This is a genomic window from Thiorhodovibrio frisius (assembly GCF_033954835.1).
Lineage (GTDB): Bacteria > Pseudomonadota > Gammaproteobacteria > Chromatiales > Chromatiaceae > Thiorhodovibrio > Thiorhodovibrio frisius.
Genome location: NZ_CP121471.1, coordinates 3607135 through 3717344, shown reverse-complemented (window position 1 = coordinate 3717344; position 110210 = coordinate 3607135). Strand labels below are relative to the sequence as shown.

Sequence of the window (110210 nt, the reverse complement as noted above, 5' to 3'; positions counted from 1 at the left end):
GCCCATTGGTGCGATGCCGGACAGGGCTGGGAAGGCGCGGAAACCCCGCTGCGCTTGCAGGGTTGGGGGCGCCATCGCCGCGCCATTGTGCTGCGTCGGCGGATCAAAGGCGACTTGGCGGTCGTCGACCAGAGCGATCCGGATCAATTGCAACTGAGCTTCGCGGAATTGACCGAGGAGACGGTGGTCTATGAATACGCGGTACTGATCACCTCGCTCACCAATGAGATTCTCAGCGTCGCCCAGCTTTATCGCGACCGTGCCGATGTGGCATCTGCCGTTTTTAGGTTGAGATATCCAGCCGCGCCCCCGATTGCGCTCTTCGTGCAGAAGTCTCAATCTTCAATTTCTCGCAACTGTCTTTGCAGTTGCTTCAGTATCTGTGGCGTTATATGACGCGGGTTGGATTCGTGGATGGCTTGCGCTGTCGCTGCGGCGGCTTCTGCATCAAGGTGCCGCGCTCGTACCAGTTCGATCAGCAATCGCAGCCCCCAGAAGGTACTTACGCCCTCTTTTTCGCACTCCGCACGCAGCCGCTTGTCGTTTGTTACGCACGTCCAACTGTTCTGCTTGGCCAGTAGCAGGCAGACGTGATCCTCGAATGACAAGGCCCCTCCACGCTCCGCCGCGCTAGCCAAGAGATCCACAGGTTCATCCACGATGCTGAGCCCCAAGGCGTGGCAGTCCGCCTCTGTGAGCTGGTCTACCTCATCCAATATCACCCGTGCCACTTGGAGCCTGCCGAGATGGCGCGCCGCCAGAGCGAGTATTTGTCGATTCGTTTGTGCGTAGTCGATCAGGACATTGGCATCAATGATGAGCAGCATCCTATCTGCCTATAGCATCCAACTGGCCGACAACTCGCGCATCTCCAGCAGGGGCAGGCGCAGTATTTCCGATGCCCGGGAGAGGGTAATCTGGTCGTTTTCCACCGCGTGTCTGGTTAGCCGCCAGAGCCTGTCGCCTTGAAAATCGTATTTCTCCATCCTGGCCGGCTCCAACCCAGTGGACCGTTGAGCTTGGTCACCGTGATAGATTTCCCGGGCAATGCCATCCGGTTCATCATGTTTCAGCAGGGATTTACCATTGCGTTGCTGGTAAGCGCGATTGAACCGCTGCCAGATAAGCGCGCGCTTTTGTTCCGGCTCAGACTCCGCAACACGATATAGCACGGTGCGCCAACTGACGCGAAAGACCCGCTTGATCTTGAACACACGATCAAGTAGTGGCAGTCCTTCTGCATCCTGCCATTCGTTGGCAAATGCCGCTTGTGGCATCAAAAAATGCGAGGCGAAGCTATCGGCTTCCCGCTCTTGTTGCTGATCTTCCCGCTCCTCGCCCACATCGTAGGCATTCAGATGCAGCAGCAGATGGCCGAGTTCATGGGCGGCGCTGAAAATCCAGGTCTCAACCGGTAGACGGTGCCAGGTGTTAACCACCACGGCTGGCCCACCATCTTCTTCGGCCACCGATAGCCCCATGAAGCCATCGCTGAGTACTTCGAGGGAGAGAACCTTGATGCCGCGCGATTCCAGCAAGCCACAGATATCGTGCACCGGTTCCTTGTTATTGAGCCCAAAATGCTTGCGCACTTTGCCTGCCAGTTCCGGGATGTTTTGCTCGGATTGATGACTCAGTTCATCCCACAAGGGCTTGAGCTCATGGGGCAAACGGTCACCAGTCATGGCTTCCAGGTCGATAAAGTTGGCTAAGCGCAGGGCGATATCAGCGAGCACCTGATCCCGTCGCTTGAGCTTTTTGAGCGAGCGAAATCGCACCCGTTGCAGGTGTCGGGCTGGCTGAAGCAGTGCCTTGATGGGGACATCCAATGCTGCTGCCAAGGCCAGCAGGGTGTTTCTGCGAGGTTCGGATCGGCCCTTCTCCAGGTTTCGATAGGCCAGCAAAGAGAGTCCTGCCTGGGTGGCGAGTGTTTCCTGGGACAGGCTTCGCTCCCGCCGCAATCGCAACAAATTTCCACCGATGCGTTCTTTCATGGCGCCGCCCAATACTGTGCATTTCTTATTATTCTGTACTTATCCTAAGATATGTCAACGTGGGATATAGGCAAGGCAACGCCTCTTTATCTTTCGCGCGCACCTACTGGTTCCGCCGGTGATGAGAATTGCGGCCTAGTCGCCCTCGGGTTCCCACGCCTTTGGCAATGACCGCGAGATTGAAGGCTCGGGCGAGTCCGATGACCCCTTCGGCGATGTCGGGGTTCTCATGATGCTTGAGCATGTCGCGCACAAAGATCTGATCGACCTTGAGCGTCCGGGCATAGAGCCGACTGATGCAGGTACTTTGTTCGGGGAGTTGCCTTAGCTTTCATGCGCTCCATTCGGTCGATCTTTATGCACACAAAAAGAGTTGCGCCCTGCTGCCTTGGCCGCGTATAGGGCATTATCGGCATGCTTGATCCACTGATCGAGACTCTCTTGCGGTGCCCACTCGGCGACGCCGAAGCTGGAGGTGACTTGCCCCACGTGGGTGAAGGCTTCATCGGCAATCAGGGCGCGAAGCTTTTCGGCCATTAGTGCCGCATCGCTGAGCCTGCAGTTTGGCAGGATCACAGCGAACTCTTCTCCGCCCCAACGGGCAAGCATGTCGACCATGCGCAGATTGCGGCCCACTCGCTTGGTGATTTCGATGATGACCTGATCGCCGATGAGATGGCCGAACTGATCGTTAATTGCCTTGAAGTGGTCGATATCGAACAGAATGACCGACAGGTGCTCTCCATAGCGCTGTGCGCGGCTGATTTCTATCTGGGCCCTGTTTTCGAACGACCAGCGGTTTTCGATGTCAGTGAGGTGATCCGTGGTGGCCAGGCGCTGGAGCATCTCATTGGCCTCTTGCAAGGAGCGGTTTGAGCGCTCAAGCTGCTCCTTTGCATCGGCTAACGCCTCATCGGCGCGCTTGCGTTCAGTCATGTCGCGCGCAACCCCGATCCGAACCCCCAGGGATTCGGACCAACTGGCCGTCCATGACAACTCGATGATTCGGCCATCCTTTCGCCGATAACGATTCTCAAAGCGCAGTGTGGGAGTCCCCTCCATCACCTTTGTTGCCGCCTGCTTGGTCTGCTCCCGGTCTTCCGGGAGGACTAGATCGATCATCGGCTGGCCGATCAACTCTTCTCGCGTGTACCCGAAGATGGTCTCGCAGGCGCCATTAACGTAGGTGAAGCGGCCTTCGGCATCGACGATGCAGACTGCATCGAGTAGCAGGTCCAGGACTTCATTTTCCCAAGGGCGGTGCGTTGTTTGAATCATTACGATAGTAGGGATGACCTGAGTCCGTGAGGGAATGGCCAAGAGCCGCATATTTCATCGAATGGGAAGGGCTGAGGGCAGACCCTGACTCTTCGCTCAACCTAGCTCAGCAGCGCCATTCTGTCTGTACGCTATCGCACGCTTGCTGCGACAGCTGCGTGCGAGTGCTCGCAAAAAAAGGCGGTCGAAAGCCTTTGGTTAGGGGTGTGTCGGTTTCGATGCGTGTCTAATATTGCAGCTTAGCTGTTGTTTCCAACAGTCTCTGGTGACAAATTTCTAAGATTTGCCCCCTGATTTCGGGCTAGTATTCTACATTGCAATATTGGCGGATAGGCGGTTAAAGGTTCAGCCCCATTGCTGGCGCGCAACTGATCGACCGTGGTGATCAGTCTGTCCTAGTTCGGATCACAGCGAGGCTTCGGCGATTAGAGTCCGTAACCGCATTGGCGGCCATTTCTCGCCCCGTTTACGAGCGGGCTAGATTGTCACCGGGACTCCCGCTTTATTCACCGCCAGTCTCCCCGTTACGCAAGGATTCGCATGCCCAGCCTGAACCGTATCATTCTGATCAACACCCATCTCCAAGGTGTCGTGGAGCTCGTCGTCGATGCCCACACCAACATCTGCGGTACCAACGCCTCCGGCAAGACAACCCTGCAGCGGCTGGTGCCCGTGTTCTATGGCGAATATCCCAGCCGGGTCGTGCCATCGACCCGAGACAGTTTCGAGCGCTGGTACCTGCCGACCGAGCAGAGCTTTATCATCTATGAATATCAGCGCATGGATGGACAGGCCTGTCAGGCCGTGCTGGCCGCCTCCGCAGACGGCAAGGGCGTCGCCTACCGACTGGTGCAGAAGGCATTCGACCTGGCTGACTACACCCGCAGCCGTCATGGCGACACGCTGAGCTGTTTCGGCATGGCCGAGCTGGGTCGGCGACTGAAGCAGGCGGAGGTGAGCGCGACCCGATTGCTCAATACGCGCGAATACCGCGCGATCCTGCAAAACGACCGCGTCCAACTGGCCGCAGGCGCCAGCAGTGGCGAGTTGCGCGCCTTTGCCCGAGAGTTTTCTCTTTGCGAGCCCGGTCATGCGCTGCGCCATATCGAGAAACTAGCCCAGGCGGTGCATTCGCGCGAGGGCAAGATGGAGACCGTGCGCTCCATGATTGCCGCCATTTTGGAAGAGGACGGGGTCAGCCCACCGACGTCTGGCCTCAAGCTCCAGCGGGTGGATGACTGGATGCGCGAAAGCCGGCTGATCCAGGGATTCGACGCCATGCGCCCGGAGTTCGAGCAACTGGAGCGCGAGTACCAGGATCTGCTGGCTTGTGAACGGCGCCTGAGCGGGTTGCGGCTCGGCTATCGCAGCGATGAGCCGCGCCAGCAACGCCTGATTGAAGAAAGCGAGGCGGCCATCGCGCAAATGGAGTCAGCGCTGAATCAGCTGGAAGAGCGTTGGACGCAGCAGCGCGATGATCTCAACCAGCAGCGATCAGCCAGCAAGGGCGAGATCACCCGCGACGAGGGCGAGCTTGAGCAAATCGAGCAGCAGTACCAGAGCTTCCTGGAGGCCGATATCGAGCAGGCCAGGGCCGATCTGGAGCAAGTTGGCAGCTGGCGTGAGGACCTGGAGAACCTGCGGGGACGTTTGCGGTTGCTGACTGATCAGCATCAGGATGTGGAGCGCGACTATCTGGAGCGAGGTCAGCGCATCAAGGATCAGCGCGAGCGCCAGCTCGACGAGCTTCGCGAGCAACAGACGGTCTTGCAGGACCAAAGGACGGACCAGCTAGAACGGCAAACTGCCGAGGTCAGTGCCTTGCAGCAACGCCAGCAGGCGGAAATGGAGACCGGACAGGAAGACTTCCGCGAGCGGGACGTCCAGCTTGGCCTGGATCGCCAGCGCCTGGAGACCCAGATCGAGAGTGCCAGTTACACCGAGGACGAGCGCCAGTCTCTCGCCATTTTTGATCGGCGCCGCGAGCAGGCGGAGGCCGATGCCGACTCAGCCGATGCCGAGGTACGCAGACTGGAGGGCAGGGAGCAGCAGCAACTGCGCCAGCGCAATGACGCCGACGCCGCTCTGCGAGCCGCGAGGCGCCAGGTCGACGGGCGCCAGCGCGAGCTGGATGCCGTGCAGCGTCTGCTTTTTCCCGGCCAGCACAGCCTGCTTGAGTTCCTGCGTCGCGAGCAGCCCGATTGGGAAACGCGCCTGGGCAAGCTGATCGACCCCGCGTTGCTGCAACGCAGCGATCTAAAGCCCGCACTGGCCGAGCCGGCGCAGGACGCTGCCTTTGGCCTGCAATTGGACCTGGCGGCCATCGACACCCCGGAGCATGCGGCCTCCGAGCAGACCCTGCGCCAACGTCTGCAACTGGCCGAGGATGCCAAGAAGGATGCCGACAATCAGCAGCAGGCCGCCGAGCGCCAGCTTGGCGAGCACTCCGAGGTATTGGAGACCTTGCAGCCTGAGCTGACAGTCGCACGCACTGAGCGAGACAACCGTCGAGACGACTTGCGCCGCATCCGCGAGGAGCATTCCACTGAGCAGAGCCGGATCAATGAGGCATTGAGCGAGCGCAAGCGCCAGGATCGTAAGGCGCTGACGGATCTGATGACGCGAATTCAGCAGCTGGCAAGCGAGCGCGAGCAGTGGCGCGAGGACATCCAGTCCAGACACAATGAAGTCGCAATGGAGCTCAAGGCCCACTGGCAGCAAGTGATCGGGCGGATCGACAGCGAGATCCAACGCCTGCGCACTGCGATTGACGAACGCAAGCAACAGGCCCAGACCGAGCTCGACGCCTGCGAGCAATGGTACCAGGGTGAATTGAAATCCCGTGGTGTCGATGAGCAGGCCATCATGACCTTGAAGCAGCAGATCCGCCAACTCGATGAGCGCATCGAGCGCACCGAGCGGCGCCGCCCCGAGGTGCTGCGCTATGACGACTGGTATCAGCACAGCTGGCTGAAGCGCAAACCGGCCCTCCAACAGGCGCTCGAAGACAGCCGTCGGCGCGCCGCCGAACTGGACCAGGAGCTCAAGGCGGCCACCAGCACCTTCAAGACCGAGCGCGGCCGACTGGAAGCCGAGCGCGCCCAGACCAAGCTGCGCAAAGACGAGGCGCAGGAGCAGCTCAATCGGCTCAAGATCCTGCTGCGCCGCATGGGCGAGCTGAGATTGTCCGGTGACGGGGCCCCGCCCGATGGCGCGCTGGACGAGCGTCTGCGCCAGGGCGAGAAGCAGCTTTATGTGCGCGAACAGGCGCTCGATGCGGTCAAGGTCTTGGTGGAACATTTCGACACACTGATCGCCAGCAACGCCGGCTCCAGCCTTGCGGAATTCTGGGAGCGCAGCCGCGCCGACTGCATGCTGGTTGGCGAGCGCGAGATCCCCGCGCTGGACCACCGCAAGTTGGTGCCGCACCTGGAGCAATTGCTCAAGGTTCTGCTGCCCCAAAGCCTGACCGCGCTGCGCGAGCAGGGCCGGCTGTTCGGAATCGACCTCAACAGCTACTACGACGTGCTGGCCGATATCGACCAACGCATCGCCACGCAGAGCGCGCGTATCACTCGCGAGGTGGCGGAAGACCTCTCCCTCGACGGGGTGTCGGACTCGGCAGTGCGTATCCGCTCACGCATCACCGAGCTTGAGTTCTGGCCCGAGCTGAAAGCATTCATCCATGCTTTCCGCGAATGGCGCGATGACGACTTCAGCGGTCTCCCCGACGAGGACTATGTCAGCAGCATGCGCCGGGCGCTGGACATTATCGGCCGCTCGGCGCAGAGCGGCGGCGTCGCCGGACTGCTGGAAATCGAACTGCGGCTGCGCGAGGGACAGAGCGATCTGGTGATCCGCACCGACCGCCAGCTCAACGAATCATCCAGTCACGGCATGGCCTATATGATCCTGTGCAAGTTCCTGCTCGCCTTCACCCGGCTGCTGCGTGGGCGTGCGCCGGTGACCATCCACTGGCCCATCGATGAACTGGGCACCCTGCACAATCACAATGTGAAAAAGATATTCGATGCCTGCGCCGCCAACGACATTCGCGTGCTCGGTGCCTTTCCCAACCCTGACTCGGAGATCCTCGGGCTCTTCGCCAACCGCTACATCGTCGACAAACAGACCCGCCAACTGCAGATCGTCAAGCCTCGCATCGACGCCATCGCCGCCAAGCTGCGCCAACGCGGGGCTGGCGACCAGGGAGAGGTGGCCTCCAAGCCGGACCATGCAGCGGGCGCTCATCCAGAGGAGAGCCTGTAGATGCTATCGATCAAAGGCCATGTCATCGAGCGTCTGCTTCAGGGGGCCTTCATCTGTCGCACAACCGACGAGGACGGATGGCGCTTTCTGACGACCCCCGGCAATCGCGAGGAAGTGGATGCCTACTTAAGCCAGCTCAACCGGCAGATCGCCACGGTCGGCACCGGCGCCGACAGCGAGGTGTTTTTCTGCGGCTATCGCCAGTTTGACGACGACGAGCGCAAGGTGATCAGCCAGCAGTTCCGCGACATCTGCCAGGCACTAACGCCGATCGCCGAATGGCTGGTGCTGGTGCAGGAGGCGGCGGCCCAGGATGCGCCGCTGACCGAGGGCGCGCCGCTGCGTCTGAATGAGCTACAGACCGTGATTGAGGACACCCCGGCGCTGCGCGAGCAACTGGCCCGCATCAGCCACTATCGGCTGTTCGGCTCTACCAGCCTGGCGACTGATACCCAGGTCAAGCTGGTCTTCAAGCGATTGTGCGAGCTGGGCTATCTGACCCGCCCCAACCCGGACAAACAGATCTATCTGGCCACGGGCAAGCTGGATTATCTCTACGAGGTCATCCGCTTTATCGATGAGGCCGAAGGACTCGGCCTGGAGGCCCAGGCCGAACTCGCCAGCCAGGGCCAGTTGCTGTGAGCAGCACGCTGCGACAATCGGGAGTGCGCTTTTTGCGCCAGCTTGGACGCCAGGCCGAGCCCATCATGGACGCCTACCTGGCAGGCTCGTTGGCGGATGATGCGCTGGAGCCAGGGGTGCAGGAGCGCCTGGTCAAGCACGGCATCCTCTATCGCCCTGAACCCGGCGCGGACCTGCACCTGCGCCGCGTCGTTCGGGCGCTGCTGGAAGAGGCCCTGCGTGATGAGCGCAATCGTCAGATTGACGCCAACACCGGCTCGGCCTTGGCCAGCTTCAAGACCTTGGCCGACCACTACAAAGAGGCCCACCATCAGGGCGACTACGCCGCCGCCGAGGTCTATCTGGCCGACCTGAGAGAGCACGTCTACGCCTTCGGCGAGACCCTACAGCACAGCATCCGCGTGCTCTGGAGTCGCATCAATAACGAGTTCGGCTACGTCGGCACGCTCAACGCCAAGATTCGCGAAAACGAGCTCGCGCAGACTCAGGTCAGCGAGCTGCTCAGCGGGCTGGAACTGGTCAGTTTCCAGGCGCTGGCCGAGTCCGCCGGCGATCTCCGCGAACTGCGCCATCTGCTGGTGACCAACCTGCAACGCACGCTGAGCGCCTGCACCCAGGAGCTGAGCATCGTGCAAGGGCGGCTGCTCGAACAGCTAGGCCGCTTCCGCGAGATTCGCGGGCGCACCCGGCTGCTCAAGGGCTGGCTGCTGCACATGGAGCAGCATCCGGACTATGAGGTCGGACCCCATGCCGCCGCTCGGTTAGTGCCACAGTTGTTCAATCAGGCCGCACCGGTGCTGGATCCAGCGAGCTTGGACATCCACGATTCAACCCTGGAATCCGAGCTGCTCGCCCTGCTAGCCCCAATCCGCGCCAAGCAGACCCAAGACCGACCGGTCCAGTCCCTTGGCGACGCGCCCGATCTGACGCTGCACACACCGGACGCCTTCGAGGTAACATCCAGCCCGATCCGCGCAGCGGTGGACGCCTATTTCTGCCAGGTCATCGACAGCGGCCAGGCGATCTCGGCGCTCGACTACCATTGCCAGGAGACTCTGCCCTGGGATGCCGAAAGCTGGCTGTATCAGGTGATCGGCGGCTACGATGGCCTGCCCGAGGAGCAGAAGCATCACTTCGAGCTGGACATGCTCGGCGAGCCGCATCCGCTCTACAGCGGCAACTTCATCATTCGCGACCTGCGGCTATGGCTGGCCTGAGCAAGCGGCACATGCAGCTCGTCCACCGCCTGCTGCGCGATGAACTGGACAGCGTGAAGTGCTCGTCGACCTGGAACGAGATTCAGCAGGCCTTTGAGATGGGCGAGATCCGCGGCCGGCGACTGCACTTCAATGCCGAGCAACGCCGCGAACTGCGCGCGCTGGCTCATCAGGCATGGGGTTTCGACCCGCGCGCTGGCGTGCCCGAGGGCAACCGCCGACAGGTCGCCGCCAGCGTGATCGACGAGAAGATCGCCCGCGAGCGACCGGACGATCAGCATGTGCTGGTGAAAGGCGAGTTGCCGGCACCTCTGCCAAGGTTGATGCCCGAGCTGAGCCTGCGTGTCCCCCTGGCAGCGCTAAATCTCGACGCGGTCAGCCAGTTAGTTGTCGTCGAAAACCTGGACAGCTTCGACGACTGGTACGCCTTCGCCGCACCCGCCGAACTCGCTGCCAGCCTGGTGCTCTATCGCGGCCACGGCGGACTCGCGCGTGGCACTCGCCAGCTGCTCAGCATCCTGCCCGAACAGATCCCCGTCACGGTATTCCCCGACTGGGACCCGGCCGGGCTGCGGATCGCCCACACCCTTCCGCGCGCTGATGTCCTGCTGCTGCCCGATCTCAACGAACACCTGCTCGCCAAGGGCAGCCGAGTGCACTTCACCCGGCAGCATCAGGCCGTTAAGTATCTCGACAATGCCGAGCTGGGCGAGTGGGGCGCGGTTTGGGATAGGATGAAAGCCGCGCAAGTCAGCATCAAACAGCAGCACATGCTTGCGCTTGGAGCGCGTTTGCGACAGGTTGCGCGGTATTGATCGGAGTGAGCAACGCATGACGGCAGCCCGCTTCGGCACGGACGGGGCCGCGCTAGTTTCGATTAAGATGCCGGGGTTTATTGCGATAATCCCGCACAACATGAATTGACATCAGCTTGAAACCTTCCTTGTATGCTTCCAAAACTGCGATCAACCGGAAATACCTGAATGAATAAATTCAAGAAATCACTTTTCCCCATTGCCCTTTGTACTTGTGCGGCCGCATTGCAGGCACATCCTTTGGCCAATACGCGCTTGGTGATGGAGGGGGCAAGCTGTGCCGGGTTTGAATTCATCGGCGAGGATCGGATGAAGCGTTACGATGAACTCACCTGTTCGCGCAATGGCGAGCCGACAGTCTCCGCGCGAGTCCGCTCTCTGTCGGAGAATACGCTCTTGGCGGTGGAGGAGGCGGGTCCGGATGGTCCCCAGGGGTGTCCGCCGCAGACCTGGGTTTTTCGTATCGAGGCACTGGGGGAAGGTTTGGTTACCCTCAATGAGGTCTGGACCGGCTGGAACACTTTCCCGGACGAGTCCGTTCGTTACCGGGTGCAGTCAAATAGCCAGGGCAGGGCAGGGGCAGGGACCGGAGCTGGACCGGTTTATCGGATTGAAGCCATGGAGGCGGGCGACATCGCCTGTTACATCACCTTTGTTGACGAGCAACAGATTCGCCACGACGGAATGGCCGATTTCTCGCTGTGCGAACGTCCGCTTGTGGGTCAGCAGGTGCGCTTCTCCTATCAGCAAACCCGGGTTGCAGCCGCGTCTTGTCAGGGTGACCCGGAATGCACCGACTATGACAGTGTTCCGCTGATTGTAGATGCACTGCCAGTGCGCTGAGTCAAGCTGAACCAGGTCGCGTTCTTCACCTGTCAACTTTTCCGATAATTTTAGGACCCTTATGAAATTGCCCGACGCAATCAAAAACGCCGTAGATTTTTCCAAAGGCAACGGGCTCATTACGGCCATTGCCCAGGACGCAGCCAGTGGCGAGATACTCATGGTCGCCAACATGAACGAGGAGTCGCTGGCCAAGAGCATGGAATTCGGCGAGGCGGTCTACTGGAGCCGGTCACGACAAAAGCTCTGGCACAAGGGGGAGGAGAGTGGCAATACTCAGAAGATTCGCGGAATCTATCTGGACTGCGATGGCGACGCGATTCTGCTGAAGGTTGAGCAAATCGGCGGGGCTGCATGTCACACCGGCAAACGCAGTTGCTTCTTCCGTCAGCTGGAGCAGGACGTTCTGACCGATGTGGGCGTGCAGGTCTTCGACCCCGCAGAGGTCTATGGCAAGTGATGGCGGCAAGCCGAAAATCCATGTTCGCTCGATATCACCATGAACATTCTACCTGCTGCCAGCGCTCAGGGCCCATCCGGATGCGATTTTGGTTACCAACGGCTTCGCCTGTCACCACCAGATCGACCGACTGCAAGGTGGCTTGACTGCGCATCTCGCAGTGCTACTCAGCGAAGCCATGACTCTGGAGGAAAACCCGTGAAAATTGCCGTTGCCAGCCAAGAGGGCTTGATCGTCGACACCCATTTCGGTCACGCCAGGCAGTTTCTGATCTATGAAGTCAGTGGCGAGACCTGCGAGTTGCTAGAAAGGCGCGCTGTTGAGCAATACTGTGTCGGCGGGCAATCCATGAGCTCGGCCATCGACGGGATTCTCGCAGCGGTCTCCGATTGCCACGCAGTGCTGGTCGCCATGATCGGCGAGCCCCCTCGGGAAAGGCTCGCAGCGATTGGCGTGCAAGCAGTGTCTGACTATGCGAACCAACCCATCGATGCGGCCTTAGGCGACTATGCGCGCCGACAGGCGAGCGAATAAATCAGGTTACAGCGCCGATTCGGGCTGCGGATATGAAACGCAGACTCGGATTTCCAGCTACCGAAGAATCCTTTTATATGCGCATCCCAGCAACGAAAACCCCACCCACAAAAAAGGAGAATCATGATGAGAGTTAGAGTTCACTGGCCGTTGGCGGCCCTATTGTTACTGCTGACAATCAATGTCCAAGCAGCAGAAAACTTTTCTGGGCAATGGAACACAATCTGGGGTAGCGGCACAGCTGCGACCAACTTGACCATGACCCAAGACGGCAACCAAGTCGCTGGGAATTACGCCTATCGCGGCGGCGCAATTGTCGGTGTAGTCAGCGAAAACGTGCTGCGCGGCTCGTGGTCGCAAACCGACGGCGCCCGAGGCACTTTAGAATTCCGCTTATCCCCGGACGGACAGAGCTTCCAAGGTCGCTGGCGGAACGGCACCTCTGGCCCATGGGCACCCGACAGCTGGAACGGCGTGCGCAAATAAGGCAATTGTGCTCCACCTGGCCGCTGTCCCCAATCGGCACTGCACGTACCTGGCTTGTTACCCTTTCTTGAAGTGCTTCTTTCTGAGTCATACAGGAAAGCATTTGCTTTGGGTGGCGTCTCCGGGCGGAGCAGGCAGAAATATATCTCCGGGAATTTTTGTATGCACAACATTGCGATTAACATCAAAGACGATCAGTTAGCCAAACAGGTTGTTTGGTGGCTCGAGCATTTCAAGGATGATGGCCTGGAGATCGTCTCCGTCGAGGATCTTGACGACTTGAAGGCGCTTCACGCAACGCGCCATGAGGCGTCGGTGGCGTTTGAGGACTACCTCGCTCATGCGGATTGAGCTGCGAAATAGTGCGATCAAGGACCTGCAACGGATCGACAGGCACCAAAAAGAACGCCTGCATGAGGCGATCAGGAGGTTAGTCGATTTTCCGGATGTACCCAATCTGAAACGGCTGACGAATTTTGAACCAGCCTATCGGCTTAGGATCGGCGATTACCGGGTTCTGTTTTATGTTGTCGACGAAACGATCCTGGTTGGTCGGGTTCTCCATCGCCGAGAAAGCTATCGATGACCCAGGAACAACTCAGCCAGTTCGGCAAGGCCCTCTGGGCCATCGCCGACCAATTGCGCGGCGCGATGAACGTCGCCGACTTCTGCGACTACATACTCTCCTTCCTGTTTCAGCGCTACCTCTCCGACAGCGACGAGGCCGCCGCGAGTAAGGAGCTCGGTGCCTACTTCCCCAAACCGCGCCTTGACGACCGTCGCTTGCCTTCTGGTGCGCTGACATCCGAGTGCCCGACCTGAGGTTGCTGCCCAGGCCATGAGCCGACACATTCTTATCGTCGAAGACGAGCAGGCGATCGCCGATACGCTCATCTATGCGCTGCAAACCGAGGGGTTTCGCACTACCCATTGCCTGCTCGGCCGGCAAGGACTTGAGCTCGCGACGGCTGATGCGGTTGATCTGATGATCCTCGATATTGGCCTGCCCGATCTCAACGGCTTTGACGTCTGCCGGGAGTTGCGTCGTACCAGCGAACTGCCGGTGCTCTTTCTGACCGCGCGCGGCGATGAGATCGACCGCATTCTGGGCTTGGAGCTCGGTGGGGACGATTATGTCGTCAAGCCCTTTAGTCCGCGCGAAGTCGCCGTGCGGGTGCGCCGCATTCTGCAACGCCAGCAGATGGCCCCGGATCAGGCCTCGACCGCGAACGCCAGCCCCTTTGAGCATGATCCAGCGCGCCGAGCGATTCGCTACCTGGCGCAGCCGCTTGAGCTGACGCGCTACGAATACGACCTGCTGGCGACCCTGATCGGCGCGCCCGGGCGGGTATTCACCCGAGCCCAGCTGATGCAGAAAATTTGGGCGCATCCGGAACATAGCCTGGAGCGCACCGTCGATACCCACATCAAGACAGTGCGCGCCAAGCTGCGCGCCATCCATCCTGACGCCGACCCCATTCGCACCCATCGCGGCATCGGCTATTCCCTTGAGCCGATAGCGAATCCAAAAGGGTATCCAAACGGAGACCCGAACGGGGACCTGGGCAGGTGAGACTCTCGCTGCTGGTCGCTGTTGGCTATTTCCTGATCGTCGGCCTGGCGGCCTGGTTCGTGCTGGATGTGTTTGTCGCCGAGGTGAAGCCCGGTGTGCGCAAGACCATGGAGCATACCCTGGTCGATAGCGCGAATCTGGTGGCCGAACTCGTTCGCCCGGCGCTGCTTGGGTTGCCAGTTGATCAGCAAGTGCCCGGCCAGCCATCGGCTGCTCAGCGCATCCATGCCGCCCTGGCACGATTTCGCGAGCGCTCGGTCGCGGCGCGCATTTGGGAGCATCAAAAGCATACACTCGATTTGAGCCTTTATGTCACCGATGACAGAGGCCGCGTGCTCTATGCGACTGATCCAGAGCAAATCGGCGCGGATTATTCGCGCTGGAACGATATCTATCTGACCCTGACCGGACGCTATGGCGCGCGCTCCACGCGCAGCGATCCAGAGGACGAAGCCTCCTCGATCATGCATGTGGCCGCGCCCGTGCTGGCTGATGGGCGCATCATCGGGGTGGTCAGCCTGGCCAAGCAGACCCGCAGTGTCGAGCCGATCGTGGTGGCGAGCAAGGACAAGATTCGCGCGCGCGGATTCCTGCTGCTGCTCATCGCCGCCGCGATTGGCGCCGCGTTCACCTGGAAACTGAGCGACTCCATCGGCCGTCTGGACCGTTACGCCCGCTCGGTGACGGCCGGTGCGCGCGCTCGCCCGCACCGCTCGCGGGTGCGTGAGCTCGACGACCTGGCCGATGCCCTGACCGAGATGCGCGAGCGCCTTGAGGGCAAGCAATACGTCGAGCGCTATCTGCACAGTTTGACCCACGAGCTGAAAAGCCCGCTGGCCGCCATTCGTGGCGCGGCGGAATTGCTCGAAGAAGCCGACATGCCTGCCCCCGAGCGTGAGCGCTTTCTGGCCAACATTCGCGAACAAGCCGAGCGGCTGTCACAGGTAGCTGAACGCCTGCTCGAGCTGGCGCGGGTTGAACAGATGCAGATGCTGACTAAGCCGGAACCTCTGGATTTGGCCGAAGTGATCATGCAAGCCGCCGACGCACTCGCCCCCATGGCCGCGCAGCGGGGGATTCGCTTTGAGCTCAACCTGACGCGCCCCTGCCGGGTGCGGGGTGATCGCTTTCTGTTGGCCCAGGCGCTGATCAATTTGCTCGACAACGCGGTGGGTTTCTCTCCGCAGGATGCCGTGGTACAGATTCGTCTGCGCACCAGTGCCCAGCGAGCCGAAGTTTGCATCCTCGACCAGGGGCCAGGCATTCCCGACTACGCCCGCGAGAAAGTCTTCGAGCGGTTTTTCTCCCTGCCGCGCCCGGACGTGACGCGCAAGGGCACAGGTCTTGGTTTGAGCTTTGTGCGCGAAGTCGCCGACCTGCATGATGGGCAGATTGCGCTTGAGAACCAGCATCCACAAGGTTTGCTGGCCTGCCTGGCATTGCCCTGTCGCGAGTCCTGATTACTCGCTGTAGATGGCGGGCAAGGCCTGCGCATAGGGTCCGGTCGCCATCTCGGCACAGCGAGACTTCACCAATACTTCACACAAGTTCACCGGGACTTGACCGGAGCTTCATCCCGTCGCGCCAAACTGTCCTTGAGGTTTAACACAATCGCAGGAGACAGCAATGCACAAGGCACTCGTGATCAAGGTGGCGATCATTCTCGGGCTGACGTTGGGACTGATGGTCCCACTTGGCATGGTCAGTCAGCTCATTGATGAACGCGCCGCGCGGCAAGAGGCGGTGGTGAGTGAAATCGCCGCCAGCTCCGCCGGCGCGCAGCGGCTGATCGGCCCGATTCTGGTCTTGCCGTACCAGGAGGAATTTACACAGGAGTATTGGGAGAAAGAAACCATTGATGGTGAACTCAAACGCGTGCGTCGCATCCGGCAGGTGAAGGTCGACGGCCGCGCCCTCATCATGCCGTCAAGTGCGCAGATGCAGTTCGATGGCAGGACCTCGGTCAAACGCCGGGGCCTGTTCAAGGCCTTGGTCTATGAACTCGAGGGTGGCATCCAGGGACGCTTCGTCATTCCGGCGCAGCCAGCGTTGGAGCGCCAGCAGGAAAACTCGCACATCCAATGGGGCCAACCCTATCTGAGTCTTGGTCTGTCCGATACGCGCGGGCTGGTGCGCACCCCACAACTGCAATGGGATGGAACACCGATCGACTTCGCGCAGGGAACACTGCTTGATCCGACCCTGCCGCAGGGGATGCATGTGCCGCTGCCGAAGCTCGTCCAAGTCGGGCAGGGCAGGGCGTCGTTCGGTGACAGGGCCTTCGTTGATGGGGCGGACGCTGATGAGGCGGACGCTGATGAGGCGGAACGGGCCCCACGGGAGATTCCATTCAGCATCACCCTGGCGTTCCGGGGGACGGAGTCGGTCAGCTTCGTGCCATTGGCCGACAGCACCCGCATCGAACTCGCCTCGACCTGGCCGCATCCCAGCTTTCAAGGGCGCTTTCTGCCGAATGCCGATGGGCAGATGATCGACGCCGACGGATTTAGCGCGCTCTGGGAAGTCTCGGCCCTGGCGACAGCGGCCCCGGCCAATCTGCGCGCCGATGTGGCTGCCGGCCGCGTCTGCCTGGGTGGCTGCGCCGACTGGCTGGGCGTGCGTTTCATCGAGCCAGTGAATATTTACTCCATGTCCAATCGGGCGGTGAAGTATGGAATCTTGTTTATCGGCCTGACCTTCGCGGCGGTGCTCTTGCTGGAACTATTGCGCTCACTTAAAGTCCATCCGGCGCAATACCTGCTTGTTGGCCTCGCGCTGGCGTTGTTCTTTCTGCTGCTGCTCAGCCTCTCGGAGCATATCGCTTTCGGGCTCGCCTATGGCTTGGCCACGCTGGGCTGTGTCAGCTTACTTGGGTATTACTTGATTGCAGTGCTCGGCAGCGTCAAGCGCGGAGCCGGCTTCGCGCTGCTGCTTGCGGTGCTTTTCGCAGCGCTCTATGGGCTGCTGATGTCCGAGGATGCCGCGCTCTTAATGGGCTCGCTGCTGCTGTTTGGACTGCTGGCGCTGACCATGGTCCTGACCCGGCGGCTCGACTGGTATGCGCTCGAGAAATCGGTTGCTTGAGCCTTGTTCAATCGCGTGCCATGGGAGCAACCCGCCCCACACTGGGGCGAACCCCATCCGCTGCATGACCTTGGGCATCGGGTTACTATGGGTGATTTTGAAATGCGCCATTTGCAGCCGGTTGCTATGGTTCGGCTGGCGAGCCTGGAGTTGCCGCGAGTTGTCGGTTGGCCGCTTCCATCGGATTCAATGCTTGCAACTGCTAAACTCCCTAGCAGGCTAGATTAAAGATTGGAGGTATTCGATGACCCGACAGACGGTTCTGGCTGCATTCATGGCTGTGGGCCTTGCCGGCGGTTGCGAGAGCGTCCTGGCATTTAAGTGCATGCCCATTTACGGCAACTGGTGCGGGATCGACTGGCCCCAAGCCGGCCACTTCCCGCCGCCGATCGACGACTTTGATGCGGCCTGCATGCGTCATGATCTTTGCACCGCAGATCCCCGCTCCGATACCCCGTGTGATCGAGCCTTTGTGGGTGAGTTGCATGCGCTGGCGGCGATGCATGGCGGCCTGCCGCGTCCGTTGCAATGGGCCGAGTCGATCATCCGCCTCAAAGCGGGTGGCTTCCCGGCCGGGATGCCGATGCCATCGCCCTGGGACGTCATGGGCCTGGCGTCTAGTCTGGCAACCCCCTGCTGGTAAGGCGTTCGAGAATCTGTGCGGTTTTCCGTCCATCTGGGAGCAGTCAGAATGGCGTCGTTGCTGCGGCACTTTGGCCGGTGAAACCCGAGATCACATGGTCTGGTATCGCTCTGCCGTCACCCTGGGGCCAGGCAATCATTTGTTGCCGTTTCCAGCCACCTTCTATGGGAACGCGGCCTGATCACGGCAATATTCTGCTGACCGGGACCTGATCGCTGGCTCAGTCGACTTGCCATGACGTGGGGATCGACTCGATGACGGCATCCGTCAGGACCTGCTTCCACTCAGGCTCGGAGGCCAGGGCAGGCACACTGACCCAAACCGTCGTCCTCTCATCGCCGTCCTGCTCGACGCGGCTGAATTGCAAACGCCTTTCCTTTAGGGTTGCGATCAGCCTAGCGAACTCAAAACGCAGCTCATCGAAGCCCTGCGTCCCTTCCAGCCGCTCGATCTCCCGACCCAGGGTCAGCAACTCATGCAGATTGCGACGAGCGATCTCGAAGGCTTCTGCCGCATCCGTGGTTTTCTCATCCACGAAAAGCTTCGTCTCGCGGCCGGCGATCACTGGATCGTCGAAGTAGCTGAAAGTCCTGGTGCGCAGATGATGGACGCGGTTTTCCCGCCGGTACCGGGTGTCTTCAGCCGCGGCATCGGGTCCGCTGCCGCAATGGCCCGGCAAGCGCCGTAATTCGAAGCGGAACCGCATCGCGTTGGATTTCTTGAGCTGATCATCCACTACGAAGAGTTCTGGTATCTCGAACTGCAAAGATCCCGATTTGGAGAAGCTCTGATCCAGCCGGACCACATGGCTGCGCATCGGTAGCACCAGATCGTCATCGGTGCCCTGGTCACGATCCAACAGCATGAATCTTAGCGTCATGGTCCCGACATCGATCAGGTGCTCTGGAACGTAGTACCAATGGCCATCAATGACGTGTTGGCGTCCGGCCGCCAATTCGACGGAAGGCTCTGTTCCGTGCAGCAGACTGTAAAGCTCGCCGGGCTCCAGGGCGATCAGTGGCAGGTAATCGCCCCAGCTGAGGAAATCTGCTGTCTGCCCGACCTCAAGACCGGTCAGCCGGATCCAATGGCAGGCCGCATCCTGCGCGAACACCGGTCCCGTTGACAGCAAATGGGCCATCAGGATGGCCTGTATGCCGTGTTTGATCGACATCCTGCGCGGCTTTCTGGAAGCCACCGAGTCATCCGGGTCTTTGAGATCTTCGACCCGGCCATGCGCGGGTTGAGTATCACCGTGATGGTTGAATCGAATGAACAAGTATCCGGTCGGATTCATTGTCAGAGTTTGACCTGTTGGGGACGCTTGCCTTGCCATCGCTGGCAGTGAGGCTGGAGATTGGCTGATGATTTTTGGCTGCTAACCGGTTTTGCGGGCCTGACGCGCTGGTATCAGCGCCGGGTCACCCGAATCGCCAAGTTGCTGCAGGGCCTTGCGATCAAGCACGCGAATGACCTGCCCATGGACCGCGATCACTTGCTGCTCGGACAGCCGGCGGGTGATGCGCGACCAGGTCTCAGGTTTGATCGTCAGGCGCGAGGCAAGCGTCGATTTTGGCCAGGCGAGCGTCAGCTCATCCGTGTCTATTGGCAATTCTGCAATCAACCAGCGCGCAAAGCGTACGCTCGCAGAATGCAGCGCCAGATTGTCGATCTCGGCGATCAGCGCGTGCAGGCGTTGGCTCAAGCTGCCGAGCAAGGCAAAGCAGGTCTCGGGCGACTCGCGCAGCATGGCGGTGAAGTCCGTTGCGTCAATGGCGACGAGCTCCGTCGGCACCAGCGCGGCCGCGCAGACCGGATAGCGGCCGGTGCCCATGAACATCAGCGCCTCGGCAAAGGTCTGGCCGGCGCCGATCAGTTCGATGATCTTCTCTTCGCCCTCGGCCGACAGGCGAAACAGTCGGATCTGGCCCGAATGAACAAAATAGAAGAATTCGGCCGGATCATTCTGGGTAAACAGCCACTGCCCGGCCTGCACCTGGACAATCTGCGCCTTCGCGCGCAGACGCTCTAGTTGTTGGTCGCTCAGTTGCGCGAGCAGCGGCGCCTGGCGCAGTGCCTCATCGGGTGGCATGACACCCGCCGTGCACCTTGATGCTCAATCTTCCGGCTCCGTGCGATCAATCGGTCGCCAAGAGTTCTCGTCGCGCTCGACCGCATGGACCGCCCAGTCGCGAAACGTCTCCAGACTGCATTCCCCCTCGCAGCGACGGCCTTGGCCCGCCAAGCGGCGGAAGCGCACCTGGGTGTCCGATCCGTCCGCATCTTGCTCAAGCGCGAGGACTTCGCGGATCTCCCAGTCTTGGCCAAAGCTGCCATTACTGTAGGCTTGACCCACCCGAATCGGAGGCGTTGCGGCGCGGGTGTGGCGCGCTTCCTCAGTCGCCAAAGCAAAAATGCGCTGCAAATCCGGCTCCGAGACATCGATGAAGGAGTCCATCGCGCGCAGCGCGGCGGCAAGATGCCGATGTTCCAGCGGCATGGGCGCGGCCGGCTCTGCAGCTGGGGCGCCGCTGTCCTGGTCTCGCCGCCAACGTGCGGGCCAGTTGGCTGGATAACGCCGCCAGTGCCAGGGCGCATTCCAGACCACGGCGAGCAGCAGCAAGGTGAGTGCATTGACCGCAACAGGCATCAGCACAAAGCCAAAGCCGAGCGACGTGATGGACGGCCCGCCGATGACGGCCGTCAGCGCGGTGGCACCGCCGGGCGGATGAAGACAGCGCAGTGCATGCATGGCGCCGATGGAGAGTCCCGCCGCGGTGGCCGCGCTCCAGAGATCGGTGCCGAGCCAACGCGCACAGGCCACCCCGATCAGCGCCGAAACAAGATGGCCGCCAAGCAGCGGCCAGGGTTGGGAGAGTGGCCCGTGCGGCACCGCGAACAACAGCACCGCAGAGGAGCCCATGGAGGCAATCAGCCAGGGCAGGGCGGGGTCAACCGCCGGGAACAGCCAAAGCGCGAGCGCGGCCGTGGCCAAAATGCCAACACCACCGCCCAGTGCGGAAATGAGCTGTTCGCGCAGGCTGACGCTGTTCATCGGTCACCTCCTCGGCCTGGGTTCAGGCGGCGAGTGCGAGTTTGAGATCCGCGTGCGGATCGCCATTGGGCAAGCGCAGATCATAAGCGGCTTGCAGACGAGCAAATACGCCCGGGGTGATGAATGCCGGCGGCTGAGGGCCGAGGTTGATGCCTTTCACGCCCAGATGCAACAGCGTCAGCAGCACCGCCACGGCTTTTTGTTCAAACCAGCTGATGACCAGAGTCAGAGGCAGATCATTGACCGTGCACTCCAGCGCCTCGGCCAGGGCTACCGCCACCATGATGGCGCCATAAGCATCGTTGCACTGGCCCATATCCAGTAATCGCGGCAAGCCAAGATGCTCGCCGTAGGCGTGATCGCGAATGCGATACTTGCCGCAGCCGAGAGTGAGAATGAAGGAGTCGGCTGGCGTGGCGGCGGCATAATCGGTGAAATAGTTACGCCCCTTCTCGGCACCGTCGCAGCCGCCGATGACGAAGAAATGGCTGATCTGTCCGGCTTTTATGGCGTCGAGAATCGTACCGGCCTGCTCGAGCAGTACCTGGCGATGGTAGCCCACCGGCTGCTCCACGCCGAGTCGCTGTTCGCACGGCGGGCAGGTACGCGCAGCGGCGATTACGGCGGAGAAATCGCCGTTTTTAATGTGCTGACCGTCCGGGACCGCCACGGCATTGGTGGTGAACAGCCGCTCGCGATAGCTCTCGGGGGGGATCAGCACGCAATTGGTGGTGCCGACGATGGGACCGGGAAAATCGGCGAATTCCTTTTTCTGATCCTGCCAGGCGCCACCATAGTGGCCGGCGAGATTGGGATGCGCCTGAAATTTGCTGTACATGTGCGCCGGCAGCATCTCGCCATGGGTGTAGACCTTGATGTCGGTGCCTTCGAGCTGTTCGAGCAGTTGCCACAGATCGAGCAAGTCATGGCCGGTGATCAGGATGCCCGGGCCAGCTAAGGTGCCCTCGCGGACCCGGGTCGGGCGGGGCGCGCCGAAGGTGGCGATATGGCCCTCATCGAGCAGCTGCATGACACGCAGATTCTTCTCGCCGCATTCCAGACAATAGTGCAGCAGGGTGTCTTCATCGAAATTCACGTTGGTCATGGTCGCGAACAGGGCTTCTTCGATGAAGGCCGAGACGGTCTCATCGGACTGTCCAAGCCTGCGCGCATGGTGGGCATAGGCGGCCATGCCTTTAAGGCCGAAAATCAGCAGTTCCTGCAAGGACTGCACATCTTCGCTCTTGCCGCAGACGCCGGGGCTGGTCACACAGGCAGATTGACGAAAGGTTTGCTCGCATTGATTACAGAACATGGACGCACTCCGGTGGCAGTGAGTAGAGACAGGAACAATCGCGCGCGGCGCAGGCCAGCAATTGGCCTTCGCTGCGCGACAGCGGAGTACAGTCTGCAACCAGGCTCGGGGAGATGGCCTTGATCCGAGTCAAGCGGGTCAGGCGGCCAGGCTGATCGGTGCAAGCCTGCAACTGGACCGGGATCGGAATCAACGGCCTTCCCTACGTGGAAACAAGGTCGGCGTCTCCAACCTATGTTTACGAGGCTGCATCTAGGTTCACTCAGCTGACGGCCTGCTCTTTTGCTGGGGGAGCAACGAGGCGCCTGGTCGCAAAAGCAAGAAGCCAGCAGGCGCAACGGAACCTAAAGCACCATGGCAGGAGAGCAGCGCATCGTCGGGTGGCATGACATGCCCCCCGCGCGTCGATGGTTAATCCTCCAGCGACGCTCTCAGCAGCATTGCGGAGAAGCCCATGGAGGAAATCAATTGGCATGCTGCTCAAACTTTCCTCCGGCGGAATCAGGTCGGACATCGGTGGCGCGGACAGCCGCAGCATCCGGTTGCCGCGGCGCTGAAACTGATAATCCACCGTCAGGATCTCCGCCCTCCAGCCGCTGGCTTCGGCTTGGTCGATGACAGCGGGCAGATGCGCCGATTCAGCGCCTGCGAGCGTCAGCAGGGGGAAGACGCGAACCTCGCCACTGACGCGCATCAGCTCTGTGATCGCCTCGCAATGCGCAGCGGCATCGATGTGCTCCGAATAGGTGAACAATAGGTGGGACACTAGGGCCAGATCAAAACGACCGGCGGGAAAAGGCAGATGCGGCAGCTTGGCGGCAACATAGCCAGCGACCCTGGATCGCCAGGCCCGAATTGCGAAACCCGAGGCAGGCGCAATTAGAGAGTTTCTTAGTGGGATTTAGTCGGTATAAATAAGGTGTGTTGTGTCTAACGCTCGCATGAACGGCATCCAAAGGGCGATCTTGATCATCGCGGCGCAGCCAAGGAAGGCCGTGAGTTGGACGGTGATCATGGTTCTGTTTCCCTTTCCAAATGGGGGCAATCCAGCCAGAAGAAGGCATGTCTGTCAATCCGCCGGTTCCGGCAAGAAGGACAGATCCATGGCATACCGCTGGGGATGATCCGAGTCGATGAACACCGTCACATGGCTGCGATTGAGGTACTCACTGGGATCAAACAAAACGGGCTCGCTGGTGAAGACATGCACCTTGCCGGCGCGTAGGTTTTGCCACTGGGTTGTGATCCGATAGGGATGCCGAGCGCGGGCGCTGAAACGGGTATCCTGGTGAATGCCAGTGACGGTTGTCTGAACCGGCTTGCCGCTCAGTTACTGCCGACCGGCGCGATGAACTCAATGGTCGTGCCCTCGCGATCCTGAAAGCGAACCACCGGGCGATAGGTACTGCTGCCACCGGAACCCGAACCGGACTGGCTGGAGCGGGTGAGATCCACGACCGTGCCGGTCGTCGAGAGCGCGTTGTCGATGAACGCCGTCGTCCGGTAATAGGCGATTGCCGCGATGGCCAACAGCACCAGACCCATCAGCGCGAACAGGACGCCGACAGAGCCGAGCATTTTCATGGTGGGATCGCCTCCTGATGCTCTTTGAGCAAGTGTGGCGCAGATAGCAGCCCACAGTCCGGCAACCCATAGCCCCAGCGCCACGGCAGGCCGGTACAGGGACCGCCGCCCAGGCGCACGGAGCGATACATGAGATCGCCCACCAGCTTATAGAGCCGTGCAACCTGACCATCACCCAACCCATAGCGCGCATTCAGCGCGGCCGTTCGCCGTGTGGCGGTCTCGATCACGCACTCGCGCAGTGCCTGATCCGCGTGCAACCGCGCTTCGAAACTCGCTTGCGCGCTGGACGCATTCAGCCCACCGGCATGATAGACCCGATCATGCGCAATGCAGCACGACTCCCATGGCGGGTGATCATCATGAATGGCGCGAAAGCCCGGCAGCCATCGGGACAACTGTGCCCACAGAACGGAGAGCCCCCCGCTGCAGCCGTCGCTGACGAAAGGCCGCAGGTGATCCGGGTGAAACGTCTCGAGCCGTCTGAGACGCTCATGCTGGGACAACTCCAAGGCTTGTTCCATGTTAGACACTGTGGTGCCGAGGTCCGAATCCGCCAATACCCCAGTCGGCACGCCAGTCGGAACACCGGCAGCCAGGGCGAAAAACGCCAACAACAGTCCCGCGAAACGATCGCAAGGTTCATCCACCATCCTTCGGATCGCGATCATGACCAAAGCTCCCGCCCTCTGTGCCAAACTGCTTCAGGTCGGCGATATCCGCGAACGTCCGATCATCAGCCCGCCAAGTAGCGCGCCAGCTGGAATGGTCACCCAGCCGAACAGGAACAAACTGAAGGCGCTGAATGCAGCCGCTCCGGCGAGTCCCTGGAAAGGGTTCATGGGTGGCTCACCCAGGGAACTTGTCGTGCCGAACCACAGATAATCCAGATTCATTATCTTGTGCCATCGTGATATGACCAGTGCAAGGATGACCGGGGGACCGATCATCTGCAATGATCAGGATTTGCAGAAGAAGGCTTGGAGTAATTACTGTCCCCGTCCATGTTACTGGCAAAGTCACGGAAAATCTCAGCTGAAAAGGGTCAATCTGTTGGCGTTACGCCGACAGCCCGGCATAGAGCGACATCGCAACACGCAGGAGGTCAGAGTTAGATCAATCCGTCATCGAACGCCACGGCACCCGCATTCAGTGGCTACCGCCGCGACGCATGCTCATGCGGCTGCTGCAAGCACCCTTCCGCCGGCGGCAGGTCATCGATACCCGCGGGTAGAACCCGCGCTAATCCTTCTCACATCCGCGCCGGCGCTGATCAGAAACGCGATCGCCTGTTGGTCCTTGCGCCACACCATGACATGCAGAGGCGTATCACCATCGCTATTGGTGCTTGTCACGCTGATTTTCCGCCTGCCCATTTCCGCAGGAAATAGCACGTCCGAAGCCGATTGCAACACGTCATCCAAAGTTCGCATGTGCGTTTTCGCCATCAAGCGCCAGGCAACACTTGAACGTCCGGCGACCAAAGCGGTTTGATTTGGCCCGTCTCCCGGTAACGCCGATAGTCGTCGAGAATCTGTGCATGATCGAATGCCAGCGGCGCGGGCAGCGCATCAGGTGAGAAGATTGCCAGATTGCGCGCATCATCTTGCGCCCGTGGCTCACCGCTGGCTTCTGCCACATAGACGGCGCTGGCGGTATGGCCGCGCGGGTCGCGTTGTGGGTCCGAGTAAAGCCCCAGCAGCGCTCGCAGTGTCACGCGCAACGCCGTTTCCTCAAGGGCTTCGCGCACCGCTGCGGCTTCGATGTGCTCGCCAATGTCGACAAAACCGCCGGGTATGGCCCAGCCCGGCGGGGGGAAGCGCCTTTCAATCAGCACGATGGGCCGGAGGGGCCGGTCGGCCAGTTCGATGATAATGTCCGCTGTTAGGAGCGGTGTTTGTGGTTTAGCCATCGCGAACCTCAGCTTTGGTCAGGGTCGTGCAGTCTTCTTGCTCTCGGTATTGCTCATCAGAGAAACTCCCCAATATCCGCAGGCAGGTGACCACCAATCAGAGCAAACTCCGCGCAGCATGCCCTCCAATCGACCCAGCTTACAAGCGGCCCGAGAAGCCTGGCAATACCGCGGCCAGACTCGACCACCCTTCGCGCAGAGCCCGGGACCAGATCAAGAATCTGTCTGGGATTACCCGTGTCCGCCAATCAAGGCTAGCATCCTGGCTGGCGATCTGAATGCCAGTCCCTGGTCATCGGCCTTTGCTGGGCTGAGCCAGACCGAGGTGCGCCGCGCAAGCGGGTTGCAACCCACCTGGCCGGCGGTTGGGCAAGGCTGGTTCGGCATCCCCATTGATCAGGTGCTCGTCACCACCGCTTGGTGGGGTGCTGAGTCCGGGTCCACCCGGTCGCTCGGTTCCGATCACCGGGCGCGCAGCGTCTTGCTGTGGTGACTGCGTCCATCGCGATCCTGTCACCGCGAGATGCATGGCTCCGAGCCACTCGCAGCCGATCGCCATGGCTCGGTTAGCGGGCCTGAAGTTGCTGGCGGACAAAGGCATCGGTCTGACTGCTGGCCATCAGTTCGTCGAGAAACGCCCGGATTCGCTCTGACTCCCCAGTGCGCTCCGCCGTTTCGAGCGCGAAGCGGCGTGCCTCCCAGACATCGGACGCTGTGAGCTCATAGAACCGACCGGCCGCCATCCAGCGCAGCGCCGCCATGGCAGCGTGCGAGGCGAACGATGGATTTGAGTCCTGATAATCCCGCGCCGCGCGCAGCAGGGTGCCGATGTCCACCGGTGAGCGTTCCGCCAGCTCAGCGGCCAGTTCGAGGAATCCCAGGGTCTTGGCGGTGGCAAACCAGCGGCCCGGATCCGAAGGGGTGGCGGCAATCAGATCGTTCAAGATCATCCGCGGTTCCTTGCCGGGGTATTTCTTGATCAATGCGCGGCAGGTTGCCAGGTGAGTCGTGGCCTGATTGGCCTCCAATGCAAAGCGCGCATAGGCCTCCTCGGATCGACCGGCCTCCAGCAGGATCGCCTCGCAGGTCTGTGCGATGGCGGTTGGACTGTTGTTGATCCCATGGGAGTCTTGGGCATAGGCAATCGCCTCATCCCCGCGCCCCATCGCGACCAATGCCTGCACGCCGAAGCACCGATACCCCCAGGACAGATAGGGCGCGGTATCGATCAGTGCCAACAGCTCCTCATGGCGCTGTGCCTTGAGCAGACAGCTCAGGCAGGCCGGTGTCCATTTGCAATACCCACCAGCCGACTGCCAGCTGGCGCGCACCAGGGACAGACAGTCATCAGCGAAGCGGGACGCCCGCTCTGGCGTGCGGCACAGCTCACCCCAGCGCTCGCTGACTTCCCACAGGTAGTCAACGCCGTCATCATCGACCGCCTGCTGTAATCGCTCCAGCCAGCGTTCGTTCTGGGTGGTATCAACAGGCGCCGCAAGCACAATGTCGATCAGGGCATGCACCGTTTTGCCCGCCGCATTGCCCAAGGCGCCCGATGAGGTATCGATCTGCGCGAGCGCCGGCCACAGCTTCTCCATCAGGAGAATGGCGCCGTCAGCGGCGAGCACCGGATCGGTCCGCGCCACTTTCTTGATTTCAGAGAGCGCTTCCTTGAGCCGCTCGGCCGCGAGCTTGGAGCCCTTCCACCCGAATGCGTTGGTGCGAAAGCGCGCGCGAAATTCCCATCGGTGCTTTGGTTTGGCCATCTGGTTAGACTCCAATGCGTTGGGCGCGGCATTGATTGGTGCCGCGCGGGGCCAGCCCGTGGCATGATCGCTTACCCGGGCTATCCAATTGCGCGATGGTAACGCGATCTGGCGGTTGGCTGCTTCCATCCGGCGCGGCTTGACTGCTTTGTTGGCAGTGAACGGGTGCGACCACAGGCTGGCGCCTATTACGGTGGCTGGATCACCGACGATGTCGTGGGTCCATTCAAAGGCGAGCCAGGCACCGGGCATTGGTAATGCCCTGGGAAACGGGCGCTGGCGCGCAACGTCGTTCCAGTTGCCAGGCCAATGGGCTGGTCTGCAACGCAAACAGGGCTGGCCAAACCGACTGAGCCAGCTCAGCGCGGCGGTTATTGGGGCGGTCGCAAATCGCGCCAGAGACGCATCGTCCAGACCAGCACATAGACCAAGAAGATCCCGAGCGCGATCAAGAACAATGACTCATCAAGTCGGACGGGATTGGAGAGATTGGCCTGAAGAGTCAAGAGTCCGACAATCAGCAGAAAACCAAAGAGCGCAGTTCCAAAACCCCAGAGCCGGTGACTCAGGCGGACAACGGTGGCCTCGCGCCGCTCCGGGCTCAACCAGTAGGCACGGTGGGGAAGATTCACCCATCGCATCGGTGTGTGTCTGAGTAGCGTGGGGGAGAACCAGAACAGCAAGAAGAGGAGGGTGTCCACTCCCAGCATCACGGCGGTGCTGGCCGCGCGTGAAGCCCAACCGTCGGCGAGGCCGCCCAAGGAAAAATGGATGGCGACCCGCTCGGGTAGCAACGCGAACGAGATTACGGCCAAGATCAGATTGGCCAAGAAGCTCAGGAACAAAATCAGGCGCATGGATGCCTCCCGCAGGCGTGGCCAAATACCCGGCGATCTTCGTTACTCATCGTCCCCGCTCAGCCTTCTCTCACAGTCCGGCCAATGGCGTAGTCCGAGCCGCAACCCCCGGTCGGGCTGATGCTCTTCGAGGGCGCCCCGCGGCTGCTGCGTGCCGAGGTGACCATTCTTGGAGTCCATGCTGGCGATCCCACGCGCCTCTGCGTTGAAGCCTACCCCGGAATACTCGCACGTCAACTGATTGGACGACGGTCCTACAAGCAGGATGATCCCAAGAAGCAAAGCCATGCGCACAAGCAGGCGCGCCACGCCTTGCTGGTCGCCGTCTGATCCCCAAGTGCTGGAAGCCACTTTGCACTGGGCTGCGCGCGAGGTCGCTTGGACGGCGCGGCAGACGGGTCACTTTGGGCGGGTGGTGACCTTAAAGATGCGTTTCTTGCCATTCGAGACCCATACCCGCTCGCATTCCCTGAAGGTGCCGACGGCGGACGAGCAAGATGTGTTTCGCGTCGCCCGGTCAATGCTTGCCGCTGAAACCGCCTGGGCTGGCCGTCCCGTGCGCTTGATCGGCGTGGGACTGTCCGGCTGGTCGCAAACCAGCAGCTCTGCGCAGCTTGATCTGTTCGAGACGGCCGATGCTGGATCAGATCCAGCGGACAACACCTTGACAGAGACGCTCGACGCCATCCGCCACCGTTTCGGTGCCGAGGCCATTCAGCGCGGACCGGCATTTAACCCACTCGCCGGAGATCCGTAAGCGATCAGCGAACTACATCTGCCCTTGAGTCGCAAGTGCTTGAGATGCGCCGCGTACTGTCGCGTGAACTGGTCCTGACAGGTTGTTGACATGTGGGTATCACCTCATGGTTGTTGACAGACAACCCCTCCAACGCGAGGGCGTGAGGTGATATTTTAAGCCGGGACTCGCCGCCGGGTTCTCTGCGAAGCGGCTCCGTGTGCGCCCGCAAAGGCGCTTCATCAGCACGGTGAAAGGCCGTGTCGGAGTATGCCGAGACTCCGTAGCCAAAGGAAACTGCGCCGCCGTGAGGCGGGTTGGGGGAGCAACCGGAGGCGAAAGGTCAGTCCGTAGGATAACGAACCCGATTCGGCGGGATATGGCGACGAGCCTGCACGGAGACGGCGAAGTCTGAAACCCACCTGTAACGCTGCGAACGGCGTGGAAAGCGATTTCAGGGCGATATCACGTGGTTGGGGGCGGAACGACAAGAAGGTGAAGCGAGAGAAGCGGGGAGACCTGTCGGCGCCGGTGAGCGCTGACAGGAGTCAAAGCCCTCATAGTAGTGCAGGTTTGTCAGTGGGCACCCAAGGGCCGATGCGGTGGAGACGGCGCATCCGAAGAACTGGGGAGGATTCCCTGCCGAGGGGTAAACTGGGGCAGACGAGAGGCGCGGAGAGCAAAACCGCGGTGAGCGAAGGGGGGCAGGAAGGTTGATCCGAGAAGGCCAAACCGACGGAGGTGAGATGCCAAGTGCGTCAGTGCCGGAAACGGCTAAACAAGCATGCAAAACCCGTATGCCTTGGTGCTGGGCGCCTGGGGCTGCGGCGCTTTCGGCAATGACCCGCGACGCACCGCCCAGTCCTTCCGCACGCATCTGGAGCAAGCCTTTCCCCGCGCCTTCGACCAGGTGGTCTTTGCCATCACTGACTGGTCACCGGAGCGGACCACACTTGGGCCATTCCGCGAAGTCTTCGGCCAGTCTGCGTGAGGGAAAAGGGCAGCGACCTGGCTGAGACGGGCGACGCATCGACCTGCTGGCTTCGTTTGGGCGCGGAGACTCAGGTTTTCTCGAACAAGGATGGGTAAACTCCCGAAGGCTCAAAGAAGAAGGTGGACCGAGATTCTAGTTAGCTGTTAGGACGCGAAAACATGAGAAAAATGAATATTTGGAACCAGGATAAATATCTGAAAGCCTGGAATTTTGCTTCCAAAATTCACAATGGTCAGAAATTGCCAGGAAGCGACATTCCTTACATAAATCATCTTGGCTTAGTTGCAATGGAGGCAACTGCAACGGTAGCTCATGAGAATGTTAACAACGCAGATCTTCTCGTTTCTTGTGCATTGCTGCATGACTCAATTGAAGATACCACAACCACTTATGAAGATATAGAGGAGTTATTTGGTATAGAAATTGCCGATGGAGTCTTGTCGCTTACTAAAAACACGATGTTCCCATCAAAATTGGAACAGATGAAAGATAGTATTAAAAGAATACGGAGTCAGCCATTAGAGGTCTGGATGGTCAAGTTATGTGATCGAATCACAAATTTGCAGCCACCCCCAAAGCACTGGGATAAGATCAAGATAGGAAAGTACAAAAATGAAGCAGGTTTCATCTTGGATCGGCTTGGCGAAGCCAGTCCATTTCTTGCGGACAGATTGTCTAATAAAATAGCTAACTATGAGCAATATCTATAATTCCAGCCCTGACAAGGCAAAACCAGTCGACGCGCCAAAGGCGCGCGCGGCTGAGCAGGGGGTTAGGCAGTACAGGTACCGTTATGCGTCTTGTTAGCTGGAATCTCGGGCATCAGTGTCGCGAAGATTCAATTCCGAACACGTTCTTTGCGGCAATCGAAGCTCTCTCACCTGATGTACTCTCGTTGAACGAGTATGTCCACGGCTCAACGCGTGCTAATATGGTGGGACGATTAAAGAGTCTTGGCCTATCTCACTTAGCCGTATCGCAGCGTCTAAATAGTCACAATCAAGTACTTGTCGCTAGTCGCTATTCCCTTGCGCCTGGGTCCATCGTTGGACCAGCTACTGATGGGCACGGAGGCGCATCAAACTTTCTCCATGTGCAGATTCCAACAATGAACCTCGACTTTGTTGGCGTTCGTGCGCCGGCCTACAGCGGAGTCGCGCTCCACGACTACTGGAACAAGCTGCTACAAATTATCCGTAGCACGAAGGGACAACGAATTGCGTTCATGGGAGACTTGAATACTGACCCAGACCAACCGAAGAGATCAACAGCTAGGTATCTTCGATCCCTTCGAGAGGAAGGGTGGTTGATTCCGGTACCTGATGGTTTGTGGAGCTTCGCATCCAAGGCTCAGAGATATAGCAGGATCGATCACGCTGTCTTGTCAGCTGAGGTTATGGTCGAACGGGCGCAGTATGTTCGCGAAGTTGAATCCATCATACTTGCCGCTCCGGGTCGGACAGACGCGGTGTCTGATCACACGCCACTCGTCGTGCAGCTTGTGTGAGCCTTCGCGGTACCTTCTAACTTAACGCTCCGATCACGCTCAGCCGCTGTGCTTTGCGTTAGCCAAAGTTTGACATACACGGATTAAATCTCCTTTTTAATCAGTAAGATGGTCGTAAACAGATGTCCGTTATGGCACTACATTTGTGATTTCTCCCTCTGCGAGTCGTACTCGCCGCGATCTGTGCCAAGCAGTGGGCATGAACGAAGTCATGATGTCAATGGGTCCCCGAAGATTATGGCACTACATTTGAGTCACAATTTTTAAGCATCTGTTCTGGCGGATAAATTTTTCTTGTAAAAATAAAGAAACAATGATGTAGAGCAATTCTGGCGGCCAAAATTTCAAATATGGGTTAGCTGAAATATGAAGATTGTCACTCTGAACATTCAGCACGGTGGAGGAAAGCGTATTCCAGGAATACTGAACTACCTGCAATCTCAAGATGCCGACGCAATCGTCCTCACTGAGTTCAGAGAAAATTCAAACGCAGAGGCTCTTCGTTTTGGCCTGGCTGCAGATGGATACCGCTATTTCGCGGGAGCGTCAATCGCTCCGAAAGAGAACACGGTCTGCATCTTTTCTCGACAGCCATTCGTAGCTCGTACGTACCCCGCACTTCCCGCTCAAGATCGGCATCGGCTCATATCTGCGCACTTTGATGGCATTTCTGTGTATGGAGTGTATTTCTCACAAAACAAGGCCAAAGTGGGTCTGTTTGATTTCTTGGCGAAAGGTTGCCATCTGCCCACTGAAGCAGCATATTTCATCGTCGGGGATTTCAATACTGGCCTTCATTTCCAAGACGAGGAAGGTGCAACCTTCTTCTGCACGACGGAATTCAAGGCGCTCTCAGAGTCTGGGGTTGTCGATTCATGGCGCAATCGCAATCCGGCCACCCGGGAGTTTTCTTGGTACAGCAATCACGGCAATGGCTTCAGAATTGATCATGTATTTTCCAGCACAGAGGGCGACGCCTTGATCGAGCGGGTGTACTACGACCATAAGCCAAGGGAAGCTAAGGCCACCGACCACGCAGCCTTGGTGGTAGAGTATGTCAGTTAGCAATCCGGCGCTGTCGGACTGCCTTCAGCGCTTCGGGCTTCCGGCCGCCGCCGCCGACCGAGAACCTTGGGTGATAAGGGAGGATTCTCGTGAACACAGCATCTAACGATTTTGGCTGTAACACCTGCTGGCCTAAAGTAGCTGACGAAGCATGGGAAGCAGTTAAGCATCTGAAAAGCGAGATTGAGCTAATTGACGAATCACATTTCATGATCAAGGTTCGATCTTGCAAGAAATGCTCTCAGCAGTTTTTGTGGGTATTCACTGAAACTATCGATTGGAAGGATGGCGAAGACCCACAATACTGGGCGGTTCTCCCAATAACCCCGGCAGAGGCGTATCAGCTATTGTCAGATGGCGGTACTACTGTAACAGCACTTCTCGGGTTGTCGTCAGAACGGAAAAGTCTTTGCCATGACTTCCCTAAAGGTAGCGAGCCAAAAAGCTATTGGAGTCAGGGAATAGTCATAGGGCCACATGATTGAGGCTAGATCCATGAGCCAAATGTCACCGAATATGCGTTTGCAGCCGAGCCTAAACCCGTCCCTTCGCTTTGGGTTACGGTCGGCTGAAGCTAGGCGTTAGAATCAAACGGATCACGCTGGAAATCCGGGACAGACTTCGTTAAATTCGCCTAACGAACTGCTCCAACCGAAGCCGGATTAGCTCTCGCTCAACCAGCTCGGCTGAGCTTGGCGTTATGTGCGCATGGCTACATCATTCGCAATCATGAGGAGTTAACTGTATGAGCATAAAGACAGGATCATGCCTTTGTGGAGAAGTCTCTTTCGGAATAGAAGGCGATTTTGATAATTTCTATCTTTGTCATTGTAGTGGGTGTCGAAAAGATACAGGCTCGGCTCATGGGGCCAATCTTTTTTCTTCTACTGCCAAGGTGAAATGGGTATCAGGAGAGGATAAAGTCACAAATTTTACTTTGCCTTCAAGTCAACACACCAGATCTCTTTGCTCAATCTGTGGATCCGCACTTCCAAATATTCAAATGGGAGGTGAGCTTTTGGTGGTCCCTGCTGGAAGCCTTGATTGTGATATATCCATCACTCCTACAGCGCATATTTTTATTGCCAGCAAAGCAAATTGGGACAAAGATATTCATAAATTACCGATGATAGAGGCTTTGCCGTCATAAGCATAAAACCACATAACAAAGATACTTCAGTCGACGCATAAAGACGCGCGGCTGAAGCGCCACCTAGCCTTCTGGATTGGCTTGGCTTTCCTATCCCTCATCGAGTAGATGAAAAGAGGACGTCCTTTGCAACACGTGATGGAAGAATTCGCGAACCAGATCCGCGACTACTACGAGGACCCTCTCGCTGCGCTGGCAAAACAGTTTATGTTCCGACGTCCGCCCACTGTCGGCGAGTTGCGTCGGCCGGCGCAGGTCTTGCTCTTGGGCAATCACTCGTCGGGGAAGTCCACTTTTGTGAACCATCTCTTGGGCGACAATGTTCAGAACACTGGGGTTGCTCCCACGGATGACGGGTTCACGATCATCACTCATGGTGCAACCGCGACCGAGCGAGATGGGCCTGCTGTCGTTAGCAATCCGGACTTGCCCTATGAGGGGCTCCGGTACTTTGGTGACCAATTGGTCTCGCATGTGCGCCTCAAGCTGCGCCCCGCTGAACTCTTGCAAAGGGTGACGCTGATCGACAGCCCGGGCATGATCGATGAGGCTAAAGCCGAGAACGGGCGTGGTTTTGACTTCCCCGGTGTGGTGCGTTGGTTCGCCGAACGCGCCGACCTTGTGATGGTCTTCTTCGATCCCGATAAGCCAGGGACGACGGGCGAAACACTTCAAGTCTTCCGCGAGTCCTTGGCAGGCATCGACCATAAGATGTTGATCATCTTGAATAAGGTGGATCAGTTCCAGAGCTTGCACGACTTCGCGCGGGCCTATGGTGCCCTCTGCTGGAACCTCGGCAAGGTTATCCCGCGCAAAGACTTGCCGATGATCTATAACACCTTCATACCGCTGCCCGACAAGCCGAAGTCGCGCCTGCCGATGGAGGACTTTGAGAAGGCGCGCAATGATCTGATCGGTGAGTTACGCCGTGCACCGACCCGGCGGATGGATAACCAGATCACACAGATCCAGGCATATGCCGAGCGGCTCCGGTTGCACGCGATGGTGATCAACAAGGCTGCCGACAAGTTCAAATCGATCCGCGCGCGCTGGCGAGGTTTCTTGCTCCTGCTCTTTGGCGGGCTGGGCGCTGCCGCCGTTGGCACGGGCATGGTTGTGGCGTTGCCAGGGATTGGATTGGCCGCAGTCCTAGCTTTCAGTTTGATCGAGTACATTATTCTCCGGCGGACCAAACGGCGTCTGATTTCTCGCTTCGACCAGATCTTTGAACATCTGCACGATCAAGAGTTGCTGGTGCGCGACCGGGCCGATGACTTGCGCATGATGTGGGAAGAGATCAGCCCACGCGCCCGCGAGATTGCTGAAAAGAGCGGCCTCCAGTCGTTCGAGAAGATGAGTTGGCACAAGCGCGAGCATCTTGACGAACTGACGAACGAGCTCATCCCGCAGCTTCGGAGCAAACTCCACGACGCCATGCGAGATAGCGACGCGCCCGCACCCGCGTTGGAGCAGGATCGCCCGGCGACCTTCCCGGCATCAGAGCCGCGCCGTCCGCTGGTCGAAGGTGACAGGTCCGCGAAACCTAAGCGTAGAACTTTCTTCTGAGGTGAGCAGGCTGGGGCGGGTTGACCTGCCGTTGAAAGCGCCGCGCTTCACGTCCGCTCTTGCCGAATGCAGCTCATTGCTCGGGCCGGGCTCCCTGCGCGCAAGAGACGTTTGATCTTCGCCTGTTTTGGTGTTTTCTAAAGTGAGGATGCTGTGCCCAGCTTGCAGCCTTGGATGCTGACTCTGCGCCGTCGGTTGCGTCGGGAGCCTAGCCGAGAGGGGAGGCTGTTGGCGATCTTTGTTGCCGACCAAGCAGGCGCGCCGATGCGTTCCTGTGATCAGGCATTTGCCCTGGTTGACGCGGGACTTGCTGATGATCGATACGCGCTGGGCCGTGGGTTTTGGCGGCTGACCGATGGGTGTCAGGTCACGCTAATCTGCGCCGAGGATCTTGTTCGGGCACAGCTCCGGCATGGGCTAGCGCTTGATGCCGGCCAGCACCGGCGAAATCTGGTCGTGTCTGGGTTGGCGCGAACTGAACTGCGCAACCGGGAGATACGCATCGGCGATGCCCTGTTTGACTGGCATCGGGTCCGCCCGCCATGCGGCTATCTCGACCGCATCTCTGGGCCGGGAACGGCGAAGGCATTGGGTCGGCAGTCCGGCCACTGTCTTCGCGTTCGCGCAGCGGGCCTCATTAAGGTGGGTGACCGCGTTCATGTCTCACCACCAGCGAGTGGATCGCAACGCTGACAGCGCGATATGGGGCAGCCCCAACAGCCCTTCTACTGCCAACATCTCACCCAAGCCGAGCCCTTGGGCGCGGAAATGCGCCACCGCCTGTGCAGCTCCCGCTCGATCGAGCGCGAAGAACCGCGCGATGAGCCGCTCTCGCAGCACTGAGCGCCCCAAAGCGTGCTGGCAAGCTTCCAGTCGCGCGCGCCGAAGCCGTCGTGCCAGGTCTGGCGGTAGCAGATAGTAAAGGAATGATCAGCCATTGACCGGTTCATCCCAAACCACCCGCATCACGCCGATGTCTTCCCACCCATGGGCGCGCTCGCAGGTATCGCAGACCGCGCGGACCGGCGTCTGGCCGCATCCCTGACAGCGTTCCACCCAGGCCAGCGCCAGCTTCAGATCAGCCTGTCAGAATAATGGTTGAGAATGCGGTCAATGTCATGGGAATTCCCCGCGTTAATCCAATCTTCTGCGAAGGGCTCGGGCTCTGGGATCATGTTACTTTCTGTGTTGCACCAAGGTCGCACATCCGAGGGATGCGTCGTCGTGTCTCTCTCCGCACCCGCGCGTTGTCTTGCCTCGGCGTGCGAGAATATCGGTTCGGTCGTTTGGAGGGAAAGATCGCATGAAAAGTAATCGGCAGCGCCGCGCCGAGATCAAGGCAAAACGCGGCCTCCGGGCGATGAAATTGCAGAGTCGCTTGAAGCCCAGGGCGCGGTTGGGTGAGAGACCGCTAGGTGCGGTTCCAGCCGACCATGGCGAGCTCAGCCACAACAACACCTATGGGTTGCTTCCCGACTATTACGTTGATCGACGTTTCATTTGCCGTGATTGTGGCGCGACCGAGACTTGGGCGGCTCAGCAGCAGAAATGGTGGTACGAAGTCGCCAAGGGACACATCGATTCATTCGCGGTGCGCTGTCGCACCTGTCGTCAGCGCATTCGCAAGCAAAAAATGGCGCAGAAGCGCCATATGGAGGCGATGGCGGCGCGGCCGCAGCATCCAAACGCCGCTTTTTTTCGACGGCGGATGCGCTTGTCCTCCGGATAATCGGCGGGTTCCCCCATGTGATCAGAATCGTCAGGAGGCATCCGGGACGAATGACCCTTTGATTCTATACTTCGCGGTTCGCTGCAGCCGTTTTACAGCTAGGACATCGCCGCAGGTCGCCTGCGTGCTAAGGATCATGCCTAATCACCACTGCAATCGTAACATCACCGAACGCGTCACCCTTGCCGGCCATGACCTGATCGAATTTCTTAAGACCGCCATCGCCGAGGGTAACGTCCGGCGTTTGGTGGTGCGCAAGGGTGATGGCCCGCAGCTGATGGATATTCCCCTGACCGTCGGCGTCGCGGTCGGTGGTGCCTTAACATTGCTCGCCCCCTTTCTTGCAGCACTCGGCGCCATTGCCGCCCTGTTCAGCAAGGTACAGGTGGATGTGCAGCGCAAGGTCGCACCGCGCGAAGAACGCCCGATCTCCGACGATTAAGGCCATCTTTTCCCCTGATTGACCATTTGGGTCGCATTCAACACCAATGAAAGAAATCAAACGCACCAAGGAACACCGGATCTACCAGAAGCCTTCCGGGCGCTATGCGGTCACGGACGCGCGCAAGCGCTCGGTCAATGGCGATGACAAAGCCGCCGTGCTGCTCGCCGAGGGGCTGATCACCGCACCTAAGTCGAAGGCACCCGCGGCACCGGCTGAAGAAGCCGCCGCCGAATAGTCGGCCAAAGCTTGTTTCTGAACCTGGCAGACTCTGCCACTCGCGGATCGCGTGCTGATCCCGCGAGTGGATCCCCCCTCGCCGCGCTCCCCATTCAGGCCGCGGTGCCGGCGCTGCGAGAAGCGCTGCGCCACGGCCATGCCATTGTGCAAGCCCCAACGGGCTCGGGGAAATCCACCGGCGTGCCCCTGGCCTTGCGCGATGAATCCTGGCTGGCGGGACAGCGCATTCTGATGCTTGAACCCAGGCGCGCAGCCGCACGCCTAACGGCGGCGCGCATGGCCGCGATGCTGCAAGAGCCGTTGGGTCAAAGCATCGGTTATCAGGTGCGCTTTGAACGCACCACAAGCGCAAGCACGCGCATTGAGGTGCTGACCGAAGGCATCCTGACCCGCCGTCTGCAATTCGATCCCGAACTCGCGGGCGTTGGGCTGCTGATTTTCGATGAATTCCACGAGCGCAATCTCGACGCTGACCTGGCTCTGACTCTGGCGCTTGATGTCATCGACAATCTGCGCCCCGATCTGCGGCTGCTCGCAATGTCAGCCACGCTTGAGGCTGCACCGCTGGCGCAACTGTTGGGCGGTGCGCCGGTGATCGAGGGACAGGGTCAGGCGTATGCGGTTGAGCGCCGCTATGTCGAGCCGACACCCGCGCGTGGCAGAACCGGCCAACTGGCTGCACGATCCGGTGCCCATGCCAGTGCCGCCCCAGTCGCCGCTGTTGCGCCCTGCGTGCGCCAAGCGCTGCGCGATAACACAGGCGATCTGCTGGTGTTTCTGCCCGGCGTGCGCGAAATCCGCCAATGTCAGGACGCCCTAGCGGATGTGCTCGATCTGACTGATCGGCCCGACATGAACGGCCAGCCTGTCGAGGTCCTGCCACTGCATGGTCAATTACCCGCCGAGGCCCAGGATCGCGTCCTGTGCGGCGGGACGCAAGGCGCGCGCCGGGTCATTCTGACCACGGACATCGCCGAGACCAGTCTGACCATTCCCGGCATTGGGGTCGTGATCGACACCGGCCTGACTCGCAAGCCGCGCTTCGACCCCGGCAGCGGACTCAGCGCCTTGCGCACCGAACCCATCAGCCTGGCCTCGGCCGAGCAGCGCGCTGGGCGCGCCGGGCGCCTCGGCCCCGGCGTTTGCTATCGGCTCTGGACACGCGAGCAAGAACGCTCACGTCCCGAGCAGCGCCCTGCCGAAATCCTCAATGCCGACCTGGCGCCGCTGGCCTTGCAACTCGCCGCCTGGGGCGTCTCCCGCCCGCTGGATCTGCGCTGGCTGGAGGAACCACCGCTTGCAGCCTGGAAGCGCGCCATTGAGCTGTTGCAGCGGCTTGGCGCTGTCACGGCCACTGGCACCATCACCGCGCTGGGTCGAGCCATGGGCCGCCTGCCGGTGCATCCGCGACTTGGCGCCATGTTGTGCGCCGCTGCCCCCGAAGCGCGAGCGCTGGCGGCTGATCTGTGCGCCCTACTGTCCGAGCCGGATGCCCTGCGTGGCGAGCAGGGACCGCCTCCGGTCGATCTCGGCCCGCGCTTGCGCGCGCTGAATCACTGGCGCGAGAAGACCAGCGACCGCGACATTGGAGCGGCCAGAACGGCCCCAATGGATCGGCGTCGGCTCAAAGCCATTGATCAGGCAGCGGCACAATTGCGCCGCCTGATCAGCAAAGCCAAACCCGTGACAACCGATCAAACGGATCAATCAGCCCTTGGCGCGCACACCCCAGCCACTCTGCTGATGCTGGCCTACCCGGATCGGATCGCGCAACAACGCAGTACCTCGGGCCGCTACCGTCTGAGCGGCGGTGGCGGCGCCCGGCTGCCAGAACAGGATGCGCTGATTGATGCCGAGTATCTGGTCATTGCCCATCTCGATGCCCCGAGCGAGATCGGCCCCGGCCTGTCACGGGTCGAGAGCCGCATCCGCCTGGCATTGCCTATCGCAGCCGCTGAGCTGCTGGAACAAGCGTTCATCCCCATCGAAGAGGAGCACAGGCTGCACTGGGACAGCGAGCGTGAGGCAGTCGCCGCCCGGCAAGTGCGGCGTCTCGGCGTTCTGATCCTGTCCGAGCAGGCACAGCCAATCACGGATACCCAAGCGGCCGCCGACTTGCTCCTCGAACAGGTGCAAAAGCAATTTCCCACCGCCCTGGACTGGTGCCCCGCCGCGCGCCAATTACAGGCGCGCATGGTTTTGCTGCACCGCCACTTCCACCATCAGGGCTGGCCCGATGTCAGCGACAGCGCCTTGCAAGCCACTCTGGCGCAGTGGCTGACTCCCTGGTTGAGCGGCAAAACGCGCTTGGCCGAGGTGCGCGCGCTTGATCTCTGTGCGCTATTGCGCGCCCAACTCGACTGGTCGCAGCAGCAGGCGCTTGATCGCCTGGTGCCAACGCACTGGAGCAGTCCCGCCGGGAAAAGTCATCCCATCGACTACAGCTCGGCGCAAGGCCCGATCCTCGCTATCCCCTTGCAGGAAATGTTCGGCAGCCGCCAGACCCCGGACCTGCTTGATGGACAGCTCGCGGTGACCCTGCATTTGTTATCCCCAGCACGCCGCCCGCTGCAAATCACCCAAGACCTTGCCAGCTTCTGGCGCCAAGGCTACCCTGAAGTGCGCAAGGAACTGCGCGGACGCTATCCCAAGCATCACTGGCCAGAAGACCCGGCAACCGCCCAGGCCGTCACACTTGGGCGCAAGCCAAAAGCCAAACCCTAAACCTGCAATCAGCTGCCTGCAATCAAGTGCCAGCGATCAAGTGCCAGCTGCTGGCTTCATTTGGGCGCGGAGACTCAGGTGTTCTCGAACAAGGATGGGTAAATCACCAAGGCCGCATTGAAAATGCCCCTTATCCACTGATCCTGTGGATAACCTTGTGGGCAACCTTGTCAGATGGCGCCTAAGCTCTTGTCCTGGCGCGCCTCGTTTTCGATTGGTCAAATTCTTTGCGGTCTGTAAGTGACTGTTTTTGAGTTTTTTTAAGCCTGTTCCATCATCTTGTAAGTGGTTGAAACCAGCATTTTCGCGCAGAACGTGTGTCCCTACGGGGGCTGTTCATAAACTCCGGGCCGGTTGTCAAGTCCCGATGTCCGACGGGTGTGACGGGTTTGGGTTGATTTGTTGAAAAGATGTCGGTACAAACTACAGCACTATCCTCCAGGCAATCGGCACCATCACGACCGCGAATATCCGAGCCCAAGCTAGAGGATCTGCGGCGTCTTCGACGATAAACAGATACCGGCTGGGGAGGTAGAGGAAGAGCATCAGAAGGGCTGATGTCACCAGGATTGTCATACTGCGAGCGCCAAAACCAATACCTCTAACCCCCTCGAGTTCCGTGACAATGAGAGAATCCCAGAAGAGGATGGTGAGGATGGTCATCGATAACCACAGCAGGCTATCCGCGAGCCACTCTTGCGTCTTATTCGCTGGGCTCGATGGCTTCGTGCCTTCATGCTTGCCAGCTCCAAACGGGCGGCTGGACCGGCGCACCAGCCCGGTAGCTATTGAACCTAGCGCCAAGGACAAGAGAACCCAATACCACGCTATCTCGCTGTCACCAGGCACAGCAGCAGCCCAGCCTAGCTGCACAAAGGCCATGAGCACAACGACAGTGAAAAAGAGCCAGTGAAGAAATAGCAGCCCTTGCAACGCGCGTTGTAGCCATTTTGGGTGCGGTTGTGGCGAGTCGGTCAGCCGTCCCCTCAGGGCAGGAGCTTTCCAGTATGCTCCGGCCATCTGCGAAACAACCGCGAGCAGCAAGATGGCGCCAAGCAGTGATCCTTCAGCCGGGATCAGTTGATCCGGAGCCGGTGAGATCATCGCCAACCCAATCGCCAAGGCGATAACATCAAAGACTACGCCGTGTAGGTTGCCAGTCGATCTAGTCATTGGCTGAGTATCTCAAATGGTCAGAGTCTGCTGCGGGGTCTAGCGGGTTTTCAGTGTGCCCGCTCTTAGGCTCGTTGGAGCGCGATGGGCTGCCATTCAGATTGCCACATCATGAGGAGCAGTTCCGATGCCAAGTGCGGCGGAATCAGCATTCGAGTCAAGGCCTCGACTCGAGGGCCGCGGTCGATCAGCCAAATCTGTGACGAGCCTCTATGCATAAGAAAACCCTGAATTGCCAGCGTCGACTGCCTTGCTTGCTACTCGTCGTCCTCTTAGTGAACGGTCACTCGACATTAGCTGACGAGTCCTCCAACCTGCGGCAGGCCATCGAGTTGTTTCAGAAAGGCGATATCGCAGAGGCCGAGGTGCTGTTCGAGCGTGCCGCCCTTGCAGGCAGCCCGCAAGCACAGTTCAACCTTGGTGTGATGTACGATCAGGGCGTTGGTCTTCCCGAAGACGACAGCGCCGCCGCTCGTTGGTACGCCCTTGCGGCCGAACAAGGCGACGCCGAAGCGCAGTTCAACCTGGCGTTGCTGTACGACAAAGGCAACGGTGTGCCCCAAGATCGCGCCCAAGCCGCTCGATGGTATCGACAGGCCGCACAGCAGGGCATGGCACGCGCACAGTTCAATCTTGCCCTGATGCATGAGACTGGCGAGGGTGTCGAGGAGAGTATTGACGATGCGCTGGACTGGTATCTCAGAGCGGCTCGTCAGGGCTATCTCAAGGCGCAAGTCAACCTCGGCCTGCTCTATTTCGAAGGCGAAAGGGTTCCTCGCGACGATATCAAGGCCTACACCTGGCTAGGGCTGTCTGCCGCACAAGGCTATGCCGAGGCCGACGTGAACCTGCAGGCCCTGGAGCGACGCATGACAGCGGCGCAGTTAAGCGAGGCCCGCAAAAGACTGGTCGGGCTGCGGCGAGCACAAAGCCAGTAGGATGGCGGTCGCCCCGAGTCTTAGCCAGTTTCACCTGGGTAGGAAGGGGCCGCGATTCTGGCCCCTTAGCGCCAGCCTGTGCTCATCGGTGCGTTACCGATCCTGCTGTCGGTTAAGACGTGATCGTCATCAACCACATGGCTGACGGGTGCGGTGCCCAGGCTGTCGCCGATGCCTGTTTCGATCCTTCTCAATGTCCAGGCATGAGTAGCAACTGATGGGTCGGAATCATTGAGCTTCCCGCTGATCGCGACTTTTATAAATGTTGCAGCCTTTCCAGCCCTGGCGGTTTCTCATAAACTTCCTGGCTCACCACTATTTTTTAATAGCTCCTTATGCAGATTTTGTAGATAGGCGTCACCGTCTTTGCAATATGAAAACAGTGATATTCCATTGGGGTAATCTTCATAACCCAGGTTAAGGATTATGTTGTTTATTCTAATCTCCCAAAATCTGATGTCAGGGCTATCTATCGCTTTTATTTTCCTGCCATGTAATTGTTTAGTTAATTTTTCAGCGAACTCGGGAAACTGCTCCCATGTTCCAGCTTCCGTTAATTCAATACAAACGTGCCCCGAATGTGTTTTCTTGAGAAGAGGTTTTCTGAAAGAGATCATGCAAGTGCCAATGTCGTTGGCGCGGGTCGTTGTTGCGATACCTGCCTTCGAGCCGTGTTGGGCGTTCGATCGACTGCTAGAGTTGAACAATGGCATGGCGGGCATGAACGGTTTAGGCGCTGCGCAATCGGCTCATCTTGACTAGACCCACGGTGGCGGCTTGACTCTGACCCTGACCCTGGTGAATCGCCCCTTGGTGCCGACCCGGCCGCGCAGCCTTCCGTTTGGAACGTCCCTGAAGCAAGCGTTGCCGGCACTCGCTGGCACCGGTAAGCGTCAGGACATGGCCGACACCGGGCCTTCAGCCGAGACTCGGCCACTCACCTCGTTGAAGGTCAGGACTCGACCCTGAGCGGACTTAACGCCAGCCGTAACCGGCGCATTTGTAGTGAGCGCAGCGAGCGAAAAGCGCGTCCGCGTTAACGGCCTTGTTATGCAAACAAGCTTTGCTGAAAAATTTCAGCAGCGTCACTTTCTATTTCTCTGTATGACTCCGGCAATAATGCCACTCTGACGTTGGCAGTGCCTTTTGTCCAATCTACAGTCTTCCCATCTTTTCCTTTCCTAGTTAGCTTGATTCCAGCACCGAGATTCATTGAAAAGAAATCCAGGAAACGTCTTGCGCCAACGCCAGTAAATGGCTCGAAAATAACATGATTGCTCTCATCTTTTTCGTCAGTTTCGAGCTTTGTTCTTAATTCAATTGAATCCGAGTGAAACTCAAGCGCCTTGCTTTTCGGATAGGGCTCAACATATACAACCCTTTGAATTCCAGCGGCGATAATATGCTTTGCACAGTTATGGCACGGGAACGTGGTGCAGTAGAGAGTGCCATCTATAGTCGATATACCGGCCCTGCTGCATGACAAAATGGCTTCCATCTCGGCGTGAACAACTCTTCCGAATTCCGTTAAATCTCTTATTCGACTATGGTTAAGAACGATTTCGATTTCACTCGTTTGATCGTTGGTCAACCCAGAGACTTTTTTTACCCCTCGCATAATCTCCGACAATATCTCTTGCTGCTCTACTTTGTTTGAATCTTCATTTCTTGTGTAATCTTTTCCATCTTGCTCATCTATTACCTTTCCGCTTGCATCGTCGACATTCGCCCAATAAAGTCCACCACCTTGCTTCGGAGTCTCATTGGCGCCCGTTGACAGAATTTGATCGTTTCTAGCGATTACTGCACCAACTTGACGTGAAAGATCGCCTGACCGGACTGAACTAGAAAATGCCATAAACATTGCAAATTCGTCGAACGTCGGATTCTTGTAAGGATGGGCAAATATTAGTTCGAGAAATCTTTGAATGGTGTTTTTTACCTGATCATCATTTTTCCCAAAGTTAATATAGAAATCGGCGAGATGGAATGTGTCTCGGGTGCGTTGGCCATGCTTTACCTTTTCATCTTCGTCAATATCGGTAAGCTCTATCGCCTGTGGATCAGTTAGGTTCTTGTCGTTGGTCAGATAATGGAGTCTGCGCTTCTTGTCGGCGTGAACTCCAAACAAGTAAAATCCTTGTCCGTAAATCTTACGAAGAGCTTCAACTTCATCTGGATGCTTCAGCGAGTTGATTATGTAAGCTCTCTTTGGCTTCGTTTCATCTCGGTTGTCAGAAATTAGCTTGGCTGCTGCGTAAGCAAGAATAGAATTAAGCTTAGTGTCTTTTCGGCGCTTATCTCCAGCCTCCATTAATGACTTAATTCGCTCGTACTCGTTTGATGTTGTTCCGTTCGTTTTTAGCAGTGACGAGACTTTTATCTCTATTGCGGCGTATCCAAAATGTGACAAGCGATCTTTCAGCGGCGTGACCACTCTAGTTGTTTCGGTTCCCACTGCACTTACCAAACCGATTACTATCTCAGAGTTTTCAAACGCACCTATTAGATATGCTCTGCCAACTCGCTCGCTATAAGGGATTGAATCCTCCGGGGCGCCTTCGGCATCATCAATTTCTACTAGCTCTATCGGCTCATGTGCAATTTGTTGTTGATGATTTGGATCTAGGCACGACAGCACCAAATCTTTCAATTTCTCTTTTGGTTCATCTTTTCCCTGAAATTGAATAGTTCCGGTACTTGAAAACCAATTCATCACGCCGCCGTTTAACCGAAGGACTTTCTTGTTGGCCTGATTTTCGTCCCATTCACCGTTGATGGAACTCAATTTCTGTTTTAGCTCATCGTAGGTGCCGGTGAATATTGATTTCATTAAAGTTCCCTAATATAGAGATGCTGGAGATGCTGGCGGAGTGTTCTTTTTATGCATAACATGTAATCGGCGACTCCGCCCCTCAGCGAATATCACCACATCTAGAAACTTTTCTGCAGATCTGGATATCGATCGCTATATTTACGTATCTCGATCTGGATTTCCAAATCTAGATATACGCACCTGGCGATCCAGATGTGCGTACCCGCCTTCAATCGTCTTGCGGGTCTCCATGTCCGCTTTTGGCCGATAGAAGACAATCGATCTGCTGCAAACGGGTTAGCAAGCCAGCCGCTTTGGCAAGCGACTAATGCACAGCCGGGCGATGCGTATTGTCTGTATCCGATAAAACCTCAGCCAGCGCAGCGGCCAGATTCTGCATTCCGGCTGTTACCATCGCCATTTGCTCGCTATCGAGCGTCCCGGCTTGCAGCATTTCTGCAAGAGCACCTTCAGGCACCTCGCCAAAACGAAGTTGGTGGTACCCGACTGCGATAGCGAGAACATTTATCGCCTCGGTCACCTGTTCTTTGGTAGCTTGCTTCAACTGCCGATCTGCGTAGCCAACGCTTGCAGCTAACTGGTAGGTGTTGTAAACCTCAGTCATCGGGGCCGGCAGTAACCAGGGAGCGGCAAAGTGCGCGACTTGTCAGTCTCCTACTCGGCATAGCGGCCCTTACTGTGACGAGGGCGGCGCGCAAGACCCTGGGCGATAATCGCCGCCCTGGGCGCACTTGCTCAGTGGTTTGTGAAAAGTGTTGGATGATCCGTGTGATCAGCTCCGTTGTTCGCCTGAACTATAAATCTAATCCTACAACATTTCTTGCGTATATTTGAAGCTAGTTATCTCCTTATCTTGATGAAATATCTCTACATATGACGTTTCGCTGATGTCACAGTAGTAAAGAAGGGCATCACTCGTTTGATTATTTGGGTAGCCGTGCATTTGCTGAAGTGAGTCTATGGTATCTGGAATGGCGGCATTGATCGTTGGATTAAAGGATTCCCGTTGCAGTTGAGCGCCATAAAAAATAAACTTGTTTAGATGCGTTACGTAGTAAAAATCGACGTAACCATTCGGGTACTTTAATAGAATCGATTTATCGAGTGAATCATCAAACTCGTTTTGAACATCTTTCTCGGTCCGGCTTAACGGAGTGCCAATGCTGTCAACCGTGGTAGGCGGGTTGACTCCAATTGTGTTTTCTATCGCGGAGCACAATTCCTGGCCAGCAAATGCAACGGCTGAGGTGAACGTCAACCAAATCGAAAGGGCAAGTAACTGTATGTTTTTCATGGTTATTGTTACGCGTTCTATATTCTTATTGGGAATTTAAATTTGTTAAGTATTTAAGAGAAGCTTGAGGAAGAAAATCGGGTTCGTTGAAGCAGATCAAGGACCGCGTACTGACCGGCGCGATACCTCAAGTGTTCATTTGGTCTAGCATATCATGTGTTCGGAAACTACAACTAAGTGCGAAAACAGTCAAGGATATTTATCCGCATTGTCCCCTTTTTTTTGATTAGTGTATGGCAAGTGATATTTTTCAGTCGCCAACGGTTCCTTTTTTTGTAGGGAATTTCCCTACAAACGAAATCGGATAATGGAAATGTCCGCGTAAAGAAAACGCAAAAACCGTGATTGTGAGAGGAAGGCAGGAGTCCGTGTGTCGTATAAGTGTCAGAAAATTGTCGGAATGTTGATAGCCTGAGAACACGTTAGCGAGGTTTTGTGACGCAGTTCGCAAAAATAGAGGACACCAACTCCCGTAATAGTTGAGTAAAGTTTTCAGTCTTTGTGATTGCGCAATCGCCCGGGACTACATGTCAGGCGATCTCCGAGAGATAACGGAGCCAATCCACCTCAAGGGCAGCAGAACGACTCCCGCCGTGAGAATCACTGTCCAGAGGAGCCAAGTTGGAATGTTTGGGAGCCAACTTGCCAGGAAACGTGCGAAATCACGGTTGTAGACGCTCTTGGTTCCCCTAGAAGTGACCTTCAGAAAGGTCAGGGCACTATGTTGGTCAAGGAAACGGAGACCAGATTTGCCGTAGAGGCATGCCTTGGTGAGAACTTGAGGGGAAAATCGCCTTGATTGAACCGTGGATAGGGCTAAGTCGCCTCCCAGGCGATGGACAATCCAGGCATTCGGCCCAAGAAGCTCGGCGAAAATGGCCATTTTTGCGAGTGAGGTTGTGTCGGTGGTTCGGCTGAGCAGGGTTCGGCCACCATCGGTCCTTGCCAGGGTTGCCAGGGACGGAACCAGTGAGGCCAAAGTCTGTTTGGCTTCCTTGGTCGACATCCCAGCGAGATCACCCAATCGTCTTGCCAGCCAGTCGGGGAGTTGCTCAAGGCGGCGGGCTTGCTTAAGGAAGGTCGACAGCGCCTTACCGGTGGTCGATGCCACCAGGGCCGGGGAGGCCAGACCACCCGATGCGACCGTGGAGCCCCCACTAATGACCTGCGCGACAGTCGCGCTGAGACCGATGCCGGATAATCCGACTAGCACGGAATCCACTGGTTCATCCTGTAAGTATCGAAGTCCATCTCTTACAACGTGCGTGCAGCTTGGTTGAAGTTAACGGGGATGTTCGCCGCACGGTCGAGACGATGCTGGCAAGCATGGGGATTAGCCGTGAAACCCGTGCTCAACTCCTCAGCCATGGCTTGGGAGGAGTGCAGTCGGTGCATTATGACCGCCACACCTACATGGAGGAGAAGCGCGCTGCCTTGCTCACCTGGGAATCGCACTTGCTTGAAATTGGCGCCACCCTATGATCTATGTCGGAATGCCTAAGGCATCGCGAACGTCAAGAGCCGTGTTCGCCAGCCCGAGTGAATCCGCTCAGATCGGCGCGTCGCTTGCTGGTCCGCGAGCGTGTTTGGCTTTGCTTGGTGGTAGGCTTCGGGTCGAGCCAGTTTGGGCTACCTGTAGCTGAACTTAGGAGGTACATTCCTCATGGGGACATCAAACGCCGTGGTGCGCGCCAGAATCGATGCGCAAATCAAAGAGGAGGCATCCGCCGTCCTGGCGACGATGGGCCTGACAGTCTCCGACGCCTTTCGCCTGTTGCTGATGCGCGTTGCCCAGGAAAAAGCGCTGCCGTTCGAGCCCCTGGTACCTAATGAGACCACCATCGTGGCGATGCGGGAAGCGCGAGCCGGCCATCTCAAGGGATTTGATAGCGTGGAAGCGCTGATGGCAGATCTGCATGCGGAGGATTGAGCGGACCAGCCAATTTAAGCGGGACTACAAGCGGGAAACCAAGCGGCGGCATCGGACGACACTTGAGGCCGACTTGGTTCCCGTCGGCTAGAGGCTTAGATTTTCAGATCGGCGATGACACACCGTGACCATGCACTGACCGGCCAGTGGCAAGACCACCGTGATTGTCACGTGAAGCCAGATCTGGTGTTGATCTACCGTAAACCAGATGACGCTGTGTTGCAGCTTGTCCGGCTCGGCTCGCATAGCGAGCTCGGTCTCTGCAAACACTTGAGAACTCAGTTCCCGCACCCCGCCCAATTCCGCCACGACACCAGATTGAAAGCCAAGCCCAAGACCAGGCCGAAGACCGACTGATCACCGCCGAGGAGGTGCGTCGCATTGCCGGCGGCATCAGCGACATGACCCTTTGGCGTTGGCTCAAGCGCGGCATCCTGCCGTCACCGCTGGTCATCGAGCGGCGCCGGTATTGGTGGCGGGAGGCGATTTTGGATTCACTGCAATGCGCCGGACGCAGCGATGCCCGGCCAGTGTCACCCCACGCAACCTATGGCGAAACAGAGCATGCCAAAGACCATCCATGACAAACTCGCGGCGATTATTGCCGGTATCGAGCAAACCGGATCCGCTGAAACCCTGCGCCTGACGGTGCTCAAAAAATGGTTCGAGCACGAAGGCCGTCTCACCGCCTTCGCGTTTTGGATGCTCGCGCGAGTCATCGAGGAGGCGAAGGTCTCCTCCCCAGAGGCGGAAGCCTTGCTGGAGGAAACCAAAACCCTCCTGGGTGACGCCGGTGAGAAGGGCCACTTTGATCGGACCGAGGCCAGGTCATTGCGCCAGCGACTGCACGACTTTCAGTCGGAGATTCGCTATGTCCATTCCACTGCGGTGCGCATCGTGCGCGAGGCTTCGCTAATGCGGGTGGAAGAGGCGCTCGACATCCTCCTTGGATACGGGCTTGGATACGGGGGCGCGGACTGCCCGGCTGGCGGCTATCAACTCGCCGCCCGCTACTGTGAGCACTATGATTCCCGCCATGGCACCAACCTGAACGGGCCGGCCTTAGCGCGCGTGCAAGCCATCGCCGCGTTTGTCGCTCAACAGGAAGGCCTGGAAACCGCTTCGCAAGAAGGCAACCAGCGATCCCTGTCGGGGCCTTGGCTCCGTCCGCCTCGGTGAGTCCTCGCGGCGCGCGCTGAGTGAAGTGACGACGCGCGCGGATCAGTGTGGCGATGAACCGCCAGTCTCGGATTCAAGCCGAACTTGTCGCTCCCGAAGCTCCTCCAGTCCGATGAACCGGGTGTATCCGTCAAACCCGAGCATCCGCTCGCGCACCGCAGTTGTCGTGCCCTGATGCAACAGCGCCCCGGCCCAGTCCTGCATCGCCTTGACCGCGCTGAACAGCGAACCACAGGGATAGGCAACCAGATCATAGCCAAGGTCCTGCAACTCAGCGGTCGATAGGAAGGGACCGCGCCCGCCCTCGATCATGTTGGCCATGCTGGGCACCCCCAGTGATCCCAACGTCTGATTGACGGTGTGCATCGCATCAGGATCATCGACGGCTTCGACAAAGACCATGTCGGCACCGGCCTGGGCATACAGCCGCGCACGACGCAGCGCTTCGTCCAGCCCAAGAACCGAGTAGGCATCGGTGCGGGCCATGATCACGAAATCCGGATCGCGGCGCGTCCACAGGGCGGCCTTCAGTTTCGGCAGATACTCCTCGACCGGCACGACCTGCTTACCCTGCATGTGACCACAGCGCTTGGGGTAGGTCTGGTCCTCAATGAACAGGCCAGCTGCGCCCGTGGCTTCGACCTCGCGCACCGTGCGGATGACATTGTTCAGATCGCCAAAGCCGGTGTCGATGTCGACAAAGACCGGGATGCTGACCGCGGCGCAGAGGTTGCGGTACTGATCGATCATCTCGCGCCCGGACAGTAAGCCAATATCCGGCATCCCGAGCAGACTGCCGGAGTGTCCAAATCCAGCGGCGGCAATGGCCTGAAAACCGGCCTGCTCGAGCACCCGGGCCGAGAGGCCGTCATGGCAGGCGGGCAGTTGCAGAATCTTGGGATCGGCCACCAGGGCGCGAAAGCGTTGGGCGGGTGTCATTAGAGCGAGCTTTCCTCCGGTGGAATCCGGTCCGACATCGGTGGCGCGGACAGCCGCGGCATCCGGTTGCCGCCGAGTTGGAACTGATAATCCACCGTCAGTATCTCCACTATCCGGCCGCTGGCTTCAGCTTGGTCGATCCGGCAGATCCGATTGGCTTATGGCATGCTTGTGGAAATAGAACAAGAGAATGAAACGGAAACACATCATGCGCAACAAGATTCTCTATCGCTCGCTGCTGGGCGCCGTCTTACTGCTGGTGCTGGCGGCTTGCAGCGATCAACCGACGCTCAGTCCCTTGTCGCCAGACGCGGTGATTCTCTCCTTCGGCGACAGCTTGACCGAAGGCGTGGGCGCCAACAAAGAACAAAGTTACCCGGCGGTGTTGGCGACCTTGACCGGGCGGCGGGTGATCAACGCCGGCATCTCTGGCGAGGAGAGCGATGCCGGCTTGGCGCGCTTGCCGCAGCTGCTCGCCACCTGGCAGCCCGATCTGGTGATTCTTGGCCATGGCGGCAATGATTTTCTGCGCCAGCGCGACACGGATCAGACCCAAGCCAATCTAACCCAGATGATCGCACTCGCACGCAAGCAGGGAAGCGAAGTGGTTCTGTTAGGCATCCCGCGCCCGGGCTTGCTGGTGCGTACCCATTCGCTCTATGACGAACTGGCCGATGAACTGGACGTCCCGCTCCAAGCCAATGCGATCGCGGAAATCCTCGCCGACAAGACGCTGAAATCCGATGGGTGCGGCTCCTTTAGAACGACGCTCAGCGACTAGAAAACAACAGCTTAACCAGCTAGAAACCTGAGGACAGGGAAGACAGGGCCTCCACTCGGGTGCGAAACTGAAGGGACGAAACTTTTGTCACGGACCCTGAGGAGACCCTGTCGATGCCATGCTACACGATTTCTTTGCCAAGCCTCGATTGCTACGAGGGGGCGATCGCGCAGTTCGTCCAACTGCTTGAGACGCTGAGCGGGGAGCAAGCCCAACATGCCACGCACGGGGAAATCGAAGCGCTGGTGCAACAGGGCGGCATGAAGCTGCTGTGTGAGATGGTCCAGTCGCACCTGGAACAAAGAGCGCGAGAGGAACCGCGGTATGCGTCCGTGATTGGCGCCGATGGTTATCCCCGGACCCATCATCGCGCCGGCTGTACCCGACTTCTGGAGACCCGCTTTGGGGAAGTGACCGTCACGCGCCGGGGCTACGGTGCGCGGGGACTCCAGAGCGTCTTCCCCTTGGATGCTGAGCTGAATCTGCCCCCGGGCAGGTATTCCCATGGCCTGTGCGAGGTGCTGGCCGGTGAGGTCGTGAACAACTCCTTCGACGCCGCGCTTGCGGCACTCGAACAAGCCGGCGGCGGGACGCTGGCCAAGCGCCAAGCCGAGGAGGTGGCCGTGCATCTGAGCCAGGACTTCGACGCCTTCTACGCCCAACCCTTTGTCCCCCAGGAGCCGAATGAAGCGAGCGAACGCCTCCTGATCATCAGTGCTGACGGCAAGGGCATCGTGATGCGCCCCAGCGATTTGCGCGAGGCCACCCGCAAGGCGCGCGAGCGCCAAGCGCACAAGCAACAGACCCGGCTGAGTCCTGGGGAGAAAAAGCAGCGCAAACGCATGGCCACCGTCGCCTCGGTCTATGAGGTCGAGCCCTACCCACGCACCCCAGAGCAGATCTTTGATCCCAAACAAGCCCCCGCGGGCAAACGTCCCGAAGTCCAGAACAAACGCACCTGGGCACGCGTGGAGGCCGATCAGCGCACCGTCATCGAGCAGGCGTTTGAGGAGGCCATGCGCCGCGACCCGGATCAGCACCGCCGCTGGGTGGTGCTCTGTGACGGTCAGGAAGATCTGCTGCGCCAAGTCACAGCCGCGGCCGAGCGCTACAAGGTCGAGGTGGTGGTGATCCAGGACTTCATCCATGTGCTGGAATATCTGTGGAAAGCCGCGCATGCGCTCTTTCCCGAGACCCCCGCGGAGCGCGAGCAGTGGGTGATGGAGCGCGCCATGGCCATCCTCGAAGGTCGCGCCCACGACGTGGCCGTGGGACTGCGCCGCGCGGCAACGCGCAAGCAACTCGGCGAGACGGCGCGCAAACCCATCGATAAGGCGGCCGACTATATCGACAACAACCGCGAGCGCCTCGAATACGACCAAGCGCTTGCGCTGGGGCTGCCAATCGCCACTGGTGTGATCGAAGGCGCCTGTCGCCATCTCGTCAAAGATCGCATGGATCTCACCGGGGCGCGTTGGGGGCTGGCCCGCGCCGAGGCGATCCTGAAACTGCGCTCACTAAAGATCAGTGGGGACTTGCCGGCCTATCTTGCGTTTCACTTCGACGCTGAGCACCGACGCCACTATCCAGGACCACCGATCCCGCTGGACTTGCCCGTGGCGGCATGATGTCTCACTTGCGCCATCACCATCGACCGGAAACGTCGCCCGCAACCGCTGGATTCTGCGGCGCTTGGCGTCGTTCCAAAAGAGCCGCACCCAAATCCGATCAGATACACCCCAACGCCCAAGGGTATCGCCAATTGGCCGAGGCGATCGAACGCCTGCTGCGGCAAGCTGGCGCCCTGCCGCCGGGCTGATTGGCTTGGTCGAGCTGGCGCGCGGAAACGACGGAAAGATGCCGCCGGCCGGATTAGTCAAAACCAAGACGCCGCAGTCGCCTGGCGCTCTTCATCCGCGTTCAATGGACATCCGTGATGGCAACCGCGATAACCACCAAGAACCTCGCGATTTCAGGCCCGGGTACCTATGTGGTGCTGCTCAGCGCGCATGGCTCGGGCACTGTGGTCATCGGGCGTCTCGGTGCCTTGATCCTAGTCGCGGGCGTGACCTTTGTGGGCGGTGCGAGAAACAGCCGCATCCGGCTTGAACCATCGCACCCGCGACCCTGTATTCCAATGCAAGACTCAGCTTAGACCCAGACTACTCAGCACCGCCCCGATCAGAATGACCAAGACGATGACACTCAGGGCAAGCGCCAGGAACTGAAAGCCAATCGCCCCCACACCCAGCAACACCGCGCTGGCAGTGGCCCGCCTGTCCTCCCGGCGAATGAAGGCGATCACCCCACAGGCAATGGCCACAAAGGCGAAGCTGACGGTCAGGACATCGATCCATGCATCAAGCGATCGCGTGCGAGGTTCAGGCGGCTCTTGACTGGCCGCGCCGGTTAATTGGGCCACCACGCGCGCCTTGATCTTCAGCGCTTGTTCGGCGACAACATCCTCGAGCGGGGGTGTTGGTTCCAGCGGGCCGAGCCAGAAATGCAACAGCGCCGAGCCCAGGGCAAGCAAACCGAAGACCACGCCGATCAGGCTGATGGTTCGTGTCTTGATGGTTGGATGCGTCATTCTCGTGCGGCCTCCCAGGCGAAATCACCCGTGCGTTACAAGCGACCCCAGTGTTCCTAAGTTAGCCGCCGCGGCGGGGACCATTCGGCCTCGCGCAGCGCCGCCAACGCCTTGCGAAAGACCTTATGCTGCATGAGTTGTGCGAGGTATTTCGCATCTTTGTCTCTCCCAAGCGCCACGCGAAGCGACGGCCACTGTAGCGGATTCTTCGCTATCTCGCCGGCTGTCGCGAAAGAGCGCCTTTTCACCGAGCATTCGCAGGCGCTTTACAACTATCGTCAGGCCATATGAACCATGCAAGAATCCAATCCATGCGCCTGTTTGTCGCCGCGCCACTCCCAGGATTTCTGATCGAGGATTTGCAGGTCTTGCGACGGTCCTTGCAGTCCGCGGGGCTCAAAGCGCGCTGGGTGCCGCCCGGCAACATGCATTTGACGCTGAAATTCCTGGGTGAGGTCGGCTCACAACAGCTTCCCAGCCTGGGTGATACCATCAGCGTGGCAGCGACCGGCATTCCTCCAATCACCCTGGTCGCCAAGGGGATCGGCGGTTTTCCGAATCTGCGCCAATGCCGCGTGCTTTGGGTCGGCCTGGATGGCGAGACCCAGCGATTGATCGACCTCCAGCGACGTCTAAGCGGGAAATTGCAATCCCTCGGGTTTCCGCGGGAGCGCCGGGCCTATCATCCGCATCTCACGCTGGCACGGACGCGATTACCGCTGGACGCGCGGCATTGGACCGCCCCATTCGCCGACTGGACATCGCAAACCATGACGATCGATCAGCTCGCGCTCTTTGCCAGCACGCTCAAGCCCACGGGGGCTGAGTACCGGTGCCTGCACCGCGCGACGCTGACCGGCCAAATCCACCCTTGAGGTTACCCAGGAGACTGACAAGATGCGCCTGTTCACTGCTCTCATGATCCTTGTTCTGGTTCCCGCCGCGAGCGGAGCACAGACGCAGGCCGACCTGAACCAGACCGCCTGTGGCAAGTTTGAACAAGCCGACCAGACACTCAATCGCGTCTACCAGCAAATCCGCCAGCGCTATCAGGGCGACAACGATTTTCTGGAGAAGCTCAAGCGCTCCCAGCGCGCCTGGATTGCCTTTCGCGATGCCGAGTTGGAGGCGCTATACCCTGATGAAAACAAACAAATCAGCTATGGCAGCATCTACCCGATGTGTGTTTGCGGCGAGAAGGCGCGACTGACCCAGAACCGCATCGAGCAGCTAAGACGCTGGTTGGAGGTTGAAGAAGGCGATGGCTGTGCTGGTAGCCGACGGCCTTGATGACACAATTAGTAGGCATCCAGGGCGGAGGAATCGGGTCACCCAGAGGCGGTAGCCGACGCAAATGCCTGGGCGATGTCATCAAATCACCGCGCAACGATCGTCCTGGCAACGCTTCTTCCAGCGGCGCTGGGCAAACCAGGCATAGCCGAGTTCCATCACGGGGATCAAGCGCAGCCCGCGCGCCAAGGCGGCCAGCAGAGACCAACCGGGGAGCGCCGACCAGAGCACGACAAAGGCTTCAGCGCCGGTGTGAATTTGTGAACCCTCAAGGACATGAAACCGCGCCATGGCGGACTCGCGGGTGATGCCGAGCGATTCGCACGCGCTTGGGTCGGCATCAATGTCGATCCAGTCCACTGGCCGACCGGGCCTGGGGCGTTGATAGTGGGCGATCTCGCGTCGGCAGAGCGGACAGCCGCCATCGTAGAGGACGCGCAATGGCGAGTTGGAATTCTGCATGGATGTGTCTTGGTTGGGCATTGGCGGAACGCCGCATCTGGTTTCAGCTTCACTTCAGGTTGGGCCAACCGGGCGCGCGCCCAAGGGGAATCGTTCGGGTCTGTCTTACGCTGACGTCGCATCGGCGAGTGGCTTGCGGGCCACTAAGTCGATCAATGCCGCCTGGCCGGCATGACCGGTGCCCTCCTGCAGTTCGCACTCGTACTCCTCAAGCCGCAGAATCTCAAGCTCGGCGAAGGCGTCGCGCAGGAGTTCTGGCGTGTAGAGCAGCTCGGCACAGGGCGGGCCGCCACTGTGAAAGGCCAGCTGCGCCGGAGTGAAGCCATGCAGCAGGAGCAGGCCACCCGGCGCCAGGGTGCGCTGCATCCCAGCGAAGATCGCGGCTCTGAGCGCGGGCTCGGCGAATTGAATGAAAACTGCCACCACAACATCATAGCGCGCGGGCGCCCATGGCCAGTCGCGCAGGTCGGCCTGATGGAAATCCACCGCGACCCCGCGGGCCGCCGCCAGCTTGCGCGCCTTGGTCAAGGCAACCCCAGAGCTGTCCATCGCGCTGACCTCGAGCCCAAGTTCAGCGATATAAACAGCATGGCGCCCTTCGCCATCAGCGACGACCAGCGCGCGCTGGCCGGGTCGAAGCCGATCAGTCTGCGCCGCCAGAAACTGACTCGGCTGAGTGCCGTAGAGATAGTCTTCTTGATCGAAGCGTTGGTCCCACATAGGTGATCTCCGCCAGAGAATTCTGGATGCGACTTTTTTAGATTCTTTACCGTCAATCCCACGGATTCATCATCCGGGGTGGCCGGGACCATGAGCGTTAGGAACACAATGGCATGAGCACTCAGCAACTTGCAGGCACAAGCCGTCCGGAGCGGGACGAGCAACCCGACCCACACTGGGGCGAACCCCATCCGCTGCATGACCCTTGGATACTCGCCAATTTCCAAGCACGCCCGACAGATGTGCTGATCACCACGGCGCCTAAGGCCGGCACTACCTGGATGCAACAGATTCTGCATCAACTGTGCACCGGTGGCGATGAGGCGTTCGAAGACATTGATGATGTGGTTCCCTGGCTGGAACGCCAGCGCCCGCCGCAGACATGGCGGCAGGTGCTGGAGGCGTTTGAAGCGCTTGCTACCCCGCGCTTGTTCAAGACCCATTGCACCTGGGAGCAGACCCCGGGTCGGGACATCGCACGTCTGATTCTGACAGTGCGCGATCCGCGCGACTGCTGCATCAGCTTTTACCACCATTTGATGGACATGACCGACAGCGCGCTCGCCTGTCACGGACTGGAAAGACCAGCGAGCCTGGATGCCCACGTCGATGCCTGGCTGGGGTTCGGCGCCTGGTTTCGCAACCTGGCAAGCTGGTGGCCGCAGCGCGAGCGCGACAACCTGCTGATGCTGCGCTACAGCGACCTCAAGGCCGACTTGCCCGCAGCGATCACCCGCATCGCCGACTTTCTTGGCTGGCCATTAACGCCGCAGACGTGCGAGCGGGCCGCGCATCTGTCCTCCTTCGCCTGGATGAAGGCGAACAGCCAGCGCTTCGCCGGGCGTAACGCCGACGGCAGCCCGATGTTTCGCCCTGGCGGCTTTATCCGCAAAGGCGAGACCGGCGATCACAAAACCCAACTGACACCCGATCAGGAGGCGCGCATTCTGCGCCGTTGCCGGCAGGAACTGCCCGCCGAGTGTCTGGCCTATTTGGGCCTTGGTTGATCTTTCGAAGCCGTCATCGCGGATCAGTGACCTCGGAATCGATCATCACCCCGAACATCTCGGCAAAGTCCTCGAGTACAGCGACGCGATTGATCACGATGAACATGAGCGGATCTCCTGTTGGCCTTCTTGCCGATGTGTCCGTGTCTTTGGCGAGTATGGACAGGGGGACTGGCCGCAATTCAGCCCAACCGGAAGGGAGCATAAGGCCATCAGGAAACGGCATCCCTCAGCGCGGCGCTTGCCTGAATGATAACGCTGCCAGCCGGAACCCCGATATCCTCGGCAATCACCGAGCACTTGGCCTGCAGCAGAAAGCAAATGGGCGCATGGACGCCGCTCAGCGTCTCGTAATTGGCTTGGCCCTTAGCGATGATCAGCCGAGCGCGGTTGAAGCGATCGCGGAAGTCTGGCGAGCACAGCCCCAGCGGCGCGCCCATGGCGTCGCAACCGGTGTCAATGATCTCCGCGACCTGGTCCAGGCCGGCGGCGACGGCTTCCTCGCGGGTGGCATCGTTTAGCACCGGGCCAGCCTTGACCGCATAGCGCACGGGCAGAGGCATGGTCTCGATCAGCACGCGATCGAAGACAGTCTCACCGGCGTTGTCGGCTAGATACAGCACTTCATCCACCCGTTCCAGCGCCTCGCGCAGCACGGGCAGGTCATCGATCAGGGGGTTGGCCTGAAGCACTCGCTCCAGTGTCGCTTCCAGGTCGAAGGTCTCGGCGACACCATGGTCGATGATATTGCCAGCAATGGCGATGCGCACCGCTGTCCGGAGAGTATCCTCAGCTGTCGCCACATGCGCCCGCAGCGCTGGGAGCAATGCCAGGGCCTGCGCGGTCGCCTCGCGTTTTACCTCCAGATAGGGGTCGGCAACGCGGGCGCGCTCGCGTACCAGCCGATGAATTCGCTCGCCCATCTCCGGCGGCGTCGCATCGCTGGCCAATTCGCGCAGGGCGGTCAGGGTATCTTCCAGGATCGCCCGCTGTAGTTCGGGCGAGGCGCCGGCGCGGCGGGAGGCGCTCAGGGCTTGGCGGAGAAAGCAGGGCCAGCAGTCGAGGTAGACGCGCATCTGAGCAGCCCCTAATGTTGGCGTTTCTGTTGCAGCAGTTGGTCGTGGTAGGAACCCTCGCGCAGCAACTTGGCGCCGCAATTGGGGCAATGATCGTCCTGGCAGGGGACACCGTTGCGATGCGCGCCGTGATAGTCACACTTCGGGCAGATGCAGGTGCCGCCGGCACCCATGTTGTGTGGCCGTTGCTGTGGCATGTTGGAACCTCCGTTCTGCTGTTATCCGATCAATCCAGTCGGGATTATCCGGGGTGTTGGGACTGGAGGCATTGATAAGTCGCGTTTCAGGGGTTTGTTCGCGCACGGGTATTGCGATATGGAGGAAAGTGCCGATCCTGGAGCAGGCCGGTGGTTCTTGGTCGTTCAGCACGACCTGAGACGCAAGCGGAGAATCATCAGCCGGCCGAGCACGAACCCACTAAGGTCAATCAGTTTGACGGCGCGATGGGCCAGTGCTATCTGCGGGGCCTTATGGGTGGAACCTCAGGCGCGTGGACTTCGGCGTAAAGGCAAGAGGCATCCTGCAATTAATCAATGCAAGCGGCTAGCAGCAAAGTGCTCCCTGAAGCTGTCTCTGGCCTCTGCGATCAACGGCTGCAGCAGATCCTCGGTCATTTCCATGACCTCAATGCCCAACTTGCGGCTCTCCACCATGAGCGCGACGACATTGAAGTCGCCGTCACGTTCGGTCTGAATCGGCGCTTCATTTAAATTGAAAGCCACCCAGGCTTCCATGACGCGGAACTGATTGGGATGGAGCATCGCTAACACCTCTCAATGATCAAGATTGCGCTGAGGCGCTTCGGCTTGGCATCAGGGTTTCGATCAAGTGAAACCCAGCGCTCGCCATGCCTTCACGCGCGGAGAATCGATGGACCTCCCGCCGCTGCATCCCTGAGTCGAGGTTGCGTTGGTCGCAGCCCTCGGCCAGTGCCAATGTGCGCAGCCATGATAGCAAGGCAGATGATCGATCCGCACGGATAGCACCCAGGTTAAACGGCCGCCGCCCACCGCGACTGGGTTTTCAAGATCGTACAAAATGGGATAAGCATCCAGTGCCACTGTGACTGACGCTTTATCAGGAGTCCCCAAACCGATGAACACCTGGGACGACGCCGATGCCTGCCCCAGGCCATCAAGGACATCTTGTTCCGCTCCGCCGAGCGCTGCCAGATTCCAGTCATCTGACCATAGGCATGGTGAACAAGCGTCCCTAGGCTGGAGAACAAGATTCCCTGAGCTGGTGAACAAGATTCTCTAGGGTGCAGAACCAGATTCCCCGGACTGGAGAACCAGGGTTCCTAGGCTGGTGAACAAGAAACCCTGGCCTGTTAGGGTAAAGACCCATGGTGCCCCAGTGTCGTTCCCTACAACGCTGAGTTCGAATTGTGCGATACGCGTACGCTCTCGGGTAGGGTAAACAGCCAGAAGCAGAAAAAAGAGTACAGCAAAAACAGCGGTTAAGCCTCGGAATCTCTCGTTCGGCTGCCTGCACCCTATGTGAAAACCGGTGCGGCTGAGCTAGGGCACTCAGCCACATGTGAACCTTGTGCACCCCCCCCGTCCCCTCGCGCGCGCGTCTGCTAGCAAGCAAGCAATAAAAATACTCACAGAGAATTTTGAATGCTGCTTGCTGATCGCTGACGCGCGCGAGAGCGTTTGCCGCATCCGGGCTGATGCGACCCGGACAGCCTGGACGACCAACCAGCCCCGGTTCCCCGTCCAGATCTTCCCTGGACAGGGCAAGCACGAATGCTCGGGTTTTTCCCGAGCTATCGGTGTCGCCGATCGGCGCCCAATCGCGCAGGCTATCCGGCATTCAACCCACTCGCCGGAGACCCGCCCGTATGCAACCCCTTTCGCTCCCCCATGGCGTCGACGACCCGCCCTCGCTGCTGCTGTGGCGGCTCGATGAACTCATCCCGCTGTTGCTCATGCTGGTCGTCGGCATGCTCAGCGACAGGTTGCTGATCTTCCTCGCCCTCGGACTGGGGCTGTCACGCCTGTACGGCCGCTTTCGCGACAGCCGCCCGGATGGCTTCGCGCTGCACTGGGGCTAATGGCACGGGCTGGTCCCGCTCAAGTCCCGACGCTGCCCCAATCCCTTCACGCGCCGCTTTCAGCCCTGAGGTCGCCCATGGATTTTCACACCCTCACGCGCACCTGGCGCGGCCTGAACGCCGAGAACCGCTTCCACCGCCTGGTCCTGGCGGTGTTGTTGCTCACCAACCTGCTGACCCTGCTCGCCCTGGTCCGCGCCGATCACACCGTGGTGCTGGTGCCGCCGATTCTGGAAGGCGAGGTCAATATCGCCCGCGACAGCGCTAGTCGCTCGGTCAAGGAAGCCTGGGCGGTGCATGTCGCCGGCCTGCTCGGCAATGTCAGTGCCGGTTCGGCGGACTTCATTCGCGAGGCGCTCGAACCCCTGCTGGCGCCTCCGCTGCGCCGGGAGATTCTCGCCGTCATTGGCGACCAGGTCGAAGCCATCAAGCGCGAGCGCGTGGCGATGTACTTCTCGCCCAATGCCCTGCGTTACGACCAGGCCAGCGACACCTTCTTCGTCACCGGCCGCCAAGTGAGCGCCGGTCCCGGCGCCGAGCCAGTGCGGCATCAGCGCACCTACGAAGTCCGCGTCGGCTTTCAGCACTACCGCCCGGTGATCCGCCATCTGGATGTCTACCCCGGCGGTCCGCGCACGACCGAGCAACCTTGAGGAATCCTGAATGCATGTTCAACCCCGCCGTCTTGCTGTTTCCATCCATGCTGTCCTGCTCGGATCGGGGCTTACCCTGATGAGCCTCGGCTGCCAGGCCAACGGTCCTTTCCTGCGCACCACTGCGGATGCAAATGCCGAGACAGCGTCCGCCAAGGACGCCCTACTGGCAATCGGCCCCCGCACCGTCACTGTCGCACCGGGCAACAATGTCATCCTGGAACTGGCCATTGATCATCTCAACCGCATTGTCACACCCTTCCGCCAGCCCTCGGTGAGAACCGTCTCGAGCGTCTCGACCGAAATCGATGGCAGTGTTCTCTATGTCGCTACGGCTGAGGAAACCCCAGCGACCCTGTACATCACCGATGCCGATGATGCTCAGACCACGGTTGCGCTGACGCTCGCGCCCCGTCGCGTGCCACCACGGGAGATTCGTCTGCTGGTGCCGGGATTGGAAAGCCGTCGCCAGGCAGCCGGTTCCTCATCTGGCGTGGCTCAGTCGGAAGCGACCCTGCCAGATATCCCGCTAATCGCCACCTGGCGCCAGCCGCAGCATTACATCAATGAGCTGACCCAGGGCTTTCGCACCCTGGCCTTGGGCGAGGTGCCGAGTGGCTACCGCAAAAGGGGAGGGCGGTCCGGCGAAGCCATTCACTGCGGGAGGGATGTCCGGGTGAGCCGAGTGACCGCCTACGACGGGCAGCCGTTGCGCTTTCTCACCGCCAAGGTGGGGGCGAAAGGCGATACGCCTGTGGTGTTGGATGAACGCCAGTGCCGGTTGCACAAGCAGGACGCCCTGGCCGCCGTCGCGCTTTGGCCAAGCGCGCCAGTCAATCCCGGGGCTGAGGCGACGCTGATCATCGCGATCGATGACAGCAGGGAAGGGCCGCCAGCCACTCCGAAGCGCGCGGGAGGTTTTCGCTGATGGCCGAATGGACAGACAACTGGGAGCGGCTCTCCCCGCGCCTGCGCCAATGGATCACCCTAGGGGCCGGCAGCGTGATTGTCGGGTCGCTGGCGCTGCTGATCGCCACCGCCCCGCAAGACGACCGCAGCAGCGAGGCGCAGCGTCGGCGCCTGGTCGACAATCTGCTGATGAAAGCCGGCATCGCGCCGAGGATCGGACGGCGCATACAGGGCGCCGACCATGGTCGAAATATTCGGCTTTAACAGCCCACTGCCGAGCGCGATCAACGCAAGTCCCGACCAGGAGAACGCTGGAATGCCCGGCACCGCCATGCACAGATGTCCGGCCATGATGACCATACCGCCATAGAGCGTCGTGCGGCGCGCGCCGAGCAAACGATCCGCCAGAAAACCGCCAACCACCGCCAGCAGATAGACTGACGCGCCATAGGTCGCAACCACCACGGCGGCGGTCGCCTCATGCAACCCCAGCCCGCTCTCGGCGAGGGTGGCGTAAAGGTAGTAGGCCAGAATGGCCCGCATGCCGTAGTAGGAAAAGCGCTCCCCCAACTCGACATTGAACAGCATCGCCAGTCCGCTCGGATGGCCAAAGAAGCGGCGGTTGTCGCCGGCGGCGAGGGAGCGTTCGGCCGGCGTGGGGGAGGGCGGTTGCAGGTCGGTCATGGAATCAGGCGTGCTCGGATCAAAAGGGTGCCATCCGCCAATCGTATGCTGACGGATCCATCCGGCGTGCAAGGCAGGTGCTAGACTAGCTCGCCTGATCAGCGACCTTCATCCGCAATCATGCTGCTGTCACTGCCAACAGCCATCATTCATCTGCTGACAGTTAGCGAATGGCTGACGGCCATTTTGCTTCTGCGTCGGTATGCCGTCGTGGCTGGTTTTCCGCGCCTGCGGATCTTTGCCCATGCCATGCTGCCGCACCTGGTGGCGGGCCTGTTGGTGCTGAGTTTCCATGCCAGCGGTGACCGCGTCCAGTGGCTGTTGGAAGGATCACGACTCATGACCTTCCTGGGCAGCCTCTCGCTCCTTTGCGTGACCCTGCTGATGCTGCGCATCCGGCGCATCCCGTCCGCTTGGTTCGCACTCGCGCTATTGGTCTTGGGACTGACCTGGGGCTTGAGCCGACTGTGGGTCGCGGATGGCCTGTCCGCTTTGCTCCCCGGTGCGAATCTGGCGTATCTCGGCTTTCTGGTGTTGCTCTTGGTGGTGCATCGCCAAAGCCCCAGCCTGTTCTCGCCTTGGAGCATCGCGGGATTCTGGTTTCTGCTGGTTTTCGTCGCCGGGGCGATTGTCGCCACCCGGGTGGCGACCCTTCAACTTGGCCTGCCGAGCCTCGCCCATGCCGATGCTTTGCATGGCGCAAGCGAAAGCCTGCTATCTGTCAGCAATTTTTTGATCGCTTTCGGCGCTTATCGGCGTTTGCGGTTGGCAAAACCTCAGTCCGCGATCAAGGCTGGACCGTCCGCGCTTGACGCATCAGCTCCGGTAATTGACCTGCCATCGAATCAGTCCACAATCCCATGACGCGCCCGTTTATTATTGTCCTGGCGGTTGCGATGCTGCTCGCGCCGACACTCTCCCGAGCCGGCGAGGCGCTGCCGCTGACTCTGCTGCACTTCAACGACTTTCACGGTCAGCTCGATCCGGTGGAAGATCAGGGAGGCACGTCGACCACGGGTCAGCACCTGGGCGGGACGCTAAAGACGTCTTCCGTGCGGTTCTCGACAGCCGGCTTTCGCATCCTGGCCGCCAAACCTCGAGATCTCTCCGACGCCATTCCCAACGCCAGTGACCCTGATCCTGCAGCCGCCGAATGGCCCGCGCATCGGCATCCTCGGCCTGGTCACCGAGGAAGCGAGTCAGGCTGGAATTCCTCTTCCTTTTATCGGTTTATTCAGTATGGTGCAGCAACTGATCTATCAATTCGTAACGCTTCTGGTCGTGCTCGACCCAGTCGGGATGCTGGCGGTTTTTGTTGCCGTTGTCTCCCCGCTCGAACCTCGTGAAAGGCGAAAGACAGCTGTACTCGCGATTTCCTATGCCTTTGGCGTGCTAGTCTTTTTTATTGCTGCTGGCGAGTTACTGTTGATCCAAATGGGGATCCCACTGTTGGCTTTCCAGATTGCCGGCGGCATCCTGCTTTTGCTCTATGGCAAAGAGATGACCCTGAGTACCCATGCACCAGGCGAAGGGACTAACGATAGTAGCAGCGGCTTGCATGCATTGGCCGTCTACCCCCTGGCGGTTCCAGCGATTGCCGGACCCGGTGCCATGCTGACCGTGGTGCTCCTCACTGATAACCGACAATTCAGTTTAAGCGAGCAGCTGGTGACGACCGGGGTTCTGGCATCAGTCCTCTTCGTGTTTCTGCTGATCCTGATGGCAGCAAACCCAATCATGCGCGCAATCGGTCCGGGCGGCGCCAATGTGTTGCGGCGGGTGATGGGAGTCCTTCTGACTGCGATCGCGGTGAAAATGTTGCTGACCGCGATCGCGCACTGGTTGAGCCTTCCGCCCCTGCAATAGATGACCAGCGCATCAGCAGCGGACTGTGCTGGGCAGATCATCATGATCAGTGCTTCTTCTTCGATGGCTTGGGGTCTGGAGATAACGTCCTCACCATCGCGCCCCAGAGCAATGGCCAGTATTGTGAGGGCGATTCTGTCAGTTCGCCGCAGTGCTCAATCACCGCCGCCATCGCCCCCGTCACCGCCGCCGTCGAACCAATCGCCGCCATCGCCGCCGAATCCGTCGCCAGCTCCCGGCCCCAAGCGGGAGACGAGCTTGACCAGCAGCACAAAGATGGCTATTCCGAACAGAATTGGACAAAAGGCGCCCCTGAGCCAATCACTGGAAAACAGATCCATGCAGTGAAAGGACCAGGCGGCGATGATAAGCCAGAGGATAACCGCCATAATTGCTTCCCGATGCCGACGAGACGCCCTCAGCGCCACTGTCGCGCGGACCATACCTGTTGAGGACAACCGTGAAAGTGATTCTTCTGGGTAATGCCGGTTCCGGCAAGAGCACCTTCTCCAGGAAACTACTCGCCCGCGAGCCGGCTGCTTGCCTGTCGCTCGATACCGTCGCCTTCGCGGGTGGCCCGACACGACGTCCGCTTGCGGACAGCATTGCCGCCGTGCGGCATTTTATCGCCGCACATGAGAGCTGGATCATCGAAGGCTGCTACGCCGATATTCTCGAGTCCATCCTGGCTGAATGCGAGGAACTGATTTTCCTTAACCCCGGTATCGAGGTCTGTGTCGCGCATTGTCGCGCACGCCCGTGGGAACCAGAGAAATTTCCCTCTCCAGAAGCGCAGAACGAGAACCTGGACAACCTGATCGACTGGGTTCGCGCCTATGAGACACGGGAGGATGAGTATGGACTCGCGCGGCATCGGCAGCTGTACAACAGCTTTCGCGGCAAGAAGCGCGAGTTGCAGGATCCTGCCGACTACGTCGGTGTTTAAGCGCCGCGTGCTTGAGCGCCTCCGCACGACGATTACTATCTGCGGAAAAGATCATTACCTATTTGTGGTTGGGCTAAGCACTGAGATCCCTATCCAGTAATTTACTTTTTGGCCTACCGCAGACTGACTGCGTGATCGCCGAGGGGCTTCTTCAGATAGGTGGTGGGGCGGTTAACGACCCAATGCTGTCAGTCAATGCAACGCCGGCAGCGTCCAGTTTGTCCGAAATCCGGACGCTAAAGCCGTGAATAGGTGGTACTGGTCTTCGGCGATGAGCCGCAACTGAGTTCGACCTGCCGGAATTCGTGTGTGCCCTCAAGCCGGTCGCTCGCAGCGACACAGAAACTCATAGGATGTCTTGGGCGAAGGGTGTGCTATACCGGATTCTATTATCTGACGAGAGGGGAAATGCTGTGTGAACAGCGTTGGTCTGAACGAGCGGAGCATCATTCAGGACATTCGCAACCAAGAGGCCGAAGAAATTGCCTTAACCAAACTCAGCCTAGTGGTCTTTCAACTATGTCGAAACACATCCAATGCGGGGCGCGGGATTCATGCTCGCGCGGATCACACCATGATGCTAAGCTCCGGCTATCCCCGCTTGGCTACATCGTATGAGATGACGATCATGGTATCCGTTGCTTCCACGCACCGCATGCGTGCGTTTTCTATTCCGCTACTCTCGTTGGTTTTCGCTGGGCTGCTGGGCGCTTGCTCGGGCGGTGAAGAGCCGCCGCCCCTGACAGGACCGCGCCCAGTCAAAACGCTGGTGGTCGCCGGAGCGGACGGGGAGGGGGCTGGTGTTCGTCAGTTCCCGGCACGCATTGATGCGATGAACAAGGCCGAGCTGGCGTTTCGGGTGCCGGGCACCATTGCCGAGTTGCCGGTCAAGGAGGGCGATCAGGTCGAGCCAGGACAGCTACTGGCAGCGCTCGATCCAACCGACTACGACATCACGCTCAAGGACGCGCAGGCGAGTTTCGAGCGCGCCCGCAAGGACTTTGAGCGCGCCACGGAGTTGGAGAAGGATGGCTTTATTTCCCGTACCGACTTCGACGCCAAGGAGGCGGAGTTCAAGAACGCTGAGGCCGGGCTCGCGCGGGCACAGCAGGATCTGGACTATACCAAGCTGACGGCATCCTTTGCCGGCACCGTAGCCGCGCGCTATGTGCAGCGTTTCGAGGAGGTGCAAGCCAAACAGCCGGTGCTGGCGCTGCATGACACGGGCGTGCTGGAGGTCAAAATCGATGTGCCGGAGACCGTCATTCTGGGTTTGCGCCCGTCGCAGACCGGCCGGATGGAGCCGGGGCGCGTGCCGGTGTTCGCCGAACTCGACAGTCGCCCCGGCGAACGCTTCGACCTGACCCTGAGTGAGATCGGCACGCGCGCCGATCCCCAGACCCAAACTTTCGAGGTCACCTTTACCATGCCGGCGCCCAAGGCCTTCCGGGTGTTGCCGGGCATGACTGCCACTGTCACCGCCGATTTGAGCGGCGTCGCGGCCGCCGCCCCAGTGCAGCTGTTGCCGGCGTCCGCCGTAACGGCGGATGAGGCGCTTGGGCCTTTTGTCTGGGTCGTCGATGAGACCAACATGACAGTACGGCGCAATCCGGTCCAGGTCGGGGCGCTGCGCGGTGGGTTGATCGAGATCGTGGGCGGACTCGAACCCGGCACTCGGGTCGTGGTGGCCGGCGTGGGTCAACTGGCCGAGGGGATGAAAGTGCGTCTGCTGCCCGAGCGCGAGGAAGCCGCGCCGCGCCCTGAAGAGGCGCCGACCCAATGAATATCGGCGAATATTCGGTTCGTAATCCGGTTGTCTCCTGGCTGTTGGTCATTATCCTGGTCGGCGGCGGCATTTGGGGCTTCCAGGGCATGGGTAAGCTGGAAGACCCGGCCTTTACCGTCAAGCTGGCCAAGGTGGTGACCTTTTATCCCGGCGCTTCGGCCCAGCAGGTCCAGGATGAGGTGACCTACCACATCGAAGAAGCCCTGCAACTGATGGAGCAGGTCAAGGGGATCAAGCGTTCCGTCTCCCGGCCCGGCTTTTCCGACATCACAGTCGAGTTTCAGGACAAGTACCGCGCGGCGGACTTTCCGAACATCTACGACGAACTGCGGCGCAAGATCGCCGACATGCAATACAAATTGCCACCCGGCGCCCAAGCGCCGGTGGTGATCGACAGCTTCGCCGATGTCTATGGCATCTATCTCAGTCTGAGTGGCGAGGGCTATAGCTGGCGCGATCTCTGGGATACGGCGGATTTCCTGAAAAAACAACTGGTACTTGTGCCCGGCGTGCGCAAGATCGTCATCGACGGCAAACAGTCGGAAGTTGCCTATCTGGAGATCTCCCGCGCGCGCCTCGGTGAGCTGGGCATCCCGCTTGATCGTATCGCACAGGTGCTCAAGTCCCAGAATGTTGTGGCCGATGCCGGCAATGTTCAGGTTGGCGATGAATATTTACGCATCTGGCCAACAGGTGAATCCAGCTCAGTGCAGTCCATCGCCGATGTGCTGGTCAGCTCGGACTCAAAAAAGCTTGTCCGCCTCGGCGACATTGCCGAGATCCAGCGGGCCTATGAGGCGGTGTCGGCAAAATATTATTACGCCGATGGCCACCCGGCGCTGATGCTGGGCATTTCCGCCCAGGCGGGCGCGAATGTGGTCGAGGTCGGAAGCCAGGTGGATCGGCGCCTGGCCGAGTTGCAGACGGAGATTCCCATCGGGATGGAGCTGCAAGCCGTTTACGATCAGCCGAAGGAAGTCGAGACTTCGGTGACCAGCTTCATTGTAAGTGTCGCCCAGGCCGTGGTGATCGTGCTGGTGGTGCTGCTGTTGTTCATGGGCGTGCGCGTTGGCTTCATCATCGGTGCCGCGCTGCTGATTACGGTCGCCGGCACCCTGTTCATCATGGCCATCTACGGCATTGAGTTGCAGCGCATTTCGCTTGGTGCCCTGGTCATCGCCCTGGGGATGCTGGTGGATAACGCCATCGTGGTTGCTGAGGGCATGCTGGTGCGCATGAACGCCGGCATGCAAGCGCCGGCAGCGGCGCGCGAAACGGTCGGCAAGACCATGTGGGCGTTGCTCGGCGGCACCCTGATCGGCATTCTGGCCTTTTCCGGCATTGGCTTCTCGCAGGACAGCACCGGCGAGTTCGCCGGCTCCATGTTCTATGTCATCCTGATCGCGCTCAGCCTGTCCTGGATTACCGCCATCAGCACCACGCCGCTGCTGTGCGCGCTCTTGCTCAAGCCCGGCGGTGGCGGCGACCAGGAGGATGCCTATGGCGCGCTGCCGTTTCGCGTCTATCGTGGTCTGCTGGCCGGGGTCCTGCGCTGGCGCTGGCTGACGCTGGGTGCCGTGATCGGGCTCTTTGTGCTGTCGCTCTGGGGCTTCGGCTTCGTCAAGCAGGCGTTTTTCCCGCCATCCAATACGCCGCTATTCTTCGTCGATCTGTGGGAGCCGGAAGGCACCGACATTCGCAAAACACGCGAGGATGCTTTGCGCGTGTCCGAGTTTCTGCGCGGGCTAGAGGGCGTCGAGCAGACGGCGACCGTCATTGGCGGGCCGCATCAGCGTTTTACCCTGGTCTATGACTCCAAAGATGCGAGTTCCGCTTATGCGCAGATCATCGTGCGTACCGACAGTCGCGAGCGGATCGACGCGGTCTGGAACCAGGTCAATACCTTTCTGCGTGATGAGCTTTACTGGACCGACCCGATCATCAAAAGCCTGATGATCGGCCCCGGGCGCGACAGCAAGATCGAAGCGCGCTTTCATGGACCCGATCCGACCGTGTTGCGCGAACTCGCCGCGCAGGCCAAGGCGATCATGCGCGCCGAGCCCGGCACCAAGGAAGTTCGCGACGACTGGCGCGAGCCGGTCAAGGTGATTCGGCCCGTCTTCAATGAGCAGGTCGGTCGCCAGCTTGGCATTAGCCGCGAGGATCTCGCCGGCGCATTGCAATATGCTTTCGATGGCGTGCAGGTCGGGGTCTATCGCGATGGCGAACGGCTGCTGCCGATTCTGATGCGCGCGCCGGAAAAAGAGCGTCTCGATGTCACCCTGATCCAGGACATCCAGGTCTGGAGTCCGATGCTGCAACGCTCGGTGCCGGTCTCCCAGGTGGTTGATCGCTTTGAAACAAAGTGGGAAAACCAGGTCATCGGCGGGCGTGATCGCACGCAAACTATCATCGCCTCCTGCAATCCAACCGGCGAGCTGGCCGGGCCTTTGTTCGAGGCGCTGCGCCCGCAGATTGATGCCATTGAGCTGCCGCCGGGCTACAGCCTGTCCTGGGGCGGCGAGTTCGAGGATCAAAGTCGGGCGCAGGCGTCGCTGTTCGGCGCGCTGCCGCCGTCTTTCTTGGCCATGGTGCTGGTCAGCATTCTGCTGTTCGGCAAGCTGCGCCAGCCGCTGATCATCTGGCTCACGGTGCCGCTGGCGATTGTCGGCATCACCGCCGGACTGCTGGGCACCAACGCGGCCTTTGACTTTATGTCCATGCTGGGCGCGCTCTCTCTGGTCGGCCTGCTGATCAAAAACGCCATCGTGCTGATCGAGGAAATCGACCAGCAAATCGAGACGGGCAAGCCGCCTGAGACAGCCATTCTGGACTCGGGCGTGAGTCGCATGCGCCCGGTGGTGCTGGCCGCAGCCACGACTATTCTGGGACTGATTCCGCTGCTGCCGGATGTCTTTTTCGTCAACATGGCCATCACCATGATGGCCGGTCTGGGCTTCGCAACCGTGTTGACCCTGCTGGTGGTTCCGACGCTGTACGCGATGCTGTTTCGCATTCCCTCACCAAAGGTGGCGGGGGCGGCCGGTAGCCACTCCGAATCCGTGGCAGAGCGTCCAGACCCTGGGTCCCATGTAGGCTAAACCACCAATCAGACGATACGGCGAGGTCATCTCATCATGGAATTCGCGGACGGCATCCTAGACATTAGCCCCTTTCTGGCCGTGACCTTGGGCATTATCGTGCTTTTTCTTGGCAAACGGTTGAACGAGACCTGGCGCCCGCTGCGGGAATTCAGCATTCCCGAACCCGTCACCGGCGGCTTGCTACTCTCGTTGCTGTTTGGGCTGCTGTACTGGGCCAGCGGTGTGGCGGTGGAGTTCGATCTGGCGGCACGCGATCTGCTGCTGGTGTACTTCTTTACCACCATTGGCATCAACGCCAGCCTGTCTGATCTTCGTGCCGGCGGGCGACCGCTGATCATTCTGCTGGCCATCACCATCATTTATATGGCGTTGCAGAACTTGACTGGCATTTCGGTCGCGGCTCTGTTCGGACTCCCCGCGCCCGTGGGATTGCTGGGCGGAACGGTCTCGCTGATCGGCGGTCATGGCACTGCCATCGCCTGGGCGCCGCGAATCGCCGAGGATTATGGCATTGCCAATGCGATGGAAATCGGCATCGCCTGCGCCACCTTCGGGCTGATTCTGGCGAGTCTGATGGGCGGGCCGATCGCCAAGTTTCTGATCCATCGCCACGCGCTGGAGCCAGCCGGGCATCCGGAGCAGGACGTTGGCGTCTCGTCGGAAGAACAGGCGCCGAGTTTGACCTATCTCGATTTTCTGGATGCCATCCTGGCGATTCATATCAGCATTATCGTCGGTCTGCTGCTGAACCGCTTGGTTGAGACCTGGGGTCTGCAATTGCCAACCTTTGTCACCTGCCTGTTCGCCGGAATCCTGCTGACCAATCTGGTGCCCAAAAACTTTCCGCGCATTAGCGGGCGCCGCTGGCCGACTCGCACCCCGGCGATCGCTCTGATTGCCGATATTTCGCTGGGCACCTTTCTTGCGATGTCGCTGATGAGCATGCAGCTCTGGACGCTGGTGGAACTCGCCGGCCCCATCATCGCCATACTGACCGCGCAGTTCGTGCTCGCGGTGCTGGTCAACATTTTTATCGTCTTCCGCGTCATGGGGCGCAACTACGACGCCGCCGTGATCTGCTCCGGTTTCGGCGGTATCTCGCTCGGCTCCACGCCGACCGCCATGGCCAACATGGCCGCAGTGACCCAGCGTTACGGCGCTTCGCATCTGGCTTTCATCATCGTGCCGCTGGTGTGCGCCTTTTTCATTGACCTGATCAATGCGCTGCTGATCCCGTTTTCCCTGGGGGCTTTTTGAGCACAGGCACCTCGGGTGGCAACCCATTTCAACCCCTATGAGCGAGTACCAATACTTCGAATTCCAAACAATCGATCGCCCCTTGACCGCCGATGAGATGACGGAACTGCGGCGCTGGTCGTCGCGCGCCGAGATCACGCCCACCCGTTTCTGGAACGAGTATCAGTGGGGCGATTTCAAGGGCAGCCCGAGGCGTTGGGTGGAGCAGTATTTCGACGCCTTCCTCCATGTAGCGAACTGGGGCACGCACTGGCTGATGCTGCGCTTGCCCGTTGAGTGCATGAGCCTGACGGATGTGAACGACTATTTGCTCGAAGATGGCATGGAGGGCTGGCAGACAGCCGAGCATCTCGTGCTCTCTTTCAGATCCGAGACGGAAGAACCGGATTGGGAGGAGGGTAGTGCTTGGCTCTCATCCTTGATTGGTGTGCGCTCCGGGCTGATGCGAGGTGAACGTCGCAGCCTCTATCTCGGCTGGCTGGCGCAGCTCTGGGCCGAGCAACTGGATGACGCCTCTACCGAGCCGCCTGTTCCGCCGGGACTGGGCGAGCTGGATGCCACGCATCGCGCCTTGGCGGAGTTTCTGCGTATCCCCGACGATCTGATCGTTGCCGCCGCAGAGTCCAGTGCTCCGCTTCAATTGCGCGAGATAGGCTCGGCCGAGATCGCGGGCTGGGTGGCCGAACGCTCGGACGCCGAGAAAGATGCCTTGCTGACCGAGCTCATCCTCGACGACTCAGCGCACCGCCTCGCGAGGTTGCGACAGCGGATCGACCGGGAGTTGAATCCGGTCGATGCTGGAGAAGCGTCGAATGTACCCCGGACAGTCGCTGAGCTGCTCGATCGCGCCGAAACGCTCACACGCGAGCGTCAGGCACGCGAAGCGGCCGCACAGGCCGCCGAGCAGGCTCGCCGTGCGACCGAGGCCGCCGCAGCCCGCAAGCGCCATCTGCATTCACTGCGCGGTCACGAAGAAGCGCTGTGGCGCAAAGTCGATGACCTAATCGGCCACCGTCAGGCATGGGCCTACAAGGAAGCGGTCGATCATCTTAAGGATCTGCGCGATCTCGCGACCGCCGATGGCTCGCTCGACGCCTTGACCGCTCGCATTCAGCGGCTGCGGGAAAAGCATGCTCGAAAATCGACGCTTATTAGCCGGTTTGACGAAGCCGGATTGGGTTGCGTTGATCGACGCGGCGCATGAGTTCCAAGCAGGGAGTTTATGTTGACGGAATCCGTCAGGTAAAGACGAAGGCGGCGAGGATGGACAGGTTTTCGTACATTGTTTCAGTGAGAGAGGGCGTGATGGCTAGTGTCCAGGGTCACCGTCCACCGGAAACTCCCAGGTGACCCGACTGGTCTTGATCAGTTCCCGGCCCGGCTCGCCCAACTGTTTGCCGTAACGAATCAACTGGATCAGGTCGGAGCTGACCTGCGGATTGGTGGTGAAGTAGGAGTGGCCGAACAGGTCCGTGCGCTTGCCGTCGTAGGTGATAAGGTCGATGCGCCCGACCGCTTCGAAATAACGTTGGGCCTTGTCCGGGATGTCCTCCGGGCGCAGCTGCCCAACCCGGTTACGGCTGCGGAACAGGATACGAGAGACCAGCAGGGCACGATCCTCGGGCGAGGCGTAGATGGTCAAGCGGCCTTGGAGAACGCGCGGCAGTCGCCCCTCCGGCCAGACCGTCGTCAGCTCCGGGTCGGAGAGAAAGCTGGTGATCTGCTGACCGGCGATGTCCACGTCGATGTCTGGTGACAGCAGGACCAGATTGTCGATCTTGTATTGGTCTCTTGGCTCTTTGCCGGCGGCGATGGCCTCCAGCGCCAACTCTTGGACCGCCCGCAGCGTCAAGGCCGTGCCCCGGCTGTGCGCGAGCAGCTGCAGGCGCTCGACGCCGGGGGTATTCGCGAGTATGCGGATGGTCTTCTTGAGATGCGCGACCGCGTAGTCGGCGGACTCGGTGGTGGCGGTGTAGGAAGTCAGGAAATTGCCGGTGCTCGACGCCGGCCAGGTGAAGAAGGCGCAGACCTGCTCGCGGCCGAGGAAGTGACACAGCTCTGCGGCGGTGAAGGCGGCGGTGGCAAAGGTCTCATTGAATCCGTGAACGTAGAGCAAGACCTCCTTCTTTGGGGCCTGCCCGAGGCGCCGCTCGACCTCTTGCTCCAGCTCGGCCTTGGCCTCGAAGTGGCGCGCAAGTTCGGCACGGTCGCGGACCACCCTGCCATCGTCCTCCCGATAGATCCGGTAGGGCTCTTCGGGAAACACGCCCAATTGCCGCACCTGGCTCAGCTCAAGATTGACTTCTCGGGTACGCTCGGCAAGCTGGCTCTGCTCGCGCAAGGTGTTCCAGTCCAGCGCCGGCGTGATGCGCACCTGGGCAGAGCCAAAGGCGATGTGCCGGGCACGTTCTTGGCCATAAAGCAACGGCCCCGCGCCCTTGGCGTGCGCCTCAAGCTCCTCGGGCGTCGGCGGGGCGCGGTCGGTGATGAACAGCAGATCCAGGTCCGGGGTCTGTCGGGACTGCGCGATCCGATCGAACACCGGTTGCCCGCCTGGAAATTGGTAGAGGGTCGGCGTCGGCATAAGTTGACGCGCGCTGGTGGCACAGCCGCCGACCAGGAGGACGGCAAGCGCCGTGACGACGGTCTTGGCGAGCTGCTTCGATATCGGTCCTCGTACCTGCGCTTCAATGCAAGCGTCATCGTTGGTACCGCCCGAGCGAGCCCTGAGGAAAACGTCGAAAAATGCCGTGATGAGAGAGTTCATGTCAGTCGGCCTTCAGTAAAGATAGCGCTGCGCCGCTGTGACAAAATCCTCGCGCGGCGGCAGCTCCGTCGGGGCGATTGCAATGGGTAGCATGACGGCGGTGCGGCCCTGGGCATTGCGCAGCTCCTGCAAGACGATCCGGCGAGCAGATGGGTCCCGTGCATCGCGTTGGATGTTCATCGGATCCAGATAGAGGGTGATCTCGTCCGTTAGCAGCTGACCGTCGGCTTCACCAAGGAATTCAGCCACGATATCTAGATGCGCTCGCAGGACGCCAGCGTCCGAGCCGATGCTACCCAACTGAGCTGTAATGGCGTCCAACTCGGTCATCAGTGTGGCGGGATCAGGGTGCTCGCCCTCTTGCGCATCGAAGCCCCAGCCGCCGCGTTCAAGCGTCGTCAGCTTGCGACGCAGCAGATCGCGCTGGCGCGTGAGGTCAGCGCGCTCCACGCGCGCCTCGGCGATTCGACTCAGCGCCAGGCTGAGCAGATGGTCGAAGGCGCGACGCATGAGCTGGCGGCGCATGTCCGCTTCGCTAGTGTTGGGGTCGACTATCCGGTGTTCGTTGAAATTGACGACGGTCTGCTGCACATCGTGCCGAACCTGGTCGCCGACCAAATCCATGCCGAGGGTGCGCTTCTCCATTCGCTCCGCCAAGAGCAGCGCCGTTACGCGGGGAACCGCACCCCCGCCTAGGCCCGACAGAAATGCTGCCAGCTTCGGGTCCCTGCTGAAGATGTTCAGCATCTCCGGAGCAGAGGAAAACAATGCCGCCAGGCGCGGTTCGGCGCTATAGCTGTTGCGAGTCGCCGCCACCGGCGCCGGTATCCCCTCCACCAACGCAACCACGTGGTCGATGGCCCGGATGACGGGCTTGCGCAGGCGCTTGGCATAGCCCGGCAGCAACCGCAGCCGCGAATCGGTGCCGTCTACGGCACGCTCCGTCGCCATTTTAATCAGTGACTCGGGATAGGCCCCGATCTTCTCTCCACCGCCGAAAATCGACTGAAACAGTTTCACACTGACTGCTCGTTCTCGAGCGCCTTGCGGGTAATCCCCTGGTAGAGATCCACGGCGCGCGTATAGAGCGACTGGAGATCCGGTCGCTTGTCCATGAAACCCTTGATCTGCTCGGCGTCCCGCATCACCTCGTTGAGATGCGCAAGATCGGTATCGTCGAGTCGCTCGCCGCGCTCGACCTTAGCCTTGATGTCGAGCGCCCGCGGCAGCCGGAACTGCTCGAACCGCTCAAGAATGGTAACGATCACGCCGTCTTGATGGGAAATCTCGGTCATATTGTGCTCCGGGTTATTTTTGAATCCTGTGCGTGTGTTGGCGGAACGACGCCTGCATCATCGCGGATGTTGGCCGCTTGGGTCTGGCAGTATCCCGAACCCCGCCTGTTTCTGGGGGAAATACGCAGCCAAGACGCAGAGCGCCGCGATGGCGTAGATCGCCGCCATGCCGATTTCGCCCAAGCGATCGGCGAAGTTGGCGCCGCCTGCGTCGCTGAAGGGGATGATCGATTCGCCGTAGAGGATCATCACCACGCTCAGCGCAAATCCGGCCAGCGGCGCCCATGGCGCATCGGACGTAATCATGCGGGCGAGGACCAGCCCGACGGCCAGTGTCATCGTCGCTACGAACGGAAAGTGCGGTGCCATGACGGTGAGCTGGTACATGACCAAGGTTAGCAGACCCGCCGCGACATTGGCCGCGAGAATGCCCTTGGTGACCGTGAGGCCGCGAGCAAGGTTGGCGCTGAAGGCATAGATGGCGATGTAAATGGGTGTGTGGACGTTGGTCCAGCCGAAGCTGAAGTAGGCGACCGCGTAGGAGCCGGTGATTGCTGTCAGAATCCAGGCACGCCGGGTTACCTCGGCAGCCGGCAAGACCGGCTTCGGAGCCGGCGCCGGCTCGGTCGGCAGTGGCGGAATCAGGGCGAAGAGGAGCAGCGTCACCGCCAACGAGATGCCGATGTTGCCGACGAACGAGCCGGCGACATCCCGCGTGATCTCCACCGTGGTGTTCGCGACCATCGGCACCAGCATCAGCCCGACCAGCAGCAGGATCATCACCAGGGACGAGCCACCGCGCAGACCGGAGCGGAAGGTCCAGAACAACGCGGGGAAGAGCGCGATCAGAAAGAGCGCTGGGTAGGCTTGCGACACGCCTCCCGCCACCAGGCACAGGGCCATGATCAGGAACGTCACCAGGAGGATGCCGACCGCCGCGCGCGGGGTCGGCGCCCTCGGCGCTTGCAACAAGGGCGCGGTGAAGATGGGCGCCAGATAGGCCAGCGTCCAGTCGTAGGCGAGCGCGATGACGAAGGTGAGGGTCATGCCGAGGCCGAGCCGGAGCGCGCGGCGATCCCAGGTGCGCCGCGCGCTGGCCTGGTCGTCCGCCGGCTCAGGGAGCCTGAACTCAGTCGGCGGCTCAGTAGGCATAGGAGAGCCAGCCCTAACAGCATCAGGATCAGACGCAGGAACACAAAGACGTGCCGAACGAAGCGAGCGATCACATAAAAATTGTTTACGAACAGCAATAGATCGCGCATCTTGTTGATTGTAACTGTCGTTTCTGAGGTTCGTGCGAACCCGGCCTATTAGCCGACGCTATCGCGTCTGCTTGGACGCATAGTCTTCAAAGATGATCTTCTCGGGATCCAGAGGACGTCACCAATGCCTGCCGACGCTGGAATGCCACTTTATCACGGTATCTGCAGCAAAAATTGACATATCAAGACATCGGATAGACTTTTCTTGAGAGGCCCGCCTATGATGGCAAACACGATCCAATAGTTGACACCCGGTCCCCATGACCCGACGACCAACAGAACCCACCCATGCGGAGACTGAGCTTCGTATCGGCGCCACCATGGCACTTCCAGCGGTGCTCCGGAGCCTGGGTGCAAACCCGGAGGAGGTGCTGGCCGAGGCGGGGTTCGACCTCGGCCTGTTCGACAACCCTGATAATCGGATTTCCTACGCGGCGCGTAGCCGTCTGTTGGCGCACTGTGTTGACAGCACCGACTGCCAGCATCTGGGGCTGCTGGTCGGCCAGCAGGCCGGTCTGCATTCCCTGGGGTTGATGGGCCTGCTGGTGAAATACTCGCCAGACGTGGGGACGGCCTTACGCAGCCTCGTGCGGTTTTTGCATCTGCACGTCCGCGGCGCCGTGGTGAACCTGGAGGTGGACGGCGACCTGGCGATTCTGAGTTACGAGATCTATGAACCTGGCGCAGTGGCCACCGATCAGATCGGGGATGGTGCAGTGGCCGCCATGGTCAACATCTTGCGCACGCTGTGCGGCCCGGCATGGAAGCCATCAGAAGTCCGCTTTGCTCACCGCGAGCCCGACGGTATCCGGCCGTTCCGCAGTTTCTTCGGGGCTCCGTTGTTCTTCGACACTGCGCGGAACGCGGTGGTGTTCCCGGCCCGATGGTTGACTCAGCGTTTGTCTGGAACCGATCCCGACCTGCTTCGTTTGCCGCAGAAGCAGATCGAAGCGCTCGAGGTCAGATACGGCGACGACTTGCCTGGGCAGGTGCGGCGCGTGTTGCGGACGTCACTGCTGATGGATCAGGCTAGATCGAACCAGGTCGCGAAGCTCTTCTCGATACACAGCCGCACGCTCAGCCGTCGCTTGAATGCTCGCGGCACGAGCTTTCAGGAACTCCTGGACGAGGGCCGCTTCGAGATCGCGCGGCAGATGCTCGAAAACACCCGGATGGCGGTTCACCAGATCGCCGAGACACTTGACTACGCCGACGCGAGTGCCTTCACGCGCGCATTCCGGCGCTGGAGCGGTATTACGCCTGGCCAATGGCGCAAGAATCACAAGGTTGCGAGATCGTGCAGGACTTAGTGTAATGGAGCGCATGTGGGAAAATGCGATTCAGGAAAGGTCCGAACGCTTGGTAACAAAATCGAGGTTCGCTTAACGGCGTTTAGCGGTCGCTAGCGGCGAACGGGTGAGTGTCCGCAGTTGGCCGACTGCTGCCATCCGGCGGGCCTCGCTGCTCGCGCAACAATGAATTCGGTAGCAAATGTTGCGGCGGAATCCTGCGGTGTCAGTGCGGATTTTTCTGAGCATCGGCGGCGGGAAAACCTAAAGTAAGACGCGTAATCCAAGCCGACCTCCTTTGCTGGCTGTGTTAAAGAACGACGCCGTCGGGGACGCCATTTGCCAGGGAACATCCGCTTCCTCCATGAGCAACCAAGAATCGCCCGAATTTCACCGAGCTTTCACTGTCGCTTCAGAACCCTGCATCCGGGCAAGCTGTGTCTCCACAGCAACCCGACTGATGCAGGTTACCCATGCGCCTTTCACTTCGTTCCAGTCTTCCCTTTCTCTTGGCCCTGACCGGGCCGGCGGCGCTCGCCGCGCTTCCACTACCGCCTGATCTCGCCGATCTGTCAGCCCCGCTGGAGGCCTCAATCCAGCTGCCCGGCAGCGGTGTGCAGATGCTGCAACTGCAAGACCGGGTCGCCTTTCTGAGCGGCAACGGTCGCTATGCCTTCACCGGCGATGCCTGGGATCTGTGGCATGGCGAACAGCTGACATCCGTCCGCCAGGCGCAGGCGCTGGCCAGCCGGGTCGATCTCAATCGACTCGGGCTCAATCCCACGGATCTGGGTGCCATACCATTACCCATAAGTCCTGCGGCCATGGTTAAGACGCGGTCCAAGTGGCTGTTTCATCATCGCCCACCACGGCGGCACACCCAACGGGCCAGCTTGGTTACCCTCTGACCGGGAAGTAAGGACAGACTTATGGGTAATGGCATGATCTGGGTGCCATCAGCCTCGGCTCCCTGGATACCGACACGCAACCCACCTGGGTCTTTATCGATCCGCTGTGCTCGGCCTGCCAGGAACTGCTCGATCGTCTCGCGCAAACCGGGACCCCGGCGCACGTCATTCCACTCCCACTCGGCGGCGCTGAATCGGCCCAGGCCGCGCGTCGTCTGCGCTGCGCGCCATCAACCCACGCCGCCCGATCGGCGTTGCGGGATCACTCCTGGTCCGACCTGCCCGCAGCGACGCCCGACTGCGAGACCCAACCCCTGTCCCCGTCCTGATCAGCACAGCGCTTTCAGGCTGCATCACGGCATTGCCGCGCCCCTCTGAAGAAGCCACCTCGGTAATCGTGGCAGGGGAGGGCGTTGTGCGCGAGAGACCTGCGGTCACTCCCAGCGGTGACCCATCGCCGAGCAAGTCAGCGCAGATGCCAGCGTCCGCCAAACAGCGCCCGCGAACCCCCGTCGCCGAATCCAACCCCACCCGCGAGCCTGCGCAAGTGATTCGCATCTGGATCGCCCCCTGGGAAGACAGCGCCGGCAATCTCCATGGCGCAAGCCACGTCTTCACCGAGGTTGTTCGCCGTCGCTGGAGTCTCGCCTCGGCCACCGACACGCCAGCAACCACCGTGCTGACACCCCTGCAAATCCAACCGCGCCAGGTTTCGACTTCCGAATCCGAGCGCAAACCCTGACCCAACCCAAGAAGGAGTTACCCATGACCACTGTCTCTACCCAAACGCAGTACCCAACCAACCCCCTGTATTCAAGCCCACTGCTGCACGCCGCCCTGATCGGTACGCCGCTGCTGGTGCTCTTGTTTCCCGACACCGCGCTGGCCGGCTCCGGCGGCACCGAGTTCCAGGCCACCTACGACATGCTGATCGGCTGGATGACCGGTCGGCTCGGCCGGATCGCCGCCATGCTGCCCAATGCGGCCGAGATCGCTCATACCAACGAGCATCGCGCCGAGACCGAGCAGATGCTCAGCATCGCCGGGCTGCGTCCGCAACCACTCACCGCTGAGCACTATGTCCGGCTGCTGGGTACCCTGCTCAACTGGGGCGAGGAAGCCTCCTGGCGCCATCGCATCGCCCCGGAATGCGATCCGACCCGGATTCTGCGCGAGCAATTGCTCGACTACGACCATGCCCTGGAGGTCGATGCCGATGGGTTGACGCTCGGGGACACTCGGTTACAGGTGCTCTCCTGCAAGCGCTACCCGGACCAGGTTCACTTTGGCCTGGCCGCCGCTGAACGCCTGACCCGCGCCGGCGCTACCTCGGTGCTGGCGCTCAACTTCGCCAACGGGATTCATCCCGGCGGCGGCTTCCTGCACGGTGCCCGCGCGCAGGAAGAAGTCCTGTGCCGCTCCAGTGCGCTCTATGCCACCCTGGAGGGCGATCCGATGTACGCCGCCCATCAGCAACGCCCGTTGCCCGACTCCACCGACTGGGCCATCTACTCCCCGCTGGTGCCGGTGTTCCGCCGCGATGACGGCACGCCCTTGGATGCGCCCTGGCTGTTGTCTTTTCTGACCTGCGCCGCACCCTATGCACCGCGGGTCGGCCAGCCGCGCTCGGGCGATCTGTTGCACCAACGCATCCATCGGGTGCTGGCCATCGCCCATGCCATGGGCCATGACGCCCTGGTGCTCGGTGCCTGGGGTTGCGGTGCCTTCGGCAATGATCCGCGCCGCACCGCTGAGTCCTTCCGCACCCATCTGGAGCAGACCTTTCCGCGCGCGTTTGATGACGTCGTTTTCGCCATCACCGACTGGTCGCCTGAACGCGCCACCCTGGAGCCCTTTCGCGAGGTCTTCGGTCAGCCGGCCTGAGGCACCCTCGCGGCCCGGCTCATGGTGGGTGCACCAAGATGGCTCGCCTCACTTCGACGCGGAAACTCAGGTTTTCCCCAGCAACAGTCGGCAAGTACCCAAGAGCCTTTTGAAAATTCTCCTTATCCACCATGCCTGTGGATAACCCTGTGGGTAAGGCTGTGAGATGGCTTCTAAACCCTTGTCCCGGCGCGCGTCGTTTCCGATTGGTCAGAATTGTTTCAGTCTGTAAGTCACTGTTTTAGTTTTTTCTTGCTGCCCATTCCAATAAAGTGCAAGGGTTAAAACCCGAAATGGGGCGCGGAGCGTGTGTATCTTTGGGCCTGTTTATAAGCTGCGGTCCGGTTGTCAAGTCCTCATGTGCAATTCGGGGCGATCGGTTTGCAAAACTGTGATCTGAGCTCAGGAACATTGGCACGGGCGTCATCGCGCAAGGGCTCGCGCGGAAATATCCCAATCCTTGCTATTAAGGGTTGGAATCAGTCCGTCCAACCGTCGTGGAGATAAGCGGACCTGTCGGCACCAAACATTCCGGTGCATCGAAGCGCGGCTGGCCAACCGACCGGGTGACGGGATAGCCGATCATCTCCTCCCCTGGAAAGGGTTGCAGCAACCCCGTCAGTTGCGTCTTGCTCTGATTGTCAGGGTTTAACCATTCAGCCCAGTGCGCGCGATCAATGATCACCGGCATGCGGTCATGGACGGCGGCGATGGTGGCATTGGCCTGGGTGACAATGATGGTTGCGCTCTCAACACGCTCACCCGAACTTGGATCAGTCCACTGTTCCCACAAGCCCGCAAAGATCATCGGCTGCTCATCCCGGCGCCGAAAGGCAAAGGGCTGCTTGCCGTTGGGCGTGGTCTGCCATTCATAGAAGGCATCGGCCGGGATCAAGCAGCGCCGATGTTTGAATGCCGCACGAAAGGACGGCTTCTCCGCCACCGTCTCCGCGCGGGCGTTGAAGGTCTTATAGCCGAGCTTGCGATCCTTGGCCCAACTCGGCAGCAGACCCCAATGCAAGAAGGCGAGTTCGCGCTGACCGTCCGCTTGGGTGCGGCAGGCGAGAATCCGGCTACCGGGCGCGAGGTTGTAACGCGCCGGCGGCATTTCGGCCGGCGGTTGCGCCTCCAGCCAGTCCGCCGTCGCCTGCACATCGAAGCATTGCGCAAAACGTCCGCACATCGGCCTGTCCTCAACGCGCCTCGCTCGCTGCAACCAACCGCTGCCGCAACCGCGTCAGCCGCTGCCCGCCGGTCTGTCTGACCGCCATGCCCAACGCCTTCGGCTGCGCAATCAGCACCACCAGCCGCTTGCCACGCGTTACTCCGGTATAGAGCAGATTGCGCTGCAACAGCATGTAATGCTGGGTCGCCAGGGGAATGACCACCGCCGGATACTCCGAGCCCTGCGCCTTATGCACACTGGTGGCATAGGCCAGCGCCAGCTCATCGAGCTCCCCGAACTCGTAAATCACCTGGCGCTCATCGAAGGCGATGCGCACCTCGCTTTCCTCGGTGTCGATGGCCAGAATTCGGCCGATGTCCCCGTTGAAGACCTCCTTGTCATAGTTATTGACGTTCTGGATCACCTTATCGCCTGGGGCGAAGATCCAGCCGAAGCGCTCGATGCGCGGCTGGCTGCCGGGGTTGAGGCGCTGCTGCAGCAGCACGTTCAGCGCCCGCGCACCCAGTCCGCCACGGTTCATGGGGGTGAGTACCTGGACATCGCGAATCGGGTCCAGCCCGAAGCGCGCGGGAATGCGCTCGCAGAGGGTTTTCACCAGCCGCTCCTGGATCTGCTCAGGGGTTTCGCTGCGAATCACATACCAGTCGCTGTCGCTCGGCGGTGGGTTGGGGACCTGGGGAACCAGCCCCGCATTGATGCGGTGGGCATTGACGATAATCCGCGAGGTCTGCGCCTGGCGGAAGATCTCTGTCAAGCGCACCGTCGGCAAAACCCCGGAGCCAATGGCATCGGCCAGGACCGCGCCTGGCCCGACCGAGGGCAACTGGTCAACATCTCCGACCAAGAGTACTGCGGCCGAGGAGGGTACGGCGCTGAGCAGCTTGTGCATTAGACTGACATCGACCATGGAGGTCTCATCGCAGACCAGCAGATCGGTGTCCAGCGGATTGTCCGCATTGTGCTTGAAGTCCAGCGTCTTGGGATCGAACTCCAGCACGCGGTGAATCGTTTTGGCCTCCTGGCCGGTGGATTCCGACAGCCGTTTGGCCGCGCGTCCGGTCGGCGCGCACAGGGTGGCCTTCACGCCTTTGGCGCGCAGAATTCGCAAGATCGAATTGACCACTGTGGTTTTGCCGACCCCGGGACCACCGGTCAGCAGGGCGCATTTTCCGGTAACCGCCTGGCTGACGGCCTGTTTCTGCGAGTCGGCCAAGCGCAGTCCGGTCTGGGCTTCGACCCAGGGCAAGGCGCGGGCGATATCGATCATCCCCCAGGGTGGCGAGCCCGCGCGCAGGCGGATCAAGGACTCGGCCACCCCGGCTTCGGCGCGGTGCAGCGCGGGCAGAAAGAGGAGCGCTCGCTCCTCGACGGTTTCCGCGACCAACTGCCCGGCGGACAGTTCCAAGTCGATGGCCTCTTCGATACCGGCGGCCTCGATCCCGAGCAGCTTAACCGCTTGCTCGGACAGCGCCTCGCGCCAGGCGGCGCAATGGCCATCGCTGGCGATTTCCTGCAGGACATGGCGCACGCCGGCGCGGGCGCGCAAGGGCGAGTCGCGGGGGATCCCCAGCCGTTCGGCGAGTTGATCGGCGGTTTTGAAGCCAATGCCGCGAATATCCAACGCCAGCCGATAAGGATTGCCGCGCACCCGCTCAATGGCCGCTTCGCTGTTCAGTGACAATTAACTTGGCCGGTCGATGACAACTATCTTGGCCGCTTCCCAAAGCTAAGGTAGCCGACATTTTCGCAACCCAAAGGCGGGCGAATGTCGGGCAAACGACTCACAGCAGAGCAGGTCAGGTTATACATGAGCAGCAGAACGCAAGGTCGCACACAGGTTCAGGCGAGTGCCAAAGTTGGCATTTCCGAGCGCAGCGGACGTCGCATTGATGGCGCCGGGACGCGCGTCACAGAGCCCAAGGAGCGGCACTGGCGAACCCGCAAGGACCCATTTGCCGAGGTATGGGACAGCGACATTGTGCCGCTGCTGGAGCAGCAGCCGCGTCTGGACGCCACCACCCTGTTTGAGGATCTCCAGGAGCGGTATCCACAGCGGTTTGGCAATGGCAAAAAGCGCACCTTTCAGCGCCGAGTCAAAGCTTGGAAAGCGCTGCACGGCCCGGACAAGGAAGTCATGTTCCGCCAAGTGCAGGAACCGGGTCGGCAGGGCTTCTCTGACTTCACCGAACTCAAGGACATCACCGTCACCATTGCCGGGGAGGTGCTCGCGCACCGTCTCTACCACTTCCGCCTGCCTTTCAGTGGTTGGAGCCACGTCAGCGTCGTATTGGGCGGGGAATCGTTCAGCGCCCTGGCCGAAGGATTACAAGCGGCCCTCTGGCGTCTGGGCGGAGCGCCCTTGGAGCACCGCACCGACAGCTTATCGGCCGCGTTCAAGAACCTCTCGCAGGACGCACGCGCCGACCTCACTGAGCGCTACGACGCCTTGTGCCGGCACTACGGCATGACGGCCACGCGCAACAACCGCGGTGTCAGTCACGAGAACGGCGCTGTGGAATCGCCCCACGGGCACCTCAAGCGGCGCATGGCCCAAGCCTTGTTGCTGCGCGCATCGAGCGACTTCCCCACCCTGGAGGACTATCGCCAGTGGCTCGACGCGCTGGTGGGTCGTTTCAACCGGCGGTGCGCCGACGCCCTGGCCATCGAGCGTGCGCAGCTTCAGGCCTTACCGGCGCGGCGCACCACCGACTACAGCGAGCAGGTGGTGTCGGTGACGACCTCCAGCACCATTGAGGTCAAGCGGGTGCTCTACAGCGTCCCGGCGCGCCTGATCGGCGAGCGATTGCGTCTGCACATTTTTGATGATCGCATTGAGGGCTATCTCGGTGCCACCCCAGCGGTGAGCCTCACGCGCGTCTACAGCGTCAAGCACGAGCGGGCGCGTTGTATCGACTACCGCCACCTCATCGCCACCCTGGTGCGTAAACCCCAGGCCTTCCGCTACTCGCAACTGCGCGATGACTTGCTGCCGAACGCCACCTACCGCGCGATCTGGCAGCATCTCGACGCCCACCTGGAGGCGCGCGCGGCGTGCAAAGCCATCGTCGGCATCCTCGCCTTGGCCGCTCGCGCCGAGTGCGAGCAGGCCCTCGGCGAGTATCTGCGCGGGTGCATTGAGGCCGAGCGCCTCCCTAGCCTGCACGAACTGGAGCAGCGCTTTGATCCTGCCCAGCGCGGCGAGGCCGAGGCCTTTCTCCCAAGCGGGGTTCAACACCCGCTCTCGGCCTATGACGCACTTCTGCCCTCCCAGCGCCCAGCGATGGAGGTGTGCTGAGATGGTTCAAACCGCCACCTTACCCCTGATGCTCAAGCAACTGCGCCTCTCGAGCATCGCGCAGCATTGGCAGGGTTTCCTCGACCACGCCCAGCGCCACGGCTGGGACAGCGCCCAATACCTGAGCGCCTTATGCGAGCAGGAACTGGCTGATCGCGACAGCCGGCGCATCGCCCGCTACAGCAAAGACGCCCGCCTGCCGGTCGGCAAGAGCCTGGCCAGCTTCGACTTCGCCCAAGTCCCTGGCCTGGCCCGCGAACAGATCGAGGCGCTGGCCGGCAGCGCGGATTGGACGCGCCAGGCGCGCAACCTGCTGCTGTTTGGCCCCAGCGGTGTGGGCAAAACCCATTTGGCCGCCGCCATCGGTCACGGACTCACCGTGCAGGGGGTGCGCGTGCGCTACCTCGCCACCACCGCCCTGGTGCAGCAGTTGCAGCTGGCCCGCACGCAGCTGCACCTGGAGGATGCCTTGCACAAGCTCGAGCGCTACGCCGTACTGATCCTGGATGATTTCGGCTACGTGAAAAAATCCGAGACGGAAACCCAGGTGCTGTTTGAACTCATCGCCCATCGCTATGAGACCGCCAGCCTGATCATCACCTCCAACCAACCGTTCGCCGAATGGGATCGCATCTTCCCGGATCAGATGATGACCGTCGCCGCCGTCGATCGCTTGGTGCATCACGCGACAATTATCGAACTCAGTAGCGACAGTTACCGGCGCAAGCAGGCCCTGGGGCAGATCGCCGCTGAGCCCGGGAGCCTGACACCAACGCCAGCGCCAACGATCACGTTACCCTCGCCATCGACGATAACCTCGGTGGGTTGTCGCGATGATGACTCTGAGTCCGCGCCCTCGGGATGACAAACCGCCAGGGCAATTGTCGCTCTCTTGCAGGCGCGAATGCCCGCGACAACTATTCTGGCGCACGCGCCGCCGCGCCGCTGGCGGGGCCGAGCACTTCCAGTCGCCCTACGGGCTCCTTCCCGTACTCGGCCCCGCCAGATCCACCCGCAACCACCCTGTAAATTAGGAGATACCGCATCTAAAGCACAACGACATTAACCGGCCAAGATAATTGACGCTGACCGGCCAAGATAGTTGACATTGGATACTTCGCCATAGGTCTTGAAGATCCTGACCGCCCGCGCAGTGCCGACGCCATGGGATTGCAGGAAAACCATAATCTCCCGGATGACCTTCTGCTCGGCCCAGGCGCGGGTGACCCGCTCCTGACGCTTCTTGCCGATGCCGGGCAGTTCGCGCAGCCGCTCGGGCGCTTGCTCGATGATGTCGAACACCTGCTCGCCGAAGGCATCGACCAGACGCTTGGCGAAATGCGGGCCGATGCCTTTGACCAGCCCGGAGCCGAGATAGCGCTCGATGCCTTCGCGGGTGCCGGGCGGGACCACGCGCAATTCATTGGCCTTGAACTGTCGGCCGTGGCGGGCATCGATGGTCCATTGCCCGCGCGCGTCGATGTGCTCGCCCGGCGCGACCTGGGCGGCGGTGCCGACGACGGTGATCAGGTCACGTTCCCCACGGACCTTGACCCGCAGCACGCAGAAGCCGCTCTCGGGGCTGTGGAAGGTGACGCGCTCGACTGGGCCGGCGAGGGTGTCGAGCGGGGAGTTGGCGTGGTACGAGGCTGCGGGCGCGTCGGTCATCGGCGCATAGTAGCAAGGGTGACCCGGTGATCGGATGCCCAGCGCTCTATGAAACCGACTCCAGGCGATTATAAGGTCACCCGTCCAGCGAATCAGGCGGCCAGCCGCATCACCCCGGTAACAATGCCAAGAATCTCGAGCTCTTCATGGCGCAAGATGATCGGCGCCATGTCGGGATGGGCCGGCTGCAGCCGAATACCATTGGCTTCGATGTAGAAGCGTTTCAAGGTGACCTAGTCGCCGTTGATCTTGGCAACCACGGTCTCACCGTTCTCCGCGCTCTGGCGTTGCTCGACGATGATGATGTCGCCATCTTGGATGTGATCATCGGTCATTGAATGCCCACGCACCCGCAGGGCATAGCTGGCCTTGCGCGCCATGTGCGAGGGGACCTTTACCGTTTCCTGGTCTTCGATGGCTTCGATCGGCAGGCCGGCGGCGATGGTGCCGAGCAGGGAGAGGGTGACGCCGGCTTCGATTTCCAGATCGATTGGTTCGAGATCGGCGCTCCAGGGCGGCGCGGTGCGGCGGCGGGGGATCAGGTAGGCGAGTTGGGCCATGCAGTCACTGCCTCAGTCGATTCGAAGGGGTACGGCGAAAGCGTACCCCTTTCCAGTCGCCGGCGCGAGGCGCTCTCGCTCGATTTCGCCATCGTCAAGCAATGATCGAGCGGCTCCATCAACCCGAGCTGGTTATGGGGCTGTCGATTTAGGACAGGGTCCGCTGAAATAGGCCGCCAAATCGCAAAGAACACCTTGATGCGTCTTGCAGGTCTTGGCGGTCATGTTCACCTCACCGCCGGTGATGGCGCAATAGATTTCGGCCGCATTGTCATAGCCGGTGACCTTTAACCCGCCGCCAGGACACTCGCCACGCAACAGCGCCCATTCCTGTTAGCTCTCAATTTAGTCCACCGGCAATTTTCCAAACTGTATCGAGACGAAAAGACAGACATTTGCCGCTTTGATCCACCCGGTGAAAAAAAGGGAGCAGATGGAAGAGCCCGAGACGCTCACCAGGGCACGGACGGACCCTGATCGACGAAGAGCGGACAACAAAAAAGGCCGGGGTGCGACGCACGCCCGGCCCGGGTTGATGGAGCGGTGGGCCGTATCACCCGCCGCCGGTTGAGGGTTCAGAACGGCATCGGATCATCAAAGCCGAACAGATCCAACTGCTCGCCCGGTTCCTCCCCAACAAACCACGTCTGTAACTGATGGTGGTAACGCGCCTCGACGAGGTGGGTCAGCTCGCACAGCAAGGTATAGACCGCTGCCGCCTGCTCCCCAGTCCAATGGCTTGGCAAGGTCACGGACAAGGATTCCGATTCGTGCCGCGCACTCATGGCCCCACCTCCTCACGTGCCAGCTGCACGTGATCAATGCTCACCGTGCGCGCCTTCTCGCTCGCCGCGCTGATCAACGCATAATGCGCCAGCCGATTGAGCTTGCGTGGCATCCCCTGAGTCGCCTGAAACAAAGCCTCCACCGCCGCCGGCTCGAACACCTCAAGCTCACATCCCGCCAAGCGCAGGCGATGGGTCAAATACCCAGGCACCTCCTCGCGCGTCAGGCCGCTCAAGTGATGACGCACCACAACGCGCTGCGCCAACGACTCATGCACCGCCATCGCCAAGCGCCGGCGCAACTCCGTCAGTCCCACCAGCAGTAGACACAAGCGATTCTCCGCATCCATGCGGTAATTGGTCAGCAAGCGCAAATCCTCCAAGACATCATTGCGCAAGTGATGCGCCTCATCGACGATCAGCACCGGGCACTGCCTCGCCTCCAGGGTCAAACGCGAAATCTCCGTGCGAATCACCCGAAAGGCCGCCGCGCGATTGCGCTCCGTCGGCAGTCCCAACTCCCAGGCCACCGACTTGTACATATCCATCACATTACCCGTCGAGAGCGGCACATAGAACACCCGATACAAGCCCGGATGCAGCTCCGCCGCCACCTTGCGGCACACCGTGGTTTTCCCCGATCCCGCCTCGCCGGTGACCAGGCCAATGCCGCGCAACTCGAGCAAGTGCTTCAACCGCGCCTCGGCCTCGGCCAGGGAACTGGAGGCAAAGAGCGCATCCGGCTCCGGCGTGACATCAAAGGGAAAAGCCGTGAGTGCGAAATGCTTCTGATACATCAGCGCACCTCCCCGTCATCGGGTAGCTCACGCAGGCGCAGCGCCGAGGGCGCTGGCTCCGCCGCCGGGGTGTCGCTGTGCAGGGTCGAGGACGGACGCTCACGACGGACAAAACAATTGGCATAGGTCTGCACCGGACGCGCCACTTCGATGCGTTTGCCGTGATGGCACACCTGCACCCCACGCTCCGGCGGCGCCTCGGGATCGAAGCGCAAGGTCACCGTCTCTCCCACCAAGAGCGCATCGACCTCATAGACCACCCCGTTGAGACTCACGGTACGATCCTTCTGCACCTTGCGCTGGGCCTCGAACAAAAACACATCGGCCAGATCCAAGGACGGCTCGGGATAACGCAGCGCCTCGGCGCTTTGCGCCCACCGCTCCAGCGGTGTGAGCCCCTCCAGGGCGCGATGGGGACTGAGGTGATACTCCCCCTCGACCCAGGTCGCCAGCCGGCGATTGAGCGCCTCCAGGCTGGCGGTATCCTCCGAGGTCAGCCGGGTGAGCAACTGCGCCCGTACCGTCTTGAACCAACGCTCGATCTTGCCCTTGCCCTGAGGGCGATAGGGACGGGCGTGAATCAAGGCGATCCCCAGCTTGGCGCACACCAGCGCCAACTGCTGGGAGCGGTAATTGGCGCCATTGTCGACATACAGCCGAGCCGGCAGCCCGCGCTTGGCCACCGCCGTTTTCAGCACCGGCAAGAACGCCCGCGTATTCTCCGAAAGCGCGAAGGCCGCATGCGGGATCACCCGGGTGGCGTCATCGATGAAGGCGATCAAATAGGTCTTGCGCTTCACTCGCCCGCCCACCACCACGCTGGGGCCGTGCATCACATCGCTCATCCACAGCTCCCCGGCCTGGGCAAAGGCGAAACGGCGCCGGTCCTGATCGACCGGCGTCTCCTTGGGTGGCTCCATCAACCCATGGCGGGCGAGCAGCCGATGCACGGTCGAGGGCGGCAGGGGCAGTGCCTCGGGCACCTCGGGGCGCTCACGGGCTGCGCGGATGACCAGCTGGACGGAGAGTTTCGGGTTGGCCTCCTTGATCGCCAGCAGCGTCTCCACCACCTCGGCTGGCAAGCGCCGGGATTGGCCGCGATCAGCGCGTGGCTTGGGTAACAGGGCATCAAAGCCACCGCGGCGATAGGCCTTGAGCCAATCACGGATGGTCTCGGCCGCCACCCGGGTGCGTTGGCTGCCGGGGATGACATAGTCACGCGCGGCTTTCTGCTCAATCAGCGCATACAGCCCCTTGTGGCCCTCGGGAAAATGCACGAGCTCGCCAATCACCTGGTGGCGAAACAAGGCGATCTGCTGGCGCCGTTCGGCGTCGGAATCACAATCAGTCATGGGTCGGTTCCTCACAGCGCAGGCCCAGTGCCTGCCCTTGCGACCCTAACGATTCTTCCCCGGGGGGTCCGCCCCCGTCGGGTGTTGGCGGGCGGCGCGCCGCCCGCCAACCACCCGATGCCGGGGACGGAATCCGAGCGGGGCGGGAAGTTGTTGCAACCAAGGCTCGGCGATCCCGCGCAGCACCACCAGCACACCACAGCCGTCAAGGAGCCCGAGCGTGAGGGCAAAGGCGCTCAGGGTGGCGGCACAGTCAGCGAAACGCTCCGGGAGCAGACCTTTGAGCAGATGCAGGGCCAGGCGCACGGCACCGACTCGGCGTCCCACCCAGCGCTGCACGCCCGGGAGCTCAATGTCCGGGCGCAACTGTTCGCAGGCGACGGCTTGGCTGGGGGCGTTCTCCACCGCCTTGACCACGTCCTCGACCTCGCTGAGCTGACCGGTGAGCTGCGCGGCATAGCAGTCCGGCAGCAGGCTGAAGGTGCGATGGCCCTCCGGGCAGTAGTAGCGGCAAATCAGCGTTCCCGGCGGGGAGATACGTGCGTAGGTGCCATGACGGGCGAAGTGGCAGCCACCCTGGGGATGCAAGGGACAGCGCTTGAGCGTTGTCTGCTCCCAGCCTTTGGCGCTAACGTACTCCTCGCCGGTGCCTCGGTATGCAAAGCGCAGTTGCACCGGCCTCCGGCCCGTCCAGCGGTGAACTGGACGGGCCACTTCTGTTGCAGTGATCCCTCTGCTCAGTGTGGCGCATCCGCGCGCACTTGCCCGGGCGGGGAAGGCTGTGAGAAAGCGCGTGGCCCAGGCGCGCCGCTTTGCTCCACCGGTTCGCCGTTTCACCGGTGGTGCAGTGGGGGGAATTTCCGGCGGTGGTTCGTGGATAGAGGAGAGAAACTACAATTCCTCGCACTGGCGATTCTCCTCAAAAACACAGATCCCGTATTCGCCGCCGTTCGGTCGCTGGCGGATGGAGAGTTCACCGCCTTGCTTGTGGCAATTCACAGATGCCGGGTTGGCGAGTTGGGTTGATGCGCTGTCGTCGGCAATCAGGGTGGTGGCCATCAGGGCGAAGACCAGGGTGATCGAACCAGTTAACGCGATGGAATGATGCATCATCTTTCGGAAATCAAAGGGGGTGAGTCGAAGTTTATCAGCTAGGTCTGCCACACTCGCAAGGCTTGGCTGCTGTCCAATGCCGAACAGTTCTCTCGAGGATAATCCGTTTTGGCCAAGTGCGCATATCAAACGCGGGGCTTTACCTGGTTTGTTGGGGCGATGTCCAGGTGCTGCGAATTCGGCAGCACTCGGGAGAGTGCTGGCGAAAGTTGAGGGACGGAGGGGCCCGAGTCCTAATGGTTGTACTGAGAGTGGGGCGGGCTGAACGGCGCCCTCTGGGCGAAATCTTGCGGGACCGGGGTAACAGAAAACGGGCCTTGGGGTAACAGCGGCCGGGGAAGAGCTTGGCCACCTCAAGCGGCAAATGAAAAGGAATCTTGCTGAAAAGGGCGAGGCATGGGTCCCGGCGACTAACGGGTCTTAACACCGCTTAACGCCTGCAAAATGTTACCCCTAGCGTTACCCAGAGGGGCAAAAATGAAAAAAGCTCAGCCTGAATAATTGCTAAGCTTTTGTTTTTAATGGAGCTGGCGGACGGATTCGAACCCCCGACCTGCTGATTACAAATCACTGTTCCGCCCCTTCCATTGTCTACTATCGGTTGCGCTAGACTGCGAAAAAACAGTAGCTTGCCCGCTTTCAGTCTGCTACCATTTACGCTCAGTCACCACCGCAAACGCTCCCGCCTGGTGACTGTGTGGTGACTGTAACCAGCGCGCTGGTGACTGCCGGACCCACTGACTACCGGGAAGGTGCTACCGATGGCGAACGATTCAGGCAAGACCGAACGGCGCAAGCTGATTAAGCGCGACGTTGACGCGGCCCGGCACGAAGCCGGCGACCCGAACACCCGCGTTATCCTGTGGGATTCCGAGCTGCTCGGTTTCGGCTGTCGCGTCTATCCGAGCGGCGCGAAAACCTTTGTGCTGTCCTACCGCACCAACGGACGCAAGCGGCTATTGACCATCGGTCGCTATGGCACCTTGACGGTTGAACAAGCCCGCAAGATGGCGCGCGCGGAGCTGGTGAAAGCGGAGGCCGGCACCGATCCCCTTGAAGAGCGCCAGCGCGACACCCGAGGCGAGACCATCAAGGACTTGTGCGCGGCCTATCTCGAACGGCACGCCAGCCAAAAGAAAAGCGGCCATGATGACCAGCGGCGCATTGAGCGGCACATCTTGCCCGCCTGGCGCAATCTGAAAGCGGCCAGCATCAAGCGCGCGGACGTGGCGGCGCTGCATTCCAAGATCGGCAAGCGCGCACCCTATGAGGCGAACCGGACCCTTGCCCTGGTGGCCAAGATGTTCGAGCTTGCCCGGCGCTGGGGTTTTGTGCCCGAGGCGCACATCAACCCGGCGCGCGATATTGACCGCTTCAAGGAACAAAAGCGCGACCGCTACATCAAGCCCGACGAATTGCCCCACCTGGCGGCGGCCATCAATGCCGAGCCGAACGAATCAGCCCGCAACGGCCTTTGGCTGTATCTGCTGACTGGTGCCCGCAAGTCTGAGATATTGCGCGCGCGCTGGGATGATCTCGACCTTGAGCGCGGCGAACTGCGGCTTGCCGACACCAAGGCCGGCCGGACTCACTACCTGCCCTTGAGCGCGCCAGCCCTGGCGCTGTTGCGCGAGATTCCGCGCCAGCCCGGAAACCCTTTCATCTTGCCCGGCAAAGGCCCGCGCGCGGCCAAGGCGACCGACAAGACGGCGGCCCCGCTGGTGAATATCTCCAAGCCGTGGTTGCGCGTGAAGACGGCGGCGACCTTGGCACGCTGGCGCGAACTCCCCCAGGTTGCCGAGCTGATTGACCGCTTGACCGAGGCCCGCGCGGCCACCATCAGCAAGCACGCGGCCAAGGACACCGATACAACCCCGTCACTGACAGAGATTCGCGCGGCTTGCGACACGGCCGGCTTGACCCTCCCACCCGCCATCGATGATGTTCGCTTGCATGACCTGCGGCGGACTGTTGGAAGCTGGTTAGCCCAGGCTGGCAATTCCTTGCACCTGATTGGTCGCGTGCTGAATCACTCCAACGCCAGCACCACACAAGTCTATGCCCGGTTCGGACAAGACAACGTGCGCGCGGCGCTCGAACAGCATGGCGAGCGGCTGATGGGTGCGGCTGGCCTGACGCCCAAGGCGGACGTGGTGGACATGCCGACCAAGCACCGCAAGGCCGGCTGAAACCTGGAAACGCCCACTTGGCGGACTGCCTGCCCTTGTTCGGCTGCCCGCTATTCTCGCAACTGTTGCGACAATTCAGCCCGGAGGAAAGACCATGCACCCGCGTTACTACCACAACTTGCCGGCGATGCTCGAAACCTTGCCGGTACTGGACCAAGACAAAGCCACCACCAGAGACCTTGAGAACTTCAAGGCGGACAACGTGACGCTAACCAGAGGCATCGCTGTTATTGGCCACCTGCTGAACGATGGCCCCGAGGAAATATCCCGTCGCGAGTTAGGCGACATCGGTTCGCTGTTAACAATGCTCGCTGAACTGTCGGACGTGGTATCCCAAGCAACCGCGCACATGGAAAGCGGCCCCGTCTATTCGCTCAGAGCTGCTGCATAACACACCACCCGCTAAACTGTTCGCGCCAGTCTAGGTTAGCTCCCGAAAAGGCGGCCCACCTTCCCGCCCTGGCTGGCGCACCCTTCCTGAAGGTGCCCGCGTGAAGGTGCGCGAACATGACCCCGGCATTTCTCTGGCATCGCGCCTGCTCAATCCTGAAACTTGGCCAATCGAAGCGCGGCGGCGGCTGGCCTGACGCGCTCAATATCGAGCACATCGCAACCCTGCACTATTACCGTGACGGCGACATGGCCGAAGCCCTGCGGTCACTGCTGGCGGCGGCGATTGCAAGCGGAAGCCTCGAGCCTGCCGGTTGCGACCGCATCGAAGGCGATGAAGATTACCGGCTGCTGGCGCGTCGCATGGGCCTGGAATCACGCGCGCCCGCAACCCGAACGCGCGACATCCCGATGGTATCGCGCGGCGCTTATCGCGACTGGCCGGACCGCCCCGACATTCCCGGCGATTCACCCTTGCACGGGTGGATTGACGCGCCCGAGCGGCCAGAGGAAAGCGGCGATGATTGGCGCCGTGACCCGGGCATTGACCCTTCCGAAAAGCAAGAGCGCGCAATTCTGGAAACGCTCAAAGCCTTGGGATATGACCCCTTGGCGGTGCCAAACGGCGGCAAGGCAAAGGCCCGCGAACTGTGCGGCATCGAATACCCCGAGCTGTTTAGCCCGACATCATTCGGCACGGCATGGAATCGATTGAAAGACGCTCAAAAGGTGCGGATGAAAAACCATTCCCGGTATTCGCATCGCGGCGCTGATTGAGCGGCGCTGCCCCGCCGTCTATACATCGTTTCTACATCGTCACACGCACGGCGTGGCGATAGCTTGATTCCCGCAACGTAAACCAGCGGAGTTAAGCAAGCATGAACGAAAACCTTTCCCCTTCCCGCGCCCTGGAATCTGAGACCCAAGCGGCGCTATATCTCGGAGTTTCCCCCCGGACCCTGCAAGCCTGGCGCGTGCGCGGCACCGGCCCGCAATTCGTCAAACTCGGTCGGTCGGTTCGCTATGACCGCGCTGCGCTTGACGCCTTCATTGCCGAGAATGCCCGCACCAACACGGTCGGAGGTGCGGCATGAACCTATCAGCACCCGCCCACCTTGAGACCCGCGAAGCCGTCACCCTGGAGGCAATCTATACCTTCACCGATGGCCCGCAACGCATCGAACACCTACCCTTTATCGGACTCGCTTCCGAGGCGAACGCGCTGTTCGCGGTTCTCTCTCGCCTGAGCGAATCCGAGCGGCAAGCCCTGCTGAAAGTCTCGCTTTGCCTGTATTGCAACGCCCCGGACGAAAGCGAATGGTTATGGCTGGACGAATCGCGCGGCAAGTATTACTTCACCGCGACCACTCCCGAGCCCGAGGCCAAGCCCGCACCCCGCATTCACCCCAGCTTAGTCGCGGCATTCAAGGCGGATCCTTGCGACGAAACCGCGCAAGAGATTTTCTTGGCGGTTGACCCGTCAACCGGCTTTGTTGTGCTGGACGGCGCAACCCTTCAAGACGGCCCATCGGACGGCCTGGTTATCCGCGACTGCAACGGCCGGTTCGTGGTTTACATCGACACCGATGGACGGTTGCACGCGAGCAAGACGGAGGTGCCAGCATGAACCACCTTCAAGCCCAACACCTTCACGAACTGGCGGCCGGCGTTTATTCCTGCGTTACCGCATCACGCGAAGCCGACGAACAGGAACAGCGGTTCGGCCTGCTGGCGGCGCGGAGGTGGCCCAATGAGCGACACCACTGAAGGCCCGCCACTGGTGGACATAAAAGCCACCGCCCGCGCGGCACTGACCAGCGCGGACGCGGTTCTGTCGCGCTGGTTGCCCGGCGGCAAGCGCCAAGGCCCGGAATATCTGGCGCGCAATCCGAGGCGGACGGACAACAACCCTGGTTCGTTTTCCGTCAACACCCAAACCGGCGCATGGTCTGACTTTGCCACCGGCGACGCTGGCGGCGACCTTGTTTCCCTGGTGGCCTATCTCGAAGGCACCGACAGCCAAGGCGAAGCGGCCCACCGGTTGGCCAATGCTCTCGGAATAACCGCAACTGTTGCGCTAAATCGCTCGGACAATTCCGCAACTGTGACGGAAAAGGCGCGCGCAAATGGCCATCAGCGGCCCGAGGTGACGCCAGCGCCAGCACCGAAGGCAACCATGAGCCCGATTCCCGAAAGCGCCCTAGCGGCCCGCCAGCGCGCGCACCACACGCACGGCGAGCCCAGCGCGGAATGGTGTTACCGCTCGCCCGACGGTCAACCGCTGGCGTTCGTGCAACGGTTCGACCTGAATGGCGAGCGAAAGCAATTCAGCCCGCAAAGCTGGAACGGTTCGAGCTGGATTCGCAAGGCACCGCCCGAGCCGCGCCCGCTCTATGGACTCGACAGACTGGCGGCAAAGCCCGAGGCGGCGGCGCTAGTCTGTGAAGGCGAAAAAGCGGCGGACGCGGCGGCGGCGCTGGTGCCCGAGGCTGTCTGCATCGCCAGCATGAACGGCGCCAAGGCGGCCGCGAAAACTGACTGGACCCCACTCAAAGGCCGGCGCGTGCTGGTCTGGCCGGACAATGACGAACCCGGCGCGCTCTATGCCAACAATGCAAAGTCGCTCGCCTATCTGGCCGGCGCTGAATCAGTCGCGATTCTTGACCTGGAATCGCTGGCGCCAGACCTTCCCCCAGGTTGGGACGCGGCGGACGCCTTGGCCGATGATTGGACGCCCGAGCGGTTCGCGGAGGTGGCCCGCTGGCGCGATTTTCCATCGCCCCTTGATAAATCCCGGCGAACCGAGCGAACCCGGCGAACCGCCAGCAATGGCGCGGCTTTGAGCGGTTCGCCCGCCGAAAACCCCGAGCGAACCGAGCGAACCGAAAAGCCGAAACCTGAGGTGGAGCGCCCCGGTTATGCCGTGCATGACCAACGCACCGGCTTCGGCCCCGCTGGCCTGTGGTGGCACGGCATCAAGGACGAAGCCGAGGTTGACCAATGGATATGCACGCCCTTGCATGCCGATGCCATGAGCGCCAGCGACACCGACACCGAGCACGGCCTTTTGCTGCGGTTCCGCAACGCGGCCGGACGCTGGCGAGAATGGTCTATGCCGATGGCCCTACTCAAGGGAAGCGGCGAGGAATTGCGCGGCGAACTGCTGGCGCTTGGCGTGCGAATCGACCCAATGAGCCACCGCCTGCTTAACGGCTACTTAATGAGTCGCTACCCCAAGCGGCGCGTGCTGGCGGCGACCGAAACCGGATGGCACATGGCCGGAAAGGTGTTCGTGCTGCCCCATCGCATCATTGGCAATGGTGACGTGCGGTTTCAATCGGAACATGCCCAGCATGACGAATTCACCACTGGCGGCACCTTGGACGCCTGGCGCTCTGAGATTGCGGCGCGCTGCATTGGGAATCCGATTCTTGCCCTGGCGGTTTCCGCATCGCTGGCCGGCCCGCTGCTGGCCAAGGTGCACCGGACAAGCGGCGGCTTTCACCTGGTAGGAGATAGCAGCACCGGCAAGAGCACGGCCCTTTCCTGCGGCGCTTCGGTCTGGGGAGGCCCTGGCTTTGTTCGCACCTGGCGCGCGACATCGAACGGACTCGAAGGCATCGCGGCGGCATTGAATGACACCGCCTTGATTCTCGACGAAATCAGCGAAGCCGACCCGCGCGAGCTTGGCGCGGTTATCTATGCCATCGGCAACGGCACCGGCAAGAGTCGCGCAAGTCGCACCGGCGGCGCCCGAGCTGTGCGGCGCTGGCGCGTCATGCTGTTATCAAGCGGTGAACGCACCATTGGCGCGACCATGCTGGAAGGCGGCAAGCGCGCCAAGGCAGGACAAGAGGCGCGGCTTTTGGATATTCCATGTTCGCGGCGCTTCGGTCTGTTCGACGAATTGCACGGCCTGGACAACGGACGCCAGCTATCGGACACCCTGAGAACAGCGGCGGCGACCCACTTTGGCCATGCCGGCCCCGCGTTCGTGCAAGCCCTGGTTGCCGATGGTTCCGGCGACGCTGGCGAGCTGCTCGCGGCCATTCAAGCCCGAGGCGAATTCGCGGCGGAATCAAGCCTTGAAGGACGCGCGGCCGGCGCGTTCGCCCTGGCGGCGCTGGCTGGTGAACTCGCGACGCTCTATGGCATTACTGACTGGCCTGAAGAATTGGCCATCAAGGCGGCGGCCACCGCCTATCAAGCCTGGAAGGAACAGCGCGGCAAGGGACACACCGAGACCCGGCAAATTCTCGAAGCGGTTGAAGACTTCATTGCCAAGCACGGCGATTCCCGATTTTCGCACGTTCTGGCCGGCGACAGCGGCCCAATGATCCGCGACCGCGCTGGCTGGTTTCGCGATGATGATGACGGCACTGACGACAATGGCGTCAAGCGCAAAAAGCGCGTTTACCTGTTCACATCGGCCGGCTTGCGCGAAGCCACCACCGGCTTTGACTTCCGTCGCGTGCTGGACGCCTTGGACGCGGCCGGCTGGATTGCCGACCGCGACGAAGGCAAGCGCTACAAGACCACCAAAGTGCAAGGCCGGACGCAACACCCCTATGCCATCGCCCCGAGGTGCGAGCCGTGAGCATGGCGGCGCTGGCGCAACGCCTGACGGTTCGCCCGGTTCGCCCGGCTAACGAACCTGAGCGAACCGAAAAACCCTCAGAAAATCAGCATGGTTCGCCCGGTTCGCCCGGTTCGCCAGAAAATAACAAAAGGGAAAGCGAACCGCGCGGCGAACGTGCGCGGCTTTGGCTGGTGACCACCGCCAGCGGCGACGTCCTCACTGTCAGTTATTGCCCACTGGCACCGCTGGCCAAGGTGCAAGCCGACTATGCCGGCGCCAGCATTGAGCCCGCGCCAGCGCCCGAGCATGGCGGCGAACTCGACCCCAGCGACGCGGCCCTTGTGGTGGCCTGGTTGGACGCGATAGGCGAAACAGCCACCGAGGCCCGCGCCCAATATCTCGCCACCTGTGCCAGCGATCCGCACGCGCTGGCCTGGACCCTTGCCGAGCTGGCCACCACCGCGCCCGAGGTGGACGCGCCAGCACTCCCCCAGGTGACACCGAGCAACCCGCCCGAGGTGGCCTGTTGCCACTGCTGGCACTTCACCACCAATGCAATCAACCCGCGCGGCGGCATTGGTCGCTGTGCTGTCGATTCCCCCGCAAGCCACCGGAACCCGGCGCTATGGCCGTGGCCGGCGGCTGTCCATCCTTGCCGCGACTGGCGGCCCATCCTCGAAGGTGACGCACCATGACCCAATCCCTAACCACTCTCGACAACTCCCTACCGGCGCCCGTCGCCATTGACCCGGACCGCTTGGCGCGACTGGAAGAAAAGGCCCGGCTGTCGGCTGTCATTGAGCCCTGGAAGCCGGAACCCGGCGACACCTTAACCGGCGCGATAGTCGGAAGCCGGAAGGAACAAGGCCCGTTCGGCCCCCAGCATCAAGCCCTGATTCAGCGCCCTGACGGTTCCGTGGTCGCGGTCTGGTTGACGGCCTGGCTATTGGAGCGGTTGCGCGCGGAAGACGCGGAAATCGGTTCGCTGGTGGCCCTGACGTTTCACGGACAAGAGCAAAGCAAAACCGGAAAGCGGTTTAATCGAATGACCGTGGTTGTCGGCTGAATAACCGTCACTGTTGCGACAATTCACCCTTGCCATTCTCGCCACTGTGACGAATAATCAAGGCACCGATTAACCGTCACTGTGGCGAATAATGAGCGACACCGAAACCCCCAAGCGGCGCGGACGGCCTAGCACCGGCAAGGCACTAACCAGCGCGGAACGAATGCGGCGCGTTCGGGAAAAGGCGCGGCTCGCGTTCGATTCCGAGGAAACGCCAGACCTGTCGCAACTGCCGGACTCTGCCCTGCTGGATTATCTGCGCCAAGCCTATCAAGCGCGGATGACCTGGCACATGGCCAGCGCGGCTAAGGAACTATTCCAGCGAGCGAACGCCCGAGGTGCCCGCTATCCCTTGCGCCCATCATTCGAGCGAATCGAACCAGAGGCGGATATTCCCGCCACTGTGACGAAAAAGGAAAGCACCACCGGCGGCGATGATAGCCCGGCAATTCCCGCAACGGTTGCGGAAAACAAGCCCGAGGCAAGCCCGACCTTGAGCGACAAGCCGCGCGGCTATCCGACCGAGGTTAAGCGGCTGGCGGTTCGCCTGACGGACGAAGGCAAGGAAACGAAAGCGATTCGCGCGGCCATCCTCGAAGCCTGCGGCAAGGCCCCGGACATCTCGAACCTGGCGCGACTGGTGCGGCAATGGCGCGCGTCTATCCTTAAAGCCGAAACAGACTGAAAACATCAGGATTGAACAATGCCCTGGAAACCCGGACAAAGCGGCAACAAAACCGGACGCCCTCGCGGAAGCATCAACTTCGCCAAGCTGCGCAAAGCCATTGCCGACGATATTCCCGAGATTCTCGAAGCAATGGTTGCGGCGGCAAAAGGCGGCGACGTGGCTGCGGCCAAGCTGCTACTAGACCGCGCCCTTCCACCGCTCAAGCCCGTTGCTCCAACATTCCCGCTTGACCTGTCGGGTGGACCGAGCGAAGCCTTCGAGCGAATTGTCGAAGCCGTGAGCAAAGGCCAGCTACCCCTAGACACCGCACTGGTGGCGGCGCAGATTGCGGCGGCGACCCCCGAGTCCGCGCAAGCGCTCGAATTCCCGGCAGAAGAAGAGCTGGACGCGCTCTATGCCAAGGGTATAGCGAAAATGGAAGCCGAAAAGGCGCGCGTGGAGCGCGAGAAGGCGGAAGGCAAGCGCGGCGGAATGCCCAAGCGAACCGAGCTGACCGAGCCCGAACCGGAAGCCTGGTGACTCCCGGCGCTGGTGACTCCAAGCTCGCGAAATCAATCCGCGTGGTGACTATATGGTGACTCAAAAGGAAACGGCCTAGCCCCGAGTGAGGCTAAGCCGCTGTTTTTATTGGAGCTGGCGGACGGATTCGAACCCCCGACCTGCTGATTACAAATCAGATATTTCCAATGTTTGACCCGTCCCGCGGCATCCCATGGCGTCCAGCGAAAATATTAAAATACTTTTTATAACAATAGTATAATAGACTCTCTTGTCCTGAGTAATCCTTCGCCGTTCTGCTGCAGCCACCGACAAACGGCTACCAAACGGCTACCAGAGAAGAGAGGTCAGTCTTGGTTACAGTAAAAGCTCTCCGCACCCTAAAGCCGGGTGTTTGGCTCTCTGACGGCGGCGCCCGTGGTGCCGGAACCTTGGTTTTCCGCAAGACCGGTGGTGTAACCCGCGCGTACTTCAGGTACACACAGTCTGACGGAAGTCGCTATGCCTTCCCGCTCGGACATTGTGATGAAAATGGCCGTGATGGACTCAGCCTAGCCGATGCCCGAACAAAGGCGTCCGAACTATCCAAACTCTATCTATCAGGTATTCGAGACATTCGTGGATATCTCGAAAACCAAGAGGCCGCGCGTCGCGCTGAACAGGAAGCAGAAAAGTCAGCGGCTATCGCGGCTGAAGTGGCGAATCAAGCAAAAAAAGTTCAAACGCTAAGAGCCTTGTGTGAGGCTTATACTACTGCGCTCGAATCGCAAGGAAAGATGAAATCAGCGCGGGATGTCCGATCAGCCTTCAAAGTTCATGTTTTTCAGAACCATGCTTCTTTAGCGGATCTTCCTGCCAGTGACGTTACACCTCAGCAGATTGCGATGATTGTTCGTTCAGTCCGAGAAGCAGGTAAAGAACGCACGGCAGGTATTTTGCGAAGTTACTTGCGAGCGGCCTATGCAATGGCCATCCGCGCGCCGTTCGATAGTGCGGTCAACTCCCAACTCGCTGCCTTTGACGTTGAGATGAATCCGGTCGATGCGATTCCGACAATCCCGGTTCGATCAGGTCAACGCAGTTTGAGTCATACGGAATTTCGTGACTATCTGAATAATCTAAATGATTCAATCCCTGATATGGCATTAAAGCTTGCTGTGGTTAGCGGCGGGCAGCGAATGGCGCAACTCCTTCGAGTAAGGGTGGCGGACTACAACGAAGCTACGCAGGTTTTAAGACTGTGGGATGGAAAAGGAAAGCGTCGAGAACCAAGAGAGCATTTGATTCCACTTGGACCTAAAGGCGAAGCAATCGTCACCGGCTTGGTTGCTCGCGCGAGAGAAAAGACCAAAGAGTTTGCCGCAATCAATGAAACTTTGGCAGAATCAAATCCCTCTTTATGGATATCGACAGGTGGTGCAACAGTTGTTGAGACGACGCCAGGAAAGCGGCTCATCGAAATCTCCAGTGCGATGCAGGTTGAGCCCTTCAATCTGCGCGATGTTCGCCGTACGGTCGAGACCATGCTGGCAAGCATGGGGATCAGTCGCGAAACCCGCGCGCAACTCCTCAGCCATGGGTTGGGAGGCGTGCAGGCGGTGCATTACGACCGTCACACCTACATGGAAGAGAAGCGCGCCGCCATACTCGCTTGGGAGTCGCAACTGCTTGAAATCGGCGTCAACCTCTGATCCGGCCAGCTAGTTTTGGGAGCATCGCGAGGGTCAAGGGGCGCTCTCCGGCAAGCAAAAGCATCGCGCAAAAACCCTATTCAGGAGGATACGCGTCTTGGCTATTTGGCAAAACCAACTAACCTTGCTCGGTCGCAGGACGATTTTGACTCGGGCCATTCTGAGCTACAGTGTAGCCCAACAAACAACGGAGGTGCATCATGGGCACATCAAATGCTGTCGTTCGCGCCAGGATCGATCCGCAGATCAAGGCAGAAGCCTCGGCTGTTCTTGCCGCCATGGGACTGACGGTCTCCGACGCTTTTCGTCTTTTATTGACGCGCGTAGCGCAGGAAAAGGCGCTGCCGTTCGAGCCCCTGGTTCCCAACGAGACCACGATCGCCGCGATGCGCGAGCCGGGGGTCTCAAAGGATTCGATAGCGTGGAAGCGCTGATAGCGGATCTTCATGCGGAGGATTGAGCGGACCAGCCAATTCAAGCGCGACTACAAACAGGAAGTCAAGGGCCAGCATCGAGCGACGCTCGAGGCCGACTTGGTTCCTGTCGTGCGGATGCTCGCCAGCGATGATCCGCTTCCTCCTCGTCTCCACGACCACGCCCTGGCTGATACTTGGCAAGATCATCGCGATTGCCATGTGAAACCCGATCTGGTGTTGATCTACCGCAAACCAGATGACGCGGTGTTGCAACTGGTTCGACTCGGCTCGCACAGCGAACTGGGTCTCTGATCGGCCGCTTTGTTTATCGGCTTCACCGCCGCATCCGTCGTTGTCATCGGCACGGCGCCTGATTCTGACAGACATCCCCTTCCTTGCTGATTTGCCCTCGGCGATTGCTCAGCCCACTCAGCGGACTGGCCCATTCTGCCCTTCTGCCCAGCCTGTGACCGTCCTTGGCATGCCCTGAGCGGTGGCAACGGGAGCCACTCGGCGCGAAAGAGCGCCAATCTCCCGAGCATTCATGCGCGCGTTCGGCGATCCGAATCCCTATCATTTTTCCCATTGTTGGCAGCACGAACGGCGGCCTGCCGAGCGGCGGCTTTTTGAGAAATGAACAGGAGATCGCGATGAAGGCTCAAGACCTTGAAAATGTTTGGAAGGCGGAAGGGATCACACCCACCCAGCGCAACTTGCTGCTTGCCATCCAGATGCACTGCGACGCCAAGACTCGGGTTGTCGATGTCTCGTTATCGATGCTGGAGGACATGACTTTGTTGAACCAGTCTGTGATCGCCAAGGCGCTCTCGCAGTTGGAGGGGCGCTATCTGGCGCGCCTTCCAAGTCGCTCGAAGAAGCGCCTCATCTGCCGGATGATCGAGCAGAGATCGACGCCTGATGCGAAGCCAGTCGATGCCCGGGCACCGCGCGGTTTCGGCCAGTCAAGCCTGCCGTCCGCTTAGCCAGCATCAGCGGGCGCGAAGCGGATGAATCGTCTGATCGTCTGCCGGCACGGTGATCGCGCGCACCTCGTCGTCCCGATGCGATGCGGGATGGGCATGGGACGCCGGCGACCATGGGGGCTTGAAAGGAGAAACGGGTGATGGCCATGGCCACTGTAAACAGCACCTTTGTTTGGAAGGCGGACGGAGTGACACCCGCGCAACGGGTCTTGCTCTTTGCGCTCCAGGAGCATCGCGGGACCGATACCGGTGTTGCCGAGGTCTCCTTGTCGGCGTTGCAGGAGATGACCAATCTGAGCCGGCGCGGGATTATCAAGGCGTTGTCCGGGTTGGACGGGCGCTATATCGAGCGGATTCCCGGTGGTCCGTGCAGCCGAAATCGGTATCGCCTCTTGGATGATGGCGCGGTATGCGACGCGCAGCCGGTTGCGATCAATGGCAACGCGCATGAAGCGTTCAGCCCGACACGCCTGTCGTCCACACCAACAAGCTGGCCCCCTGCGGCGCCAGCGACAGCCGTATCGCAACCGGTACAGCGGCAACCCCAGGCGTTTTCGCTCAATCCGTCGATCAGTCAGCTACCAGGCGATGGTCGTCCTGTTGCCCTGTCTGCCGCTGGCGCAGAGCCAGTGACTGCGCAACCCAACGAGCGCCCAGCCGAGGCGACGCCATTTGTTCAGTCGGGCGGTCATCCCATCACCCCGGACAGCTTGGCGACCTTGCTGGCTCAGCCTCTCGTGTGGCAACAAGTCAAGCAACTGGCCGAGACCATTTTGGCCATCCAGCCGAGCATGGTTGAGGACAGTCCCGCAACACCGCCCAACCCGGCAACGCCGATATCCGAGCCGCACTCTGAATCGCCACCGATCCAGCGTCAGGCGGAATCCGTTGCGGAATCGCAGTCGCCAAGCCAGCCTATGAGTCCGGCCAATCCGGTCGCGATGCCTTCTTCGGCGTTGGAGTCGGTCGTCGCATCGCCACCGAGTCCGGATCAGGCAAAGACTGTTTCAAGTGCGCAATCAGCTAGCCAGCTCGGGACTCCGGTCAGCTCGAGTGGAGTCACAGTGTCGGCCTCGGAGCCAATCGCCGCATCCCAGCCTGGCCAGCAGGCGGAATCCGTTGCAAGCGCACCCTCGGCCAAGCAGGCCATGCACCCGGCCAGCGCACGCGAGCTTCCTGCATCGCCACCCGCGCCGGCCATTACCGCGAACACGTCTCCACCCGTGTCGAAACCGACCGAGTGTGACGTCAGCCAACGGCAACCGGAATCCCCGTCTGTCGGACAAGCTGTTTCGGCAAGGATCAACCCGAGTGCTGGGGTTCCGCTGTCCTCGTCGGCCATCCCGTCGCCGTTCCCGAGTGGCCAGCCACCCGTGTCGGCATCAAGCCAGCGACAGCCGCCGCCCCAGTCGGCATTGTCATCAGCGATCACAGCCGCCAGGCGCGCGCAACCGATAAACGCCTCGGCATCGGGGGAAACGATCTCGCACCCGGGCCAGTCGCCACCAAGCGCCAGGCCTGGCGCTTCCAGGAGCCCGCCTTCCCCGGCCAAATCCGAACCCGAACCTGCCCCGCCTCCAGCGTCGGCTCCGCGCGCCATTCCGCAAGATTGGCAACCCAGCGAGCGTGTCTATGCCTGGGCAATCAAGCATGGGCTGAGGCGCGATTGGGTGGAGGATCAGGTCGATGAGTTCATCACCTTTTGGACGGATGCCGGCATCAGGCGCCGGAGTTGGGACGCGACCTTCATGCATCGCCTGGAATATCTGCAAACCCGTCCGATAACGAAGAAACAGGAGAAAACCCATGTCATCTCGCACACCGGACTTGCTGACAAAGACTATGCCAGCGGCGCGACGCCGATCGACCAGATTCCTTGGCTCAACGCCGCCGATGTCCCCTGAAGCCTTGGCCGCCCACCGACGCGAATCGGTGCGGAAGCTCATGGCGGAGCGCGAGGCCGCCGCTCAGCAGCGCCTGGAACGGGCACTGGGTCACAGTGGAATCCCCGCGCGGTTTCGCGACAAGTCCTTCGAGCACTTCGAGGCCGCCACACCCGCGCAGCAGCACGTTCTGCGCACCTGCCAGGCGTTCTCCACGCGCATGGCGGACTCAGCCGGCCAGGGTGACAGCCTATTGCTGATCGGCGGACCAGGTACCGGCAAAACCCATCTCGCCAGCGCGATTCTGGCGAAAACCATTCGTGCCGGTCGCACGGGGTGCTTTTTCTCGGTCGCGGCCGCCCTGCGATTGGTTCGCGAGACCTATTCCCCGAACGCGTCGCGCTCGGAAAGCGCCGCACTCGATCTGCTCACGGAACCGGATTTGTTGGTGCTTGACGAGGTGGGTGTGACCATCGGCCATGAAGACAAGCGCCAAGCGATGCTGTTTGAGATTCTCGATATGCGCTACACCGCCGTGCGCTCAACCATCCTGATCGGCAATCTGACCATTGCGGAGATGCGGGCTTATCTCGGCGAGCGCATGATGGATCGCCTGTCTGACGGGCATTCGGCGATCCTGGCTTTCGACTGGCCGAGCTATCGCAGCGCGCACCGGGGTGCTGCTGCGGGCGCTGATCAGGCTCGGTGATGCGGCCCAAAGCTGGTCAGGAATTACCCGTGCTTGGGGGCATGGCCGTCTAGCGTGCGCCATGCCCCGCGAGGTGGCGTTGGCAGGCATCGAGCAAGGGCTGATCAGCGATGATCAGCGCGACCTTCGGAAAAGACAGCCGCACCCTGAGCAGTTGGCAGCTTTCTACTGACTCCCAGGGCACGAAGACCGGCGTGCCCGGGCCGCTAAACCAACCCGTGCCGCGTGCTCGCACCCAGAAACCGGCCTCATTAAAACCGGCCTCGCTATATTTCTTGCGTCCCCTGCGTCCGTTGAAGGACCAGCGGCGACCGGAGTCTTGAACGATGGTCACGGAAGTTGGGCCTTGCGATCCTGACATGTCGCAAGCGCCAACTGGATACACCTCCGCCAGTCGGCTCCAGCCCGAGTAGCTGTTGTTGAGCCAATAAATCCCCAGCGGCCAAGCCGGGATCAGGCAGACCAAAGCGACCAGCACCCAGGTCGGTGGTTTTCGGCTATGGGAATCTTCGGCCATGCCATGCTCTCCAGAGGATGGAATTCAATGCCCGATTTCGCGCGTTATCCTGCTTGCTTCCGGCAGATTCTGTAAACTGCCATCCGTCATTTTGGGAGGCATCACAGATGATGGTTTTCGCACGCTCATGGTCGTTGTTTCGCAGCGCGCTGGCGGTTCTCGGTGCGGAGAAGGCATTTCTGCTCTATCCGCTGCTGGCAGGACTCGGCATTCTGGTCTTTTCGGCGCTGATTCTTGGCGGCGGTGCTTGGTTGGTGCTGAGTCACCCGGAACTGGAGCAGTGGTTGTCGCACATGGAGCAGCCGGCGCAAGACGGCAGCGCGCCTTGGTGGGGCTATGCCGCCGGCGGGGCCATCCTGTGGCTGTTTCTGCTGGTCACCAGCTTTGTCACCAACTTCTTTCTGACCGCCTTGGTGGGTGCGACGCTGCAGCGACTGCGTGGCGGCAATCCAACCTTCGGTGATGGCTTGGCACTGGCCCGCGAACGTGCGGGCGTCATCCTCGGCTATTCCGGCATTGCCGCTAGCGTGGGTTTGTTGCTCTCCTTGCTGCAAAACCGTGACAACCAGTCGCTGATCGGCTCGGTGCTGGCCAGCCTCGGTGGCTTCGCCTGGAGCGTGGCCACCTTCCTGGTCATCCCCGTCCTGGCGGCCCAAGACATTGGCCCGGTCGCCGCGATTAAACAAAGCGCCACACTCCTCAAGCGGACCTGGGGCGAGCAACTCAGTCTCAATGTGGGCTTGGGCTTCATCATCGGTCTGCCGATGCTGCTGCTCATCGCCTCCACCTTCGGCGGCGCCGTCTGGGCCGCGAGCACCGAACAGCCAGTGCTGATGATCGGCACCATCGCCACTGGGGTGACCTTGATTGCCTTGTTGTCGCTAGTGAGTGCGACCCTCAGCGCCATCATTCGCGGGGCCGTCTATGTCTATGCCGAGGAAGGCGTGGTGCCCCAGCAATTCGACGACACCTTGGTGCGCCAGGCGCTGAAGTCGCGGAAGAAATGAGTCAAGGAGATATTTGTTCAGGATATGGACGGCACACGAAACAGTCCATTGCGGGATAATTCAAGATAACACCTGTCTCCTTGGCTGGCTTTGGCGATCTCTGGCCAAAAAGACTTGATCAGCGTGACAAGTTCGTCGTTGGAGACATTGCCAAGAACCAAACGCAACAACAGCTTCGGCGTTCCGCGCAGGAAATGGCTGTCACGAAAATCGCCGTCCTTGGTGATTAGCAACATTTCGTTTTCATCGACATAAGCAGCAATCGCGGTGTCAGTGGTTTTCGAGCCATCCAGAATGCGGTTTACATGGGTGGCATCAACGCCGATGTCGCGCAATCGGCTGACGAGACGATAGGCCACGTGGACATCGCAGAGAACGCGCATTAGGCAGCGGGACGCAGCGGTTCGCCGGAGACCAGCAAACGGGCATAACTTAGGCAAGCCCGGATATCCTCGCGCTCAAGTTCTGGATGATCAGCAAGGATCTCATCCACGCTCATCCCCGAGGACACTAAATCCAATACCACCTCAACCGGCCAACGCATGTGTCGGACGCAGGGTTTGCCGTGGCAGATATCCGGGTCAAGGGTGATGCGCTCAAGCTGTGGCATGGGGGACTCCCGATAACGAATCTTTCGGAATGCTAAAGCCTCACGCCGGATCCGTCCAACTGGCGCATTGGTCTCGACGGCACCGCTGGCGCCTCCCTGCGCCAGTCGAGTGAATCGTTTCGGTTTACCCGTCGGTCTTGAGCATTAACGCCTCGGGTCCGAGTTGCCAGTGGTGATCGTCGTCCAGTTCCTGATCGATCAGCACCGCCCGACAGGCGATCTCATCGACCGACAGCACGGAGACCGCGCTGTCATTGATCCAGCTGACCCCATCGAGAAATCCTGCCAGTCGTGCTGGACAGTCTGCGGTGACTTCGATCCTGGCCATCACAGCTGTCCCTCCTGGGCCAGAGACGAAGCACCTTCGCCACCGACGATGATGTGGTCGAGGACAGTGATCTCGAACAAGTCCAGTGCGTCCTTGATCCGTCGGGTCACCCGCAGATCAGCCGGGCTCGGGGTAGGGTTACCGCTGGGGTGATTGTGAACAAGCAAGCACGCGGCGCAATTCAGTGCGAGTCCCCGCTGGGCAATCACCCGAGGATAGACATTGCAGCCATCGATGGTGCCCTGGAACACCTCCTCCAGCGCGATCAGGCGATGCCTGTTATCGAGAAAGGCCACGGCGAAGACTTCCCGTTGCTTGCCGGCAAAGCGCAGCTGCATATATTCCATCGTTGCAGCGGCATCAGTGAAGGTGTCGTAGCTCACCTTGGGTTCCAGTACCTTGAGTGCGAGCGCGACCAGGGTGTCTTGCTCATCGGGCGTCAGGTCGACGGCCTGCATATCGGCAAAACGATTGGTCAGTCGCCGTTGTTTGGTCACCCGCTTCAGGGATGGTGGATGGTTGGACTGAGACATGAC

At 60.4% G+C, this 110210-nt stretch carries 124 protein-coding genes and 3 pseudogenes (1 of these 127 running past the window's edge); 77 read left to right on the top strand and 50 right to left on the bottom strand.

What is annotated here, in order from left to right:
* Positions 1-396, top strand: partial view of a hypothetical protein gene (locus Thiofri_RS17050; protein ID WP_407702948.1) — the 3' portion only. Its footprint begins 237 nt before the window's first position; 396 of the gene's 633 nt are visible here — the last part of the coding sequence; the start codon falls outside the window, past its left edge; it ends in the stop codon at positions 394-396.
* On the opposite strand, the gene Thiofri_RS17045 is transcribed toward Thiofri_RS17050, so the two are convergent.
* From Thiofri_RS17045 to Thiofri_RS17035, 3 genes are all read right to left on the bottom strand, one after another.
* Positions 336-827, bottom strand: coding sequence for a hypothetical protein (locus Thiofri_RS17045; protein WP_009147685.1), 492 nt, complete (start codon positions 825-827; stop codon positions 336-338). The two genes, Thiofri_RS17050 and Thiofri_RS17045, sit on opposite strands and share 61 nt — an antisense overlap.
* Positions 828-836: 9 nt before the next feature.
* Positions 837-1994: an ImmA/IrrE family metallo-endopeptidase gene (locus Thiofri_RS17040; protein ID WP_009147686.1), complete on the bottom strand. Its 1158-nt coding sequence runs from the start codon at positions 1992-1994 to the stop codon at positions 837-839.
* A gap of 324 nt (positions 1995-2318) precedes the next feature.
* A complete protein-coding gene (locus Thiofri_RS17035; RefSeq protein WP_009147687.1) occupies positions 2319-3272 on the bottom strand; it encodes a sensor domain-containing diguanylate cyclase in 954 nt (317 codons plus the stop codon).
* Positions 3273-3812: 540 nt separating this feature from the next.
* Between Thiofri_RS17035 and Thiofri_RS17030 the strand changes: the two genes are divergently transcribed.
* The 15 genes from Thiofri_RS17030 to Thiofri_RS16960 all read left to right on the top strand — a co-directional run bounded on the left by Thiofri_RS17030 (position 3813) and on the right by Thiofri_RS16960 (position 17838).
* A complete protein-coding gene (locus Thiofri_RS17030) occupies positions 3813-7541 on the top strand; it encodes an ATP-binding protein (protein WP_009147688.1) in 3729 nt (1242 codons plus the stop codon).
* Positions 7542-8183, top strand: coding sequence for a hypothetical protein (locus Thiofri_RS17025; RefSeq protein WP_009147689.1), 642 nt, complete (start codon positions 7542-7544; stop codon positions 8181-8183).
* The gene (locus tag Thiofri_RS17020) at positions 8180-9400 is read left to right on the top strand and encodes an RNA-binding protein (protein ID WP_009147690.1); all 1221 of its coding nucleotides are present in this window, start codon (positions 8180-8182) and stop codon (positions 9398-9400) included. The genes Thiofri_RS17025 and Thiofri_RS17020 overlap by 4 nt, the downstream gene beginning before the upstream one ends.
* A gap of 11 nt (positions 9401-9411) precedes the next feature.
* The gene (locus tag Thiofri_RS17015) at positions 9412-10215 is read left to right on the top strand and encodes a DUF7281 domain-containing protein (protein ID WP_040855404.1); all 804 of its coding nucleotides are present in this window, start codon (positions 9412-9414) and stop codon (positions 10213-10215) included.
* A gap of 168 nt (positions 10216-10383) precedes the next feature.
* Positions 10384-11058: a hypothetical protein gene (locus Thiofri_RS17010; RefSeq protein ID WP_009147693.1), complete on the top strand. Its 675-nt coding sequence runs from the start codon at positions 10384-10386 to the stop codon at positions 11056-11058.
* Between the two features lie 61 nt (positions 11059-11119).
* Positions 11120-11518 (top strand): phosphoribosyl-AMP cyclohydrolase, encoded by a 399-nt coding sequence (hisI, locus tag Thiofri_RS17005; protein WP_009147694.1) that lies wholly within the window; start codon positions 11120-11122, stop codon positions 11516-11518.
* A gap of 198 nt (positions 11519-11716) precedes the next feature.
* Positions 11717-12052 carry a NifB/NifX family molybdenum-iron cluster-binding protein gene (locus tag Thiofri_RS17000; RefSeq protein WP_009147695.1) on the top strand — a complete coding sequence of 112 codons (336 nt, stop codon included), beginning with the start codon at positions 11717-11719 and terminating at the stop codon, positions 12050-12052.
* A gap of 162 nt (positions 12053-12214) precedes the next feature.
* A complete protein-coding gene (locus Thiofri_RS16995) occupies positions 12215-12538 on the top strand; it encodes a hypothetical protein (RefSeq protein ID WP_143741811.1) in 324 nt (107 codons plus the stop codon).
* 162 nt (positions 12539-12700) lie between these two features.
* Complete coding sequence (locus tag Thiofri_RS16990; RefSeq protein WP_040854791.1) at positions 12701-12889, top strand: hypothetical protein; 189 nt, start codon at positions 12701-12703, stop codon at positions 12887-12889.
* Positions 12879-13124 carry a type II toxin-antitoxin system RelE family toxin gene (locus tag Thiofri_RS16985; RefSeq protein WP_009147698.1) on the top strand — a complete coding sequence of 82 codons (246 nt, stop codon included), beginning with the start codon at positions 12879-12881 and terminating at the stop codon, positions 13122-13124. Before Thiofri_RS16990 ends, Thiofri_RS16985 begins: the two co-directional genes overlap by 11 nt.
* Positions 13121-13360 carry a type I restriction-modification system subunit M N-terminal domain-containing protein gene (locus Thiofri_RS16980; RefSeq protein ID WP_009147699.1) on the top strand — a complete coding sequence of 80 codons (240 nt, stop codon included), beginning with the start codon at positions 13121-13123 and terminating at the stop codon, positions 13358-13360. The genes Thiofri_RS16985 and Thiofri_RS16980 overlap by 4 nt, the downstream gene beginning before the upstream one ends.
* Positions 13361-13376: 16 nt before the next feature.
* A complete protein-coding gene (gene creB / locus Thiofri_RS16975) occupies positions 13377-14111 on the top strand; it encodes a two-component system response regulator CreB (protein ID WP_009147700.1) in 735 nt (244 codons plus the stop codon).
* Positions 14108-15571, top strand: a complete 1464-nt coding sequence (gene creC / locus Thiofri_RS16970) for a two-component system sensor histidine kinase CreC (protein ID WP_009147701.1) — start codon at positions 14108-14110, stop codon at positions 15569-15571. Before creB ends, creC begins: the two co-directional genes overlap by 4 nt.
* 166 nt (positions 15572-15737) lie before the next feature.
* The gene (gene creD, locus Thiofri_RS16965) at positions 15738-17195 is read left to right on the top strand and encodes a cell envelope integrity protein CreD (RefSeq protein ID WP_009147702.1); all 1458 of its coding nucleotides are present in this window, start codon (positions 15738-15740) and stop codon (positions 17193-17195) included.
* Between the two features lie 244 nt (positions 17196-17439).
* The gene (locus Thiofri_RS16960) at positions 17440-17838 is read left to right on the top strand and encodes a hypothetical protein (protein ID WP_009147703.1); all 399 of its coding nucleotides are present in this window, start codon (positions 17440-17442) and stop codon (positions 17836-17838) included.
* 220 nt (positions 17839-18058) lie between these two features.
* Here the strand turns inward: Thiofri_RS16960 and Thiofri_RS16955 are convergent, their stop codons facing one another.
* The 11 genes from Thiofri_RS16955 to Thiofri_RS16910 form a co-directional block, all read right to left on the bottom strand.
* Entirely contained in the window at positions 18059-19012 is a 954-nt protein-coding gene (locus Thiofri_RS16955) for a hypothetical protein (protein WP_143741812.1), read from the bottom strand.
* A gap of 204 nt (positions 19013-19216) precedes the next feature.
* Entirely contained in the window at positions 19217-19930 is a 714-nt protein-coding gene (locus Thiofri_RS16950; RefSeq protein WP_009147705.1) for a Crp/Fnr family transcriptional regulator, read from the bottom strand.
* 24 nt (positions 19931-19954) lie between these two features.
* Positions 19955-20893 (bottom strand): HPP family protein, encoded by a 939-nt coding sequence (locus Thiofri_RS16945; protein WP_009147706.1) that lies wholly within the window; start codon positions 20891-20893, stop codon positions 19955-19957.
* A gap of 22 nt (positions 20894-20915) precedes the next feature.
* Entirely contained in the window at positions 20916-22208 is a 1293-nt protein-coding gene (gene hcp, locus Thiofri_RS16940; protein WP_009147707.1) for a hydroxylamine reductase, read from the bottom strand.
* A 262-nt stretch (positions 22209-22470) separates the two neighbouring features.
* The gene (locus Thiofri_RS16935; RefSeq protein WP_051023786.1) at positions 22471-22962 is read right to left on the bottom strand and encodes a hypothetical protein; all 492 of its coding nucleotides are present in this window, start codon (positions 22960-22962) and stop codon (positions 22471-22473) included.
* 315 nt (positions 22963-23277) lie between these two features.
* Positions 23278-23418, bottom strand: coding sequence for a hypothetical protein (locus Thiofri_RS16930; protein WP_190275779.1), 141 nt, complete (start codon positions 23416-23418; stop codon positions 23278-23280).
* A gap of 116 nt (positions 23419-23534) precedes the next feature.
* The gene (locus tag Thiofri_RS16925) at positions 23535-23792 is read right to left on the bottom strand and encodes a DUF3592 domain-containing protein (protein WP_040854797.1); all 258 of its coding nucleotides are present in this window, start codon (positions 23790-23792) and stop codon (positions 23535-23537) included.
* Entirely contained in the window at positions 23789-24463 is a 675-nt protein-coding gene (locus Thiofri_RS16920; protein WP_009147710.1) for a hypothetical protein, read from the bottom strand. The genes Thiofri_RS16925 and Thiofri_RS16920 overlap by 4 nt, the downstream gene beginning before the upstream one ends.
* Before the next feature lie 33 nt (positions 24464-24496).
* Positions 24497-24688 (bottom strand): hypothetical protein, encoded by a 192-nt coding sequence (locus tag Thiofri_RS16915; RefSeq protein ID WP_040854801.1) that lies wholly within the window; start codon positions 24686-24688, stop codon positions 24497-24499.
* A 318-nt stretch (positions 24689-25006) separates the two neighbouring features.
* Positions 25007-25105 carry a hypothetical protein gene (locus Thiofri_RS24850; RefSeq protein ID WP_407702947.1) on the bottom strand — a complete coding sequence of 33 codons (99 nt, stop codon included), beginning with the start codon at positions 25103-25105 and terminating at the stop codon, positions 25007-25009.
* 134 nt (positions 25106-25239) lie between these two features.
* Positions 25240-25704 carry an NUDIX domain-containing protein gene (locus tag Thiofri_RS16910; protein WP_009147713.1) on the bottom strand — a complete coding sequence of 155 codons (465 nt, stop codon included), beginning with the start codon at positions 25702-25704 and terminating at the stop codon, positions 25240-25242.
* A gap of 118 nt (positions 25705-25822) precedes the next feature.
* On the opposite strand from Thiofri_RS16910, the gene Thiofri_RS16905 reads away from it, so the two are divergent.
* On the top strand, positions 25823-26197 hold the full coding sequence (locus Thiofri_RS16905) for an endonuclease/exonuclease/phosphatase family protein (protein ID WP_040854803.1): 375 nt from the start codon (positions 25823-25825) through the stop codon (positions 26195-26197).
* A gap of 73 nt (positions 26198-26270) precedes the next feature.
* Here Thiofri_RS16905 and Thiofri_RS16900 read toward each other — a convergent pair whose 3' ends face one another.
* Entirely contained in the window at positions 26271-27470 is a 1200-nt protein-coding gene (locus Thiofri_RS16900) for a hypothetical protein (protein WP_040855413.1), read from the bottom strand.
* Positions 27471-27841: 371 nt separating this feature from the next.
* Positions 27842-28327 (bottom strand): DUF1648 domain-containing protein, encoded by a 486-nt coding sequence (locus Thiofri_RS16895; protein WP_009147715.1) that lies wholly within the window; start codon positions 28325-28327, stop codon positions 27842-27844.
* Positions 28328-28447: 120 nt separating this feature from the next.
* Here Thiofri_RS16895 and Thiofri_RS16890 point away from each other — a divergent pair, with 120 nt between their 5' ends.
* From Thiofri_RS16890 to hrpB, 15 genes are all read left to right on the top strand, one after another.
* Complete coding sequence (locus tag Thiofri_RS16890) at positions 28448-28657, top strand: hypothetical protein (RefSeq protein WP_040854806.1); 210 nt, start codon at positions 28448-28450, stop codon at positions 28655-28657.
* A gap of 7 nt (positions 28658-28664) precedes the next feature.
* Entirely contained in the window at positions 28665-29084 is a 420-nt protein-coding gene (locus Thiofri_RS16885; protein WP_051023787.1) for a DinB/UmuC family translesion DNA polymerase, read from the top strand.
* A 763-nt stretch (positions 29085-29847) separates the two neighbouring features.
* On the top strand, positions 29848-30054 hold the full coding sequence (locus Thiofri_RS16880; RefSeq protein WP_040854809.1) for a TIGR02452 family protein: 207 nt from the start codon (positions 29848-29850) through the stop codon (positions 30052-30054).
* Between the two features lie 161 nt (positions 30055-30215).
* Complete coding sequence (locus Thiofri_RS16875; protein ID WP_009147716.1) at positions 30216-30767, top strand: HD domain-containing protein; 552 nt, start codon at positions 30216-30218, stop codon at positions 30765-30767.
* 83 nt (positions 30768-30850) lie between these two features.
* Positions 30851-31564 carry an endonuclease/exonuclease/phosphatase family protein gene (locus Thiofri_RS24845; RefSeq protein WP_009147717.1) on the top strand — a complete coding sequence of 238 codons (714 nt, stop codon included), beginning with the start codon at positions 30851-30853 and terminating at the stop codon, positions 31562-31564.
* A gap of 366 nt (positions 31565-31930) precedes the next feature.
* Complete coding sequence (locus Thiofri_RS16870) at positions 31931-32629, top strand: endonuclease/exonuclease/phosphatase family protein (RefSeq protein WP_009147718.1); 699 nt, start codon at positions 31931-31933, stop codon at positions 32627-32629.
* 89 nt (positions 32630-32718) lie between these two features.
* Positions 32719-33114 (top strand): hypothetical protein, encoded by a 396-nt coding sequence (locus Thiofri_RS16865; RefSeq protein WP_143741813.1) that lies wholly within the window; start codon positions 32719-32721, stop codon positions 33112-33114.
* Positions 33115-33374: 260 nt separating this feature from the next.
* Entirely contained in the window at positions 33375-33779 is a 405-nt protein-coding gene (locus Thiofri_RS16860; RefSeq protein WP_009147719.1) for a GFA family protein, read from the top strand.
* A gap of 138 nt (positions 33780-33917) precedes the next feature.
* Positions 33918-35345 (top strand): dynamin family protein, encoded by a 1428-nt coding sequence (locus Thiofri_RS16855; protein WP_009147720.1) that lies wholly within the window; start codon positions 33918-33920, stop codon positions 35343-35345.
* A gap of 174 nt (positions 35346-35519) precedes the next feature.
* Positions 35520-36038: an MOSC domain-containing protein gene (locus Thiofri_RS16850; RefSeq protein ID WP_143741814.1), complete on the top strand. Its 519-nt coding sequence runs from the start codon at positions 35520-35522 to the stop codon at positions 36036-36038.
* Positions 36039-36047: 9 nt separating this feature from the next.
* Entirely contained in the window at positions 36048-36188 is a 141-nt protein-coding gene (locus Thiofri_RS16845; protein WP_009147722.1) for a hypothetical protein, read from the top strand.
* 460 nt (positions 36189-36648) lie between these two features.
* Entirely contained in the window at positions 36649-37074 is a 426-nt protein-coding gene (locus Thiofri_RS16840; protein WP_009147723.1) for a zinc-ribbon domain containing protein, read from the top strand.
* A gap of 136 nt (positions 37075-37210) precedes the next feature.
* Positions 37211-37516: a DUF4342 domain-containing protein gene (locus Thiofri_RS16835; protein WP_009147724.1), complete on the top strand. Its 306-nt coding sequence runs from the start codon at positions 37211-37213 to the stop codon at positions 37514-37516.
* A 46-nt stretch (positions 37517-37562) separates the two neighbouring features.
* Positions 37563-37754, top strand: a complete 192-nt coding sequence (locus Thiofri_RS16830) for a hypothetical protein (protein ID WP_009147725.1) — start codon at positions 37563-37565, stop codon at positions 37752-37754.
* 104 nt (positions 37755-37858) lie between these two features.
* The gene (gene hrpB, locus Thiofri_RS16825; RefSeq protein WP_407702913.1) at positions 37859-40480 is read left to right on the top strand and encodes an ATP-dependent helicase HrpB; all 2622 of its coding nucleotides are present in this window, start codon (positions 37859-37861) and stop codon (positions 40478-40480) included.
* A 423-nt stretch (positions 40481-40903) separates the two neighbouring features.
* On the opposite strand, the gene Thiofri_RS16820 is transcribed toward hrpB, so the two are convergent.
* Positions 40904-41653, bottom strand: coding sequence for a hypothetical protein (locus tag Thiofri_RS16820; protein ID WP_009147727.1), 750 nt, complete (start codon positions 41651-41653; stop codon positions 40904-40906).
* A 212-nt stretch (positions 41654-41865) separates the two neighbouring features.
* On the opposite strand from Thiofri_RS16820, the gene Thiofri_RS16815 reads away from it, so the two are divergent.
* Positions 41866-42591: a tetratricopeptide repeat protein gene (locus Thiofri_RS16815; protein WP_009147728.1), complete on the top strand. Its 726-nt coding sequence runs from the start codon at positions 41866-41868 to the stop codon at positions 42589-42591.
* A gap of 293 nt (positions 42592-42884) precedes the next feature.
* On the opposite strand, the gene Thiofri_RS16810 is transcribed toward Thiofri_RS16815, so the two are convergent.
* From Thiofri_RS16810 to Thiofri_RS16790, 5 genes are all read right to left on the bottom strand, one after another.
* The gene (locus Thiofri_RS16810; protein ID WP_083848425.1) at positions 42885-43313 is read right to left on the bottom strand and encodes a DUF3630 family protein; all 429 of its coding nucleotides are present in this window, start codon (positions 43311-43313) and stop codon (positions 42885-42887) included.
* Between the two features lie 326 nt (positions 43314-43639).
* Positions 43640-45424: an anti-phage dCTP deaminase gene (locus tag Thiofri_RS16805; RefSeq protein WP_009147729.1), complete on the bottom strand. Its 1785-nt coding sequence runs from the start codon at positions 45422-45424 to the stop codon at positions 43640-43642.
* 307 nt (positions 45425-45731) lie between these two features.
* Positions 45732-46031 (bottom strand): hypothetical protein, encoded by a 300-nt coding sequence (locus Thiofri_RS16800; protein WP_009147730.1) that lies wholly within the window; start codon positions 46029-46031, stop codon positions 45732-45734.
* Between the two features lie 204 nt (positions 46032-46235).
* Positions 46236-46721 (bottom strand): hypothetical protein, encoded by a 486-nt coding sequence (locus tag Thiofri_RS16795; RefSeq protein WP_009147731.1) that lies wholly within the window; start codon positions 46719-46721, stop codon positions 46236-46238.
* Positions 46722-47244: 523 nt separating this feature from the next.
* On the bottom strand, positions 47245-47943 hold the full coding sequence (locus Thiofri_RS16790) for a hypothetical protein (protein WP_009147732.1): 699 nt from the start codon (positions 47941-47943) through the stop codon (positions 47245-47247).
* A 50-nt stretch (positions 47944-47993) separates the two neighbouring features.
* Here Thiofri_RS16790 and Thiofri_RS16785 point away from each other — a divergent pair, with 50 nt between their 5' ends.
* From Thiofri_RS16785 to Thiofri_RS16765, 5 genes are all read left to right on the top strand, one after another.
* Positions 47994-48203 carry a site-specific integrase gene (locus Thiofri_RS16785; protein ID WP_040854818.1) on the top strand — a complete coding sequence of 70 codons (210 nt, stop codon included), beginning with the start codon at positions 47994-47996 and terminating at the stop codon, positions 48201-48203.
* Positions 48204-48384: 181 nt separating this feature from the next.
* Positions 48385-48651, top strand: a complete 267-nt coding sequence (locus Thiofri_RS16780) for a type II toxin-antitoxin system RelB/DinJ family antitoxin (protein ID WP_009147733.1) — start codon at positions 48385-48387, stop codon at positions 48649-48651.
* 114 nt (positions 48652-48765) lie between these two features.
* Positions 48766-49008, top strand: coding sequence for a type II toxin-antitoxin system YafQ family toxin (locus tag Thiofri_RS24965; protein WP_086014214.1), 243 nt, complete (start codon positions 48766-48768; stop codon positions 49006-49008).
* 14 nt (positions 49009-49022) lie between these two features.
* A complete protein-coding gene (locus tag Thiofri_RS16770) occupies positions 49023-49235 on the top strand; it encodes a helix-turn-helix transcriptional regulator (protein WP_051023788.1) in 213 nt (70 codons plus the stop codon).
* Positions 49216-49830 (top strand): hypothetical protein, encoded by a 615-nt coding sequence (locus Thiofri_RS16765; protein ID WP_040854821.1) that lies wholly within the window; start codon positions 49216-49218, stop codon positions 49828-49830. The genes Thiofri_RS16770 and Thiofri_RS16765 overlap by 20 nt, the downstream gene beginning before the upstream one ends.
* Before the next feature lie 42 nt (positions 49831-49872).
* Here the strand turns inward: Thiofri_RS16765 and Thiofri_RS16760 are convergent, their stop codons facing one another.
* Positions 49873-50769, bottom strand: a complete 897-nt coding sequence (locus tag Thiofri_RS16760; RefSeq protein ID WP_009147735.1) for an isocitrate lyase/PEP mutase family protein — start codon at positions 50767-50769, stop codon at positions 49873-49875.
* A gap of 208 nt (positions 50770-50977) precedes the next feature.
* Between Thiofri_RS16760 and Thiofri_RS16755 the strand changes: the two genes are divergently transcribed.
* The 3 genes from Thiofri_RS16755 (at position 50978) to Thiofri_RS16745 (ending at position 53705) form a co-directional block, all read left to right on the top strand.
* Positions 50978-51550, top strand: coding sequence for a GDSL-type esterase/lipase family protein (locus tag Thiofri_RS16755; protein WP_009147736.1), 573 nt, complete (start codon positions 50978-50980; stop codon positions 51548-51550).
* A 113-nt stretch (positions 51551-51663) separates the two neighbouring features.
* Complete coding sequence (locus tag Thiofri_RS16750; protein WP_323705484.1) at positions 51664-53178, top strand: ISKra4-like element ISThio1 family transposase; 1515 nt, start codon at positions 51664-51666, stop codon at positions 53176-53178.
* Positions 53179-53486: 308 nt separating this feature from the next.
* Complete coding sequence (locus Thiofri_RS16745; RefSeq protein WP_009147739.1) at positions 53487-53705, top strand: hypothetical protein; 219 nt, start codon at positions 53487-53489, stop codon at positions 53703-53705.
* Here the strand turns inward: Thiofri_RS16745 and Thiofri_RS16740 are convergent.
* Positions 53697-54140 (bottom strand): hypothetical protein, encoded by a 444-nt coding sequence (locus Thiofri_RS16740; protein WP_009147740.1) that lies wholly within the window; start codon positions 54138-54140, stop codon positions 53697-53699. The two genes, Thiofri_RS16745 and Thiofri_RS16740, sit on opposite strands and share 9 nt — an antisense overlap.
* A gap of 311 nt (positions 54141-54451) precedes the next feature.
* Between Thiofri_RS16740 and thpR the strand changes: the two genes are divergently transcribed.
* Entirely contained in the window at positions 54452-55015 is a 564-nt protein-coding gene (gene thpR / locus Thiofri_RS16735) for an RNA 2',3'-cyclic phosphodiesterase (protein WP_009147741.1), read from the top strand.
* Between the two features lie 22 nt (positions 55016-55037).
* Entirely contained in the window at positions 55038-55430 is a 393-nt protein-coding gene (locus tag Thiofri_RS16730) for a lysozyme inhibitor LprI family protein (RefSeq protein WP_009147742.1), read from the top strand.
* A gap of 81 nt (positions 55431-55511) precedes the next feature.
* On the opposite strand, the gene Thiofri_RS16725 is transcribed toward Thiofri_RS16730, so the two are convergent.
* Entirely contained in the window at positions 55512-55913 is a 402-nt protein-coding gene (locus tag Thiofri_RS16725; RefSeq protein ID WP_009147743.1) for a thiol-disulfide oxidoreductase DCC family protein, read from the bottom strand.
* Positions 55914-55997: 84 nt separating this feature from the next.
* Entirely contained in the window at positions 55998-56612 is a 615-nt protein-coding gene (locus tag Thiofri_RS16720; RefSeq protein ID WP_323705483.1) for an SAM-dependent methyltransferase, read from the bottom strand.
* 113 nt (positions 56613-56725) lie between these two features.
* On the opposite strand from Thiofri_RS16720, the gene Thiofri_RS16715 reads away from it, so the two are divergent.
* Positions 56726-57619, top strand: a complete 894-nt coding sequence (locus Thiofri_RS16715; RefSeq protein WP_009146816.1) for a sulfotransferase domain-containing protein — start codon at positions 56726-56728, stop codon at positions 57617-57619.
* 212 nt (positions 57620-57831) lie between these two features.
* On the opposite strand, the gene Thiofri_RS16710 is transcribed toward Thiofri_RS16715, so the two are convergent.
* The 3 genes from Thiofri_RS16710 to Thiofri_RS16700 form a co-directional block, all read right to left on the bottom strand.
* A complete protein-coding gene (locus Thiofri_RS16710; RefSeq protein WP_009146818.1) occupies positions 57832-58695 on the bottom strand; it encodes a damage-control phosphatase ARMT1 family protein in 864 nt (287 codons plus the stop codon).
* A gap of 11 nt (positions 58696-58706) precedes the next feature.
* A complete protein-coding gene (locus Thiofri_RS16705) occupies positions 58707-58892 on the bottom strand; it encodes a hypothetical protein (protein WP_040854306.1) in 186 nt (61 codons plus the stop codon).
* Between the two features lie 333 nt (positions 58893-59225).
* A complete protein-coding gene (locus Thiofri_RS16700) occupies positions 59226-59429 on the bottom strand; it encodes a hypothetical protein (RefSeq protein ID WP_143741723.1) in 204 nt (67 codons plus the stop codon).
* A gap of 1112 nt (positions 59430-60541) precedes the next feature.
* Between Thiofri_RS16700 and traL the strand changes: the two genes are divergently transcribed.
* The 3 genes from traL to Thiofri_RS16685 all read left to right on the top strand — a co-directional run bounded on the left by traL (position 60542) and on the right by Thiofri_RS16685 (position 62335).
* The gene (gene traL, locus Thiofri_RS16695; protein ID WP_009146821.1) at positions 60542-60754 is read left to right on the top strand and encodes a type IV conjugative transfer system protein TraL; all 213 of its coding nucleotides are present in this window, start codon (positions 60542-60544) and stop codon (positions 60752-60754) included.
* A gap of 77 nt (positions 60755-60831) precedes the next feature.
* Positions 60832-61407, top strand: coding sequence for a TraE/TraK family type IV conjugative transfer system protein (locus tag Thiofri_RS16690; protein ID WP_323705482.1), 576 nt, complete (start codon positions 60832-60834; stop codon positions 61405-61407).
* 10 nt (positions 61408-61417) lie between these two features.
* On the top strand, positions 61418-62335 hold the full coding sequence (locus Thiofri_RS16685; RefSeq protein WP_323705481.1) for a TraK domain-containing protein: 918 nt from the start codon (positions 61418-61420) through the stop codon (positions 62333-62335).
* Between the two features lie 59 nt (positions 62336-62394).
* Here Thiofri_RS16685 and Thiofri_RS16680 read toward each other — a convergent pair whose 3' ends face one another.
* On the bottom strand, positions 62395-63000 hold the full coding sequence (locus Thiofri_RS16680; RefSeq protein ID WP_323705480.1) for an oligopeptide:H+ symporter: 606 nt from the start codon (positions 62998-63000) through the stop codon (positions 62395-62397).
* Positions 63001-63120: 120 nt separating this feature from the next.
* Between Thiofri_RS16680 and Thiofri_RS16675 the strand changes: the two genes are divergently transcribed.
* Positions 63121-63864: a DUF3593 domain-containing protein gene (locus Thiofri_RS16675; RefSeq protein ID WP_323705479.1), complete on the top strand. Its 744-nt coding sequence runs from the start codon at positions 63121-63123 to the stop codon at positions 63862-63864.
* Positions 63865-64128: 264 nt separating this feature from the next.
* Positions 64129-64866 (top strand): MarC family protein, encoded by a 738-nt coding sequence (locus tag Thiofri_RS16670; protein ID WP_009146829.1) that lies wholly within the window; start codon positions 64129-64131, stop codon positions 64864-64866.
* A gap of 155 nt (positions 64867-65021) precedes the next feature.
* Here Thiofri_RS16670 and Thiofri_RS16665 read toward each other — a convergent pair whose 3' ends face one another.
* Positions 65022-65255, bottom strand: coding sequence for a hypothetical protein (locus Thiofri_RS16665; protein ID WP_009146830.1), 234 nt, complete (start codon positions 65253-65255; stop codon positions 65022-65024).
* Positions 65256-65326: 71 nt separating this feature from the next.
* Here Thiofri_RS16665 and Thiofri_RS16660 point away from each other — a divergent pair, with 71 nt between their 5' ends.
* The 5 genes from Thiofri_RS16660 (at position 65327) to Thiofri_RS16640 (ending at position 73163) form a co-directional block, all read left to right on the top strand.
* Positions 65327-65812, top strand: a complete 486-nt coding sequence (locus Thiofri_RS16660) for a P-loop NTPase family protein (RefSeq protein ID WP_009146831.1) — start codon at positions 65327-65329, stop codon at positions 65810-65812.
* A 628-nt stretch (positions 65813-66440) separates the two neighbouring features.
* The gene (locus Thiofri_RS16655) at positions 66441-67595 is read left to right on the top strand and encodes an efflux RND transporter periplasmic adaptor subunit (RefSeq protein WP_223296647.1); all 1155 of its coding nucleotides are present in this window, start codon (positions 66441-66443) and stop codon (positions 67593-67595) included.
* Positions 67592-70699, top strand: a complete 3108-nt coding sequence (locus Thiofri_RS16650; RefSeq protein ID WP_009146833.1) for an efflux RND transporter permease subunit — start codon at positions 67592-67594, stop codon at positions 70697-70699. Before Thiofri_RS16655 ends, Thiofri_RS16650 begins: the two co-directional genes overlap by 4 nt.
* A 36-nt stretch (positions 70700-70735) precedes the next feature.
* Entirely contained in the window at positions 70736-71959 is a 1224-nt protein-coding gene (gltS, locus tag Thiofri_RS16645) for a sodium/glutamate symporter (protein WP_009146834.1), read from the top strand.
* A gap of 37 nt (positions 71960-71996) precedes the next feature.
* A complete protein-coding gene (locus Thiofri_RS16640) occupies positions 71997-73163 on the top strand; it encodes a hypothetical protein (RefSeq protein WP_009146835.1) in 1167 nt (388 codons plus the stop codon).
* Positions 73164-73268: 105 nt separating this feature from the next.
* Here Thiofri_RS16640 and Thiofri_RS16635 read toward each other — a convergent pair whose 3' ends face one another.
* The 4 genes from Thiofri_RS16635 to Thiofri_RS16620 are packed head-to-tail and all read right to left on the bottom strand — an operon-like array spanning position 73269 to position 77173.
* Positions 73269-74726 (bottom strand): alpha/beta hydrolase, encoded by a 1458-nt coding sequence (locus Thiofri_RS16635; protein WP_009146836.1) that lies wholly within the window; start codon positions 74724-74726, stop codon positions 73269-73271.
* Positions 74727-74738: 12 nt separating this feature from the next.
* Positions 74739-75746 carry a hypothetical protein gene (locus tag Thiofri_RS16630; protein WP_009146837.1) on the bottom strand — a complete coding sequence of 336 codons (1008 nt, stop codon included), beginning with the start codon at positions 75744-75746 and terminating at the stop codon, positions 74739-74741.
* Entirely contained in the window at positions 75743-76021 is a 279-nt protein-coding gene (locus tag Thiofri_RS16625; RefSeq protein ID WP_009146838.1) for a hypothetical protein, read from the bottom strand. The genes Thiofri_RS16630 and Thiofri_RS16625 overlap by 4 nt, the downstream gene beginning before the upstream one ends.
* Before the next feature lie 57 nt (positions 76022-76078).
* Positions 76079-77173 carry a DUF2955 domain-containing protein gene (locus Thiofri_RS16620; protein ID WP_009146839.1) on the bottom strand — a complete coding sequence of 365 codons (1095 nt, stop codon included), beginning with the start codon at positions 77171-77173 and terminating at the stop codon, positions 76079-76081.
* A gap of 370 nt (positions 77174-77543) precedes the next feature.
* Between Thiofri_RS16620 and Thiofri_RS16615 the strand changes: the two genes are divergently transcribed.
* The 4 genes from Thiofri_RS16615 to Thiofri_RS16600 all read left to right on the top strand — a co-directional run bounded on the left by Thiofri_RS16615 (position 77544) and on the right by Thiofri_RS16600 (position 81364).
* Positions 77544-78593: an AraC family transcriptional regulator gene (locus Thiofri_RS16615; protein ID WP_009146840.1), complete on the top strand. Its 1050-nt coding sequence runs from the start codon at positions 77544-77546 to the stop codon at positions 78591-78593.
* 452 nt (positions 78594-79045) lie between these two features.
* On the top strand, positions 79046-79480 hold the full coding sequence (locus Thiofri_RS16610) for a hypothetical protein (RefSeq protein WP_143741728.1): 435 nt from the start codon (positions 79046-79048) through the stop codon (positions 79478-79480).
* 475 nt (positions 79481-79955) lie between these two features.
* Positions 79956-80222 carry a TraV family lipoprotein gene (locus Thiofri_RS16605; RefSeq protein WP_051023730.1) on the top strand — a complete coding sequence of 89 codons (267 nt, stop codon included), beginning with the start codon at positions 79956-79958 and terminating at the stop codon, positions 80220-80222.
* 23 nt (positions 80223-80245) lie between these two features.
* Positions 80246-81364, top strand: coding sequence for a TIGR02452 family protein (locus Thiofri_RS16600; protein WP_009146841.1), 1119 nt, complete (start codon positions 80246-80248; stop codon positions 81362-81364).
* 466 nt (positions 81365-81830) lie between these two features.
* On the opposite strand, the gene Thiofri_RS16595 is transcribed toward Thiofri_RS16600, so the two are convergent.
* Both Thiofri_RS16595 and recD2 read right to left on the bottom strand, forming a co-directional pair.
* Positions 81831-82547, bottom strand: coding sequence for an SOS response-associated peptidase (locus Thiofri_RS16595; RefSeq protein WP_009146842.1), 717 nt, complete (start codon positions 82545-82547; stop codon positions 81831-81833).
* A 10-nt stretch (positions 82548-82557) separates the two neighbouring features.
* Positions 82558-84216 (bottom strand): annotated as a pseudogene (gene recD2, locus Thiofri_RS16590) (SF1B family DNA helicase RecD2); the annotation flags it as partial.
* A gap of 99 nt (positions 84217-84315) precedes the next feature.
* Here recD2 and istA point away from each other — a divergent pair.
* Both istA and istB read left to right on the top strand, forming a co-directional pair.
* A complete protein-coding gene (gene istA, locus Thiofri_RS16585; RefSeq protein ID WP_407702912.1) occupies positions 84316-85845 on the top strand; it encodes an IS21 family transposase in 1530 nt (509 codons plus the stop codon).
* Between the two features lies 1 nt (position 85846).
* Entirely contained in the window at positions 85847-86710 is an 864-nt protein-coding gene (gene istB / locus Thiofri_RS16580; RefSeq protein WP_323705473.1) for an IS21-like element helper ATPase IstB, read from the top strand.
* A 245-nt stretch (positions 86711-86955) separates the two neighbouring features.
* Here istB and Thiofri_RS16575 read toward each other — a convergent pair.
* From Thiofri_RS16575 to Thiofri_RS16545, 7 genes and pseudogenes are all read right to left on the bottom strand, one after another.
* Positions 86956-87513, bottom strand: a pseudogene (locus tag Thiofri_RS16575) (YrrC family ATP-dependent DNA helicase); the annotation flags it as partial.
* A gap of 92 nt (positions 87514-87605) precedes the next feature.
* Positions 87606-88073, bottom strand: a pseudogene (gene lexA, locus Thiofri_RS16570) (transcriptional repressor LexA).
* A gap of 575 nt (positions 88074-88648) precedes the next feature.
* The gene (locus tag Thiofri_RS16565) at positions 88649-88858 is read right to left on the bottom strand and encodes a hypothetical protein (RefSeq protein ID WP_009149578.1); all 210 of its coding nucleotides are present in this window, start codon (positions 88856-88858) and stop codon (positions 88649-88651) included.
* Positions 88855-89655, bottom strand: a complete 801-nt coding sequence (locus Thiofri_RS16560; RefSeq protein WP_009150109.1) for an ExeA family protein — start codon at positions 89653-89655, stop codon at positions 88855-88857. Before Thiofri_RS16560 ends, Thiofri_RS16565 begins: the two co-directional genes overlap by 4 nt.
* The gene (locus Thiofri_RS16555) at positions 89655-91007 is read right to left on the bottom strand and encodes a DDE-type integrase/transposase/recombinase (protein ID WP_009150108.1); all 1353 of its coding nucleotides are present in this window, start codon (positions 91005-91007) and stop codon (positions 89655-89657) included. Before Thiofri_RS16555 ends, Thiofri_RS16560 begins: the two co-directional genes overlap by 1 nt.
* Before the next feature lie 45 nt (positions 91008-91052).
* Complete coding sequence (locus Thiofri_RS16550; protein ID WP_009150107.1) at positions 91053-91682, bottom strand: hypothetical protein; 630 nt, start codon at positions 91680-91682, stop codon at positions 91053-91055.
* Positions 91683-91898: 216 nt separating this feature from the next.
* On the bottom strand, positions 91899-92120 hold the full coding sequence (locus tag Thiofri_RS16545) for a putative hemolysin (RefSeq protein ID WP_009146754.1): 222 nt from the start codon (positions 92118-92120) through the stop codon (positions 91899-91901).
* Between the two features lie 761 nt (positions 92121-92881).
* On the opposite strand from Thiofri_RS16545, the gene Thiofri_RS16540 reads away from it, so the two are divergent.
* The 14 genes from Thiofri_RS16540 to Thiofri_RS16475 all read left to right on the top strand — a co-directional run bounded on the left by Thiofri_RS16540 (position 92882) and on the right by Thiofri_RS16475 (position 104620).
* On the top strand, positions 92882-94309 hold the full coding sequence (locus Thiofri_RS16540; RefSeq protein ID WP_009146755.1) for a tyrosine-type recombinase/integrase: 1428 nt from the start codon (positions 92882-92884) through the stop codon (positions 94307-94309).
* Between the two features lie 94 nt (positions 94310-94403).
* The gene (locus Thiofri_RS16535; RefSeq protein WP_009146756.1) at positions 94404-94700 is read left to right on the top strand and encodes a hypothetical protein; all 297 of its coding nucleotides are present in this window, start codon (positions 94404-94406) and stop codon (positions 94698-94700) included.
* Positions 94701-94816: 116 nt separating this feature from the next.
* Positions 94817-95476, top strand: coding sequence for a hypothetical protein (locus Thiofri_RS16530; protein ID WP_009146757.1), 660 nt, complete (start codon positions 94817-94819; stop codon positions 95474-95476).
* A gap of 101 nt (positions 95477-95577) precedes the next feature.
* The gene (locus tag Thiofri_RS16525; protein WP_009146758.1) at positions 95578-95793 is read left to right on the top strand and encodes a helix-turn-helix transcriptional regulator; all 216 of its coding nucleotides are present in this window, start codon (positions 95578-95580) and stop codon (positions 95791-95793) included.
* On the top strand, positions 95790-96326 hold the full coding sequence (locus Thiofri_RS16520) for a hypothetical protein (RefSeq protein WP_009146759.1): 537 nt from the start codon (positions 95790-95792) through the stop codon (positions 96324-96326). Before Thiofri_RS16525 ends, Thiofri_RS16520 begins: the two co-directional genes overlap by 4 nt.
* A gap of 123 nt (positions 96327-96449) precedes the next feature.
* Positions 96450-99296 carry a DUF927 domain-containing protein gene (locus tag Thiofri_RS16515; protein WP_009146761.1) on the top strand — a complete coding sequence of 949 codons (2847 nt, stop codon included), beginning with the start codon at positions 96450-96452 and terminating at the stop codon, positions 99294-99296.
* Positions 99293-99973 (top strand): hypothetical protein, encoded by a 681-nt coding sequence (locus Thiofri_RS16510; protein WP_143741711.1) that lies wholly within the window; start codon positions 99293-99295, stop codon positions 99971-99973. The genes Thiofri_RS16515 and Thiofri_RS16510 overlap by 4 nt, the downstream gene beginning before the upstream one ends.
* Positions 99970-100344, top strand: coding sequence for a hypothetical protein (locus Thiofri_RS16505; protein ID WP_009146763.1), 375 nt, complete (start codon positions 99970-99972; stop codon positions 100342-100344). Before Thiofri_RS16510 ends, Thiofri_RS16505 begins: the two co-directional genes overlap by 4 nt.
* Before the next feature lie 91 nt (positions 100345-100435).
* A complete protein-coding gene (locus Thiofri_RS16500; protein ID WP_009146764.1) occupies positions 100436-101029 on the top strand; it encodes a hypothetical protein in 594 nt (197 codons plus the stop codon).
* Between the two features lie 18 nt (positions 101030-101047).
* Positions 101048-101551 carry a DUF5681 domain-containing protein gene (locus Thiofri_RS16495; RefSeq protein WP_009146765.1) on the top strand — a complete coding sequence of 168 codons (504 nt, stop codon included), beginning with the start codon at positions 101048-101050 and terminating at the stop codon, positions 101549-101551.
* A gap of 332 nt (positions 101552-101883) precedes the next feature.
* On the top strand, positions 101884-103221 hold the full coding sequence (locus tag Thiofri_RS16490; RefSeq protein ID WP_009146766.1) for a tyrosine-type recombinase/integrase: 1338 nt from the start codon (positions 101884-101886) through the stop codon (positions 103219-103221).
* 200 nt (positions 103222-103421) lie between these two features.
* Positions 103422-103655: a type II toxin-antitoxin system RelB/DinJ family antitoxin gene (locus tag Thiofri_RS16485; RefSeq protein WP_009146767.1), complete on the top strand. Its 234-nt coding sequence runs from the start codon at positions 103422-103424 to the stop codon at positions 103653-103655.
* A gap of 12 nt (positions 103656-103667) precedes the next feature.
* Positions 103668-103949, top strand: coding sequence for a type II toxin-antitoxin system RelE/ParE family toxin (locus tag Thiofri_RS16480; protein ID WP_009146768.1), 282 nt, complete (start codon positions 103668-103670; stop codon positions 103947-103949).
* Between the two features lie 164 nt (positions 103950-104113).
* Complete coding sequence (locus Thiofri_RS16475) at positions 104114-104620, top strand: hypothetical protein (RefSeq protein WP_040854281.1); 507 nt, start codon at positions 104114-104116, stop codon at positions 104618-104620.
* Between the two features lie 991 nt (positions 104621-105611).
* Here Thiofri_RS16475 and Thiofri_RS16470 read toward each other — a convergent pair.
* The gene (locus tag Thiofri_RS16470; RefSeq protein WP_143741713.1) at positions 105612-106172 is read right to left on the bottom strand and encodes a hypothetical protein; all 561 of its coding nucleotides are present in this window, start codon (positions 106170-106172) and stop codon (positions 105612-105614) included.
* Here Thiofri_RS16470 and Thiofri_RS16465 point away from each other — a divergent pair.
* Positions 106075-106524 carry a DnaT-like ssDNA-binding domain-containing protein gene (locus tag Thiofri_RS16465; protein WP_323706236.1) on the top strand — a complete coding sequence of 150 codons (450 nt, stop codon included), beginning with the start codon at positions 106075-106077 and terminating at the stop codon, positions 106522-106524. The two genes, Thiofri_RS16470 and Thiofri_RS16465, sit on opposite strands and share 98 nt — an antisense overlap.
* Positions 106514-107212, top strand: a complete 699-nt coding sequence (locus tag Thiofri_RS16460) for an ATP-binding protein (protein ID WP_009146771.1) — start codon at positions 106514-106516, stop codon at positions 107210-107212. The genes Thiofri_RS16465 and Thiofri_RS16460 overlap by 11 nt, the downstream gene beginning before the upstream one ends.
* 49 nt (positions 107213-107261) lie before the next feature.
* On the opposite strand, the gene Thiofri_RS16455 is transcribed toward Thiofri_RS16460, so the two are convergent.
* Positions 107262-107729 carry a hypothetical protein gene (locus tag Thiofri_RS16455; protein ID WP_009146772.1) on the bottom strand — a complete coding sequence of 156 codons (468 nt, stop codon included), beginning with the start codon at positions 107727-107729 and terminating at the stop codon, positions 107262-107264.
* A gap of 107 nt (positions 107730-107836) precedes the next feature.
* Between Thiofri_RS16455 and Thiofri_RS16450 the strand changes: the two genes are divergently transcribed.
* A complete protein-coding gene (locus tag Thiofri_RS16450) occupies positions 107837-108736 on the top strand; it encodes a DUF6159 family protein (RefSeq protein WP_009146773.1) in 900 nt (299 codons plus the stop codon).
* Positions 108737-108753: 17 nt separating this feature from the next.
* Here the strand turns inward: Thiofri_RS16450 and Thiofri_RS16445 are convergent, their stop codons facing one another.
* The 4 genes from Thiofri_RS16445 to Thiofri_RS16430 form a co-directional block, all read right to left on the bottom strand.
* Positions 108754-109071, bottom strand: coding sequence for a DUF5615 family PIN-like protein (locus Thiofri_RS16445; protein WP_143741714.1), 318 nt, complete (start codon positions 109069-109071; stop codon positions 108754-108756).
* Between the two features lie 47 nt (positions 109072-109118).
* Entirely contained in the window at positions 109119-109346 is a 228-nt protein-coding gene (locus tag Thiofri_RS16440) for a DUF433 domain-containing protein (RefSeq protein ID WP_009146775.1), read from the bottom strand.
* Positions 109347-109470: 124 nt separating this feature from the next.
* Entirely contained in the window at positions 109471-109674 is a 204-nt protein-coding gene (locus Thiofri_RS16435) for a hypothetical protein (protein ID WP_009146776.1), read from the bottom strand.
* The gene (locus tag Thiofri_RS16430) at positions 109674-110207 is read right to left on the bottom strand and encodes a JAB domain-containing protein (protein WP_009146777.1); all 534 of its coding nucleotides are present in this window, start codon (positions 110205-110207) and stop codon (positions 109674-109676) included. The genes Thiofri_RS16435 and Thiofri_RS16430 overlap by 1 nt, the downstream gene beginning before the upstream one ends.
* Between the last annotated feature and the right edge of the window lie 3 nt (positions 110208-110210).

What these genes read in the sequence shown, in the direction of transcription:
- Thiofri_RS17045 (WP_009147685.1), bottom strand. Translation starts at nt 827, where the DNA reads ATGCTGCTCATCATTGATGCCAATGTCCTGATCGACTACGCACAAACG.
- Thiofri_RS17040 (WP_009147686.1), bottom strand. Translation starts at nt 1,994, where the DNA reads ATGAAAGAACGCATCGGTGGAAATTTGTTGCGATTGCGGCGGGAGCGA.
- Thiofri_RS17035 (WP_009147687.1), bottom strand. Translation starts at nt 3,272, where the DNA reads ATGATTCAAACAACGCACCGCCCTTGGGAAAATGAAGTCCTGGACCTG.
- Thiofri_RS17030 (WP_009147688.1), top strand. Translation starts at nt 3,813, where the DNA reads ATGCCCAGCCTGAACCGTATCATTCTGATCAACACCCATCTCCAAGGT.
- Thiofri_RS17025 (WP_009147689.1), top strand. Translation starts at nt 7,542, where the DNA reads ATGCTATCGATCAAAGGCCATGTCATCGAGCGTCTGCTTCAGGGGGCC.
- Thiofri_RS17015 (WP_040855404.1), top strand. Translation starts at nt 9,412, where the DNA reads ATGCAGCTCGTCCACCGCCTGCTGCGCGATGAACTGGACAGCGTGAAG.
- Thiofri_RS17010 (WP_009147693.1), top strand. Translation starts at nt 10,384, where the DNA reads ATGAATAAATTCAAGAAATCACTTTTCCCCATTGCCCTTTGTACTTGT.
- hisI (WP_009147694.1), top strand. Translation starts at nt 11,120, where the DNA reads ATGAAATTGCCCGACGCAATCAAAAACGCCGTAGATTTTTCCAAAGGC.
- Thiofri_RS16990 (WP_040854791.1), top strand. Translation starts at nt 12,701, where the DNA reads ATGCACAACATTGCGATTAACATCAAAGACGATCAGTTAGCCAAACAG.
- Thiofri_RS16985 (WP_009147698.1), top strand. Translation starts at nt 12,879, where the DNA reads ATGCGGATTGAGCTGCGAAATAGTGCGATCAAGGACCTGCAACGGATC.
- Thiofri_RS16980 (WP_009147699.1), top strand. Translation starts at nt 13,121, where the DNA reads ATGACCCAGGAACAACTCAGCCAGTTCGGCAAGGCCCTCTGGGCCATC.
- creB (WP_009147700.1), top strand. Translation starts at nt 13,377, where the DNA reads ATGAGCCGACACATTCTTATCGTCGAAGACGAGCAGGCGATCGCCGAT.
- creD (WP_009147702.1), top strand. Translation starts at nt 15,738, where the DNA reads ATGCACAAGGCACTCGTGATCAAGGTGGCGATCATTCTCGGGCTGACG.
- Thiofri_RS16960 (WP_009147703.1), top strand. Translation starts at nt 17,440, where the DNA reads ATGACCCGACAGACGGTTCTGGCTGCATTCATGGCTGTGGGCCTTGCC.
- Thiofri_RS16955 (WP_143741812.1), bottom strand. Translation starts at nt 19,012, where the DNA reads ATGTCGATCAAACACGGCATACAGGCCATCCTGATGGCCCATTTGCTG.
- Thiofri_RS16950 (WP_009147705.1), bottom strand. Translation starts at nt 19,930, where the DNA reads ATGCCACCCGATGAGGCACTGCGCCAGGCGCCGCTGCTCGCGCAACTG.
- Thiofri_RS16945 (WP_009147706.1), bottom strand. Translation starts at nt 20,893, where the DNA reads ATGAACAGCGTCAGCCTGCGCGAACAGCTCATTTCCGCACTGGGCGGT.
- hcp (WP_009147707.1), bottom strand. Translation starts at nt 22,208, where the DNA reads ATGTTCTGTAATCAATGCGAGCAAACCTTTCGTCAATCTGCCTGTGTG.
- Thiofri_RS16925 (WP_040854797.1), bottom strand. Translation starts at nt 23,792, where the DNA reads ATGAAAATGCTCGGCTCTGTCGGCGTCCTGTTCGCGCTGATGGGTCTG.
- Thiofri_RS16920 (WP_009147710.1), bottom strand. Translation starts at nt 24,463, where the DNA reads ATGATCGCGATCCGAAGGATGGTGGATGAACCTTGCGATCGTTTCGCG.
- Thiofri_RS16915 (WP_040854801.1), bottom strand. Translation starts at nt 24,688, where the DNA reads ATGAATCTGGATTATCTGTGGTTCGGCACGACAAGTTCCCTGGGTGAG.
- Thiofri_RS24850 (WP_407702947.1), bottom strand. Translation starts at nt 25,105, where the DNA reads ATGGTGTGGCGCAAGGACCAACAGGCGATCGCGTTTCTGATCAGCGCC.
- Thiofri_RS16910 (WP_009147713.1), bottom strand. Translation starts at nt 25,704, where the DNA reads ATGGCTAAACCACAAACACCGCTCCTAACAGCGGACATTATCATCGAA.
- Thiofri_RS16905 (WP_040854803.1), top strand. Translation starts at nt 25,823, where the DNA reads ATGCCCTCCAATCGACCCAGCTTACAAGCGGCCCGAGAAGCCTGGCAA.
- Thiofri_RS16900 (WP_040855413.1), bottom strand. Translation starts at nt 27,470, where the DNA reads ATGGCCAAACCAAAGCACCGATGGGAATTTCGCGCGCGCTTTCGCACC.
- Thiofri_RS16895 (WP_009147715.1), bottom strand. Translation starts at nt 28,327, where the DNA reads ATGCGCCTGATTTTGTTCCTGAGCTTCTTGGCCAATCTGATCTTGGCC.
- Thiofri_RS16890 (WP_040854806.1), top strand. Translation starts at nt 28,448, where the DNA reads ATGCTCTTCGAGGGCGCCCCGCGGCTGCTGCGTGCCGAGGTGACCATT.
- Thiofri_RS16880 (WP_040854809.1), top strand. Translation starts at nt 29,848, where the DNA reads ATGCAAAACCCGTATGCCTTGGTGCTGGGCGCCTGGGGCTGCGGCGCT.
- Thiofri_RS16875 (WP_009147716.1), top strand. Translation starts at nt 30,216, where the DNA reads ATGAGAAAAATGAATATTTGGAACCAGGATAAATATCTGAAAGCCTGG.
- Thiofri_RS24845 (WP_009147717.1), top strand. Translation starts at nt 30,851, where the DNA reads ATGCGTCTTGTTAGCTGGAATCTCGGGCATCAGTGTCGCGAAGATTCA.
- Thiofri_RS16870 (WP_009147718.1), top strand. Translation starts at nt 31,931, where the DNA reads ATGAAGATTGTCACTCTGAACATTCAGCACGGTGGAGGAAAGCGTATT.
- Thiofri_RS16860 (WP_009147719.1), top strand. Translation starts at nt 33,375, where the DNA reads ATGAGCATAAAGACAGGATCATGCCTTTGTGGAGAAGTCTCTTTCGGA.
- Thiofri_RS16855 (WP_009147720.1), top strand. Translation starts at nt 33,918, where the DNA reads ATGGAAGAATTCGCGAACCAGATCCGCGACTACTACGAGGACCCTCTC.
- Thiofri_RS16850 (WP_143741814.1), top strand. Translation starts at nt 35,520, where the DNA reads ATGCTGACTCTGCGCCGTCGGTTGCGTCGGGAGCCTAGCCGAGAGGGG.
- Thiofri_RS16845 (WP_009147722.1), top strand. Translation starts at nt 36,048, where the DNA reads ATGGGGCAGCCCCAACAGCCCTTCTACTGCCAACATCTCACCCAAGCC.
- Thiofri_RS16840 (WP_009147723.1), top strand. Translation starts at nt 36,649, where the DNA reads ATGAAAAGTAATCGGCAGCGCCGCGCCGAGATCAAGGCAAAACGCGGC.
- Thiofri_RS16835 (WP_009147724.1), top strand. Translation starts at nt 37,211, where the DNA reads ATGCCTAATCACCACTGCAATCGTAACATCACCGAACGCGTCACCCTT.
- Thiofri_RS16830 (WP_009147725.1), top strand. Translation starts at nt 37,563, where the DNA reads ATGAAAGAAATCAAACGCACCAAGGAACACCGGATCTACCAGAAGCCT.
- Thiofri_RS16820 (WP_009147727.1), bottom strand. Translation starts at nt 41,653, where the DNA reads ATGACTAGATCGACTGGCAACCTACACGGCGTAGTCTTTGATGTTATC.
- Thiofri_RS16815 (WP_009147728.1), top strand. Translation starts at nt 41,866, where the DNA reads ATGCATAAGAAAACCCTGAATTGCCAGCGTCGACTGCCTTGCTTGCTA.
- Thiofri_RS16810 (WP_083848425.1), bottom strand. Translation starts at nt 43,313, where the DNA reads ATGCCCGCCATGCCATTGTTCAACTCTAGCAGTCGATCGAACGCCCAA.
- Thiofri_RS16805 (WP_009147729.1), bottom strand. Translation starts at nt 45,424, where the DNA reads ATGAAATCAATATTCACCGGCACCTACGATGAGCTAAAACAGAAATTG.
- Thiofri_RS16800 (WP_009147730.1), bottom strand. Translation starts at nt 46,031, where the DNA reads ATGACTGAGGTTTACAACACCTACCAGTTAGCTGCAAGCGTTGGCTAC.
- Thiofri_RS16795 (WP_009147731.1), bottom strand. Translation starts at nt 46,721, where the DNA reads ATGAAAAACATACAGTTACTTGCCCTTTCGATTTGGTTGACGTTCACC.
- Thiofri_RS16780 (WP_009147733.1), top strand. Translation starts at nt 48,385, where the DNA reads ATGGGGACATCAAACGCCGTGGTGCGCGCCAGAATCGATGCGCAAATC.
- Thiofri_RS24965 (WP_086014214.1), top strand. Translation starts at nt 48,766, where the DNA reads ATGACACACCGTGACCATGCACTGACCGGCCAGTGGCAAGACCACCGT.
- Thiofri_RS16765 (WP_040854821.1), top strand. Translation starts at nt 49,216, where the DNA reads ATGCCAAAGACCATCCATGACAAACTCGCGGCGATTATTGCCGGTATC.
- Thiofri_RS16760 (WP_009147735.1), bottom strand. Translation starts at nt 50,769, where the DNA reads ATGACACCCGCCCAACGCTTTCGCGCCCTGGTGGCCGATCCCAAGATT.
- Thiofri_RS16755 (WP_009147736.1), top strand. Translation starts at nt 50,978, where the DNA reads ATGCGCAACAAGATTCTCTATCGCTCGCTGCTGGGCGCCGTCTTACTG.
- Thiofri_RS16750 (WP_323705484.1), top strand. Translation starts at nt 51,664, where the DNA reads ATGCCATGCTACACGATTTCTTTGCCAAGCCTCGATTGCTACGAGGGG.
- Thiofri_RS16745 (WP_009147739.1), top strand. Translation starts at nt 53,487, where the DNA reads ATGGCAACCGCGATAACCACCAAGAACCTCGCGATTTCAGGCCCGGGT.
- Thiofri_RS16740 (WP_009147740.1), bottom strand. Translation starts at nt 54,140, where the DNA reads ATGACGCATCCAACCATCAAGACACGAACCATCAGCCTGATCGGCGTG.
- thpR (WP_009147741.1), top strand. Translation starts at nt 54,452, where the DNA reads ATGCGCCTGTTTGTCGCCGCGCCACTCCCAGGATTTCTGATCGAGGAT.
- Thiofri_RS16730 (WP_009147742.1), top strand. Translation starts at nt 55,038, where the DNA reads ATGCGCCTGTTCACTGCTCTCATGATCCTTGTTCTGGTTCCCGCCGCG.
- Thiofri_RS16725 (WP_009147743.1), bottom strand. Translation starts at nt 55,913, where the DNA reads ATGCCCAACCAAGACACATCCATGCAGAATTCCAACTCGCCATTGCGC.
- Thiofri_RS16720 (WP_323705483.1), bottom strand. Translation starts at nt 56,612, where the DNA reads ATGTGGGACCAACGCTTCGATCAAGAAGACTATCTCTACGGCACTCAG.
- Thiofri_RS16715 (WP_009146816.1), top strand. Translation starts at nt 56,726, where the DNA reads ATGAGCACTCAGCAACTTGCAGGCACAAGCCGTCCGGAGCGGGACGAG.
- Thiofri_RS16710 (WP_009146818.1), bottom strand. Translation starts at nt 58,695, where the DNA reads ATGCGCGTCTACCTCGACTGCTGGCCCTGCTTTCTCCGCCAAGCCCTG.
- Thiofri_RS16705 (WP_040854306.1), bottom strand. Translation starts at nt 58,892, where the DNA reads ATGCCACAGCAACGGCCACACAACATGGGTGCCGGCGGCACCTGCATC.
- Thiofri_RS16700 (WP_143741723.1), bottom strand. Translation starts at nt 59,429, where the DNA reads ATGGAAGCCTGGGTGGCTTTCAATTTAAATGAAGCGCCGATTCAGACC.
- traL (WP_009146821.1), top strand. Translation starts at nt 60,542, where the DNA reads ATGCAACCCCTTTCGCTCCCCCATGGCGTCGACGACCCGCCCTCGCTG.
- Thiofri_RS16690 (WP_323705482.1), top strand. Translation starts at nt 60,832, where the DNA reads ATGGATTTTCACACCCTCACGCGCACCTGGCGCGGCCTGAACGCCGAG.
- Thiofri_RS16685 (WP_323705481.1), top strand. Translation starts at nt 61,418, where the DNA reads ATGCATGTTCAACCCCGCCGTCTTGCTGTTTCCATCCATGCTGTCCTG.
- Thiofri_RS16680 (WP_323705480.1), bottom strand. Translation starts at nt 63,000, where the DNA reads ATGACCGACCTGCAACCGCCCTCCCCCACGCCGGCCGAACGCTCCCTC.
- Thiofri_RS16675 (WP_323705479.1), top strand. Translation starts at nt 63,121, where the DNA reads ATGCTGCTGTCACTGCCAACAGCCATCATTCATCTGCTGACAGTTAGC.
- Thiofri_RS16665 (WP_009146830.1), bottom strand. Translation starts at nt 65,255, where the DNA reads ATGGCGGTTATCCTCTGGCTTATCATCGCCGCCTGGTCCTTTCACTGC.
- Thiofri_RS16655 (WP_223296647.1), top strand. Translation starts at nt 66,441, where the DNA reads ATGGTATCCGTTGCTTCCACGCACCGCATGCGTGCGTTTTCTATTCCG.
- Thiofri_RS16650 (WP_009146833.1), top strand. Translation starts at nt 67,592, where the DNA reads ATGAATATCGGCGAATATTCGGTTCGTAATCCGGTTGTCTCCTGGCTG.
- gltS (WP_009146834.1), top strand. Translation starts at nt 70,736, where the DNA reads ATGGAATTCGCGGACGGCATCCTAGACATTAGCCCCTTTCTGGCCGTG.
- Thiofri_RS16640 (WP_009146835.1), top strand. Translation starts at nt 71,997, where the DNA reads ATGAGCGAGTACCAATACTTCGAATTCCAAACAATCGATCGCCCCTTG.
- Thiofri_RS16635 (WP_009146836.1), bottom strand. Translation starts at nt 74,726, where the DNA reads ATGAACTCTCTCATCACGGCATTTTTCGACGTTTTCCTCAGGGCTCGC.
- Thiofri_RS16625 (WP_009146838.1), bottom strand. Translation starts at nt 76,021, where the DNA reads ATGACCGAGATTTCCCATCAAGACGGCGTGATCGTTACCATTCTTGAG.
- Thiofri_RS16620 (WP_009146839.1), bottom strand. Translation starts at nt 77,173, where the DNA reads ATGCCTACTGAGCCGCCGACTGAGTTCAGGCTCCCTGAGCCGGCGGAC.
- Thiofri_RS16615 (WP_009146840.1), top strand. Translation starts at nt 77,544, where the DNA reads ATGACCCGACGACCAACAGAACCCACCCATGCGGAGACTGAGCTTCGT.
- Thiofri_RS16610 (WP_143741728.1), top strand. Translation starts at nt 79,046, where the DNA reads ATGCGCCTTTCACTTCGTTCCAGTCTTCCCTTTCTCTTGGCCCTGACC.
- Thiofri_RS16605 (WP_051023730.1), top strand. Translation starts at nt 79,956, where the DNA reads ATGCCAGCGTCCGCCAAACAGCGCCCGCGAACCCCCGTCGCCGAATCC.
- Thiofri_RS16600 (WP_009146841.1), top strand. Translation starts at nt 80,246, where the DNA reads ATGACCACTGTCTCTACCCAAACGCAGTACCCAACCAACCCCCTGTAT.
- Thiofri_RS16595 (WP_009146842.1), bottom strand. Translation starts at nt 82,547, where the DNA reads ATGTGCGGACGTTTTGCGCAATGCTTCGATGTGCAGGCGACGGCGGAC.
- istA (WP_407702912.1), top strand. Translation starts at nt 84,316, where the DNA reads ATGTCGGGCAAACGACTCACAGCAGAGCAGGTCAGGTTATACATGAGC.
- istB (WP_323705473.1), top strand. Translation starts at nt 85,847, where the DNA reads ATGGTTCAAACCGCCACCTTACCCCTGATGCTCAAGCAACTGCGCCTC.
- Thiofri_RS16565 (WP_009149578.1), bottom strand. Translation starts at nt 88,858, where the DNA reads ATGAGTGCGCGGCACGAATCGGAATCCTTGTCCGTGACCTTGCCAAGC.
- Thiofri_RS16560 (WP_009150109.1), bottom strand. Translation starts at nt 89,655, where the DNA reads ATGTATCAGAAGCATTTCGCACTCACGGCTTTTCCCTTTGATGTCACG.
- Thiofri_RS16555 (WP_009150108.1), bottom strand. Translation starts at nt 91,007, where the DNA reads ATGACTGATTGTGATTCCGACGCCGAACGGCGCCAGCAGATCGCCTTG.
- Thiofri_RS16545 (WP_009146754.1), bottom strand. Translation starts at nt 92,120, where the DNA reads ATGATGCATCATTCCATCGCGTTAACTGGTTCGATCACCCTGGTCTTC.
- Thiofri_RS16540 (WP_009146755.1), top strand. Translation starts at nt 92,882, where the DNA reads ATGGCGAACGATTCAGGCAAGACCGAACGGCGCAAGCTGATTAAGCGC.
- Thiofri_RS16535 (WP_009146756.1), top strand. Translation starts at nt 94,404, where the DNA reads ATGCACCCGCGTTACTACCACAACTTGCCGGCGATGCTCGAAACCTTG.
- Thiofri_RS16530 (WP_009146757.1), top strand. Translation starts at nt 94,817, where the DNA reads ATGACCCCGGCATTTCTCTGGCATCGCGCCTGCTCAATCCTGAAACTT.
- Thiofri_RS16525 (WP_009146758.1), top strand. Translation starts at nt 95,578, where the DNA reads ATGAACGAAAACCTTTCCCCTTCCCGCGCCCTGGAATCTGAGACCCAA.
- Thiofri_RS16520 (WP_009146759.1), top strand. Translation starts at nt 95,790, where the DNA reads ATGAACCTATCAGCACCCGCCCACCTTGAGACCCGCGAAGCCGTCACC.
- Thiofri_RS16515 (WP_009146761.1), top strand. Translation starts at nt 96,450, where the DNA reads ATGAGCGACACCACTGAAGGCCCGCCACTGGTGGACATAAAAGCCACC.
- Thiofri_RS16505 (WP_009146763.1), top strand. Translation starts at nt 99,970, where the DNA reads ATGACCCAATCCCTAACCACTCTCGACAACTCCCTACCGGCGCCCGTC.
- Thiofri_RS16500 (WP_009146764.1), top strand. Translation starts at nt 100,436, where the DNA reads ATGAGCGACACCGAAACCCCCAAGCGGCGCGGACGGCCTAGCACCGGC.
- Thiofri_RS16495 (WP_009146765.1), top strand. Translation starts at nt 101,048, where the DNA reads ATGCCCTGGAAACCCGGACAAAGCGGCAACAAAACCGGACGCCCTCGC.
- Thiofri_RS16485 (WP_009146767.1), top strand. Translation starts at nt 103,422, where the DNA reads ATGGGCACATCAAATGCTGTCGTTCGCGCCAGGATCGATCCGCAGATC.
- Thiofri_RS16480 (WP_009146768.1), top strand. Translation starts at nt 103,668, where the DNA reads ATGCGGAGGATTGAGCGGACCAGCCAATTCAAGCGCGACTACAAACAG.
- Thiofri_RS16460 (WP_009146771.1), top strand. Translation starts at nt 106,514, where the DNA reads ATGTCCCCTGAAGCCTTGGCCGCCCACCGACGCGAATCGGTGCGGAAG.
- Thiofri_RS16455 (WP_009146772.1), bottom strand. Translation starts at nt 107,729, where the DNA reads ATGGCCGAAGATTCCCATAGCCGAAAACCACCGACCTGGGTGCTGGTC.
- Thiofri_RS16450 (WP_009146773.1), top strand. Translation starts at nt 107,837, where the DNA reads ATGATGGTTTTCGCACGCTCATGGTCGTTGTTTCGCAGCGCGCTGGCG.
- Thiofri_RS16440 (WP_009146775.1), bottom strand. Translation starts at nt 109,346, where the DNA reads ATGCCACAGCTTGAGCGCATCACCCTTGACCCGGATATCTGCCACGGC.
- Thiofri_RS16435 (WP_009146776.1), bottom strand. Translation starts at nt 109,674, where the DNA reads ATGGCCAGGATCGAAGTCACCGCAGACTGTCCAGCACGACTGGCAGGA.
- Thiofri_RS16430 (WP_009146777.1), bottom strand. Translation starts at nt 110,207, where the DNA reads ATGTCTCAGTCCAACCATCCACCATCCCTGAAGCGGGTGACCAAACAA.